The following is a 90,555-nucleotide window of genomic DNA, read 5'->3' on the forward strand; positions in this document are numbered from 1 at the left end:
CTCTAAACCTTCACGTGCAATAAGAGATGGGTTTGTTGTTACACCACAGATTACACCTAAGTCATTTGCCTTACGAATTTCTTCTGTATTGGCAGTATCTATAAATAATTTCATTTTAGTCTCTCCTAATTATCTCTTAAATAACTATTAATATAATTTATCTTGTATGAATCTTACTTGTTCTTCACTTAACTCATAAATATCACTATTTTCCATACTGGTAGATGAATCTTCTATCAAAATAAGTTTTGTATCTTGGCAAGTAATCGTATTGTGCCAAAGTGTAGCTGGAATATTATATACCTTAAAAGGCTCCATTTCTACTTTTTCAATTTTTAATCCGTTTTCTTCTTCATTTGCATAAAGTAAAGTGCATTTTCCTGAAATAAGTACAAATAATTCATCTGTTCTATTATGACGTTCTAAACAATCAATCCCTTTAATATCATTAGCAGGTTTCCAATTTTTAATTCCTACCATCCATTTTTCATTCTCATAAACACGTGTCATTCCTTCGCCAGTAAATGCATAGCTCTCAATTTTCATCCCTTAGTCCTCCTCTAATTAAAGTAATTCTTTAGATTTTTGCACTATATTTTCTGCTGTTAATCCATACTCTTTAAATAAATCTGTTGGTTTTCCTGATTTACCAAATTTATCCATAATCCCTACACGTTCAAATTTTACATTACTTTTTCCTGCAAGTACTTCAGCCACTGCTGAGCCCAGCCCACCAATAATAGAGTGTTCCTCTGCTGTTACAATTGCCTTATACTTTTTAGCCATATCTAAAATGCAAGCCTCATCAATAGGTTTAATGGTGTGGAAATTTATAACACCTGCACTTATTCCTTCTTTTTCTAATAACTCTGCAGCTTGAAGTGCCTCACTAATCATAAGACCTGTTGCCATAATACAAACATCTTTGCCCTCTTTCATTACATTAGCTTTCCCAGGAATGAAAGGTGTTTCTTCTGTTGTTATATCTTCTACAATTGGTCTTGCCACACGAATATACACAGGTCCATCTATTTCAGCAGCAGCCATAACTGCCTTTTTTGTTTCAATAGGGTCACAAGGTACTAAAATAGTCATACCTGGTAACTCTCTCATCAATGCAATATCTTCGATAGATTGGTGACTTCCACCGTCTTCACCTACACAAAGTCCAGAGTGAGATAAACCAAATTTAACATTTGCATTAACATAAGATACAGAGTTACGAATTTGTTCGAAAGCTCTTCCTGCACCAAATAGTGCGAAAGTGCTTACAAAAGGAATATAGCCTGTATGAGCGAAACCTGCTGCAGCACACACCATATTTGCTTCTGCTATCCCAAAGTTAAAGAAACGGTCTTTATGCTCTTCTGCAAAAGTAGCTGTCATGGTTGCATGAGCTAAGTCTGCATCCATTACTACAACCTTATCATTTTTTGCCCCTAATTCACGTAAAGCTTCTCCATATGCAACTCTTAATGATTTTCCCATTAGTTTATGCCTCCTAATTGTTTCATCGCTAGCTCGTACTCTTCTTTATTGGGAGCTTTTCCATGCCAACCTGCTTGATCTGACATAAAAGATACTCCATGACCTTTATGGGTTTCGCAACATATAAATTTAGGCTTTCCACTAACAGGTGCTCTTAAAGCATACTCAATAGCCGCTAAATCATGTCCATCCACCTTATAACATTCAAAGCCAAAGGCCCTAAATTTATCTACAACATCCCCAAGGCTCATAACACTTTCATTACTACCATCAATTTGTAAACCATTATGGTCAAGCATGACTACAAAATTATCTAGCTTATAATGAGCTGCTGCCATAGCTGCTTCCCATACTAAACCTTCTTGAACTTCTCCATCACCAACAATGGCATAAACTTTATAATCTGCTTTTTTATGTTTTGCTGCAAGGGCCATTCCCATAGCTATAGAAACACCTTGTCCTAAAGATCCTGTATTCACATCTACACCTGGTGTTTTTCTCATATCAGGATGCCCTTGAAGGTGGCTATCTATTTGTCTTAGGTTCCAAAGATCTTCTTTTGGAAAGTAACCTTTATCTGCAAGAACAGCATACAGTGCTGGACAAGCATGACCTTTGCTAAGTACGATACGGTCTCTATCCTCCATTTGTGGATTTTGTGGATCAACCTTTGCTACCCTATAATAAAGTGCCATAAGCATTTCTACGCAAGAAAGCGAACCGCCTGGATGCCCTGATTGACAAGTATAAAGCATTTTAATAATATCTGCTCTTATTTGTTGAGCTTTTGCTGTAAGATTCATTTCGTCCATTTTAAAATCCCCTTTAGTTTTTATTTTTAGCCTTTTACTGCACCAGCTGTAAGTCCTTCAACAAGCCTTTTTTGGGCAAAGAAGAATAAAATACATACTGGAATGATTGTAATGATACCACCTGCTGTTAGAAGATCCCATTGTACTCCTAATTGACCAATTAAACTTTTTAAAGCAACTGGAATAGTACGATTAGCTTCATTTGTAAACATAACGGCAAAAGTATATTCATTCCATGCATTCATGAAAATGTAAACGCCTGTCGCTACAATACAAGGTGTAAGCATAGGTAAAATAATCTTTATAAATGCAGTTGCCCGATTGGCACCATCCACTAAAGCAGCTTCTTCCAAAGAACTTGGTAAATCATTCATATATCCATTCATTAACCATACTGAAAAAGGGATGGTAAAAGTTGTATAAGCAAGTACTAACGCCCCTGGAGTATATAGGATATTCAACTTTCTCATAATGGCATAAAGTGGAATAAGTAATAATACTGTTGGGAACATATTATTAGTTAAAAACATAACCATAAAAAATTTTCTTCCTTTAAAACGATAACGTGAAAAAGCGTAGGCTGCTAAAACTGAAACGACTAAACTTAGTACTGTCGTAGACACTGTTACAACTAAACTATTACCCATAGCCTTTAAGAAATTAAACTCAAAAAACAGCTTCCTATAGGCTTCAAAGGTAGTATTCTTTGGCCAATAAGTAACAACACTCCCGTAAAGTTCCGCTTCTGGCTTAATAGAAGTAATAAAAGTCCAATAGAACGGAAAAAGTAGAAAAAGTAAAATAGCTATAAGTGGTAAATAAAGTCCAAAGATTTTTCCAAAAGAAATGTGTTTTTTATCCATCTTACTCCTCCTCCGTTCTAAATTTATTAATCAAATAAGGTATAGCTACTGCTGATAAAATAATTGTTAATATAAGAGACATAGCAGAAGCATAACCTAAATCCATGGCCATCCCCTTATTAAATATGTAGACACTTAATGTTTGTGTAGAATAAGAAGGTCCCCCCTCTGTCATATTAAAGATAACATCTACTGAGTTGGCTACCCATATAATACGTAAAAGTACTGTAATAAATAAGGTGTTTTTTAATGAAGGAATGGTGATTCTAAAAAGCTTTTGCATTTTACTAGCACCATCAATATCTGCTGCTTCATACATGTCCTGTGATATTCCCTGCAAACCTGCTAGAATCATAATGGCAAAGAAAGGTATTCCTTGCCATATGATTGTTAAAATAACAGAAGGAAAAGCAGTTGAAGCTTTTGATAAAAATGGAATATTATCATTAATTATATGAAGTCTCATAAGAATATCATTAAGCACTCCATAATTTCCATCATAAATCCATCGCCACATTAAACCAATTAATACTCCTGGTGTCACCCATGGTATTAAACTCACGGCACGTACAATGCCACGTCCTCTAAAGCTCTGGTTAAGGATAAGGGCTAAAACAAATCCAAATATAAACTGAAGACCTACCCCAAAACCTACCCATATAAAGGTACGGAAAAGAGATTTCCAAAAGAGTTTATCATTGAAAAGCCCTATGTAATTCTCAAATCCAATAAATGCTATATTATTTGGCCGCCTTAAATCATAACTTTGAAAGCTCATTAAAATAGCTTGTAGTACGGGTATAAATACAACCGCAATTACAATAATAAGGGCTGGCGCAATAAGTAAATAGGGCCATATACTTGCCTTTTTCTCTTGCAAACTAACGCCTCCTTGCTGTCCTATAGCTCATTATCCTGCTTTATTTATATAATTCTTCTTGAAGTACCTTCATTGTTTCTTCTGCTGTCATTTCACCTGTAAGAGCAAAACCAACTGTATTAGGCCATGTTACACTAATCCATTCAGTTGTAGTATCTAAAATAGGTAAGATTCCCGCATAAGACATTCCTTCAATAGAAGCTTTCATAAATTTATTGTTTTGGTAAAAATCTAGAGCCTGTACTGTTTTACTTACAGGTACGTTTCCTGTTGCTTCACACCAAATCTTTTGTCCTTCACCTGTTGCTAAATAAGCAACCCATTCAAAAGCTGCATCTTTATTTTTGCAAGATTCAAAAATAACATTTTCTGTATCTCCCATAGAAGTCCATTGTCCTTTACCTGCTGGGAATGGGAAAGCAGATACATCTTCGCCAAAGGTCTCAATCATACCTGCTGAAGAACCTGTGTGGTGGATAGTCATTGCTGTACGTCCTGATTTAAAGTTTGCAATAATTTCATTGAAGCCATCTGTTGGTGCAGTTGGTGGAACGTAACCTTTTTGATAAAGATCTATGAAATCTTGCATACCTGCAACTGACTCTGGTGACGTCATATCTTCAAAGTTTCCACCTCTACCATGAATAAAACTTCCCCATGGTTCTTGTCCGCCTTTCGCGCCTCTCATACCAAAGCCATAAACATCTGTTTTACCATCTCCATCTGTATCTCTTGTTAATTTTTCACAAGCTGTTAAAAATTCTTCATAGGTTTTTGGTACTTCAATTCCTACTTCTTCAAACATAGAAGGTCTATAGTATACATAAAGGATTTGAGTATTCCATGGCATTACATGGATATTTTCTGTTCCACCTGCTTGTTTCATAATGTCATATAAGTTTTGATCAATATCATCCTTTTGATCCCAATTTGCAATATAATCATCTAAATTAGCTAATAAATTGTTAGCTGTAAAAAGTGGTGTAGAGGTTAATTTCCAAGATGCTGTATCAGGACCACCTCCACCCATAGCTGCTGAGAATAAAGTATTACTATATCCTCCTCCATCCCATGGATATTCTTCTGCTACAACTGTAATACCTGATTCATTTGTCTCGTTAAACTTTTTTACAATGTCTTGCATGACAGCTGAATACTCTGTGTTATCTGCCCAGTACCAGTGTTTTATGGTAACTGGTTCCTTTTTGTTCTCTTCTGCTGCTGCAACTGGTGCTGACTGATCTGGAGTAGCTACTACTTCACTTTTACTGCTCCCTCCACATCCTACTGTACTTAATACTAATCCTCCTGCTAGTAAAGCTGCTAATACTTTTTTCATACTACTACCTCCCATAAATTATTTTTTTTACATCTTCAATTGTTTGTCGAATATGCTTTTCAGCTTCATATCTAGCTGTCATAGCATCTCGGTTTTGAATAGCATTAAAAATATTTAAGTGACTTTTTTGAGCCCTATTAAAGCTTTCTGTAACAACACTAGTCTTTACATAACCTTCTCTTATTGATTCATTAATAATAGGTACGACTCGATGCAGTACATCATTTTGTGTACATTTTGCTACCATCGTATGAAAATCAATATCTACATCTCGATTTTCTTCTTCAGCACTTTTTATTTGTTGCATTTTCTGAATAATCATCTTTAGTCTTTCTATATTGGCGGGTGTAGCTCTTTGAGCTGCTAAAAAAGCTATTTGAGGTTCAATCATTAGTCTTGCTTCTAAAAGCTGCTCAAGTATGGTTTCTTGATCAACAAAATCAAGCCCCAGAGGGTCTTTACCAACCCCTGGCCTCTCACTTATAAAAGTTCCTTTTCCTCTATGTATCTCAACAATGTTTTCCGCTTTTAAAAGTTTCATCGACTCCCTAATAGTGGACCTACTTACATTAAACATTTCAATAAGCTCCGCTTCACTTGGCAATCGATCGCCCGGCTTCATATTTTGACCAATTATCATTTGTCTCATTTTTTGTGTTATGACTGTTGTAAGCTCATCCTGCTTTACTTCTTCTATTGGCAATATTAACTTTCCTCCTTTTATTGGTATGACCTTTCCATCACAACTGGTATGATGTTCTTTAGTTGATTTTTTTAATGTTTTGTATAAAATTATGACTTGTTGATATAATCATATACTATATTGTTACAAATTTCAATACGTTTTTCTTATTTTTTTCTAAAATTTTTATAACATATTATAATTATACTAATAATACCATTTTAACTAGTCAGACCTTTATATAACTAAAAACCTATAATCATCCTACTACTTTACATCTTTATTTATTTTATTAGACTGCTTTCTTTATTATCTATTTATGACCCTATTTACATAAAATTAGTAGGCTACTCTAAAAAAGAGCATATGGTAAAGCAAGTCATCTCGCTTTACCATATGCTCTTTTTTATCCTCAAACTTTGTTTGCTTCTTAAGCTTTATCCACTTTAGTCTCTTCTATTACTACATTTTTTTCTTTTTCTTCCCACACATCAAAGCGTTTCATCACTTCATCATAGGTATCCTGACAAATCTTTGGAAGCTCAGACTTTGTCCTACTTTTTATTTCTATTCCTGCTTGTTTAAAACCCTTTTCTACTGCTTGACGTAGTAAAACTATTTTACTACTATCATCTCCTGCTAAAGCTTCAGCCATGGTCATGATCCGTTCTGCTACAGCACCTACACTATAAGTCCCGCCCGCTTCTAATGCTTTTTGTGCCTCCTCCTTATTAGTTGCAAGAGGTGGAAGAGCAGCATCTATGCTCCCAAAAACTTTTGTCCATAAATCCTCTGTTTGCTGCACTAGGGAATACGCTATGTTTTGATTTTTAATATTAGCATTCATCATTTGCTCAAGCATTTGTATTTGAGTAGCTTGTTCGTTATCCTTTATTGCCTGTATCTGTGTACTGCTAAGCTTTTTTATATCACTATACAGTCCTTGCTTAGAAGTATCTCCTGATTTTTCATAGGTATCTTGTGGTACTTCTTGCTTTCTACTTGAGGTTTTCTTGTTTACTTCTTCATTTTTGATTTCTTCATTTTTTGTTTTAAATGTTTTATTTATTTCTTGAATTGTTACTGTGGTTGTTGCATCATTAATTATCATTTCACACACCTCCCTTATTTTCTTTTATTTCGGCAACTTGCAAAGAAAGATTCACATTATTTTTTCAAAAGCTTCTGCTGCTACAGGTTTACCAAATAAATAACCTTGCATAAGGTCTGGTCTTAAACTCTCTAGTCTTTCTCTTTCCTCAGTTGTTTCTATCCCCTCTAGGCAAACGAGTAACCCAATACTGTGAGCCATTTCAATAATATAACTTACTAATTTATAATCATAATCATTTTTTAATGCCTTATAAACGAAAGAGCGGTCAATCTTTAATATATCTACATTAAAATCTTGTAAATACCTTAAGTTAGAATAACCTGTACCAAAATCATCTATCGCTAACTTCATCCTTTTTTTTCGAATGATTTCTAATGTTCGTTGAATCATTCTATCATTCTCAAGACATCCACTTTCTGTTAATTCTAAAATAACAGAGTGTGCTTCTAGTTCATGCTGTTTTAAATACTCATTAACTTCCTCTACTAAATCTTGTCTTCTCACCTGTATATAAGATAAGTTAATACTTATATGAAAATGAACTACTCTTTCCTGCCAAACCTTACATTGCCTAATAGCATTTTCAAGTACCCACCTTCCAACAGGAATAATTAACCCACTCTCTTCTAAAATAGGAATAAATTCTCCTGGAGATAAGGTGCCATATTCTTCGCATTGATAACGTAGTAAAGCTTCTGCACCGACTAACTGCCGTGTCCTTGTACTTATAATGGGTTGGTAAAAAATATTAAACCCTTTAAAATAATTATTAGCTGATTGTCTTAGTTGTTCTTCTATTCCTATTCGTCTCATATAAGCATTATAAGCCTGTTCATCAAATACAAACTCATTCTCTTTGCCTTCTCGAATAGCTGTATTAATCGCAAATTCTGCCTTTTTCTGTATCTCTTTATAGAAGGACTCTATTGCATCTAACTTTACGATTCCAGCTGAAATAGAATAGAAAATTTTATATGCATAGGTCTCTATTGAATGATTAATAGCTCTTTTTAAATTTTTATAAAGTTGTTTAGCTTGTTCAGTAGTCTCTCCTTGAAAAGCAAAAATGGCAAAAGTCTTGCTTCCTACACGGTAAAGCTTTGTTTCCTTAGGCATGATTTTTATTAGGCAGTTAGAAATATCCTTTAATACTATATCCCCTACCTCCATACCATATTTTTCATTAATTGTCTTAAAATTATTGATTCCTATCTTCATTATGTAGCCTGATAAGCTTTTTTCTTCCTCTATTAGCTTATCAAAATCCTTCTGCAATTGAGTTTCTGTCAGTAAACCTGTTAAGTTATCTGCCTTGCTTTTTACCCCTAACTCACTCACACGTCCTACCATCATTCGTGGCTTACCTTCGGCATCTAAAATAACTTTCCCTCTACAACTAATCCATACTATATTTCCTTCTTTATCTAACCATCGATACTCCAAGTCATGCCTATCCTTTTCGCCAGCTTTTACTGACTCTATCTCTGAATAAAGCATATCAAAATCGTCAGGATGTATGACCGTTTTTAAAACCTCTATTACCTTAAAAAATTGAGCACTGGGCAAATTAAATCGTTCTAGAATGGTTTCGGATACGCTATAGTAGTCTTTTTTGAAGTCAAATAAGAACAAATAATCATCCGTACATTTTCCTATGGTCGACATAGCATATTCAAATTGCTTATAGTCAATATCTTTTGGTATCATAAATTTCCCCATAAAATGCCCCCAATTCATTTTCTCTATTTACCTACTAAATTGATAAAATCTATGAATTTAAATCGCTTTACCCTACTAGTTAGTTAAATCATATCACATTTCTTGTACTTTTGGCATATTATTATACAATTTATATTTAATTTTTTAAATATTCTATATTCTTTATTTGTTTTTAAACAAATAACTAACTGGCAAAATAGGTAGATTAAAAATTGTCCATCTAAAAGTGATGTGACCCCAATAAGTTAGATTTTTAGGTCTAACTTATTGGGGTCACATCAACATTTTATAGTTCTTTTTACTTACTAACTAACTACATACTAGTCCCTATTTTTCATCTATTCTTGCTTCTAATAAAGTATAAATCTCACCAATCATATACAGTGAGCCAAAGGCAACTATTCGACTTTCCAATCTGGTTTGACTGAGCTTAAGTGCTTCTTCTATAGCCTCACTTATATCTATTTGACTGTGTACTTCCTTATGATGCTTCTTTACCTCTTCAACAAGCTCTTCTAAAACTACTGCCCTTTTACCTGGGGGTAAAGTTACAATAAGCACATCAAAATAAGGTGCCACTAAAGTAACCATTTTATCTATCTCTTTATCCTTCAAAATTCCTATAATCCCTATATTATAGCAAGGCCTTAGATGGCTTAGAGTATTTACCAAGGCTCTTATGCCATCTACATTATGTGCTCCATCTACATAAAAATCCGGCTGATTCATAACCTTTTCAAAGCGTCCTTGCCATTTAGCAGCCTGAAGTCCTTTTTTGAGTTGTTCTCTTTTTATAGTTATTATCTTTTTATCCTTTAAAATTTCAATAGCTTTTATTGCCAAACCTGCATTATGTGCTTGATGTATTCCTATCATTTGCAAGTCATAAGGCTCACCTTGCCATTTAAAATGAGTTCCTTCTTCATTTAAAGTAACCTCTTGAAGCTCTGAACTTTCTAAGCAATAAAGAGTCGCTAAGCGTTCCTTACAAGTTTCCTCAAAAACCTGCATGACATCAGATGTTTGAGCCCATACCACCACACATCCCCTCTGTTTTATAATTCCAGCCTTCTCTCTTGCAATTTGAGGAAGGGTATCTCCTAATATTTCTTTGTGGTCTATAGCAATAGGTGTAATAATAGAAAGAAGTGATTTAGAAATGACATTCGTCGCATCAAAGCGCCCACCTAATCCTACTTCTAGTACAACAAAGTCTACGTCCTCCTCTAAAAAATAAAGAAAAGCTGTAGCTGTTAGTGCTTCAAAATAACCCAAGGCATCATAGCCATAATTTTTTGCTTTTTGGTTGGCCCTTCTGACCTTATCCATACAAAGCCAAAGCTTCTCATCTGAAATCATCTCATCATTAATACATATGCGTTCATGTAAAGTCACTAAATGAGGAGAGGTAAAGGTTCCTACCTTATATCCTCCTTCCTTTAAGATACTCTTTATAAACTGAGTAACAGAGCCTTTTCCATTGGTTCCTGCTACATGAATGATTTGAAGCTTATCCTGAGGGTTACCTAAAAGCCCCATAACTGCTACCATATTTTCTAAGCCCAATTTAACACCAAAACTTCCCAAGCTCTCTAAATAACTTTGAGCTGCTATTTTACTCATTCTCTTTCCTCACGTTCCTATCTAAAAATAATGCCTGCTTTTCTAATGCACAAATACCTTCGCTATACCCCTTCCCTCTGTAAAAGGCAAGACATAATAAATGATGTGGCCTAAGCTTTAACATGTTGTCCTATAACTCCCTTAAGCATCACTTTCATTTTAGAAGCTACTAAAATAGCAACTGCTGTTAAAATAAGATCTTTTATTATAAAAGGATAAACCCCTGCTGCAAGTGCTTGGTGAAAAGTCATTTTTACTACAATTGCTAATTGAATAGCACCCATTATATAATCTATTATAAGTCCTACATAAGTTGCAATCCATAAAATAAATTTATTTCCCGATTTAGCACCCCAACCAGTAATAAATGCCATTACCACAAAACCAATAATAAAACCACCTGTAGGTCCTATTATCATTTGAAAACCTCCCTTAAAATTAGCAAAAACAGGTAGCCCAATTCCTCCTAATAACATAAAAGTAAATAAAGCTAAACTTGCTAATTTTTCTTCTAATAAAATACTAATGAGAACTATGCCAAAGGTTTGTAAGGTAATAGGGACTCCAAAAGGTAGTGGAATAGCAATTTGTGAAAATACCACCATAAGTGCTGTACATAAACTAACTAAAGTTAACTTTTGAACTGAAAACTTATATTGCATCGAAGTTTCTCCTTTTATCAATTTTAAAATTTATTTTATTATAAAAGATTAAATTAATATTGTCAACTTTATGTATTTTTATAGTTTACAATCCCTGATTGTTCAGGCGTATTTTATTTTTTATCTATTATTTATCATTTATTTAATTTATCTATTTAATCTAAGAGTTTAGTTTCTCTCAATTTTGTTCATACTTCTTTCTATAAGGAGTGTGATTATCATGCGTATCCCAAGACATATTGCATTAATTCCTGATGGCAATAGAAGGTGGGCCTATGAATCTGGACTTGAAAAACATAAAGGGTATGAACATGGACTTCATCCAGGTGTAGAAGCCCTACTCTTAGCTCAAAGCCATGGTGTAGAGGAGCTTACTTATTATGGCTTTACAACAGATAACTGCAAAAGACCTTCTATCCAAGTCAAAGCCTTTATCAAAGCTTGTGTTGAAGCTGTCGAACTAATTAAATCTCATAATGTCAGTTTATTAGTAGTAGGTAATACTCAGTCCCCTTTATTTCCTACTGAATTACTTCTCTATACTAAAGAAAGGGTTTCATTTGGAACAGGACTTACTAAGGTTAACTTTCTTGTAAATTATGGTTGGGAATGGGACTTAAGCCATATGGATACTTGTTCAAATAACCGTTTTGCTATTTCGGATTGTCTCTATTCTAAAGCCATTTCACGGATTGATCTCGTTATCCGTTGGGGTGGTCGTAGTCGTCTTTCTGGTCTTTTACCCATTCAATCTGTTTATGCCGATATTTATACACTCACTGAAATGTGGCCTGAATTTACAGCAGAACAATTCGAAAGAGCTCTTAAGTGGTATAATACCCAAGATGTTACATTAGGTGGCTAGTTCACTTAGTGTAATATCTTGGGTATCTCTTTATATATTTATTTTATTAAATTATTTGTTTCTAAAAATGCTTTTGCTACTTCTTCTACAGATTGTTTTTCAACTTGTACTTTATAATTAAGCTGTGTCATTTTTTTATCATCTATTTTACCTTCTAACTTATTGAGTACTTCTTCTAATTCAGGATGTTTTTTAAGTGTTTCATTACGAATAATAGGTGCAGCATAATAAGGAGGGAAGAAATGTAGATCATCTTCTAAGACTTTTATGCTATATTTAATAATCTGGCCATCTGTTGCGAAAACATCTGTTACATCAATCTTCTTTTCCCCTATTGCTTGATATTTTAAAGAAACATTCATCTTGGCATTTTCTTTAAAATGATCAATGTTATAAGTAGCTATAAATCCATCAAAACCATCTTGTCTATCAAAAAATTCATGTTCTGCCCCAAATATAAGTTCATTCGCTATAGGCACTAAATCACTATTTTTTTCAAGCTGATATTTTTCTGCTATATCTGGCGCTACACCCATGGCATATGTATTATTAAATCCAAAAGGTTTTAACCATTTAATATCAAATTGTTTGTCAAATTCATCCTTCACAATTTCATAGACTTCATTAGCATCAGAAAGAACATCCATTTTTAGTTGTGCTGTAAGCGCTGTTCCTGTATATTCTGGATAAATGTCAATTTGTCCATTTTTTATCGCTTCAAAGTTTACAAAGGTTCCACCCATATTTAATTTTCTTTCTACTTTTAGCTGCGTCTGATTTTCTATTAACTGGGCCATTATTTCAGCTAAAATAATATTTTCATCAAAATCCTTTGATCCCATAATAATTGTATTAGATTTTGCACTACAACCACCTAGTAACGCAAGGCATAAAACACTACTTATTATTAATATTCGTCTTTTCAATCTTTTCATTTTTGTCTCCTTTAATTAAATTGTTTTTTACTCAATAGTTGTTTTTCTATACGTCCCATACCTAAGTCAAATAAAATAGCTAAACCTACAACTGGTATAGCTCCTTGTAAAATGAGACCTAAGTTATTCGATTGAATTCCTCTATAAACTGGATAGCCTAATCCTCCTGCTCCTATAAGAACACCTATAACCGAAATACCTATAGCTGTTACGACAGCAATTTTAACTCCTGAAAAAATCATAGGAAAAGCTAAGGGCAGTTCAACTTTAACTAACCTCTGATATTTTGACATCCCCATGCCTCTAGCAGCTTCATGAATAGAAGGTGGTATATTATTTAGTCCATTATAGGTATTCCTTATAATGGGTAATAGTGAATATAAAACAAGGCCCACTATTAATGTTGTGTTTCCAAGACCAAAACATATCATTAACATAGCCAGTAGCGCTAAAGAAGGAATGGTTTGTATGCTATCAGCTGTCATGATAATAATCGTATCGAGATATTTAACCCAATAAGCCACTACTCCTAATAAAATACCTATTCCCGTAGCTACCAAAGAAGCTATTAGTACAATATAGACATGCTCTACTATATATCCTAATAAAACTTGCATTTATTTCCCCCCCTCTCTAAGTCCTTTAGGCAATACACTTCTCTCTATACAGCCTATTAATATCCCCATCAAGATAGCAAGTAATGCTGCTGGAATTGCACCAATAACAATAAATTTCTGATTAGTTGTTGCTAGTCCCGTCCAAATCAAATCGCCTAAACCACCCGCACCAATTAATGCTGCCATAGTAGCCCAACTCACAATATATACTGTCGAAATTTTAATTCCTGCAATAATAGATGAAGATGCTAATGGCAGTTCAATCCTAAAGAGAATCTCAGAAGGTGTCATACCCATTCCTTTTGCTGCCTCCTTATACTGCTCTTCTACTTTTAAAATACCTGTATAAGTATTCATTAATATCGGAAGAATAGCATAAAGTGCAAGAACGATAATAGCTGGTACTTTGCCAATTCCAAATAAAATAAGTGCTAAGCCTAACATGACTAACCCCGGTATAGTTTGAATAATTTGTACAAAGCTAAGTACGATTTTAGCTAAGCTCATTTTCCTCGTTAAGTAAATACCTAATGGAATAGCAATACACGCTCCTATTGCTACAGCTACAAAAACCATTTGTATATGTGTTAGAATAGCCTCTAAAATAATAGTAGCGTTTTCATTTATAAACCCTATATATTCACTCATGCTAAGTCACCCCACAATGCTTCTGCCATTGTCTCTACCATATTGGTTTTGTCAATAATACCTACCACTTCTTTATTGTTTCCCACTACTACAAGGTAATCATTTTCAGATTTAATAAGTAAATTAAAAGCTTCTTTAGCATCCATATCTTTTTTTACTACTCTTACTTCCTTGTTCAGTAATTCTCCAATAGTTAAAGTTCCTTTGGTACCTTTCTTTAAATCCTCGATTGTGATAACACCTTTGAAGGTATTACGTTGATCCGTTACAATTAACGAATCTACCTTTTTACGTTTCATTACCTCTGTAGCTTCTATAACTGGCCTGCTATGAGATACTTTAACAACTTGTTCATCCATAAAATCGCTTACTTTAAGAAAGTGTGTATTTTTCACATGTTTTCCCATAAATTCTCTAATGGTATCGGATGCGGGATTTGTTAACATTTCTTGTGGGGATGCCATTTGAATAATCCTTCCTTTTTCCATAAATACAATCACATCTGCCATTTTAAGTGCTTCTTCCATATCATGTGTTACGAATATAATTGTTTTATGTAACTTTTTTTGCAGTGACTTTACTTCATCTTGCAATACTTCTCTTGCAAGTGGATCAAGTGCTCCAAAGGGTTCATCCATGAGGACGATAGGTGGTTGTGCTGCCAGAGCTCTTAGCACACCTATTCTTTGTTGTTGCCCCCCACTTAATTGAGTGGGATATTTTTTTGCATACCTCTCATATTTCATATGAACTAACTCTAATAATTCTTTTACACGTTCATGACACTTTTCTTTACTCCATTTTAACATTCTAGGAACAACACAAATATTTTCCTCTACTGTCATATTAGGAAACAAACCGATCTGTTGAATAACATAACCTATATTTCTTCTTAATTGAACAGCATTTAAATGGGAAATATCTTCACCATTTATTTTTATATTTCCACCATTAGGCTCTATCAGCCTATTGATCATTTTTAATGTAGTTGTTTTTCCACATCCACTTGGGCCAATAAATACATATAATTTACCTTCTTCTAGTTTAAAAGTTAAATCCTTAATAATTTGTGTTTGCCCATAACTCTTACTCACTTGATTAAATTCTATCATTCTTATCCCTCCTTCATCTGACAACTCTTTTTCTATATACAAGTTGTTACTTTGTAAGTATATCCCATTTTTTTGAAATAGTCAAATTTTTAATGCTATTTATGTCAAATTCACTAAAAAGAGCTATTACATTCAGCAAATTGCTTTGCTCTGTAATAGCTCTTTTGAAACTACTTTTGACTTATAAATTTTTCTATTCTTTTTTCTACACCTTCTTCACCTGTTACAATAAACACATCCCCTTCTTCAAATACTGCATAAGGTCCAGGAGACATAATGAGTCGGTTATTTCTTTTAATTGCAAGTACTGTACCATGTGTATTTTGCCAAAACATCACTTCATTAATTGTCTTTCCAATAATCCAACTCTCCCTAGGTATTGTAACTTCAAATTGATGAATAACAGCCTCATAATTAGACTTTTTATTTAACCTAAACATTTGATTAATAATCTCTTCAATTTGTTCATTCAGTTTATTTCTTTTTTCAGTTAAATCCTCTAATTGTTTCTTTAAGATTTCATAATCATTAACCCTTTTAAAATTAATCATATAATCTTTAGCTTTTTCTTTAGAAATAACTACAACTCCACTGTTTTTTTGGACTTCTACAATTTTCATATCCGCTAGCAATTTAAATGAACGTCTTATAGTTTCAGGAGAAACCCCATACTCTGATGACATAACTGAACGTCCTAATATTTTAGTGTTCTCTTTTAATTCTCCTGATGCAATTCGATTTGCAATATCATGTGCAATTTGAGCATATACAGGTGGAGTAACAACATTATTCACCCTTTATTCCCCCTACTTCATCCTGCTTTTGTTTTTTAGAAGCTAAAAGAAAGGCTAGAAGTTGTTCACAGCCTTCATAAACTTCTTTATATGTCAAATCAAAATCCCCTGTATACCAGGGATCTGCAATATCTCTTGGGTGAGTGGTAAAATCTAGAAGCCTATAAATTTTTTTCTCTCCATCTTGCCCTAAAATCCGATGCATATTGGTAATATTTCTTTGATCCATAGCAATAAGATAATCATAATTCTTATAATCTTGCCTTTTAAGCTGAACAGCTGTTTTCCCTGCTACTGAAATCCCATATTCATTTAATTTATTTCTCGTTCCACTATGCACACTATTACCGATTTCTTCTGTGCTAGTAGCCGCAGAAGCTATATCAAATTCTTTTTCTAACCCCTTCTGCTTTACCATATCTTTAAATACAAACTCTGCCATTGGTGAACGACAGATATTACCATGGCAAATAAATAGTACTCTTATCATCTTTTCTATTCCTCCCAAAGCTATAGCCTCTAAAAAAAGAGTCTTGATATAATAAATAAATTTTATCATATCAAGACTCTAGAGTCCACTTAAAGCCACTGGCTTAACTCTCTTTCAGCTCTCACTTTAGCAGTCAAAGCACTTTTTATAAAAAATCTTTTACCATATGGGGATACCATTCCATTGCTTTTTTTATTTCTTTTTTTGTTGGGAGCCCTACTCCTGAAAGTACTACAAGATAATCTTCTTGCGTCGGTACCTTTAAATAAGGCTGTGCTTCAAACATATTGCCTACACAATTAATGAGATATCTTCCTTGATTTGTATTTACAAATCCTTTTACCCGATAAGTATTTTCAATAAACATTTCCAAAAACTTTTGAAGACTATATAAATCTACTTGTTCAGAAAGATAGAGTGTGTATTTTCTAAGGGTTATATCCATAGACTGAAATAAATCTTCTTGTATATCTTCTTGTTTTTTCATTGTTGTTAGCCATTCCTTTTGGATTTTACCAAAAGTTGTATAGTAAATAGGCACATCTGGTCTATGACTATTTAATACTTTTTCTATCTCTTTTGTCTGCTCTTTTGAAATTAAATCTGTTTTATTAATCAAAAATAGGTCACTGACAGCAAGCTGTTTTTTTACTACAGAAGCAGTTTCATACACTTTGTGAAACTGCTTTCCATCTATAATACAAATACTTCCCTCATACTCCACTTCTGAGAATTTATCCTTCTGCCCTAATATTTTCTTCACATTTAAAGGATTAGATAAACCTGAGGCTTCTACTACAATAATATCTGGCTGCTGTATTAAAGCACTTTGGAGTACTTCTTCAAATTTATCAAGACGGCATGAACAAAAAATAGAGCCATTATTAATCTCATCGAGTACTGTTCCTACCTCTCTTAATAGCTCACCATCTACACCTTCTTTTCCAAATTCATTAATAATTAAGTGAAGTTTAGAATCTGCTAACACCTTAATAAGTTCTTTTAGAAATGTAGTTTTACCGGCTCCTAAGAAGCCGGTAATTAAAATGAGTCTACTCATATTATTAAAGCACCGCACGAATGGCTGCTTCTAATTCTTCTTTTGCGGGAACAAGAGAACGGAATTTTAATTCGCCATTAATGTACATGGATGGAAGGTTTGGTACGCCCATTTTCTTACATCTTGCAATGTTTTCTTTTTCTGTAAATTTATACTCTACCATATCAATAGTATCTCCAAAGGTTTCTTTAGCTTCATTTGCAGCACCCATCATATAAGTACAAGCTGCACATGTAGCTGAATCTAAAGTAAATACTTCTACCAGTGGTTTTTGTAAATTCGCATAATCTGGAAGTTCTACTTCAATTGTTTCGTCTTCCGCAACATAATTTTTCACCATTTCTCTTACTGAATCTGTTTCATATACCGCTTGTACAACCCCAATTGTATTTTCTACTGGTACTGCAAATGGCATATCACATCCTGGTGCAAGGATAAAGTTCTTTTTATTTTCCATTTTATCAAGAAGGTCAATAACAAACTTCATATTATCTTGTTGTGTACCATGAAGCATAACAGTTGTAAGTGGAATATTTCCACCAATAACTACGTTGTATTTGTCTGTGATTTCTTTTGCTGCTAATAGATCCACATTCTCATCAATTGAAATAGAATCTGGTGCAGTTTTACACATTACTTCAATATTTCTTGTAGCATCTCCACATACGAAGAAAGAAGAGAAAGCACCTTTTTCACGAATATGGGCAAATAAGTTTGCAAATGGTTCATGCATAAATTGCTCAAAGTGATCAGATGAAATTTGAGAAATAAGAGGGTCTACAACAGCAATAACATCCATTCCCGCTTCAATATAATAATCTGCCATTTTCATCGCCACTGCGTTACAATAAGCTAAGAACTTTTCGAGTGCTTCTTCATCATCATACATATCCATAAATATATTATTACCACGTAAGTGTGTAGCAAGTGTAAATGGTCCACAAATCAAACCATATAATGCAGTTGTTTCTCCTACAGCTTCTTTCATTCTCTTCATAACATCAAGAATCATAGGAATTCTTCCTGACTCTTTAGTTGGAATCGTACACATACAAGGTACTTCTAACTCTTCTGCATCTTCTAGTGGATGGCTTGCTACAGATGGAGGACCATCATCAGCCCATGTTAAGTCACATCCTAGACATTCAGCTTCTACTTGAAGGTCAAAAATAACAGGCTGCCCTGCAGGCTTATAAAGCTTATTTACTTCCATTAATGCTTCGAATAGTTTATCACCATTTTGTAACACCTCTGTAGCGTTATACCCAACTAGTTTACCTGAATGAACACCCGCAAATGGAACCCATGCCACCTGTTCTGTTGCTTCATGTTTTAATGTTTTAATTAATATTTCTTTTGCTATCATATTTTTTCCTCACTTTCATCAAAAAATTAGATTCATTATTAAGTTATTATTATCATACAATGTTATCTTTCTAACCGTTGGTAGTTTTCATAGATTTTATGTAATTTTTTTATTTTTTCTGTATTCAATTTAATATTTTAGGAAGATCTATAATAAAATATTTATTTTTTTATAAATATTAAAGGGGCTAAACCTTGGATAGTTGCCCACTTTATCTACTTTTTTATTGAATTTGAAAAAATTTCCTATATACAAATTTGATTGATTGTTAGTCCCTCTTCTTCAATCTCTATAAGCGCTAGTGTAATAGGTAAACTAAAACGTCTTTTTCCACAACTTCCTGGATTAAGCCACCAAGTATTGCCTTTTTTCTCACATTTATATTGATGAGAATGTCCATAAATACAAATATCTACGTCTTCGAGAGCATGAGTTATCTCTCTTTTATTATGAATAAGGAGAAAGCGCTTATTGCCTAAATTGAAGACTTTCTCCTTTTCTAAAGCTTCGGCCCACTCACCTTTATCATTATTTCCTCTAACTGCATAAAGAGGTGCAATCTTTTCTAAGGACTCTAAAATTTGTAACTTATTTATATCTCCTCCATGAATAATGGCATCGCATCCTTTTAAATTTTCTAAAACCTCTTCCCTTAATAGTCCATGAGTATCTGAAATAACACCAATCTTCATAGCTTTCTCTCCTCTTTCTAGATTTCCTTATCTCATCCTCATAAGCTTCCCATTTATATAAATTTTTATTTCTATATCAATTGCTTATTTGCCCATTTACCACTAAAAAACCGCATCATAAATAGCATTCCCCTTACTGTCCAATCTGTAAACATTCCAATCCATACAGAAAAAGGTCCAAATCCCCATACCTTTACTAAAAAAATGCATAGGGCCACCCTAAAAATCCACATACTGCCTGTAGAGACTAGCATAGAAAATTTAACATCTCCTGCCGCCCGCATGCCATATGCTGGAACGAAGGAATATATCCAAATAATGGGTTTGACAATAGTAATAGCAAGCATCATATTAAAACATAATTTTGCACTTTCTGTTTCCATACCTGCTAAATACATAATAGGCTTTGTAAGAAGCATGGTTATCAAACAAGATAACACAATAGTTATTTGTGCATATCCCATTAACTTGATTGTATAATACTTTGCTTCTTCTTTCCGTCCTGCACCGATACACTGTCCCACTACTGTCATCAGCCCAATCCCAATTCCTATACCACCTATCCCATTAACCGACTCTAACATATTGGTCATTGCCTGGGCTGCAATAGCCATTGTTCCCATCATTGAAACAGTGGATTGAATAGCTAGCTTACCAAATTGGAACATCCCATTTTCAATTCCTGCTGGTATACCTATGGCTAATATTTTTCGTATAAGTGAAAAGTCAGGTCGTATAGAAAAGTATTTTTCAACCACAATGGGCTGACAAGGCTTTCTTAAATAATAGAAGATGACAACACAACAGAAAATGCGAGATAGTAAGGTTGCAAGAGCAGCTCCTACAACTCCCATATGTAAACCAAAGATAAGAATAGCATTTCCTACTATATTAAGTCCATTTGAAATAACAGATATACGCATGGGAAATCTAGAATTTCCACTGACACGATAAAAAGCTGAGCCTACGCTGAACAATGCTAAAAAAGGATAAGAAAGCACAGTAATAGAAAAATAGCTTAGGGAATTAGCCATTACCTGGGCGTCTACTTTCCCAAAAATAAGGCTTAGCAGCCATCTTTTACAACCAATAAAGCTAACTGTGCAACTAGCAGAAATAACTAAAACTGTTAAAAAAACCTGTTGTGCTGCTTCATTACAGTGTTCCTTTTCTCCTCTACCTAAATATTGTGAGCAAATGACTGTTCCCCCTACTGCCAATGCAGCAAAAATTTGAATCACTAATATATTAATAGAATCCACTAGAGATACTGCTGAAATGGCGGCACTCCCTACATTACTTACCATCATGGTATCTGCCATTCCCATTAGTGAATTAAGGAGCTGTTCCACAATAAGAGGAATGAGTAGTAACTTCAAATCTTTGTTGGTAAATAAAAGTTTATTTTTATCTATCTTAGAACTATCATATAATTTATTTTGTAATTTTTTTACCATCTAGCCCCTTCTCCTGCCTTTTCATTAAATAAACTTACTCACTTGTACCTTATATCAAAAGCCAATAAAAAGCAATATTTACCTTTTATATTACTAAATCTCAATAAAAATGGAGCTGTGGCACTAAGGAATTTACATACAATAGGTTGCTCTACTCACTTAAAATGAGCACAATGTATTGTAGTATTTATTCTTAATGCAACAGCTCCATCCTGCCTCTATGTTTAGATAGACTTCATTATCTTATTTAGACTCGCTCATACTTTAGAGAATGTCTATATGTTCACCTGCAAGCGCTTTATTCATACTTCTTACGGCACAAAACTTACCGCACATTGAGCAAGTATCTTCATGCTCTGGCTTTCGATTTTCACGAATAGCCTTGGCTGTTTCTGGATCAATGGCACATGTCCATTGTGCTTCCCAATCAAGGTCTCGCCTAGCCTTTGCCATACGATCATCTATTTCCCTAGCTCCTCTTACCCCTTTTGCAATATCTGCCGCATGAGCCGCAATCTTAGAGGCAATAATACCTTGTTTCACATCCTCAAGGTTAGGCAAAGCAAGATGCTCGGCAGGTGTCACATAACAAAGAAATGCTGCCCCTGCTGATGCCGCAATAGCCCCCCCAATAGCCGAAGTAATATGGTCATAGCCTGGTGCAATATCTGTTACTAATGGTCCAAGTACATAAAAGGGCGCTCCCCCACATAAGGTCTGCTGAATTTTCATGTTCGCTTCAATTTGATCAATTGGCATATGTCCCGGACCTTCTACCATGACTTGTACATCTCTTTCCCATGCTCTTTTAGTCAACTCTCCAAGTCTTACAAGCTCTTCAATTTGACAAACGTCCGATGCATCTGCAAGGCATCCCGGCCTACATGCATCTCCTAAAGAAATGGTTACATCATATGCTCTACAAATCTCTAGGATTTCATCATAATATTCATAAAAAGGATTCTCATTACCTGTCATACACATCCATGCAAAAACAAGTGAACCACCTCTAGAAACAATATTCATTTTTCGCTTATGCTTTTTAATTTGCTCAATCGTTTTACGAGTAAGTCCACAATGAAGTGTCACAAAATCTACACCATCTTCTGCATGTAACCTCACTACATCAATAAAATCCTTTGCTGTAAGGGTATGTAAATCTCTTTGATAATGAATAACTGAATCATAAACAGGTACAGTACCAATCATAGCTGGGCATTCTGAGGTTAGTTTTCTTCTAAAGGGAATCGTATCACCATGAGAAGATAGATCCATAATGGCATGTGCTCCCATATCGACAGCCTGCATAACCTTTTCCATTTCTACACTGTAATCTTTACAGTCTCTAGATATACCTAAATTCACATTAATTTTCGTTTTAAGCATAGAACCTACACCCTCTGCATCAATACATGGATGGTTTTTATTGGCACATATAACTACTTTACCTTGTGCTACAAGGGGTAGTAATTCTTCCACAGTCATTCTTTCTTTTTGTGCTACAACCTTTAGTTCCTTCGTCACTATTCCCTTTCTTGCTGCTTCCATTTGTGTACTATAGTTTCTCATTCTTCATAGCCTCCCTCTAAATTCCAAGTATGTTTAAGTGGTCCACTCCCTTTACCCAAATTGAGCATGGCACGAAGTGCACCTGATAAATAATTCTTAGCTAACCAGATAGCATTCTCTAAATCTTTACCTTGTGCAAGATAAGAGGTAATAGCACTTGATAAAGTGCAACCCGTCCCGTGTGTATTACTATTTTCAATACGCTCTCCTATAAACCACTTATACTGGTGGTTATAATAGAATAAATCATTTGCTTCATTAAGAGCATGCCCACCCTTACATAACACAGCTGTGCCATATTCTTCACTCATGATCCTAGCTGCTGCAATCATATCCTCTGATGTCTTAATCGTCCTACCTGATAAGATTTCTGCTTCTGGAATATTCGGTGTGAGTAAGGTAGCCTTTGCAAAAAGTTTGTTCTTTAAATATTCTATGGCCTTATCATTAATAAGTTTAGAGCCACTTGTTGCTACCATAACTGGGTCTACCACAATATTTTTTGCATCATAAAAGGTAAGCTTCTCTGCAATGACTTCAATAAGGGCTGAAGAAGAAACCATTCCTATTTTGATTGCATCTGGATAGATATCTGTAAAAACACTTTCTAACTGCTGAGATAAAAATTCAGGAGTAACCTCCATCACTTTTTGTACACCCATTGTATTTTGAGCAGTTAGAGCTGTAATTGCACTCATAGCATATACACCATGGACTGTCATCGTTTTGATATCTGCTTGAATGCCAGCACCTCCACTTGAATCACTCCCAGCAATTGTTAATGCTGTTTTCATTGTCGTCTCCTTTCCTAAACATTAATTTTTAGAACATCAAAAAATCACACCTCCAATCTGCTTCCCTCATTTAGATTTGCACACTAAAAAACGGCGATACCCTAATAGAGGTATCACCGATAAATAGACCTTGGTTATTTCCCTACGTTGGCATTATCCAAATCAGGTTATGGGTTAAAGCACTACAGCTTACTCTCAGCCCACTTCAGTGAGCACCCCGTTTTTATTTATTCTTTTTTCTCACTTATCTTATCACAAAAAATTAAACTTTACCATAAAAATCAATAAATAATAAACATACTCTCATAATACTTTTAATGTTTTCTCATGAAAGAATACACAGTCAAAAACTAGAAGTTATGAAAAAAATAACGCTAGTTGCATACTAATAAGTTTTTCCCTTTCTTCCTTTTGTGTTAAATCAATACCGGTATACTCTTTAAAATTAAGACGTTGATAAAAGACCAGTTGCAAAAAGGAAACCATTTCATAAGCAATAATCTTACATTCTGCTTCTGTTTTTTTTCCCTTAAAACAAGCACTTACTAATGGTAAAATCATTAAAGGTACTTCTATCTTTTTCTCTAGAAGGAGATAAGGCATACTTATTCTAGAAATCTCTTCATAGCGAAAAACAGTCTCACAAATACCTTGCATAAGTTGCGTCAATTTTTCTAGCGTAGACCCCTGTCCTGCTGACTGCTCATAAAGTTTCACAAAATCTTCTTCAATAATCTTATCAATTGCTGTAGCAATAAGCTGATCCTTTGAGTCATAGCAATAATTAATCATAGCTAAATTTACATCTGCTACTTTAGCAATATCTCTTGCTGTTATTTTGCTAGGTGTCTCACTTGTTTCAAGTAAATGAATGGTTGCTTCTAATAGTTTATCTGCTGTCTTTTTTGCTGACATCCCTTACACTCCTATCTTTTTATAAAGAAAAATACAATAGTGATACACGTTACAACTACTGTCCAAATACCTAATTGCATGTGAAAGTGGATATCTCCTTCCCCTGTAGAACGAATCCACCACCCACAAATAAGTGTACTTAATAACATTATAATAGATAATATACCCATAATCTTTGTCATCTTATCTCCTCCATTTATCTCTATAACTACTATAGATTAAACATGTTTAATTAATTTAATTGTACTATTACAACTTTCATTTGTCAACAATAATTAAACATGTTTAATTATTGTATATAAAAAAAAGCTGGTTTCCCAGCTTTTATCTATCTTCTCTTTTTTATTTTATATCTCATTTTAGTATTATTTCCAAATACACTTATTCCACAATCTTAATGATTCCCTTTTTGCTGACTTCTCCTGCTTCCCTTTGTGCATAGCCTAATGCTGCTACACCATAAACAAGGTGTTCATCTGGAATACCTATTTCTCTTAAATAGGCTCTCATTTCTGGATGATCTCCGATGTCTTGTAATTGATTGATCCATACTGAACCAATGCCAAAGGAATGTGCTGCTAAAAACATGTTTTCTAATGCACAGGCATTATCTTCCTTTGCCCAACGACTCTCTCTTTCATTGGATGCAAGCACTAGCACTGCCGGCTGATAGAAATCATAGCCTACTCTGCCAAGTACGCGTTCAACAATCTTAGCTAAATACTGGATTTTATCACGGTTTACAATAGCTGTAAACTGCCAAGTCTGCTTATTCATTCCACTTGGAGCATAAATAGCTGCTTGTAAAATTTGTTCCAGTTCTTCTTTTTTAATAGACTTTTCATTAAAAGCACGAATACTTCTTCTGGTTAAAATATTTTCCATTACTTGATTCATCTTATTAAGTTTCCTCCTACTTTGTATTTTTAATAGTGTTGAAATCCTGTAATACTCTACTATTCTCTTTACTTAAATTTTATCAGAATATAGCTTATTTTACATTACTTAATACATACCTTCTCATCATAAGCTGCAATCTTCTTATCCAAACGAGCAAGGGTTTCTTGCATTTCTTGAATGCGCTTTATTAATGCTTTACGTTCTCCAATAAGAAGCTCTTTTCTTGCTTGTTTAGTCACCTCTCCCTGTCTAAACATATTCACATATTCAATAAGTGTTTCAATAGGCATACCTGCACTACGCATACATTTAATAAACTCTACCCATTTTATATCTTCTTCCCCATAGTCTCGAACTCCACTTTTATTACGTGTTACTGGTGGGATTAAACCAATTCTTTCATAGTATCTAAGTGTATCTGCTGATAATGCAAACTGCTCACTCACTTCTGTAATGGTCATAGCGTACCTCCTTATGCCATTTTTCTAAGACTAATAAGTGTTTCTTTTAAAGTTTCTAAAGCCTCACTAGGGTCATCTATCCCCATAACTGCTCTCTCCATTGGGCAAATGCCATTTCCTTCACGATTGTTAATGACATCAATGCAACGCTCATAAGCTATTTCTATATGCTGCTCTTCAAGATAGGCCTTAGCTGCCTTACTCATGGTTTGTGCATAAACACCTTTAACTTTACCGAGAGTAAGTACCATAGCTGCCGCCTTCCCTACTATTTTATCTACTACTAAAGCATCCTCTAAACAATTTTCCTCATATAGATAAATAACTGGTTGAATGCCACGCCCATTTTCTGCTTTTAAGATACGATCTTCTTTTATGACAATGCAGGTTGCCACCTCTTCTTTAATCATCTTTTTAGCTTCTTCTAACATCTTATCCCCCTTCTCTAATTGCTGTCTATCCATTATCCCATGCCCTATAACTATAACAACAGGTGGTACCACTAATAATTGTACCAATATACCTGGTAACCCCGTTAAAATAGCTGCTCCTACAGAAAGAGCCTTCATCTCATTATTTAAGAAAAATAAGATAGAAAAAATCACTCCATATATCAATCGTCCACTTACCATAGCCCCTAAAAGTGCTGGATAAATACCTCGTTTAGAACCTTTTAATTTTGTCTTATGTAATAAGAGTCCACTCACTAAACCATAAGTACCTAATTCACCCATCATAATAGGTAGCATAGGATAAATAGGTGGCATTCCTGTCAGTAATGCACTCAGTAAGGGGGTAACTAAACCACCTATTCCTCCATAAAAGGGGCCACAACTCAGTCCTATAACTAATACAGGAATATGCATAGGTAACAATATAGTTCCTGGAATACCAAAAGCATGGCTCGTTAAATAAGGTAAGATAAGCCCTAATCCAATAAGCATTCCTGCTGTAATAGTTTTCTTTGTTTTTGTTTGAAGCATACTCTATTCTCCTTTCTTTCACTTTTTCCCCTTAGCTTATTGAATAGGTGTCTCGAAAAGATCTGCGACATCCTTTAAGCACTCTATAATTTGGATATGCTGTGGGCAATGCTTTTCACACTGTTTACACCCTATACACTCTGATGCCTTACCGTATTTCTCAGTGTAATTAGTATAATAAAGCCGTTGAAGGGAATCACCTTTAGACTTTGTAAACTTTTCCATATTGTAAAGAGAAAAATAAGTAGGAATAGCAATCTGTTTCGGACAATCCTCTGTACAATATCTGCAAGCCGTACAAGGAATAGCTGTAGCTTCATTAATAAGTTCTACAGATTTTTTCACAATTTCCTGCTCTTGTTTAGTAAGTACTTTAAAGTCCTCCATATATCCTGTATTATCCAGTAGCTGCTTCATATTAGACATACCACTTAAAACAACCATGACACCCTCAAGGCTTGCTGCATAACGAATTGCCCAAGATGCAACTGTCCTATTGGGGGCATACTCTTTAAATAATTTTTCTACTTCCTCTGGTACATTAGCTAAAGTACCACCCTTAACGGGCTCCATAACAATAATAGGCTTATTATACTTCTGAGCAATTTCATAACACCTTCTTGATTGAATACTCGCATTTTCCCAGTCCACATAATTGATTTGAAGCTGAACAAATTCTGTTTCTGGATGAGCTCTTAAAATCTCTTCTAATAATTCTGGACTATCATGAAAAGAAAAACCTATCTTTTTGACCTTTCCTTCCTTTTTCTTCTCCTTAACAAATTCAAAACTATTAAGTTTTGTAACGGTTCTATAGTTATTTATATTTAGGTTATGAAGTAAGTAATAATCAAAATACTCTACACCACATTTTTCTAGTTGTTCATTAAAGATACGTTCTTGGTCTTCCTCTGTTTTCAAAAACATAGTAGGAAGTTTTGTAGCTATCTCATATTTTTCTCTTGCATGGCGTTTTACTAAGGTTTCTCTTAATAGTGCTTCGCTTTTTCCTTCATGATACATATAGGCCGTATCAAAATAAGTAAAGCCTCTTTCTAAAAAAGTATCTACCATTTGACAGACTTTATCTGTATCAATCTCTTGTGAATTTGCTTGTAAAGGTAAACGCATAAATCCAAAACCTAATTTTTTCATTTTTTCTCTCCTCACTACTTTATTTTGTCCTCTTAACTGTATCACTTCGAGTTCACTCCAAGTCAATAGTTTTTTCTAAAAGTTCTCACATCATTAATATAAAAGTTCCTATATCTCCTAATAAATAGGATTTATAGGAACTCTTTTTTATTTTATATACTGATTCTTTAATCCCTTTAAACATATTGATTAATAACCAATTTATCATTTAGTTTTAAAGTAGTATTTCCATTGGGAATAATAATTTCTCCCTCTCTTTGAATCATAACTACTAGCTTGCTTGGCTCTAGCTTAATAGAAGATACATTTTTACCAATCCACTCATGACCATCTATTAGTGATAATTCTGTTAGGTAAAAATTATCAATAGTCTCTGGAGATTTTGCACTTAACACAAGTACATCTCCCGCACATAGCACAGTATTGCCATCTGGTGTTATTCTTTCCTCACCACGTATAAGTTGAACAATTAACGTATCAGGTGGCAACTGTATATCACGAATAACCTTTCCAGCCCATAAATGATTCTGCTTAATGGTAAGCTGTATGAATTGTACTGGAACCTCTTCGATATAGTCATTAAAAGTTTTTAAAACATTGCTTTCTTCATCTATCATATTTAACTTTTTAGCAAGATAAGGTAGCAAAGAACCTTGTAGCAATATGGAGAATAAAACGATACAAAAGACGATATGAAAAACATCATTTCGTGTATAGGCTGGACTAGTCATAGCCATAATAGCAAAGACAATAGAGGCTGCTCCACGTAAACCCGCTAAAGCTACCAGTATTTGCTGATTAAGCTTACATCTAAAGGGTGCAAGGAGTAATCCTATAGCTAATGGCCTTGCAACAAAGGTGAGGAATAAAGCAATGATAAGTGCAGGTACTACAACCTTGGGTAATTCTGAAGGGAAGGAAAGAAGTCCAAGCAAAAAGAAAACCACCATCTGCATAAGACCTGTAACTCCATCAAAAAAATGTACCAATGATTTTTTATTACGAAGGGGTTTATTCCCTAAAATAATTCCAAAAATATAAGTACTTAAAAAGCCATTTCCTCCTAGTAAAGTAGGTGCTGCATAGGAAAAAAGAACAAGTGCAAAGATAAAGATAGTATCAAAGCCTTCCGTTGCAAAGTTAAACCTTTTTAATATACGAATAGCCATATAGGCAGTAATGACTCCAATCCCTATACCATATACAATCTGTGCAAATAACATATAGGCAATTTTTTCACCACTTACTGAACCACTCATAAGAGATAGTAACGTTATCGTAAGCATGTAAGAAAAAGGGTCGTTACTTCCACTTTCTACTTCAAGTAAAGAAGCTGTATTATATTTCATATTCAAATTCTTTGAACGAAGTATGGAAAACACAGAGGCAGCATCTGTCGAGCTAATTACTGAACCAATTAATAAACTCTCTAGTAGTTCTATTTTTAATACAAAATAGCAAAACAACCCAGTAATGCCGGCGGTTAGGACAACCCCCAGTGTAGAAAGTAAAACAGCTTTAGTAGCAACCGGTCTAGCCTCACTCCATTTTGTCCCAAATCCACCATAAAACATAATAAATATAAGAGCTACCGAACATATTTGTTCGGCAAAATTAAAATTATCAAAGGGAATCTTTATAATTCCATCACTTCCGAAGAACATTCCAAGCAAAATAAATAACAATAGCATCGGTATCCCTAGCTTACTAGAGACCTTATTAAATACCACACATGCGATAATAATAACCGCTGACACAAGAAGATAAACTGACATATTAGGTACTCCTTTCCATTATTCACCTGTTTTTATACATTCTAACCCCCTTTAACCACACAGGTAATTCTATTTTTTATTCTTTTATTTATTTTATAATCTTCTATACTATTTTAATATTACTTAACCCTTAAAATTATACCATATCTGACTCATTACCGCATCTTCCTTTCCAGTTATTCCCCTTATTCTATTTTTATTTTTACTTAATTTTATAAAATTATTTGCAAAAAATTAGCAATAGCTTTAAAATAACATCAAAGAATTACTTTAAGCACCTATGTGTCTAGTATGCATAAATCTATCTTATGGAGGTTATGATGCAACCCTATATCCATCACGTACAGTATTACGAAACAGATAAGATGGGTATAACCCATCATTCCAACTATATTCGTTGGATGGAAGAAGCCCGTGTTGATTTCTTAGAACAAATTGGCTGGAGCTATGCCAAACTTGAAAGCCTTGGAATTGTTTCTCCTGTTATTGGCATTGAATGTCTTTACAAGAAAAGTACAACTTTTAACGATAAAATCCAAATTGAACTTAAAGTCACTGAGTATCGTGGTCTTAAGTTTACTCTTGATTATGTCATGAAAAATAGAAATTCTAATCAAATTGTAGCTACTGGTAAATCTCGCCATTGCTTTTTAGATGCTGAAGGAAAGCCTCTCCTTCTTAACAAGAAGTTTCCTGAACTTCACGACGTTTTTAATTATTATCTACAACAAAATGCCAAGCCCATTTAGCTTTATAAATGGACTTGGCATTTTAAATAACCAACCTTTAACACTACTCTATTTACCTTATGTATCCCCCTTTAAATTATTGTTGTTCTAATAATTTACTTTAAATATTCTAGCCATGTAGGCATGTGAGAATACAACCTCTAAGGTTCCTCTTTCAGCTTCGTAATTAAATTCTACTGTTTCTGATATAGGATAGGCGAGTGTTACCTTCACTTGATTGGGGTCAATTTGCTTTCTTTTTGGAACTGGCAGTAGACTTATCCTTTCCTCTTCCCCTCCCACCTTCCATACTGCCATATAAGCCGTTCGCTTTTCTTCTATATCACAACCATAGCACATCCACTTATCTTCACACATTGCAAGACCAAGTGGCCAATAAGGTAGGCCCTTTTTAATCTCACTCCGAATAGATTTATAAAACTCAATGCCTTCTTTTACTAATTGATAACGTTCATTAGATAATTCTACTATATGACCTGATTGGTGAATACGAAGTAAAAGTGCGTTGACCATATTAAAGATAACTTCCTCTTTATCCCCTTCCTTTAAAGGATAAGACCATATTGCAGCTTGCTCAGGTGCTACACCTGTTGCTGCATTAGCTGAAATCATAGCATAGTTTAAAAATTCTTCTTGATCACTAGTGGATTGTATGCTGCATCTTGCTAACAATGCATAATCCATTCTCAGGCCACCACTTGAGCAGTTTTCAATAACAAGGTTGGGGTATCTCTCAAATAAACTATCTAACCATTTAAGATAGGCTCTTTCATGTTCTAGGAGGCCCTGCCCAACACTTGTTACCCCAAGCTCTGTCCCAATTCCTGGTTCAATATTATAATCTAGCTTAATATAACCTACACCATACTCAGTAATAATACGCTCCATAACTTGATTAATGTAATTCACAACTTCTGGATTACGAAAATCTAATTGGTAACGGCTTCTATCATAAATACGTTTTCCATGGCGCACAAAAAACCAATCATCTGGTACTTTTTTTGCAATATCACATTCAACGCCCATTACCTCTAGTTCTAGCCAAATTCCTGGAATCATCCCCAATGCTCTAATAGTGTCTGTCACTTCCTTTATTCCATTTGGAAAGCGCTCTAGACTTTCCTTCCATTCTCCAACTTTATTCCACCAGTACCCAGAGTCATACCACCCTGCATCTATTACATAATACTCACAACCAAGTTGGGCAGCTTTCTGAATAAGTGGAAGCTCCTTTTCTGTTGTAGGGTCTGCCCATAAGCAGTTCATATAGTCATTAAAAATGATGGGTAAATGTTCATTGTCTTTGTTTTTGCGGCGTATACGTCTACGATATTTCGTCAGTTCTCCTATTGCCTGGTCAAAAGAAGCATCCGAAACACCAACTGCCACAGGAACGCTAGTAAAGGTTTCTTTTGGTTTTAATACTTGACTCCAATGAGATTGAATTTCTGTTGGCCCACTCACATTTAGTAGCATATAATCATTTTGATCAGCTATTTCGTAATGCCAAGAGCCATTATGTTCAATTTGCCAAATTAGTCCTATATTTGCCTCTTTATTCGTTATAAATCCCATGGGTAAATACGCTTTGGTTGACCAATTCCCTGTATTGGTTACTTCGATACACTTAGAGGTTCTCCCTATAGAATGATATTGGGTTTTTGAAAAACCTAACTCAGATAAAGTATAGGTTCGCCAATTAAGTTCCTTTTGCCAACCGTTATGAGGAATACTAAGATGTATTTTATCCTGTGCAAAACTCTCTCCCTCTTTTTCAAATCCTGTATAACTAAAGGAGGATAAATAGGTTAAGGTCTGACTTTTCTCCCCCCTATTCTCTACTGTATGAGAAAATCTCACTACCTGTACACCTGTAAAAAATTGAATGCTGGAAGTTACTCTTAACTTAGATACAGGTTCTTCTTGGACAATGATTAAGTGTTTTCCTTGTTCATTTATACTTTCACTCATCTCCACATATTCAAGTAAACATCCTGGTGAGGTCACTACATATTTATTACCGTGTCTTTCATAAGGTCTATCAAAACCTGCACAATCCAGTTGGACAAACTGAAAACCTTCTTTTAAATGTCCTTCATTAATTATTCTTTTTTTATCATAAGGCACTGAAGCAAAATGTAAGAGCTTTAACTGGTTCTCCTTTGAAACAACAAATACAAGATAAATGCCATTTTCATTTATATGTATATACCGCATATGGTCCCCTTTCTCTAATCCATTATAATCTCTACTTCTTTTCCTTTAAGCTGTATATTTCTAGGTTCTTTATTACCATGCTCACTGTGAATAATAAGAGTTGGTTCACCTAATAATGTGTTGAGTTTAACGGATAGCTTATTTCCTTCTCTTCGTGCTTCAACCTGTAGCACTACTTCTCCTTTTAAATTAGGAACCTTACAAACTACTTGGCACTTATCTTGTAATTGATAGAGATGTAGCTCTATCCCCTCACAAAAATCATAATCTGGTTTTTCTTTATTTTTGCCTACTGGTAGAAGTGTATTTTCACGTACAAAAAGTGGCAAATGAAAATAGTCATAGGTTTCTTCATACCACCTGCCACCTTCATAAACTTGACCTGTGAAATAATAGGTCCAGCTTCCCTCTGGCAAATAGAAGCATCCTCTTCCTTCTTCATTAAAGATGGGAGCCACTAAGAGGGAGTCACCTAACATATACTGCATGTCTAAATCTTTAGTTCCTCTATCTTTTTCAAATTCCATCACCATAGGCCTTAGTAGAGGAATACCTGTTTGGTGAGAGATAACTGCCATCTGATAAATATAGGGCATCAGCATACATTTTAAGTTTACAAAATAACGAAGTACATCACAGGCCTCTTCATCAAATAACCAAGGTACACGATAACTAGATGAGCCATGTAAACGGCTATGGGAAGATAAAAGTCCGAACTGCACCCACCTTTTATATAAATCAGGTGTGGCTGTTTGTTCAAAACCAGAGATATCATGACTCCAATATGAAAAACCTGAAAGTGCCAGGCTTAAACCACCACGTAAAGTTTCTGCCATGGAAGGATAATTTGCTGAACAGTCTCCTCCCCAATGAATAGGAAACTGCTGGCTCCCTACAGTAGCACTTCTTGCAAATACCATTACCTCATTATCTTTTTTTACTTCTTGTATTGCTTTAAAAACGGCTTGATTGTAGAGGTATGTATAATAATTATGCATAGACACAGGATCCGAACCATCTTCATACATCACATCTATGGGTATTCTTTCACCAAAATCTGTCTTTACACAATCTACTCCTACTTCTAACAAGGCCTTAATTTTAGAAGTATACCACTTCGTTGCCTCAGGATTTGTGAAGTCTACAAAAGCAAGACCTGGTTGCCAAAAGTCAGTTTGTTTTATCCCTTTTCCATCTTTACGTCTTACGAAATACTGTTTTTCTAACCCTTCATAGAAAAGAGACGTCCCTCCTGCAATATAAGGATTAACCCATGCACAAATATGTAAACCTTTTTCTTCTTTATAACGTTTGAGCATAGTAGGTACATCCCCAAATGTCTCATCATCCCATTCAAAACCACACCAACGAAGCGCCTTCATCCAATAGACATCAAAGTGGAAAACATGAAGAGGGATACGGCGTTCTGCCATGCCGTCAATAAAAGAACTGGTAGTTGCTTCATTATAATTAGTAGTAAAAGAAGTGGTTAACCATAGTCCAAAGCTCCATGCTGGTGGTAAGGCTGGCTTTCCTGTCATATTTGTATAGCGCTCTACTACCTCCTTAATGGTTGGCCCATAAATAAAATGATACCTTAATTCTTCTCCCTCTACTGAAAAACCAACATATTCTACCTTCTCAGAAGCTACCTCGAAGGAAACTGGCATCATATGATCCACATAGACCCCATATCCTTCACTCGTTACATAAAAAGGTATATTCTTATAAGCAACATCGGATGAAGTGCCTCCATCCTCGTTCCAACATTCCACTACTTGCCCATTTTTACAAAAAGCAGTAAATTGCTCTCCAAAGCCATATACACGTTCCCCTGCCTTTAAAGATAATTCTGTCACCATATAAGGTGTATAAAGATCCGATAAATAATTGGCTGCTGGCCGCATAGTACTCGGTTGTTTATCATAGCGAATATAGCCTTGATTACGAAAATCACAGGAAGTAATTATCTTTCCATTAGTTTCAAAACGATAACTACCACTTTTTCTATCAATTCGAACAGCCAACTCTCCACACGTCATCAAAGCAAATGCCTCATTTATTTCCACTTCATAAGGTACCTGTGCACCCATTAATTTAAAACGTGCTTCTTTATTTTGATATCCTTCATAATGCTTGATGCTTACTGCAATATTATTAGGGGCAAAAGCAGTAAAATCCACTATTAATGTGGTTATATTTTGAGCATCACACCGCCTAGTAATAGGACGTTCTGGTGCGAACATCCTCATACCACTAGATGTTTTTTCTACATAAAAAGCCTGCATGACATATGATGCCTGTACCTTCTCACTACGTAACCAGTACCCTTCTGTAAACTTCATAATCCTCTCTACTCCCTTCTTAATATCCCCTTATTTTTAATAAGGCATGGTGCTTAAGCGCCACGCCTATACTCTTTAGCTTATTTTATTATTGAACCCCTTCAATTTCTTTCCAACGTGTTTCAATAGCTGTGCAAGTTGCATCCTTATCTACTGCTCCACCAATATAATCTTGTATTAAAGCCCCAAACACTTCATGCCAGCTATCTGTTGAATAACATACAGCTAAAGCTGCTGCCCCCTTTTGAGAAGATAGTGCATCACCTTGATTAATAATGGCATAGTTAGATGCCGCCGCTCCTTTGATAGGAGGAACAACACCCGCTACATTGGTAAACCATTCCTTACCATAATCAGAAGTATACCACCAGTTCACAAAATCTAATGTAGGTTGTAATACTTTGGAATCTTTATAAACATGAAGAGATTGGTCAGACCCAGAAATAACTTGGCACTGCTCAGCTTTATCTGTAACAGGATAGCCATCAAAACCAATCTTAATATTAGGGTTAACTGAAAGCACATCTGCTTCAATCCAAGCGCCTTGCCCAACCACCATAGCAGCTTTACCTGTTCCAAAAGCCGATATTTCTGCATCTAATGCAGTTTCAAGAGGTTTATCATCACCATATTTTACAGCTAAGTCAATAAATTCAAAGAAGTTATTATAAAGCTCTGGATAGTCAGATACCTTAGCTTCACCTTTTTCAAACATTTGAACAAGTTTAGATACATCCATACCAGCATTTTCAGCCGCTGCGTCTAAATAATGTTGCCAGACATGTTTAAATACCCACCATTCATTAAAACCTGTTGTAAAAGGTTTATAACCTTTAGCACTAATGGTTTCACAGGCTTGCTTCATTTCAGCTATTGTACTTGGAAAGCTAGTAATACCACATTCTTCAAAGATATCTTTGTTATAAACAATTCCAAAATAATTACCTTTAATAGCAATGCCGTATAATCCTCCACCTTCTTCCGCTGATTTCATAGCGTCTGCCACTGATTCTTGGATAGTACCTTGTAAGGGCTGACCTGTTAAATCATAAGAATATTCACGGTAAACATCAATTTCTTTTCCTGAAGTAGAAGCAAAAATATCTGGAATATCACCTGAATTAATTTTTGCTTTTAATAATGTAGGATAATCATTTTGAGTTGTTTCATAATTAATTGTTACATGAGGTGCTACCTCTTTATAAGCTTCGATTAGTTCTGTCATAGCATCTGCATACTCTGGTGAATTAATAAACATATAGATTTCACATGGCTCTTCTGAAGTGTTTGGCTTTGCTGCTGGTGTTTCTTTTTGTTGTGATTGGTTAGATGCCACTGGTGCTTTTTCTGCTGCTTCTTTTGATGCCCCTCCACATCCTGCAAGTACAAGAGCTGCCATAGATGCACTAAGTAAAATACTTATCCATTTCTTTTTCATTGAAAACCCTCCTTTTTTATCCCATTGGGAAAAATCTATTTTAATAGCTCGTATCAGCTATTAAATTCACATTATCCTTTTACTGCACCTGCTACCACCCCTTCTACAATATACTTTTGTAATAATATAAAGATAATAATAGAAGGTACAATCGCCATCACCATTGCTGTTAAAGCATAATTCCATTTGGTGTTCATCTGACCAATAAAGGTATATGCAGCTAACACCAATGTTTTGGTTTCATTACTGGTATTGACCATCAAGAGGGGTAGTAAAAAGTCATTCCATATCCACATCACGTCAAGTACAATGACTGTTACCGTTACGGACTTTAAGAGTGGGAAGATAATTTTTATATAAATTGTAAAGGTAGATGCCCCATCTATCTTGGCACTTTCGTCAATTTCTATAGGAATAGTTTTCATAAAGTTATAAAAGATAAAGGTTGCCATAGGAATACCAAATCCCCAATACTGCACACCTAACCCAATCTTACTCCCTGATAAATGAAGGGTATTCATTGACTTTAATAAAGTAAGCATAATGGTTTGAAAAGGAATCAGCATCGGTGTAATAATCAAAGCATAGGCAACGCTCGAATACTTTCCTCTTCTCCTATCCAAAATATAAGCTGCCATAGATGAAAAAATAATAATGCCTACAATACCAATCACTGTAATAATGACATTATTCCTAAATAAGCGTAAATATTTCATCTTGTTAAAAACATAGATATAGTTACTCAAATCTAGTTTGCTGGGAAAAGCTAATACATTAGCTATAATTTCACCAAAAGGTTTAAAGGAATTCATAAACATTAAAAAAACAGGATAAATATACATACAGGCAAGCATTGTTAAACAAATCATCAAAATTACTTTATATATCATTTTTTGGTTTTTGAGGGTCATTATAAATCTACCTCCTTCCTTCTAAATGCACTTAATACTACTTGTGTAAGAATAAGGACAAAAAGGAAGTAAATAATGGACTCTGCTGAACCTAAACCATAATTATTATTTGTAAATGCCTCCTTATAAATTTGAAGTGTCACACTATTACTCGCTGTTCCTGGTCCTCCTTTAGTTAAAGCTAAAATGATATCAAATACCTTTAATCCGTTAGTTAAAGCCATAAAAATACAAGTTGTAAAAGATGGACCTAGTAAAGGTAACGTTACTCTAGAAAACTTTTGCCAACTTGAAGCGCCATCTACAGTAGCTGCTTCTAGTACATCCTTAGGAATAGCCTGCAAACCTGCTATGTAAAGTACAATATAAAAACCAAGTGATTGCCATACCCCAACAAATACAACAGAGTAAAAAACAAGGTGTGAACTGCCTAACCAGCTATAATTCCAAAGTTGCCACCCCGTAAACTCAAAGAGTTTTTCAAAGCCACTGGTAAAAATAAACTTCCATATAAACCCTACAATAGTCATACTCATAATATAAGGCACAAAAAATATACCCCTAAAAAAATTAGCTAATCTAAATCGTTTAGTTAAAGCAACTGCTAGCAAAAGTGCAATTAAGTTAGACAATATAACGTAACCTATCGTATATTTAGTAGTAAACCATAAGGAGGTTAAAAATTCTTTTTTCCCTTGAAGAAGGGCAGTAAAGTTTCTAAATCCAATGAATACTGCCTGTTTTGAAATACCATTCCACTCTGTTAAAGAATAGTAACTACTCATTAGGAAGGGAATATAAATCGTTAAACTCACTAGAATAATTGCTGGGATAGAAAATACCATTGTCTCAACTATTTTTTTTTGTCTTTGTATCACCTCATCACTTCCTTTAGTTTAATTTTGCTAATTTTCCTCTTATAATCATTATAGTGTTATACATTTATACTTTAAATGTACTTTTCTGAACAATAAGGTGTACATTTTATAACATCTTATTATTGCAATTGTGATTTGTTTGGATATATTGTATAGTTAATACAAGTAATTCTAAATATTTAGGAGTAGTTATGTTAAAAGTCTTAAAAAACAAATTATTAAAATTCATTCATCGTACCTCTCTTTGGTTACAGCTTGCTTTATTTATCACTTTCATTTGTACACTTATTGCTTTTACTCTTATTTACAAAGACTATACTGCTACTCGTACAAATACAATACATAATCATGTTGATACAACTAAACGCTTACTAACTCTAGAGGTGCAAAATCTTGAACACTACTTACAGACTCTTGCTAACTACTGCATCCTACCTTGCTATGATAGTCAGTTTACACAGTTAGTTAATCAAAACTCTCTTTTTCTACGAAAAGATAGAGATTATATCAAACAACAAATGTATTATTATTATTACACTAGAAATGATATTCTTGATTACCAAATCTATTTTCTTAATCAAAACCTTAGAGTGGGACGTACTTCTCGTGAACAACGTATTACCCTACATACCATGGAGGCTAGTACTTTAAAAGATATCAAACAAGCATGTATTACTAGCTCCTATAACCATATTCTGTTACCTTCACACACTAAAGACTCCTTTTTTACCTTCTACCAAGCCCTTATTCGTATTAAAAATCAAGCGCCTCAAGCCCTTGTAGAAGTAAAGGTGAATACTAAAGCCTTGCAGAGTCTTTTAAATAATCATGCACAAAATGGTAATATTTTTCTCTTTTATAATGAAATAGGAGAATTGATCTTTTCTAGTACTCAAGGCCTTTCTCTAACAACCTCCATTTCAAAACTACTAGCTGAAACTCGTTTATATAAAGACAGTTACACCCTGGTCACTTTAAATAACTCCGACTATTTACTCACTCAGGCAACAGGTACTATTTATGGGATCACTCTTATTTCTCTGACTCCTATAGCTTATATCGATTCACAAATAGGTGCTATAAGAAAATCTATTGTTATGACGGGCATCTTTATTTGGCTATGTACCACATTTTTTATTAATCTTCTGATTCGTTTCCTCATCCATCCCTTAAAGGTTTTAGCAAGTAAAATGGAACTTGCTGGACAAGGCAATTTTAATCTCTTTATCCCACACAATGGAAGTAAAGAAATTATAGAATTAACGGACAGCTTTAATTCCATGGTCCATCACATTGACGAACTCATTAAACGTACTTATATTGCCGAATTAAGTGAAAAAAATGCCAAGCTTACTGCTCTAGAAGCACAATTAAACCCCCATTTTCTCTACAACACCTTACAAGCCCTATCAACTGAAGCACTCATGAACGATCAGATTAAACTAAATACCATGATTACCTCCCTTGCCTCTACCTTGCGCTACAGTATAAAAGATAGTGACCTAGTAATTCTGCAAAAGGAAATACAGTATGTCCAAAATTATATTTATTTACAAAAAATACGAATGGATGATAATTTGGAGGTTGTAATGGATATTGAAGAATCTACACTTAACTTTCTCATTCCTAAAATCAGTATACAGACGCTTGTCGAAAACTCGCTACTTCATGGTATTCATCCTGGAAACACTTCTATAAAAATTTTAATATCTGTTAAACAAGAGAAAAACCAAATGATTATTAAAGTAAAGGATAATGGGCGTGGAATATCTGAAGAACAGCTTGAAAAATTATATAAAGAATTTGAAGAACAGTTTATTCCAGGAACAGGTGGTGGTATAGGCCTTCCCAATTTATATGTTCGTCTAAAACTACTCTATGCAGAACCTGCAAATCTTACCATTACAAGTGAGGTTAATAACTATACCGAAATTACCTTAACCATTCCAGCTATAAAGGAGGATGTCCATGTATAGAGCGTTAATTATTGATGACGAAAAACCCGTTCGTATCGCAATTAGTAAACTTGGAGCTTGGAGACAGCTTCATATTGAACCTCCCGAAATGACTTCTAATGGCAAAGAAGGACTATGCACCATGCGTGAACTCAAGCCTCACCTTGTTTTTGTAGATATGAATATGCCCATTATGGATGGATGCAGCTTTTTAAATGTAGCCTCTAAAGAATTTCCCACCTCTCAATTTATAGTTATTAGTGGTTATGATGACTTCCTTTATACTCAACATGCTATTCGCTACGGTGTATGTGACTATCTACTTAAACCCATTGTTGCAGAAGAATTAAATGCCGCTATACGTCATGCTATCTTAAAAATAAATCCTCATGAAACTTTTAACACACAGGTCGAGCATGAAGCTATTACTTCTGATGAAATCATTACTAATATCAAAAATTATATTGATAGTAATTACTGTACTAATATAAAAATAACGGATTTTGAAGAAAAATATTTTTTCTCCGTAGAGTATTTAACCAAATTATTCCGCCAAAAATATGGTTGCACTATGTATGAATATGTTGTCCAACTCCGTATGGAACGTGCTATTGAGCTTCTAGCTCATGCTGAAATTAAAATCGTAGATATTTCAGAGCGTCTTGGGTATACAGATAATCACTATTTCAGTAAAGTATTTCGTAGATATTATGGAGTTTCTCCTTCACAATATCGCGCAAAATATACTTGTACCTTTTAAGAAAACTATGCTTTTCAGAAATTTAATATCTAATCGTAAACAAAGATTAAATTGGAGTATAAAAAATAAAAGCAACACAAGACTACTCATTAGCCTTGTGCTGCTCTTATTTTTTATACTCTATAATTATCAATCTATTCCTAGTGCTAGATGCACTACACTACAAGGTGGGATTTCAAAGTGTACTTGCCCATCTACTATCTTTATCTTAGTAAACGGCTCTAGCTTTACCTTCTCTTTTTCCTCAAAGGTATTATGGTCTCTCATATTCCCTTTAAGGATACTTCCTTCTGCTGAGAGAATCTGAGTGTCTGTAAATAATCCTTCAATGGGATAAGTTTCCTCTATTGATAGATTAGCAAGTGTAAGATGAAGTTTGCCATCTTGCCCTAGTGAAACAGACTCAGTTAAGTTAGGCACCTGTTCTTCTCCTACTCCAATCTCTTTTGTTTCTATATGACTTTCTATAAGCTCTGCTTCTTGATGATATTTATAGAGATCAAAGACATGATAGGTAGGAGTCAACACCATTTCTTTTCCCTCAGTTAGTATAACCGCCTGCAAGACATTGACTACCTGTGCAATATTCGCCATACGTACTCTATTACAATTTTTGTTGAATATGTTTAGATTAATTGCTGCCACCAGTGCATCTCGCATTGTATTTTGCTGATATAAAAAGCCTGGATTTGTTCCTGGTTCAGGGTCGTACCAGGTTCCCCACTCATCAATAATAATGGCATTCTTATGTTCCGTGTCGTATTGATTCATGATTTCTTCATGACATTTAATAAGCGTTTCCATATAAAGTGTCTTTTTAAGCGTTGTATACCACTCTTTTTCATCAAAAAGTGTGGCACTTCCTTTGTGTTCCCAAGTACCTGGAACAGTGTAGTAGTGAAGAGATAGTCCATCCATAAAGCCATGCAATTGCTTTTGAGCATTCGTATAGGTAGTTTTCATAACTCCCTCTGTCCAAGCATAGTCATCCCCATTAGCCCCACAAGCTATTTTAAAGATGGTCTTATCTGGCTGATAGCTTCGTACATAAGTTTGATACCTACGGTATTCGTTCCCATAATACTCAGGCGTCATGTTGCCACCACACCCCCAGTTTTCATTACCTATACCAAAATAATCTACTCGCCAAGGCTTTTTGCGACCATTCTCAGTTCGCAAAGCTGCCATAGGAGATAAGCCATCAAAAGTCATGTATTCTACCCATTCAGACATCTCCTGAACTGTTCCGCTTCCTAGGTTGCCACTTATATAAGTTTTACATCCCAGCTGCTCACAAAGCTCCATAAACTCATGGGTTCCAAAGCTATTGTCTTCTACACCTCCCCCCCAATGTGTGTTGATCATCTTCTTTCGCGTTTCTTTAGGACCTATACCATCCTTCCAATGGTATTCATCTGCAAAGCATCCTCCTGGCCAACGTAATACAGGGATTTGTATATTTTTCAAAGCTTCTACTACATCTATACGCATACCCTTTTTATTAGGAATCGGACTCTCCTCTCCTACATAAAGACCTTCATAAATGCATCTACCCAAATGCTCTGAAAAATGACCTTGTAGTTCTTTATGAATATGTCCTTTTTTAATATGAGGGTTTATATACCATTTTGCCATTTGTTTTCTCCTTCTTCACTTGGTACTCTTTTCTTATTCCCATTTTTATTTACTACCATTTTTCATAAGGGCATCGCCTTACTTTAATAGCTGCTCGCATTTCCACATAGCAACCACAAGCACTGCATATACCTTCAATAAGCCGTTTACATGCCTTACATATCTCTAAACGCTTTTCATAAAATTCTTTTGTAGTCTTTATCTCTTCATCTAGCTGTGAAATATAGGTATACATATTGTGATACAATTCTTTCTGATCTGTTTCTCTAATTAAACACCTCTTACAGACCCTCTTTATATCTTCCATATCTTTATCCCTTTACTGCCCCTGCTACTAAGCTTTTTTGTACTTGCTCACTTAACAAAATATAAATTAAAATCGTAGGAATAGTTGCAATAACTAAACCTGCTCCTATTTCACCCCATTTAGTTGTATAAGTTCCTATCATAGACATAATACCAACTGTAATTGTTTTAAATTCTCGTTTACTTACAAAAGTTACTGCAAACATAAGTTCATTCCATGCTGAAAGGTAAGTAAAAATAGCAACTGTTGCCAAAGCTGGCTTCACAAGTGGTAACATTATTTCCCCAAATATACGATAAATTCCACATCCATCAATGGCTGCTGCTTCTTCTAATTCCCTTGGAAGTGATGCTAAAAAGCTACTGACAATATAAATGCCCATAGGAAGTCCAAAGGCTACATAAGGAATAATAAGTGCCCAATAAGTATTTAAAAGACGCATATTTTTTAATACCATAAAAAGTGGGAGGAGTGCAGCATGAATAGGTACCATCATGCCTAATAAAATTACTTTCATAGCTACTTGTCTTCCTTTCCATTCCATACGTTCAATGGCATAAGCAGATGTAGCAGAAAGTATAATAACAAGTAAAATCGTAATAGCTGTAACAAACACACTATTTCCAAAGTAATCTAATACCTTTGCTTGCTTAAAAGCACTTACATAATTTTCGAATTTCCACTTTTCAGGTAGACCAGCAATATTCCCCCCAAAAATCTCACTGTTTCCTTTAAGTGAAAAAAATATTAACCATATTAATGGATAAAGCTGTACAATTGCAAATAGTATTAGGCACATTTGTATACTTACTTTTCCAAGCTTCTCTCTCATATCTTATGCCTCCTTCCCCTTACGAAATAAACTATTGAGTAACATCGTGAAAAATAAACATTCTATAATGATAAAGATAGAAATAGCACTGCCGTAACCATATTTAAAAGAATCAAAAATGGTAGTGTACATATAAATGCTTGGCACTTCTGTAGAAAAGAAAGGACCTCCATTGGTTAAAACATATATGAGGTCAAATACCTTAAGTGCACCAATTAACGAAAAGGTCATACATACCTTTAAAATAGGCTTTAATAAAGGAATAGTAATATACCATGCTATTTGATGTTTACTTGCCCCATCAATAACTGCCGCCTCATTAATTTCAGTTGAAATACCTTTAATCCCTGCATACATGATAAGCATGTGATAGCCTACATATTGCCAAAGAATAGGTATGAAACAACACATTAAAGCAGTTTTCTCTTGACCTAGCCAATCTTGTGCAATAAACCCTAACCCTATAGATTGGAGGATATCATTTAATAAGCCATAGTCTGCATTGTATATCTTCTGCCAAAGCTGCCCAATAACTACGGTAGAAATAATAACTGGTATAAAGTATACAGTACGATAAAATTTTTCCCCTTTTACTCCCTGTGCAATAATAATAGCAATCAATAGTGAAAAAGGAAGCTGAACTACTAATGAAAGTCCTGCAAAAAGCAATGAGTGGATAATAGAGTTCATAAAGCGCATATCACTCATTAATTCTTTATAATTACTTAAACCTATAAAAGTCCCTTTTCCTATGCCATCCCAACTCAGCAAGCTGTAATAACCTGATATAAAAATAGGTATAACAACAATCAGTGCCATAACGAAAAGAGTAGGAAACATAAAAATGAAAATAGCTTTCTTATCTGATAAAATTTTAGTCATAAAAAATCACCCCTATTTACAAATTTAGGGCTGCCATTTAAGACAGCCCTCTCCTACTTACTTCATTAATAAAGCTCTGATGGATTAAGTTTACCCATTCGTTCTGCAAATTGTTCTGGAGTAATCTTAAGTGCAAGTAACTCCGCTACTAGATTCTTATAATTCTCTGAACTGTCTGCTGGAAGAATATTATCCCACCATGTAATATAAGAGGTTCCTGTTTCCATAAGTTGTGCTGATTCTTTAGCTAAGGTAGACACACTGCTTGTATCTAAACCTGAAATATCCCAACAAGCAAGACCTGCATTATCTAAATACCCTTCTCTACCAATCTTTTCACTTAAATAAGCTAAATATTCTGCCACTTCTTTAGGGTGCTCTGTACTTGCATTGATATAATAGCCATCTGTTCCACCACCTGAAAACTCAGTAGCTGTTCCCACCCCATCTTCAAATACAGGGAAAGCAATAGCTTTTACCTTTCCATTTGTTACTGCTTCTGCATCTTCAAAGGTAGGGTGTACCCAGTTTGCTTGGAAAATCATAGCCCCTTGACCTGCTGCAAAACCATCTACCATTTCACTGTAACTCATACTAAGCATACTTTCATTAAATGCACCAATTTTAACTAATTCTTGCATCTTCTCTGCAGCCTTGATAAAAGGTTCACTATTAAATTTTGAAGTGTCTTTAAATGCTTCCATAACAGCTGCATTTCCAGCCTGTCTAGCTGAAATAATATCATACCAATACATACCTGGCCAGGTATCTTTTCCCCTAAAATAATAGGTGTATAGCCTGCTGCGCGCAACTTTTTAGAAGCTTCTAATAATTCCTCCCAAGTTGTTGGGTACTCTGCTCCTGCTTTCTCAAACATCTCTGTATTACAATAAAGATTAGCTAAAAAAGTAATTGTTGGAAGTGTATAGGTTTTTCCATTATACATACAGTTCTCTAACATACCATCTAATATTTTAGATTTAGTGTCTTCTGTCAAATACTCATCTATAGGCAATAAATATCCTGCATCAATATAAGGCTTTACAAAGCTTCCTCCTCCAAACATGTAAGCAATATCTGGTGCTTCCCCTGCTGCAAAAGCTGTTTTAATTTTAGTTTTATATTGTTCACCTGTTACACCATCTTGAACAATGGTAATGTTAGGATGCAAAGCATGATATTCCTCTACTGAATCCTCAATAATGCGTTTTACTGGGTCTGTGTCTGCTACTGATTGATGCCATAAAGTAATAGTAATCTGTTCTTCTTCTGCTTTTTTACCTGTGTCTGTACTCTCTTTTTTTACCTCCGGTGTTACTGCTCCTTGTTTTTCCTCTGCCTTTCCACATGCTGTCATATTCATGACCATAGTTCCCATCAAGAGCAGGGCTGATAAATTCTTAAAATGTTTTTTCATACCGATTTCCTCCATTCTTCTTTTTCATATTTTTAGGTCTAACCTTCAAAACATTATGAATTGCTTATACTCATTATAACGAAGATAGGTATGAAAATTAATTCACTATTCTTACTGTATCATTCACTTTTTAAACTTCTTACCTTTCAAACTTTCATTTTTTGAACCTCATTTTGACGTTTAAATTCGCTCAGTGAATAACCGCTCATTTTTTTAAACCATATACTTAAATAATGAGGGTCTGAAATCCCGATCTCTTCTCCTATCTCATATCCTTTTAAGTCCGTTGCCTCTAATAATTCCTTTGCTTTTTTAAAACGCAGTTCTGACAAATACTCCCCATAGGTCTTACCTGTTTTCTTTTTTAGGAGTCTTCCTAAATAACCTGCACTAATATAAAATTGCTCTGCTACTTGATTCATACTTAAATCTGGATTACTTAAATTCTTTTCTATATATACTAAAATATCCTGTATCATACTCCCATTTTTCTTTTCATCTTTAGCTGCCATCTCTGTGGTAAGCATTCCTATACACTCTAGCATATATTTTTCAAGTGCTACAAAACCAGATGAACGCTCATTAACTTTTGTAAGTCTTTGCTGATACTCTTTTTGATTTGAAAACTCATTTTTTACTGCTTCATTAAAACACCATGAAACAATTTCTATAAATAAATTTCTTAGCTTATATCCGTTTTTGTACCCTTCCCTTGATGCGCTCTCCCAGAGCACCTGCGCGCAGCTTTCCGCTTGTTCTCGTCTACCAGCACTCACATAAATTTTTACTTCCTTCCATAACTTTTCTTCTTCTACTGATAGACTCCCTACAGTGTTTGCTAAATCTTCATAGCATATTACACAATTTTTTCCTTCTACTACCTTATAATTCAAAGCCTCTACTGCTTCTTTATAAGCAGTAGTAATCTGACTATAGCCTACTTTCTTTGAACTCATACCAATATTTATATAACATTTCAGACGTGTAATGAGCATTTTCCTAAGAAGTTCTAAGCAATCATTTAAAGGTACCTGCGGATTATTGGATAAAATAACGATTCGTCCAAAACCATCTTTACAAAATAAAACATATGCATCCCCCGCAAAAAATTCTTCTGTCAACTTTCTCGCTTTTATATGTAAAATCATTTCATTTTGATCTTCCTCATTGCTCCTATTTTCTTTATTAGCATACATCATCTCTAGGACAGCTATCTGCACTTCTTGAGAAGTAGGATGCAAATCTACTTGGTAGAACCTCATTTTCCTACAAAATACTTCCGAGGTTACAGACTCTAAGAGCACCTGATTTAAATAACTCTCTTGAAAAAGAGGTAAGTTTTCTTCAATTTGAGCAGCTAACTTTTCATATTCTACTTGATAATTTTTTTCTTTTTCTATCTTTTCCCGTGTCTTCCATAAGGTTTGAGCAATAACCTCTGCCTTAATAGGCTTTAAGATATAGTCGGATACACCAATTTTAATACTTTTCATAGCATAATTAAATTCATCATGTCCTGTTAATATAATAATTTTTACCTTTGGCATTAGATTAATACACTCTTCACTAAATGCAATCCCGTCCATTCCTGGCATACAGATATCTGTGATAATGATATCTGGATCCCATTTTTGTACTTCCTCCAAGGCTTTTCTAGCACTAGAAAATTCAGTAATTATTTCCATCCCTAACTCTTCCCAATCAATCTTCATCCGAAGCAATTTACGAATCAATGTCTCATCATCTATTAAGATGACTTTTAACTTCTCCATACCTATACCTCCAATGCAGTATTATGGATATAAAAACTAATATCCGTTAGTTCATTTGCCTTGCTTTTAATCTCATATTTAAAATTTTCCCCATAAATGATGCACATTCGCTCAATAGTCCCCCTTAAACCAAAGCTTTTCCCTTTATAACTTCCTATGTTCGCTCTTAGTTCCTCTACTACATCCTCAGGTATTCCTGAGCCATTATCAGCAACACGTATATGTACCCACTCCTCTTTGACTTTTACACTTATGTGTAAGGTTCCATTCTCTGCTCTCTCCCTTAAACCATGATGAATCGCATTTTCAACTAGAGGTTGTAAAGTAAGCTTAGGAATTAAATAAGCTTTACATTCTTCTTGTATGTCAAAGGTTTCTTCAAATAAATTTGCAAAGCGTATTTTCATAATTTTAATATAATCATCTACAATAATTAATTCTTCATTGATGCTAAGCATTTCCTTTCCCTTACTAACACTCTTCCTATAAAAATCTCCTAATGCCTCTACAATTTCACAAACTTTATCTAGTTCACCTAACATTGCCAGTGCTTGAATAGAATCTAATGTATTGTATAAAAAGTGTGGTTTCATTTGTTCCTGCATTTCATTGAGCTCCACTTTACGAATCATCTTTTGCTTTTCTACTGTCTGCCTTAGTAAAAGGCTAATTTTATCAAGCAATTGATTATACCCTTCAAAAAGATATCTGAATTCATCAAAAAAAGGTTTATACTCTACTTTAATAAACTCCCCTTTTTCTGCACTTTTCATAGAAATAAGTAGATGCTGAATAGGTACAGTTATTAAATTAGCAACCAGTATAGTTCCCCATAAAATAAGTACTGCACTTAGAAGAACTAATAGGATATTGGTTGTCAGTACACCCAGACTCTCTTGTTTTATATCTAATGGCTGAAGTCTAATAATCTTCCAACCTTCTGACGGTATAACTACGCCTGTAACTAAATACTTTTTCTTTTCAACTTTAAGCGTATCCTTAAGGGTACCCTCTTTAGAAGCACATAACCTGCTTAGAAATTCTTCCCTTTGCTTACCATTTAATAAATTCAATCCATTTTGGCATATAATCCTGTTTTGATTATCTAAAAAAATAATTTGTTCCTTATCTTCCTTTAATATCTCCCTATATGTTCCTTGGAAAGCCATGATATCAATGTTAACAGATATAATACCTATATTCTGAAAATCCTTTAAATCTTTATAAACCCTAATAAGAGATACTTGTTTACCTGTTAGTTTACGTGTAATACCTTGTCTATCTAATGATAATAAATAATTTCCATTTTTTTTAACGGTGTCTTGATACCAAGGAATATGCCCTTTATTTTCTAATCTCCCTACTAAATCCTCTCTTGCTCCAACAGAATAAATCTGATCTTTTTGATCAATAAGATACACACCACTTATATCCTTAGCAAACTGTAAAAGTCCATAAATTCTTTTAGCAACTTTAAATTGACCGGGTAAATTGCTATAAATATCTCCCGTCTTTAATACTTCTTGAATATCATCATCTGCAAGTAGAATCTTAGAGTAGTTGTCTGCATTCTCAATGATAGCCAATGTAGCTGTTTTCATCGTATGTAGTGTTTTTACACTTTCTTCTCCCATTACTTTTAATTCATGATTTACATAAATTGTTTTAAATGCTATAAAATAGCTCCCTATGATGACACCTATAATGATAAAATAAATGGCAGCTATCTTAACCTCTAATTTTTGTCTCACCTTTAGTCATCCCCTCTTTCTATTCCCTCTCTCTTTCTCATACACCTTCATCTCTTACTAAAAAAACACCTTGCGTTTGATTTAATGTTATTTTTCACTAAACATTTCAACCACACAAGGTGCATATATTTATCATATCTCTAAAATTATCATTTGAATAGTTTAAAAAACAAAAAATATACTATTTTTTACCATCTTATTACATTAATTTTACTGCACAAGTTTTCTTTTCATATAATGAATCATATAGTTCATAGCTTGTCTTCCTTTTTCATCATCTAGCATTGAAAAGCCATGATATCTATCTAAAAATCTTTTACCTGTTACTTCTACTCCCATTTGCATTAAACGTTTCGCATAGGCTTCGCCTTCTTCTCTTAATGAATCATACTCGCAGGTCATAACAAGTGTATCTGGAAGGCCTTTTAACTGCTCATCTGTTGCAAATAAAGGTGAACATAAGGCCTGTTTTGCTTGCTCTTCTTTTCTATAAGCAGTGTTAAAAACCTTTGCAATATTAGGATTAATAGCTCCTTCTGTCCAAAATTTCTTCTCTGGTGCTAGTGCTAAATCTAATGGTGGATAATCTAGTAATTGAAACAGAAAAGAAAACTCTTTTCTTTCCTTAGCCATTAGGCAAATTGCTGCTGCAATATTAGCTCCTGCACTGTGCCCTCCTATTATTAACCTTTTGGAATCTACTCCTAATTCCTGTGCATGATCTATTACATATTTAATGTATTCATAAACGGTTTCTTTATCCTTTGGAAAGGGGTTTTCTGGTGCTAAAGGATAGTCAATATTAAATACGTGAATACCTAATTCTTTATTTACCCTATCACAAAATAAATCATCATCTTCTGGCTGCCCCATTACAAAACCGCCTCCATGAAGGTTAAAATAGGCAGGAGCATTTTTTTTTGCCTTATAGACCAATACCCTTATCTTTTGCTCCTTGAGAGAAAAAACGATTTCTTGCCCTTTTATACTGCCCTGATTTTGCTCTTTAGCCTGCCGTCTCCACTTTTTAATTTGCTTGTAAATCTCTTCTTTTTTCATCAACTTACCTCATTTTATAAACATGAATATTAACCTTATATTCTCCTGCTTCAGTTTCCAGGCTTGCTACATAAACACCTTTATTGAGTTCACTGTAATCCCCTTTTACATCTGCATAAAATCGAGGACTCGTACGTATTTTAGCAGTATCCTGATTTAAAATACCTTCATTTTCCACTGCTACATATTCACCATTTTCCATTTGAAGCAAATACTTTGCAAAGGCATGTGCACCATTACTTTTTATAGTACTCCAATCTGCCCCACCAGCAATCACAACTCCCCTATATTTACCGGTTACACTCCCTCCTGTAATAGGAATAACATTTAAGTGACCTGCTCCCCCATCACCAACTGCTAATGGTTCACTGCACTTTACTCTTATCTGCATAATTTCTTCTGCTTCCAACCACATCATTCCATCTCCCTTTTAGAGTTCTGTAGCCTACCCTTAATCTTTCTTTCCATGCTATTAAAGCTGAATTGCTATTTTTATTCCTATTTCTTTGGTTAATTCTTGAGTGCGTTTGTCGGGCTGTCCAAAACCAATATAAAGCTCAAAGTCCTTACTATCCTGTATCCATGCCCCTTCTTCATTTACTACCATAAAAGCTTTAGAATCTATCTTCACTTCTATTTCCTTACTTTCTTTAGCTTTTAAAGAAACTCTTTTAAAGCCGCATAAACTGTGATTAGGCACAGCAAAGGTAGAAGCTAGATTTTTAATATAAACCTGTACTACCTCTTCCATAGCAAAGGTTTCTTTATTTTCAAGAACAACCTTTACACTTCCATTCTGATAGCTTGCTTCTTGTAGAGTGCATTTACCATAAGTTAATCCATACCCAAATGGATAAAGAGCTTCTTGCTCCATGTAACGATAGGTTCTCCCTTTCATATTGTAATCCTCAAAGGCAGGAAGTCCTGATAAATCTCTATAAAAAGTAATAGGTAATTTACCAGAAGGTGAAAATTCACCAAAAAGAGCCTTTGCAATCACTTGGCCGCCTCTTGCTCCTGGATACCAAGTTTGGAGTACTGCGTCATAATGCATGTCAGCATATTGAAGATCAATAGCACTTCCTGCACTTAGACATAAAATAACAGGCTTACCCATCTTGGCCATTACTTCAATGAGTTCTTTCTGTGACTCTGGAAGTTCTAAATCCTTTTTATCTCCAGAAGCATAAGCATTTCCAGTATCCCCTTCTTCTCCTTCTAGTGTTTCATCTAAACCTACACACACAATAACTACATCACTATGCTTTGCTACAATTTGGGCTTCTGATAATCGATCTTGTCTATAAGCTAAAGGCTCTACTCGGTCTTTAAAGAGATGGCAGCCTTCTGAGTAAAGAACACGAATAGCATCTCCTACTTCTCTTTGTAAGCCTTCTAAAAGAGTGATGTACTGAGAGGATGTACCATGATAGTTCCCTATTAAAGCCTTTCTACTATTAGCATTAGGACCTACTACCCCAATCGTTTTAATCTTTTCTTTACAAAGTGGTAGTAAGCCATTGTTTTTAAGAAGTACAATGCTTTTAGCTGTTACTTCATCTGCTACTTGAAGATGCTTCTTAGATTCTACAACTTCATAAGGAATCGTATCATATTCGGAGCCATCAAATAAGCCTAATAAATAGCGTGTGGTAAATAACCTTTCAGCTGCTGTTGTAATTTCCTCTTCTGTTACAAGTCCATTTTGATGTGCTAAAAGAATATGTAAATAAGTGTTTCCACAGTTCAAATCACAACCTGATTTTAAAGCAAGTGCAGCTGACTCTTGGGCTGTACTTGTAACCCTATGATGTTCATGAAAGTCTTTAATTGCCCAACAATCAGAAACATAGTGTCCTTTAAATCCCCATTTTTCACGTAAAATCTCTTTCATTAATGTAGGACTACCACAGCAAGGCTCTCCATTGGTACGATTATAGGCACCCATCACCGCCTCTACCTCTGCCTCTTTTACTAAAGCCTCAAAAGCAGGTAGATAAGTTTCCCATAAATCTTTCTTATTCACTCTTGCATCAAAATGATGACGATCTGCCTCTGGTCCAGAATGCACAGCAAAATGTTTGGCACAGGCAGCTGTCTTAAGTGTTTCACCTTCTCCTTGAAGTCCTTTCACAAAAGCTACACCTAAGCGGCTCGTTAAATAAGGGTCTTCTCCATAGGTTTCATGGCCTCTTCCCCATCTAGGGTCTCTAAAAATATTGACATTAGGCGACCAGAAGGTCAGTCCCTTATAAATATCTCTATCTTGTTCTTGACTATAAGCATTATATTTCGCTCTTCCTTCTTCTGCAATCACTTCTGCTACTCTCTTAATAAGTTCATCATCAAAAGTTGCTGCCATACCAATAGCTTGTGGGAAACTTGTAGCTACCCCCGCTCTTGCTACACCATGTAATGCCTCATTCCACCAGTTGTACGCTGGGACTCCCAATCTTTTGATGGCAGGAGAATCATATTTAAGCTGACTTGCTCGTTCCTCAATAGTCATTTGAGCTACTAATGCTTTTGCTTTTTGCTCTGCCTCTTTCCTCTTCATCCTTATTTTCTCCTTTTCTCTCTCCATACTTTTATGTTAGACTATAGTTAAACTATATCAAAAGAGAGTTTTATTTTCTTATCATTTATTGCTTCTTAACACAAAAAAATTGCTATTTTAGGAGATGAAAAATGTTACCTGAATTGCATGGTTTACAAGAAAAAATTACATTCGACTCTTCCATCGGTATTTTGCTTCATAACAATAGCATAAGTGAAGATTATCCGAGACATTGGCATTCTGCCTATGAAATCATTATGCCCATTCATAGTACCTATGAGGTAACTTGCCATCATACCGTTTATCAGCTTGAAGAAAATGACATTCTTGTTCTGTTTCCTGGTTGCCTTCATAGTATGAAAGCTCCTAAAAATGGTGAAAGGCTTATTTTACAGGTGAACTATAATCAAATCTATACTATGAAGGAACTTGAAGCTGCGCTTACTCCACTAGCGCCTGTTTTTCATCTAACCGCCTCTACCCATCCTAAAGTACATCCCTCCATTCATCGTTTACTCCTTCAGATGAAAGAAGAGGCACTTATTGCCTCTCCCCTTCATTCTTCTATGATGCTAGCTTATTTTATAGAAATACTTGTGCTTTTAGGACGTCACCTTAATCCCTCTACGTCTAAACAAGAAAGTTCGAATTCTAAAGAAAAAGAGTATGCAGACAAATTTATTTTTATCTGTACCTATATTAATGAGCATTGTACAGAAAATTTAACACTAGACTTTGTAGCTTCTTTATCTGGCTTTAGTAAATATCATTTTTCAAGACTCTTTAAGCTCTTTGCCAATGTTTCCTTTTATAAATATTTGAATCAGCAACGTATTCACTATGCTGAAAAACTACTGATGGACGACCAGTTAACAGTAACTGAAATCGCCTTACAATCAGGCTTTGGTAGCTTATCTTCTTTTATACGTATGTTTAATATCATAAAGGGCTGTACCCCCACTGACTTTAAAAAGCTTTACAAGTAATTTGCCCTAAAAAAAACACTCATAAATCTTCACTTAGTAAGATTATGAGTGCTTTACAATCCCTTTATCCTTCCATTTTCCTTGTGCATAGCGGATACAGCTTATAAGCCCTGTTATAAGCCATGTAAGCCCTGTTGTATACCAAATACTAAGCATCCCAATGCTAGGAATAAAGGTAAGTGGCTTTGCTAGACCTACCCTTCCTGCTACTTCAACAAAACCAGAGAGCATGGCAAACTTTACATCTCCACAACCATTTAAGACATTTCTTGTTACATAAATCATTCCCAAGCCTGCATAAAAAAGACTGGTAATACGAATACCTTTTGCCCCTTCTAAAATAACATCTTGTTCCTTAATAAAGAAGCCCATAATCGTTTCTCCACCTACCCATGCAACTGGGAGCATAAATAAACTAAACAGGGTACTAATCATAGCTCCTGTCCAAAAGCCTCTCTTCACACGCTCCAGATTACCTGCCCCCATATTTTGCCCCGTATAAGTAGCAATTGCTGCACCTAGGGATGTAAAAGGTTGATGCACAAGCTGTTCAAAACGTGAAGCAACAGTAAATGCTGCTAAAATAGTTGGCCCAAACCCATTAACTACCCTTTGTAGCACAATACAAGAAACAGCAATCAGTGCATTTTGCAAGGCTACTGGTAAACCTAAATAAATACACTGCCTAAAGAGTTGTAAATCCGGTACATATTCTTTAAGAGGTATTTTGAAAACAGGTACCTTAAGCCATGCATAGAGCATACATCCAAAGCCTGCTATAAGTTGGGCAATGATTGTCGCTAAAGCCACACCTAATACACCCATATTAAAGCCAACAACAAATAATAAGTCAAGAACTACATTAATCACACAGGCTACCGCAAGAAATAGTAAGGGTGTCCTCGTATCTCCTAAAGCCCTCAATATAGAGGCTACCCCATTATAAAGTGCTACAGCGACTAACCCTCCACAAGTTATTTGTAAGTATAAAACGGCATCCTCTAACATCACATTAGGTGTATTTAATAATTGCATCACAGGTCTTGCCAAAAGAATGCCAAGCCCACCCATAATCAACGCACTCATAAGCATGACATAAAAAGAAGTGACTATAGCCCTCTTTACTTTTTCTATCATCCCAGCCCCAAAAAGCTGTGAAACAATGATGCCTATTCCCGCTCCTAATCCAAAGCTAAGTGAAAAAAACAAAAAACCGATGGAACCTGTAGCGCCCACAGCTCCCAAAGCATTTTTTCCTACAAATTGACCCACTACCCATGTGTCTACCATGTTATACAGTTGTTGAAATAAATTCCCTGCTAACATAGGAATGGTAAACATGAGTAGTAACTTTGTTGGGCTCCCTTTAGTCATATCTTGTGTATAGTTTCTCGCCATAACTTCCTCCCCTTTTATAGGACTTTTAAGGCTTAAACCTTATTTCCATATATCATTCACCCCATTATAATCACCACCCCATTTATAGTCAATTGTTATAATTCTTATTTTTGATGTGTTTTCTTATACTCTTTTAAACCGCATCTAAAAACAGAACTACCCAAATGAATCAGTAGTTCTGCTATAGTTTTTATCACTTATTCAATTTAGTACGCAGTTATTTAAAACTCTCTACAGATTCAATACCTGTTTGAGGCCAACCCTTTTCATCTAAAGATTTATTATCATAGGTTTTCTTAAGTTCAGCTATCTTAGTATAATAGTCATTACCATCACTGAGTTTATGGATGCTCTTTAAAGCCTCCTTCACCTCTAGTTGATAATCGTTGGAATAAATTTCTTGTAAGTTGCCATAAGCCCTTTTGTAATTAGAATCTTGTTCGATGGCTTCATTATAATAACCTACTATTTTTATAGTCAAATCTTTTTGACTTAAAGTTGATGACTCTATCGCTTTAAATTTGTCAGGATACTTGGTGTAATAGTATTTATAAACATAGCCAAGTGCATTATTGGCTATTGGATTTTTGGGATTAAGCTTATAGGCTTTATAAATATATTTTAGCCCATTGTCTAATTCTTCTGCATTAGGCCTTGTATGATTGAAATAAGCAAGACCTAAGAGTAAATTAGAATAGTCACTCTCTGAAACGAGCTCCATATCTTTATTTTGATTGGCATAATTGTACTTGTTATACTGATTAACAACCTCTTCAAAGTACTCAAAACTCTTTTTGTACTCTCCTTTTTTTGCTAAATCATCTGCTAGCTTTAGCACACTGTTATCATTTTCATAAGATTGGGTCATTTGGTTGAAGTTACCCGTCCCAATTTCATCATATATCTTCTTACTTGCTTCTGTATTTCCTTCAGTTACATAGATATCCCCTAAAAGCTTTAGTACTGTTTCATATAGGTTACTTTGCATAATACCTTTGAAACCTGTTACATTATAGGTTGCAATAGTTGTTCTACACTTTTCTAGGTAAGTTTTCTTTGCTGAAGTATCCTTTGCTTTTATAGCTGCTTGATATAAATACTGGACATAGTTCTCTGCTACTACTGGATTTTTAAGGGCATCCTTTTGAGCTTCCATATAATTTTCTACTACTTGGACAGCATGTTGAGGATAGCCTACCTCATTTAAGAGCTCCGTTGCAAACCAAATATTATTTTTTAAATCTACTCTTTTTATAAATTCTTCTGGAAAATTTTTCGCTACCATTTTATAGAGATTATTGGCTTTTACCTCATTTGTATTAGCCTTATAAAAATTTGCTAAAGTATAGATTGTATCTAAATCCTTTGGGTCAAACTTGGTTATTTGTAAATAAAAGCTCTCTACTAATGCAAACAAATTCTTATTCTCTGCATTTTGTTTAAGAAAGTCATGCAACTGTTGCAACTCTTTCGTATAAGTCTTAAGTGTTTCTACCTTTGTTGTAGCCCCAAGAAGCTTCTTGTACTTTGTTACTACATATTTTTCAAGTGCACTTGCTTTTATCTGTACTTTTTTGGATATACTGCTTACTTTATCTTGCTGAGTTTTTAAAGCTGTCGGCACGGTCTTTGTATAAACCTTAACAGGAACCTTCCCACCATATCTATTAGTACCTGTTATTGTTTTTAAATAATAATGATTAGAATCAGCATAAAGGTTGACTATGGCATTCATTTTACGCATATCTGGATTAACAATTTTTAGGTTACCTTCTTGTAACTGCCAACCTACATGTCCTGAGTTCTCATTTCCAATAGCTATCCCCCATACATACAATCCTGTACTATCCTTCCTAAGCGCATCTCCTTGGATAGTATATGTAGGCTGCTGAGTATTAAGCTGATTTAACTTAGCTGTTTCCGTGGTTAACTCTCGAGCTACATTTGTCACTTCTAACTTCAACTTCTGTAGCTCTTTATCCATAACACTCGCCTTTAACACCTGTGCACTCCATACAATGTATAGAACACTCATCACCATCATAACCTTTAAAATTTGCCTTTTCTTAACTATCATCACTTGCTTCATCCTGTTATAAATCCCCCTGTCCCATATAATGTTATAAAAATAAAAATTGTTTTAATTATAATAACATATTTGGAGTATTTCTTCTATATTTACTACAGAAAAAGGGATAACCTATTACTAAAAATAAGCTATCCCTTTCCTATTTATCTTTTTATAATTTACCCTCTCCAAGCAGAAGAGCCAGGTATCCCCACTCCAAAATAACATCTTCAAAACTCTTTACTAAGTAGTCTCTTATCTCTTCTTGTTCATAGCCTGTTACTCTTGAAATAAGTGTTATGTACTCACGCACTAACATATAGTCTACTTCTTGTTTATCCTCCATTAACCACTTTATAAAAATAGCATGTTTCATGGTACTATAAGTCATTACTAACCATTCAAATACCACTACTACATCCTGAAGCTCCATTTCCTCTGTTAAGCAACTTGCAAAGACTTCTGCTATCCAATAATTCTTGATTAGCTTTTCATAAGCAAGGAAAAATCCTTCAAATTGCTGAAGTTTTTCTAAAAGCTCTTGATCAGAATAATACTGCTCTAAATTCTCAGCATACTGTGAAAGCTCCTCTAAATAATTCACATACACTTCTTGTGCACGATAGTCTTGAACGATATCTAAAAAAAGCTCATTCCTTTCCCAAAGTGTATCTATTGCATGTGTCTCCATTTTTCTCATTTCCTCTGCCAAGGCAGCAAAATAGTCTTCATCTTCATAGGCTTCAATACTTTCTAAAGATAACTCTGCTTCCTGTAATAACTCCAAGAGAACATAAAAAATCATAAGGAGACGCTCTGTTAAGAAATAGCCTTCATCCTCTAACAAAGCAAGCATCAAGTTTCTTAGTTCATATAAAGGTGACACTTCCTTCTTACCTTTTCCTTCCTCTACAAATAAATCACTATCTACTTGCTGTTTGATAAGGTCTATAGCCTCTGGACACCCAAAATCTATAGCATATTCTATCCTCCCCTCAAACTGATTAATACGTCTTGGAAAGCGTATGCAGGTTTCAGCTAAAAATGCTTCCCCTAATTCTAGCACAACCTTACAAAGCTTTTCTTTACTCAGAAAAGGACACTTTTTCTCTTCATTTAGCTCTATCATATAATCTTCATCTTCTTTTTGTATGTAATGACAAAGCACTTTAGGCGTATCTCTTAGCTTGACTTTTTGCCATTTTTTAGCTGTCTCATCATCTATTGGAATGCGCCATTCTTGACAACATGTAAAAGAACATTGATCTGCTTTGCAACGAAAGCTATCATAATAACCCATTTTAATCGTATGATTCATACTATCTCCTTGTCCAGCCTTTGGCTTCTTAATCTATCTTTTGTCATTATAATATAAAAGTAGCAGATACTCCATACGAAATATCTGCTACTTCTACCTATCGTTCCCTTTTTTCGCCCTGTACATACTCTGATCTGCCTTCTTTAGCAATTCACCCATAAATTCCTTTGAAGCCTCAAAGCACTCTGTATACGAATATCCAAAATCTACATCTACATATTTTTGCTTATTGAGCTCCAAACTTATTTTGTTCACCTCTTGATGTAAGTAATGAATTTTTGCTTCAATCTCCTCTTTGGTGCAATTAACTAGTACAATAATAAATTCATCTCCCCCTAGGCGAATAACGGAATCTTGTTTACGTACATTTTTTTTAAATACTGTTGCTACCTCTCTTAAGACATGGTCTCCCATTTCATGTCCCATCTTATCATTAATATCCTTAAACTTTTTCAAGTCTGCCATAATAAATGCTATCTTTTTAGCTGCCTTATTATTATGACGATAAAGAAAAAGATACTCCTCTAAGTACCTACGGTTATAGACTAAAGTAAGAGGATCTTCATAGATTTTACGGTAAGTCTCTGCTATTAGTTCAATAATACTACTATCTTCTACATCACTTATTCCAAACTTCTGAAAAAGAGAGGCATCAGAAACACCATTTACAATCTCTACAATTACCTTGTATTCTTTTCCGACTTCATCTAAGACTTTAACCGGTCTTGAAAGAACATGATATACTTCATTATCCCGAAACTCATATTTTTCCTTTTGACATTCATCTATTAAGGCTTGCATACTTATACAGTGCTCACAACGCTCTTCTTTGTTCCACATTTTATAGCAGGGTTCCTTTTTTTCTAAGGTATTCCCCTGTTGTCCAAAAGCTATAACAGTTGTTTCTTCTGTGTCAACTAAGCGAACTACATCAAAAAAAGGCTGCATACTTTCTACTGCATTTTTTATCCTATCTATACTTAAATTTTCCATTAGCATCCGTTCCTCTGCCAAAATTTTGCCTTTATTCCCATCTATTTACTAATTACATTCTATTATTTATAGACATCATTATACAGAATTTGATATACATATGCAACTCTATAGGAGTCCTTATGTCATACCGTTTTTTGTTATTCCCAATCCTTCCATACTTCTGGTTTATAACCTATGGTAGCCTGCTTTGCATTACGAACAATAGGCGTATTAAGGAGCACTGGATATTCTAATACTCTTTTTTCCTTGTTCATATTAGAAGCAAATTGGATACGTGCTACTGCCTCTTTATCTCTACAGTTCTTATCAATCATCACTTCTATACCACCTACAGCTTGCTTGATGCTATTAAGTTCTCCTTGGCTTAAGCCCTTTTCTTTTAAATCTACAAATTGATATTTTATACCACGTTCCTTAAAATAACGCTCTGCTTTTTTGGTATCAAAGCATTTCTTAGTTCCAAAAATTTGTATATTCATTGTTTCACTCTCCAATCCCTCTCAATAAGCTCTTTTATCCTCTAGCTTACCTTCTAACTTGTCCATTATCCCTCATTTTTTCATTAAATGATAGACCCTAATCGTAATAGTCCTCTATTTTCCTTTATCTTACCTATTGTTTTTAAAATGTTTAAATGACATGCACACATTTTACTTTTTTGTAATATATTACTATAAATTTATTTTTAGGAGAAATAAGATGCCTCCCTTTGCAGCCGTTAGTGGAATAATTACCAGTATAGAAAGTTTCCCTACCTCTACCAACGATAAAACTGCTTGTTCACTTATTATAGGTATAAAGAGTAACAACCAGAATCTTACCTATTTTACGCTTGATTTAAATACCTATTTTGTTAATCATGTTACCTTACAAAAAGGAGATTCTATTACAGCCTATTATGACACCTCTGTTCCAGTTGTCCTTATTTATCCTCCCCGTTATAGAGCTGTTGTCATTGCTAAAAATTCTAGAGATTATTTTGTTAAAGTAGATTACTTCAATAATGAATTAGTAAGTAGTGATAATCAGTTAAAACTTAATATCTCTCCCCGGACACAACGCTTACTACCTAATAATCAGAACTATCTAGGAGAACTTAGAAATAGAAATCTTGTAGTTCTTTACCGTCGTGCCACGAAAAGCATCCCTGCAGTAACTACACCTTTTACAGTTATTGTCCTCTGTCTATAGATATAGGAATTTCATAGGCTCAAACTTATAACACCTCTTAAAAAACCATCCTTTCAGGTTCTTTAAGAGGTGCTTTTTAACCTAAACTTATTCTTACTTAAGCTTTTATTGCCCATCTCATTTTTGTTGAACGTGCACGGCCGTTTCTATTACACTCCTCAGTAGATGGTCTAATAACCTCCGTTGCAATTTCGCTATAAACTCCTTCACGTAATAACCTTTTAAAGGATTTTTTGACAAGCCTATCTTCTCCTGAATGGAAAGTGAGTATGGCAACACGCCCCCCCTTTGAAAGAACACTGGGAAGCTTTTCTAAAAATTCTTCTAGTACTTCAAATTCACTGTTCACATCAATACGTAATGCTTGAAAAGTTCTTTGACATGATTTTTTAACCCCTTCTTTTCGTTTATCTTCTGGAATAAAGGCAAGTGCTTCCCCTATAACTTGCTGAAGCTGAGTGGTCGTAGAGATATACTCTTTTTTCTTTGTCTTAGAAATAATCGCCTTAGCTATCTCTTTTGCATAAGGTTCATCTGAATTCTCAATTAACATGCCTTGTAATTCTTCTTGCGTAACTTCTTTTAAACGTTCTGCTGCAGATAAGCCTTTTTCAGGATTTAGACGTAAATCCAATGGTCCTTCCTGTTTAAAGGAAAAGCCTCTATCTGGATTATCAATTTGCATAGAAGAAACTCCTAAATCCGCTAACATAAAATCAAAGGAACCTGCTTCTTTGGCTACTTGGTCAATATCCTTAAAATTTAATTGTTTGATTGTTAATAGATTCTCATCATATCCTAAGTCTTTTAAACGTTTTTTCGTTTTTACTATTTCAATAGGATCTACATCTAAAGCATACATATGCCCTTCGCCTCTTAGGCATTTTAGCATTTCTAAGGTATGACCGCCATAGCCAAGAGTTGCATCGAGTCCTATCTGTCCTGGTTTTATTTGCAAAAATTCCAGTATCTCTTTAACACATATTGAAAGATGCATACCAGCAGGAGTGCTTCCCTTTTGAATAACCCTCTCAATAGTATCTTTATATTTTTCAGGCTGAAGTTCTTTATACTTTTCTTTATAACTCTTAGGATGCGTTCCTTTATATCTTACACGTCGTTTATGTTGTTCTTGATTATTCATTGCTTTCCTCGCTAACTTTTCTTAATATCACAACTAGAGTCTTTAATTAATAGTAACACATCCACTTCATTCTTACAAAATCTTTTAACAACATACTCTCGCCTCTAACTATTTATTGGGCATCCTATTGTCATTTTAGTCTTTTTTTATAATGCGCCATGCGGTACAAATAGTTTTGCCGCTGCGTATATAATCTCTTGCCTTCGTCTCTCTTTTTGTTCTTTTCTAGTCTCCATTTTTAAATCTCCTAATACAAAAAGGTGGCTATGAGAGCAGCATTTTATGCTGATCTCGTAGCCACCTTTGGGTAGGATTATGAGAATACATCTTATTAACTAAAAGAATTTCAATTGCAAAGAGTATGCTCATATTCCATATCTCATGGGACAAACTACTCTACACTCATTACATTCAACTGTATCAAATCCACGTTGTGTTTTACTGTATGTATTTGTTCTGCATAATGCTTGATTTACACATCTATTCTCTATAGCATGTACTGGGCAACTATCTATACACTTAGTACAATTTGCTATACATATCCCCTGGCACAATTCATCTGATTTCAAATCTATATCCACCAATACTGCACCAATGGTGAGCAAATTTCCAAACTGAGCATTAATGAGTAAACTATTCTTACCAAGCTCTCCAAGTCCTGCTAAAACAGCAGCATGTTTCATTGAAATCAAACCTTTACCTGTTAATGTCTCTTTGTCCCAAAATTCATATGGGGCATCACAGGGCATAGGAACTGCCCTTGCATTAAAGAGATGTTCAATTTTGTTTGCTGCTTGTAATGCGATTCTATCTACCTCTGAGCAACTGAAATAATTATAATAGCCGTAAACCAGTCGTGAAGAGACATGCGTTAATCCTTTGGGTAATGCTTTTCCAAACACGATTACTGCTTTGCATTTTTCAAATACATCTGTTGGTAAGAATCCTTCCGGAGTAGAAATAAATCTATCTATATTCGCAATTCCGCATACATCTGCTCCCAAAGAAAAGAGTATTTGTTTAATTGTATCCTCCATATTTTCTCTCCTATTATATAAATAGTTTCTTCGCATACCATTACGCCAAATTCATCTACTGAATTTACGACTTTATCTATTGGCAATAAAACGTCTGCCTTCACTATAATTCATAATATTCATAATTATTTTTATTTACTTCTATCTCAATTGCAATCGAAGATCCTACTCATTTGACATATAGCATATAAAAACCATGCACATGGCTTTTGATTGTCTGTAGGTATTCTTCATAAGAGGCTCCCAAATCTAGTTTGCATATAATATAATAGATCGGGCTGTAGAAATGAAGCGCCATAATACCTGCATCATAACCTTTAAAGACACCCTTCTTTTGAAGACTTTCAAAAAGTTGTTTTTGAAAGAGTATGGGACCATCAAAATAGTATTGTTTTAACATTTCTGCAGCAATTGGCGATCTGTGTTGTTCACCAACCAGAAGTTTCCTAAACATAACTGGAAACTCTTCTTTTACTAAAAAACCTAATAAATTCTCCGTATATTTTAGCAACATCTCTTCATCTATATTCAAATAGATTTCAGTTGTTGTATCATCCTGCTCAACAGGAATGTGCATCGAAGTTGCAAAGCCATCATATCTGCTTTTCATCTCCTCGAATATCGCGTTAAAAATTTCTTCTTTACCTTTAAAGTGATTATATATGGATGCACCTTTTATTCCAACTGCTGAAGCAATTTCTCTCATAGATACGCCCTCATAGCCTTTTTCAGAAAATAGCTTTAAAGACTCAAATATTATTTTCTCTTTTGTTGTCATTTGTTTTTCCATGGACGCTCCTTTCCAATCCAACCCTTATCTTCCCAATATTTTCTCTCTGTAGGACTACTTCCCATATTTGCTTTTTGCATTCCTGCAAACATGTTAAATAATAGTTTTGTTTTAAAAGATACATTGGGTTTCTTATTCTTATTCTTATTCTTATCTAAAATCTTTGCTTGCCTACTTAATGTTCTTTTAATTTTAAGCTTTTTTTCTGCAGACACACCTTCCCAGTTCATTGCCTGAACAGTGAAGCCAAATTTTTTTATATCAGAAATTCCCCAGTAAGCTAAGGTTCTTGCCACAGGTTTGATCGCCTCCCTTGCACCAGCTCCCGCCGTAGTTGAAATAACGACGGCTTTTTTATTAAACATACATTCTCGTGGCTTATGAGAAAGCCAATACGTAAAAGTCAAATCAATAAAGGCTTTCATAGGTGCAGATGGCGCCATACAATAATTAGGTGTAGTAAAAACCAATAAATCTGCCTGTTCTATTTCTTGCATAATGATATTTTTCTCAGGAAAATAAGGACACTTTGTTTCATCTTCAATACAGGCATAGCAGCCTAAACAAAAATGATTAAGATCACGAGGTAGAAAAAATTCTTTGACCTGCTTATCTATAGTTATTGCATCTATTAAAAGCTTCCCTGCATGATAGGTACTTCCTTTATGATTTTGTCCATTAATCATTACAATTTTCATTATCACATCACCCATCTAGAAATTTCAATAATGAAGGTCTTTACTATAATTGCTGTAGCAAGAATATAAAAAATCACCTCTCTATACTTCTGATTCTTTATAAATATGCTGGAAAACGAAGATAATGCAATAACCCCACCACCAATACAACAAATTTTTGATTGTATACTGTTTAATGTAAATAATCCAGCTACTATATTGTCATTAAAGGATGCCTGAACAGATAGATCATATCCATCTCTTGTAGCAACAAAACAGCATACTAGTAGTCCAAGCCCTGCAAGTGTACCTATTCTTCTTCCCCAGTATATGATCTTAGTTCTGTTAGCTGTTGTAAGTACTATATACGATAACGTTATCGCAATTAAAATGGTTGAAAAAATGGATGCTACATTTCCAAAGTATAAATTCATGTATACCCCCCCTAACATTTGTTAGTTTTAGTATAGCTAACAGTTGTTAGTTTGTAAAGTGTAAATTAAGCTAATGAAATTTTTTCTTTTATATAGCCTAATCCTTACTTTAATAGCCATGTGTAAAGAGTGATTTTATAAAGGGCACATAAAATGACTCTTTACATTGCTCCTATAAAAAATAGACGCATCAAAGTTTATAACTGCCTTTGATGCGCTTACAAGATAAATCATGTGCTTACTAAGGAGCGGTACCATGCCTCTTAATAGTTAAGCAGGTAGTTATAAAGGTTAGATTTAGAGCTTGGTAAACCAAAATGCCTAAAACCTAAATCAGCTTTTACTCCATTAATGTAGCCTATTAATAGTATTATGCTTTTTATACTAAAAATGAAATTGAAATCTCATATTTATTCCTATTATACGTATAAATTTCCCTTTTCTCTTAATACTATGTCCTTTATAATTGTTGCAATGATTGTAGGAAAGACTCTGGAAGTTTCTTCTGAAATTTCCCAAACGCCCCCTCCCTCATCAACATCAGCTCCATGGTCAGCAGCATTTCTAACTTGACCAATGTAATCAATCATTCCTCTATGTTTTTTAGAAATAACACTACTAAGCGCAGAACTTTTTTGAATAATCCCATTCTTCCCAGTTAATGATATTTGATGCTTATCCGCTATTTGCTTCAAGAATGATTCAAATGCATTCCCTGCATATAAAATTATTGTTTTACCATCACTTAATTCATTTTGTATTTTACCAAAGGCATCAGAAAGAGGTGCGTATACCTTTTCCTCATCAACAAAATTATATACCTCTTCCCCTAATAATGTCCTAAGAGCATAATCATCATTAGCCTTAGATTTCAATACAACATCTAATATTTCAATATAAGATACACTATCATCATTAAAGATATACTGACTAGCCCCATCACTAAGCATTGCTTTTGCATAAGTTGCTATATTAGTTAATGTATTCTTAATATCTTTATAACTAGATGTCATTGTATACAAATGTTTAACTTGTTTGCTGGCCAAATCAATTGATTGAGAAAAGTTATATCTTGCCTTAAATGTAATAAATGGTTTATACTGCTCTAATATAAATCTCATTATAGTTGCCTTATGCTGATTATTTCTCGCTGAAACTAATAACCTTGCCAAAAGGGAATTACTACTATATCTCATTGTATTATTATCAATTGTAATAAGATTAAGTTCTATAGCCATGTCTAATGCATTCTTAGCTTGAACTTCAGAAATATCTGCAAACTCATGAATAAACAATATATCACAATTTTCATTCTTAGCCAGAACAGCATCCACAACACCAACAATATCTTCTGCTGTTGTCAGAACTATATTGTATGTCATAAAATCACCTGCTTCCTATTCATTAATTGACTTGAGAAGCATTTTAATTTTTTGACTAAGCTCTTCTATCTCGTTCACATTTACATCTATATTTATGTTAATATTAATTATATTACCTGTATTTGAACCTATTTTAGTTGCATTAACAATTGGTATTTGTGTATTTTCCGATTCACAATTATTATTATCCGAATTCAATCGTTCATTACTTATAGTTTGTTCTATTGTTTTTATTTTTCCATCATCTTCTATAACTAGATTAGCAGCTTTAAATATCTCAATAATTGTATTAGCTCCAACTTTAGGAGCACCTGATGTTGCTCCAGCAGAATAAAGTATATGGTTAATCAATCCAGTTCTATCCATACCATTTCTTATATTTATTGCAGAAAGCATACGTGATAAAAATTCATTATGTTCTATTAAACCCTTCCATTTTTTCTCAATTTCTTCTGCTATACCATGTGCATATGCCCTTCCTAAGCCAAAACATTCAGCTGTTGGGGTTTTTTTGCTTCCTTCAGATAAAAGTTCCATTTGAACTAAAAAACCATTGTTACGACTAACTACCGTTCTATCCATCCCCGTCGATTGTGCAATTGCATCCAATGTTTGAGCCTGTCCTTCTTTCCCAGTAGAATATGCTTTAATAATTTTTATCAGTTCTTCATATGAGGATCCTGGTAACTTAAAATTGTCTGCCATTTGTAACTCTCCTTTTCATAAGTAGTATTATTTTCCCCTATAAAATTTCTTTTCACACCATAAAACATCTAATAACACAATATATATATATTTTATATTATATTTTAAATATTAAAACAAAACAATACCTCATATCTTTCATTAATTATATTTTGCGCTCTCTAGAAATCCTCACATATTTAAAAAATATTTCTCTAAGACCCAAAAATAAAACTCTTACATTATTTCCATTTCCATTTCCATTTTCACTATACTTTACCTAACTATTGTATATCACAACCCACTCATATTAATAAATATATCTATGTATTGTGCTCACACTATTTCCTATAATCATTGTAAATTCTTTATAACATTCCCCTTTGCACTATTATCCTGTTCATTACTAAATCTACTTTCTTACTTAAAAAGCCGTACGTAGTGAGTAATGTTATAAAAGGTGTGTAACATTACTCACTATAAGGGTTTAGCCCTATAAAAAATAGGCACTTCAAAATCTTTCTAAGAACAAGCTGGACTTACTCCACTTTGTTACATCTGCTTTCATATACTGCTCTTATATCTTACTCAACTGACCTTTTTGCTTCGATAGCCGTGCGTAAAGAGTCATTTTACAAAGTACACGTAAAATGACTCTTTATACGGGCTCCGCCCTATAAAAATAAATGAGAAAATACCCAAGGAGGAACGAGCTCCTCCTTGGGCATTTTCTCATTTATTTTGCACGGCTTACAAGCCTGCGTGATTATTCGAACTCGGCTAGTTCATCTCTTTTCTTAAACTTTTTCGTTTAAGTTTTATATGATAAATAGTTTTATTTTATCTATATTACATATTTTATTTTGACTCGCTGATTTTCTGTTGTCAAAGTGTTGCCTTGCGATATTTGTTTAAAATCAGGGTCATTTTTCATCTGGAATTATCACTTCAAGATTAGGAGAATACATCTTATATATTAAAGAATTTTTGCTTGTGAACAGAATGCTCAAGTAGTGTGCTTATTAAATGAATTTTATCTATTAAGTGTGTTATTGAACATACAAATAAATCTCATTTACAACGCCGTTATCCAAAAACATATTGCTGTAACAAATGAAAGAGGGGTCATTATGTATTTTTCTTTTTTACTTTTTGAACAAATATTCATAATTATATTTAACGAAAGATATGTTGCCATAATTAAACAAATAATTTTTGTAGTATTTCTAGAAAACCATAAAGGAATAAACTCACCCATCTGTAAAATTATTATCACGAAAAACATCTGTAAAATTAATTGTATTGCTAACACTATTCGTAATTTAGGAGGATAAACTTTATACTGCCCTCCCATGGTTAATTCTCCTATTGGCAGACCACATATTATTAGAACTGATAAAACAATCACTATTGAAAATAAACTTGCTCCTATTATAGCTATCATTAGTATTCTCCTTTAATTCTAATTTTGAATCTTACATTATATAAATAATACTTGTTAATAATAATATCAGTTTTTCTAGATAAAAAAACAACAATGTAAAAGCAGAATTTCTCAACATACTTTCACTTATTGCTTCGAACTAATATTTATACCTTTTACTGATTCTAAAACTGTTGATTAATCAATGTATTGCTCATTCGCTTGGTTAGAGTTTTTGTATGTTGTTTACGCATTTTTGAATATCTTTTACCACCAACGATTGCATACTTTCCTTGTATCTTGTTGGATGCGCCCGATGTAATGCATTCAAAATATCCTGCCTTAAATCCGGCTTGTATTTTGCTATAATAGGTAACACCTTAATACACTGCCGTGCAGTAATCGGCTTATCATCTGTGATATGCTTTAGATACTTGTCGATAATTTCATCTATTTTATGGTCACTATCCCATTGAGCATTAACAGAAATCAGAATAATGCCTCTTGTTCTGATATAAGAATTTTCATTATCGAGCATATCTGCAAACACATTAAAGAAAGGGTATACAGCATCAGATTGATAGCTTTCATTTTCCAGTAACTTTAAACATTGATAAGCCTTTTTGTTATCACTATCCATTAAACCCTGAACCCAATTATAAATTTCCTCCACTTTGTCACCTCCAAGCGAATATAAACTTGCCTCACCGAGCTATTTTTCGTTACCGTTTTTTCGCAACACTTTTGCTGTTGTTCCAAAATGAGTGCACAAAGATGACCACTCATTTTACATCATTTGTGATTTCATAAGTGACATATGGATGGGAAAGATGATAGCCTAATTTTTCTGCTAAATGAACCGACCTTAAGTCATGGGCGTCCCAACTGGGATAAATGTTGTTTGAGAGACACTCCAAGATTAGCTTTGCGCCGCATACAGTGGCAAGCCCTTTTCCTCTATATTCAGGCTTTGTATCAATTTCAATCTCAATTCCATCTTTGTATACCGCATATGGAGAGGCACCTGAAACCAAATTGCCATTGTGAAGTATTGCTACACCAATTGCACGATTTTGATAGTCTTGATAATTCTTGAATTGAGAACACAAGTCAGCTGACCAGCTTTCACTTCGAGCTAATTCAAAAACTTCACTGTCAAATAGCCGAATTTCATACTCATTATCAAGAGAATCCACAAATGATTTCAGCTTTTCTTTATCAAAAACATCAGGTTCCTTTTTGATAGCATAGCGTAATATCTTCTTAGCTTTTTCACCAAAAACAAGCTCTATCAGTGTTTGCCAATCTTCGTTACTTGGTGCTATCAACATAAACTCTCTCATAGGTACGGATTTCAGCAAATCCTCATTCGGAATTCCCGCACAAAAACTGAAGTCACCATTAATAATAATTGCTGATGTAGGAATGATTTCATCATCTACAATCATTGTCCCCATATATCCTTGTAGGCAAGACCATATTAACGCTTCATCCCAATCTTTGAATAGTGCAATCGCTTTTTCATTATACATTTGTATATCTCTCCTGTGACAAAGCTAATATAAAAATCCTGAAGTAACCTCCATACTACCCTTACCTCAGGATTAGTTTCTTTACCTGTTATAATACTATATTAACCCATTTATCTCAATTAATATTTTACTTTAACAAACATTAACTCTTACGCCATACCTGTGATTTTCTCATTAACATGTTTACTTCCATAGCCGTGCGGCATAACAAAAAAGGTAGGAATTGAGAGCGAGCTCTCATTCCTACCTTTTTTGTTATGCCGCGCACGGCTGTTAGTTTTACTCAAATTCTATCGTTGCAGGAGGCTTCCCTGTGCAATCGTACATAACACGGTTAACCCCTTTAACTTCATTAATAATTCTTCTTGTTACTTTTCCAAGTACTTCCCATGGAAGGTCGGCGCTTTCTGCTGTCATGAAGTCGCTTGTTGTTACTGCTCTTAGTGCTATAGCGTAGTCGTAGGTTCTTTCGTCTCCCATTACACCTACAGATCTCATGTTTGTAAGGGCAGCGAAGTATTGACCCAAACCTTTATCTACGCCTGCTTTGGCTATTTCTTCTCTGTAAATCCAATCTGCATCTTGTACGATACGTACTTTCTCTGCTGTTACTTCCCCTATGATACGGATACCAAGACCTGGACCTGGGAAAGGTTGTCTAAATACAAGGTATTCTGGAATACCAAGCTCTAAACCAGCTTTACGTACTTCATCTTTAAAAAGAAGGCGAAGTGGCTCGATAATTTCTTTAAAATCAACACAATCAGGAAGTCCACCTACATTGTGGTGAGATTTGATGACTGCGGATTTGCCTAGACCACTTTCGATAACGTCTGGGTAAATAGTTCCTTGTACAAGGAAGTCTACTTTACCGATTTTCTTAGCCTCTTCTTCAAATACACGGATAAATTCTTCACCAATAATTTTTCTTTTTGCTTCTGGCTCTTCTATACCTTTTAATTTCTCATAGAAGCGCTCTTGTGCATTCACACGGATGAAATTAAGATCATAGTGACCATTAGGGCCAAATACCTGTTCTACTTCATCTCCTTCGTTTTTACGAAGTAAGCCGTGGTCTACAAATACGCAAGTAAGTTGTTTACCAATAGCTTTTGAAAGAAGTACAGCTGCAACAGAAGAGTCTACTCCTCCTGAAAGAGCACATAATACCTTTCCGTCACCTACTTTTTCACGAATAGCCTCAATAGTCGTTTCTACGAAAGAATCCATTTTCCAGTCGCCTTCACATTCACAGATTTCTTTTACGAAGTTAGAAAGCATGATCATACCTTCCTGAGTATGCATCACTTCTGGATGAAATTGTACAGCATAAATACCTTTTTGCACATTTTCCATCGCTGCTACTGGGCAAACAGGTGTATGTGCTGTAATGCAAAGTCTGCTGGTGCTGCTTCAATGTAATCTGTGTGGCTCATCCAACAAATGGTTTTAGGGGATACCCCTTTAAACAGTTTTGAAGTTGTTCCTACATTTACTTCTGTTTTTCCATATTCACTTACAGGTGCTGTTGCCACTTTACCTCCTAGAAGGTGTGCTGTAAGCTGTGAACCATAACAAATCCCAAGTATAGGAATACCTAGTTCAAAGATGGCTTGATCACAAAGTGGTGAATCTTCACCATATACACTGTTTGGTCCACCTGTAAAGATAATCCCTTTTGGATTCATTGCTTTAATTTTTTCTAAGCTTATATTGTAAGGATGTACTTCACAATATACGTTACATTCTCTAACACGTCTTGCAATAAGTTGGTTGTATTGTCCACCAAAGTCAAGAACGATAACCAGTTCATGGGCCATGCCTTTAATCCTCCTTATTTTTCATCCGTTTACTTTAATAAAAGGTATCTTCTAATATTCAATGCTGTAGTTTGGTGCCTCTTTTGTAATATGAATATCGTGTGGATGACTTTCTTTAAGTCCTGCACTTGTGATTTTCACAAATTGCGCTTTTTCTTGTAGCTCTGCAATAGAAGCTGCTCCTGCATACCCCATACCTGCACGAAGTCCACCTACCATTTGGAAAATCGTATCTGCTACATAACCTCTATACGCTACACGACCTTCTACACCTTCTGGTACTAATTTTTTCGCATCATTTTGGAAATAACGGTCCTTACTTCCTTTTTCCATGGCTGCAATAGAGCCCATTCCACGATATACTTTGTATTTTCTACCTTGATAAAGTTCGATTTCACCTGGGCTTTCTTCACAGCCCGCAAGCATAGACCCCATCATGCAGACGCTAGCCCCCATACCGATTGCTTTTACAACATCACCTGAGTATTTAATTCCCCCATCTGCTATAACAGGTACACCATATTTAGCTGCTGCCTTGGCACAGTCCTCCACAGCGGTGATTTGAGGTACACCTACACCTGCCACAACGCGTGTTGTACAGATTGAACCAGGTCCAATCCCTACTTTAACAGCATCTGCACCAGCTTCAATCAGGGCTTCTGTTGCTTCTGCTGTTGCTACGTTTCCTGCAATAATTTGAAGCTCAGGATATTTTGCTTTTACTTTTCTAACAGTATCTAATACACCTTGAGAATGACCGTGAGCTGTATCAATCGTAATCACATCTACCTTTGCTTTTACAAGGGCATCTACGCGGTCTAAAACATCTGCTGTCACACCTACAGCTGCTCCAGCCAAAAGACGACCTTGTGTATCTTTTGCAGCTTGTGGATACATAATTGCTTTTTCAATATCTTTAATAGTAATAAGTCCTTTTAAATTGCCTTCTTTATCTACAATAGGAAGTTTTTCAATACGGTGATCTGCGAGAATTTGTTTTGCCTTACGTAGGTCTGTACCTTCTGGTGCTGTAATAAGGTTTTCACTTGTCATCACTTCTTTGATTTGACGATTATGATTGGTTTCAAAACGAAGGTCACGGTTAGTGAGAATACCTACTAATTTTGTTCCCTCTGTAATAGGTACACCAGATATTCTGTATTTTGCCATTAATTCATTCGCTTCATACACGTAATGCTCGGGAGAGAGGGAAAATGGATCTGTAATAACACCATTTTCTGAACGCTTTACTTTATCTACTTCTTCTGCTTGTTGTTCAATAGACATGTTTTTATGGATAATACCGATACCACCTTGACGTGCAATAGCAACTGCCATCCGCGCTTCTGTTACGGTATCCATCCCTGCACTCATAAAAGGGACATTCAGAGTAATTTTTTTAGTAAGCTTCGTGTTTAAAGTAACTTGGTGAGGTAAAACATTCGAATAACCTGGTACTAAAAGGATATCATCAAATGTAATACCTTCTTTTAAAATTTTTGACATTTCCTGGCCTCCTGAGATTATAGTAATTATTTTTGAATAAACTAAAAAATCGAACATTATACTATTTGTAATAGTTTTTGTACACTTTAACATATCTTTTCACTCATTGTCAAGATATCTATTTAATCCTCATAATAATTGTTTATTTTATCTTTTACACTAGGAGGATACTCTCAAATATTGTAAAAAATAGAGAGTTAATACAAAACTTGTATTTTTCTTCTCAGGTTAATCTATTAGAAAAAAATATAAGTTTTACATTAACTCCATTTTATCCTTTTTATTCATTTTTATACTTTTATACGGGTGCAAGTCCTATCCCAATGTTGCTCATTAAGGTCTTAATATTTTTTCTATTGTTTGATAGAGATAAGGCTTATATTCCTCTATCGGTACTGGGCTATTAAATAAAATAGAAGTATAACAGGTTGAGCCTACCAGTTCTATAATCATAAAAAAAGTGATTTGCGGGTTTGGAAGATTGAGTTCATCCTCATCAGCTCTTTTTTTAAACATTTCAAAAAGTAGTTTAGAGGCATTGGTTTGAAAATTGTCTTTTAATTCTGTTTGAAAATGGGTATTGTAAATCCCCACTGATAGGTTTTTATAAATAAACTTTAGAAGCTTCTTATCTTCGCTAAGTGCATTAATAATATAATCAATAATAAATAAAAATTGCTCTGTAAAGTTTTTATAATTAATCTTATGACTAGATTTTATAGCCTCTTCAAATAACGTTACTGTTTTTCTTAAGGTAAGAACATTCATTATATCATACTTATCTCTAAAATACAGATAAAAGGTTCCTTTTGCTACACCTGCATCTTTTACAATATCCTGTATAGTCGTTTCATGAATACCTTTTGATATAAATAAGTCAAAAGCTGTATCTAAAAGCTTTTGTTCTTTTTCTCTTTGCTTCTCCTTTATTTTACTCATATGCCATCCATCCCTTTTTATAAATTAACCTCTCCCCTTATCAAAATAGAAGTGTCTTCATTACATTTTGTGATTTCATCTGTTGTAAATCGCTTTTTAAATACCCATAAAGTTAAAGGCATAAATACTATACTATATAATACTAAACTTATAGCATTTTGTCTAATCGCCTCAAAAGCTAAACCTTTAACCATGATTTCATCAAAAGGCCTTGAGAAGTATATTAAAGGCCAAATAAGCTTTACGATTTTTACTAAAAGGCTAGGCATTTGTTCAACTGGCCAAACATAACCACAAGCTAAAAATGTAGGTAAGGAAAGCATATAGGACACTTGAGAAAATTTAATTTTATCCTTAGTAAGCGCACATAGGAGGATGGCTACAGCGCTTATAGCTACTGCAAAGAGGCTACTCATTAGTAGGGCTAATTTAATATCTCCTGCGAATATTACACCATATTTTCTATTAATCATATAAATAGCAAGGCTTCCTGTCAGCATTAAAAGGGCAGCTGCCACAATGACTTTTGCCATTAATCTCGTAAAAGGATGATCTCCTGCTGTTTGCTTTGGATTTCGAAAAATAAGGGTAGCTAGGCCTGATAACATAAGCTGCTGAAAAAACACTGTCATAAAACCATAAATAAGATAATTCATATAGGTAAGCTTAGAATCATAAAGCATCCTATCTGTAAATGTAAAGGGAAGTGTCATTGACGTAGCTGTCTTATTTGGGAGAGAACCCTTTGCTTCAATCATTTTAATCTCTGTACCTGCTGCCACAGTTTGAATAATCTCTGCCGCTCCTGCATAGGCATTGTTACCAATAACTACATTGGCTCCATCTGTAAGAATGAGTACCTGTGACCCCTCACCTCTTAAAACCTTTTCGCTAAGATGAGGTGGTAGATAGACACCCATATTAGCTTTTTTGAGGTGAATAAGTCTTTCTAACTCTTCTCGATTACTAGCATAGTATTCTATTTTAAAACGCTCATTATCATCAAAGTACTTTGCAATTTGCCTACTTAAACTACTATTATCCTCATCTAACACAGCTATAGGAATATCATTTACATATTCATGAGCATAAGCTCCTGCAAACCATAAAGTTAAGACTGGCATTCCGATAAAAAACAAAATCATTAAACTGACTTTTTTAAAAATAAATTCTATTTCTTCTCTCATACTTTTAAGAAGCAATGTCATTTTCTACTCCTCCCTTTACTTTACTTAGATAATACTTATAATTACCCATTAAAGCGATTACAAGCATACTTATTATAAAGAAGAGTAAATAATAGATATCTCCTCCTAAGTTCTCTAACTCTCCTTTTAAAAATAAATTTCTTATGTTATCACCATAATGGTAAAAAGGAATGATATGGGAGACTTTTTGGTAGAAAGGAAGCATCGATATAACTGGCCATGTATAACCTGCCATAATAGAATTAGGGATTAATAAAAGGCCGATAACTACAATGGCTATGACTCTATTTGAAATCCATGTTGAAACAGCAATAGACATTGATGCTATAGCAAAAGCTAACATTATACTAAGAAGCATCGCTACCCCTAAAGAACCTCTAAACGGCAACTTAAATAAATAGATTTGAACAAGTACATTCATAATAAAAGAAATACTTCCTAATAAGCCATAAAAAAGTGTTTTTCCTAAAGTATAACCTAGATTACTTTTCCTCTTTTTACCTTGTCTTATAAAATCTATACAAAGTACAGCTGTTAAACCTATACCCGTTTGACAAATAATCGTCCCATAACCAGGTGTCATAAAATAATTAAAATTCTTACTAGGGTTATAAAGCGTTCTATTTTCAAAGTTTATAGGCATTGCAGTATGATAGGCTTCTTCCTCATTCATATTGAGTCTTCCTTCCAGCTGTTTGATAGAAGCGCCTACTCTTATAGACAAAAGAATTTCACTTGCCTTTGCTTTAGCTACACTTGTAATACTCATATGACTCCCATCATAAAGCATTAATATAGAAGGTGATCTTAGGCCTATTACGTCTTCGGAAAAGTTTTTAGGGATAATCATCCCCACCTTTACCTTACTTGTATCGAGTAAGCTTTGAAGCTTATTTTCATCCTCTACCCTATAGGCAAGTGTAAAAGTATTATTGTCTGAGAAGTACCCTATAACTTCTCTACTCAGTTTGGAGTTATCATAATCCACAATAGCCATGGGAATATGGTCTATTACACCTTTTGAGAGCTCCCAGCCAATCATGAGATTGACTAGAACAGGGATGATTAAGCCTATAAGGATAATCATTTTATCTGTTTTTAGTTTTTGTACTTCCTCCATTAGGCTTTCAAACATAGCGTCACTACCTCCCTAAATATTGATCCACCTCATTTTAATTGTTTACAAATTGAATGAAAGCACTCATTCCTGGTCGTAATATCCCTTCATCATTATCTAGCTTTACTTTTACCCCAAAAGAGACGATATCAAAGTCTCCATTATCATTGGTGGCTCTTTTAACAGCAAAACTAGGTGACTCATTAATAGTTACTACTTCCCCTGTAAAGGTTTTATCAGGATAGGCAGGTACTTTTACACTTACTTTTTGATGTTCCACTATTTTGCCTAAATCTGTTTCTTTAACATTAATTTCTGCCCATGCCCCTTGTAAATTGCTAACTACACCCATTTGGGTACCTGTAGAAACAAGCTCGCCTTCTTCTGAATGGACAGCGGTTACCGTACCATCCATAGGTGCTTTGATAATGACCTCATCTAAGTAAGCTTCTACTTCTGCGAGAGCTCCTTTTGCCTGGGCTACTAAACCTTCCTTGGCTTCAACTCCAGCTTTTGCTTGATAAAGCAAGGCATTTGAGGACTGCACACCTGCTATCGCTTGTGTTAGTTGTGCCTCCGCTGCACGCTCACCGGCTTCTGCTTGTTCTACTCGTGTCTTACTTGCTTCTACACCTGCCTGTGCTTGCTGGCTTGTAGCCGTTGCCGCTTTTTTATCCTCTACCCTTGCACCTTCTTTAGCCATACTTAGGGTTTGCTCTGCTACATCGAGCTGTGCTTTTACTTCTTCTAGTTTTTGCTTAGATACTGCTCCCTTTTCTTCTAATAGGACAATCCTATCATAGGAAGCTTTCATAATATTATAAGCAACCTGTGCCTGGGCAATTTCTTGTTCTCTTGCTCCTTTATCTGCTTTTTCTTTGATTGCTGTAGCTGCTTCTTCTTGCTTTTCGGCAGCTTTTACCCCAGCCTTAGCCTCATTCATTTTACCTTTAGCAGCTGTAACGCCTGCTTTTGCTTGCTCTACAAGGCCATTAGAAGCTTTAACCCCTGCTTCTGCTTGAGTATACTGCTCTTTAGCGGCTTTAAGGGCAGCCTCCGCCTGAACAACAGCGGCTTCTGCTTGCGCTTTTTTGGCTTTTAACTCTTCACTTGAAATTTCAAAAAGTGGATCTCCTGCTTTTACTTTTTGCCCTTCTTCAACATATATTTTTATAACTCTTCCAGGTACTTTGGCATTAATATTGACTTCTTTTGTTTCTATAACACCTTGACCTACAAGTCCTTTAGAAATATCAAATAATTTATCTACATGAAATGTTTGTGTTTTTTTATCTGTTTCTAAACCCAAAGTCTCAAAACTAATAAATAAAACAATAGCTATAATAAGAACAAATATACCAGCAGTATAGCCTATTCTTTCTTTATCAAATAAGTTTTTTATTTTCTCCTTCATGATGCTCTCTCCTTTATTTATAAGGTAATATACCTATATCATTTAAATATTTAACATTTGCAAGCTTATAACCATTGGTGGTTTCAATTATTTTTTCTTCCATTGATGCAAGGTTTTCTTCTGCTGCTATCACTTCTACCATGGTTCCTGAGAGGTCTTCAAGATTTAAACTTTTAAGTAAAGCATTGCTAGCTCCAAAGCCCACTTCATATTTAAGCTTTGCTATTTCAACATTTTCTTCTGCCTGAATTTTTAGATTTTTTGCTGTTTGTGCAACCTTTTCCATTGTACTAACTGTCTCATAGGACATTCGTATACCACTTTCTACTTCCAGTTTTGTGTTTTCTAACTCAATCTCAGCTTTTTTAAGGAGTAATTCTACTTCTTTATACTGATTATCACTTGTTTTATAACCCGAACTTTCTACTGCTGCTCTTAAGTCTTTATAGAGTTCTACTTGTGCCTGTGCCATCTTTATTTCAAGCCTTGTACGAAGTCCACTATTAATACCTTGTGTAAGTGTTAGATGGGTAGTAGTTTTCTCTTCATCGCTTTCTACAAGCTTTATAGGGGTATCTAATGCCATGTTTAAGTCTTTCTTTAAGGTAGTTAAAGCATTTTTATACTCTTTTTCTTGGAGATCATAAGCGATGCATGTGCCATCATAATAAGTTTTTGCAAGTATCTCATCATCTTTTGATTTAGCGCCTACTTCATAAGCATAACTTGCATAATCGTATTGCAATTTCCCTCTTTCCATAGCCTTACTTTTTACTTCTAAGAGCTTTTCTTGTTTAAGTGCTTCGTAGTAGCTATTTTGTATCTTTAAGGCTATTTGATTTTTATAAATATTAACAGAGTAGCTAGTAATCCTATCTTGTACCTTTGTCATCTCTACCATTAAGTCAGCAAGAGGTCTTGGCTCTAGAGAGGAAATGGTACTAGTAGAAAGCTTATTAGCAACACCAGTCATCGCAAATTGTACCGCTAAATCATACTTTGATTTACTAGAGATATATTTTTGTGTACTCTCATCTAGTGTTTCTAATGCGCCATTGATTTGAGATTTACTGGCATCTAGGGTTCTTTGAACCTGTTCGATAACCGCCCCAGTATTTCCTTCTAATCCATAAGCTTCTAAAAAGCTTTCTATATTTTGCCCTTTGGGTATAGTTAATAGAATCTCTCCTGTAGCAGGATTTGGAATAGGGATATCCTGGGGAGCGATCCCATTATCAAGGGCAGCCTGAGCTGATTCTAGTTGGTCTAATGAATCATAGATTGTTGCTCTACCATTACTTAAATCACTTTGAGCATTAGATAATTCATTAGCTCCATTATAAATAGCATTCTTACTACCTTCTGCATTCTGACTAATAAGTGCTGCTAACTCTGCAGCGTTTTTAACCTTATGTATAAATGGATTATTTTCCAGTCCTTTTTCTATAGCTTGCTCTAGCGTTAAACTAAGCTCATTGTCCTTATTTGTAGTAGTGCTATTTTCATTTAATCTCTCTGTATTGCCTGCATAAGTATTAAGGTTAAATGCCAATATGAATATAACTACTAACGTTACTGTCCTTCTTTTCCTATCCATTTCTATCTCTCCTCCTTTATTCATTCATATACCTTTATATGGTTGTTATTTTTAATATTGACCAATGGTCATTAATGATTATAGTCAAAAAATGACTACTGGTCAATATTTTTTTTTATAATATACCATTATTTTTTTTAAATAATAGCATTTTAATAATGATATAGAGGTACACCAAAAAAGAACCTATGGAAAAGTGTTTTCCATAGGTTCTTTGTGTACTCTGAACTTTATATTTTCTTAATGACTTTATGAGGTGCTTGTTTATAAAGTTCATTTAAAAAAGACGCATTAGGTGTAATAAGAATTTTACAAAGGGTATTATCTTGGGAACTAATAATGGCATAGGTATCCGCTCCATCATTATTATCGCTTGCATTAATAAGTTTATTAAAACGTTCTATTTTACCTTGATTATTCGTATCTTTAATGCTAACCATTGCTTCGATTTTTTTCATGTCTATAGTGGTTACTCTTTTACGTTTGGATTTATTGTAAATTACATCAATGTCCAACTCATTATTCGTAAGAATGTATTCATATTCTCTATTAAATTTAATAAACAAAGTTCCTGCTCCAAAAAGTACTATCAAAATAATAACAGGTCCTAAAAATGCACCACCTAATAAAAAGGCTATTATAATAAGTACTGCTGCTGCTCCCATAATCAGTGTTTGCATCAGTACATCTTTAGAAGATTTCTTTTGCTTAATAAGATATTCTTTAAATATTTCAGCCATAATGCCTGTCCTCTCTTTACGTATATTCCAAAGGGTTATCCCTTCTATTCTATCTGTTATTACTATATTAACTTACTATAAAACAAATGATTTTTCAATATATATCATCTTTTATTTTATTTTTAGTGATATTTTTATTTTTTAAAAATATTCTATATATTAATATGGTTTGTACTATTTTTACACTCAAGGGGGTATAATACAGTGGATTTAGTATTTATTTTTAAAGCAGCACTTTTAGGAATTGTGGAGGGTATTACAGAATTTTTACCCATTTCTTCTACCGGTCACCTTATTATTTTTTCCAACTTACTTGGTTTTTATAAAAATGCCGATAAAGCTTATGTAGATATGTTTAATATGGTTATTCAATTGGGTGCTATTTTAGCAGTTGTTGTTCTTTATCGTAAAAAGATTATGCAGACTGTTATTTATCTTTTCCCCAGTTCTAAAATTTCTTTTTCAGAATCATGTCTCTACTTTTGGCTTATGATTGTTATTTCTTGTCTACCTGGTAGTGTTGTTGTTCTCCTTTTTAATGCTACTATTAAAGAAAATTTCTTTAATCCTCTCACTGTGGCAATAGCTTTATTTGTAGGAGGGTTTTTGATGTTGTTAGCAGAAGCTAAACTTCCAGTTAAGCAAGAGCTTACTCTTGAACGTACACCTATTCATCCTTGGCAAGCACTGGTTGTAGGACTCTTTCAAGTACTTGCTATCATTCCTGGTATGTCCCGCTCCGCTTCTACTATTATAGGGGGATGGCTTGCTGGCTTTTCTACCCTAGCAACTGCAGAGTACTCTTTCTTTTTAGCAATCCCTGTTATGTGTGGTGAAACCTTGCTTAATATTTTTGAAATGCAAGGTAAACTCTCTTCTTTAGAATGGCTCTCTTTAGGAGTTGGTTTTACAGTTTCTTTTATTGTGGCACTTCTTGTTATTGATTCTTTTATTACTTTTTTAAAGAAAAAATCAATGTCTGTCTTTGCTGTTTACCGCATTGTTTTTGCCTTTGTAGTACTAAGTTGTGGGGTTATGGGACTTTTCTAAAATTTTACTCTAAAAATATGTAGGATATATAAAATTTCAAAAAACATTTGTTCTTATCTCATAAAAATTTTAGATACTAAAAAAGCTACCTACACATTTCTGAGTAGAGTAGCTCTTTTAATAATTAAAATCAATTATTCATTTTTCGAGTTAGTGAAAAAGGGATTACATCATTCCCATTCCACCCATGCCGCCCATTCCACCTGCTGGCATAGCTGGTTCATCTTTCTTAATGTCAGCTACGATACATTCTGTTGTTAAGAAAGTCGAAGCTACAGAAGTTGCATTTTGAAGTGCACTTCTTGTTACTTTAGTTGGGTCAATGATACCGCCTTCGATCATGTCTATATATTGCTCTGTAAGTGCATTAAAGCCCATACCTTTTTCAAGTTCAGCTACTTTATTAATAACAACTGCTGGCTCAAGCCCTGCATTAGCTACGATTTGACGAAGTGGTGATTGAAGGGAAGAAAGAATAATACGTACACCTGTTCTTTCATCGCCTGTTGTTGTTTCTAATAATTTTTCTACATCTTTAGCTACGTGAATATAAGTGCTACCACCACCTGCGATGATTCCTTCTTCTACTGCTGCACGTGTAGCTGCAAGAGCATCTTCAATACGAAGCTTTCTTTCTTTCATTTCTGTTTCTGTAGCTGCACCAACTTTAATAACTGCTACACCACCTGCAAGTTTAGCAAGTCTTTCTTGAAGTTTTTCTTTATCAAATTCAGAAGTTGTTTCTTCGATTTGATGACGGATAAGAGAAATCCTATTAGCGATTTCTTCTTTATCACCAGCACCATCAACAATTACTGTGTTTTCTTTGTTTACTTTGATACTAGCTGCACGACCAAGCATATCAATTGTAGCTTCTTTAAGGTCTAAACCTACTTCTTCTGAGATTACTGTACCACCTGTAAGTGTTGCAATATCTTGAAGCATTTCTTTTCTTCTATCCCCAAAGCCTGGGGCTTTAACAGCTACACAGTTAAAGGTTCCACGAAGTTTATTTACTACTAAGGTTGCAAGTGCTTCACCCTCTACATCTTCTGCAATAATAAGAAGACGAGAACCTGTTTGAACAATTTGTTCAAGTACTGGTAAAATATCTTGAATGTTCGTAATTTTTTTGTCTGTAATTAAAATATATGGATTTTCAAATACAGCTTCCATTTTTTCTGTGTCAGTTACCATGTAAGCTGATAAGTAACCACGATCAAATTGCATACCCTCTACTACATCAAGCTCTGTAGTCATTGTTTTTGATTCTTCTACAGTAATAACACCATCATTTGATACTTTTTCCATAGCATCTGCAATAAGTGTACCTACTTCATCATCTCCAGCAGAAATAGCTGCAACACGTGCAATATGGTTTTTACTGTTTACATTTTGGCTCATGGCCTTGATAGATTCTACAGCTACAGCTGTTGCTTGTTGCATACCACGACGAACAATGATTGGATTTGCACCAGCTGCAATATTTTTAAGACCTTCTGTAATCATAGCTTGTGCAAGTACTGTAGCAGTTGTTGTACCATCCCCTGCTACGTCATTTGTTTTTGTCGCAACTTCTTTTACAAGTTGTGCACCAATATTTTCAAATGGATCATCTAACTCAATTTCTTTTGCAATAGATACACCGTCGTTTGTGATAAGTGGTGTGCCATAAGATTTATCTAATACAACATTACGACCTTTTGGTCCTAATGTTACTTTTACTGCATTTGCTAATTGATCAACACCTGATTGAAGTGATTGTCTTGCCTCAAGTCCAAAACGAATTTGCTTTGCCATTATGATATCCTCCTTATGTGATTGAAGTATAATTATTCTACAATTGCTAAAATGTCACTTTGTTTAACGATAACATATTCTTCTTTATCTATAGTTACTTCTGTCCCTGCATATTTAGAATAGATAACTTTATCGCCTTCTTTAACTTGCATCTCTACTTTTTCACCATCTACGATGCCACCAGGTCCTACTGCTACAACCACCGCTTCTTGTGGTTTTTCTTTTGCGGCACCTGTTAAGATAATACCTGATTTTGTTTTTTCTTCTGCTTCAAGATGTTGAATAACAACTCGATCACCTAATGGTTTTAAGTTCATAAAGAAAGACCTCCTCTGTGTATGGTTAATAGTTTTTATTTTGTTAGCACTCACCTTTATGGAGTGCTAATGATAGTTATAATATTATTGCAAATTTTTTATTTATGCAAATGTAATTTTATCCAATTTTTATTAATTTAAAGCTTATTTTATGCGTTTTCTTTTTATTTATCATCTTTTTATCGTTTTTCTTTTATTTTTATTATTTTACGGGTTTAAATAATGCATTTTCTCTTGCATAGTAAAAAAGGTATTGCTGTGCATAACCTCTTAGATCACCAAAGTAATCCTCTGCAAATTTTTGTATTTCTTTTATAGGAATAGTCTTCCCTCCAAAGTATAGGCCTTCTATTACCCGTTTAATCCAAACATCTGTGGGAAATAATTCCATTTTGGAATACGCAAAAAGTAAAATACAATCGGCTACTTTAGGTCCCACTCCTTTAATCATCATAAGTTTTTTCCTTGCCTCCTCTATGGAAAGAAAATAGAGATCATTTAGTAGAATCTCACCATTTAACACCTTTTGGCAAGCATCCATAATATAAGGTGCCCTAAAGCCTACCTTACAAGCTCTTAGCTCCTCCTCTGTAGCCCTCCCTAACTCTTTGGGAGTTGGAAAGGTGAAGTAGTAATTTCCCTCTCCATCTGCTTCGTTTATAGGAAAACCAAATTGTTGTGTTAAATTTTTAATGCATGCCTTAATGTGAGGTATGGCTTTATTTTGAGAGATAATAAAGGAAATAAGCATTTCCCAGGGATCTTGTCTTAAGAGCCTGATACCTTGCCCAAAAGCTACAGCTTTTTTCATGTGTTCATCCTTGTGAGAGAGTACGGTAGCTATATTATGATAGTTAGTATCTAAATCAAAATACTGACTCCATAAATCATCTACTTCACTGATAGTGGTATTATGAATAAGTACACTACTACTATGAGGTTGTTGCATGATTTTAATAAGCCTTTGTTTGGCAATAAGTAAGTAGCTACTTTCTGAAACCCTTTCAAAGCGAAATACTTGTCCACTTTCTAGTATCTGCCCAATAGCAAAGTGGTCTAAGTGTTGAAGCATTACGACATTTTTCATACCTTCACACCCTCTTTTTTCATTACTTTAAGTATTATTTCCACAATAAGGATTAATAAACCTATTTTTAATAGGAAATATACTATCTTATGCTATAATAAATATAAAAACAATAAAGGTGGTTTTCAAATGAAAGATACCATTTATACGATTCCTTTAACAGATGCTTTTAACTCTGAAGATGAATGCCCTTTTTGTTATATTACTCGTAATTTAGAGCAAGATGCCATTTCTTTTATACTGGGGTCAGCTTATATGGAAGATGATATTCGTGAACAAACTGATAAAATGGGTTTTTGCAAAGAACACTATAAAAAAATGTATGACTATGGCAATCGTCTTGGGACAGCCCTCATGCTCCATACTCATTATAAAGCACTTGAAAAAGAATTAAAAGCTAAGATGGAAAGCTTTTCTCCTTCACAAACTAGCTTCTTTTCTAAATTTAAAAAAACTAAAGCATCTACTGATTCCTCATTAGATGCCTTACCTCACTGGATTAAGGCTCAGGATAAGAGTTGCTATATCTGTAACCGTATAGATACTAACTTTAAACGCTATATGGACACCTTTTTTTATCTTTATACACATAATCCTGAATTTAAACAACTTTTTTCAAATTCAAAAGGTTTTTGTATAACTCACTTTGGTGATCTTATGACTCTATCTGAAACCAAACTCAATACTTCTCAAAAAGAAAGTTTTTACCCTCTTTTGTTTGCTAAAATGGAAGAAAACCTAAAACGTATTGAGGAAGATCTTTCTTGGTTTATTGATAAATACGACTATCAAAATCAGGATGCCCCTTGGAAAAGCTCAAAAGATGCTATTCCAAGAGGCATCCAAAAACTGGTAGGTACCTACGTTCAAGACCCTCCTTTTAAGGAAAATTAAAAGGAGGATCCACCTTCTTTGGTCTTTCAACAAATGGATGTTTAAAGACTTTTTATCCCTTTAATAAGTTGAATAATACAAGTAGGTAAGAATGCTAATAGAGAAAAGGTTGCAATTTGCTCGATAGTTAATGGACTTATGTTAAACAGTTGCTGACAAGCAGGAATAAATAGTACTGCATTTAAAAGCGCTACTCCTAAAATAAAAGCAAGGATAGAAAAAACATTGGTAAATAACCCTAATTTGACCAGTGACTCTTCTCCTCTACAATTAAACCCATGAAAAAGTCTTGCTAAGCATAGTGTAGCAAAAGCCATTGTACTTGCTACTTGTGCTCCTCCTGCTTTTAAGCCACTGTAAAAAGCAAGGAGTGTACAAATAGTAAAAAGTCCTCCCTCTATAAAAATAGCCTTTAATAATTTTTTGTTAAGGATATTTTCTTTTGCATTTCTTGGTTTTGTATTTAAAACCATATGGTTTCCTTTTTCTACCCCTATTGCTATAGCTGGAAGGCTATCTGTAACTAAGTTTATAAAAAGAAGCTGTACAGCTGCAAAAGGAATGGGTAAAGCCATTAGAGAGGTATAAAGTACAGTAAGTATACCTGCTGTATTACCTGATAGTAGGAAATGAATTGCATTTTGGATATTTCTATAAACATTTCTTCCGTTACTTACTGCCTTTATAATCGTGGCGAAATTATCATCTGTTAAAATGATAGCTGCTGCATCCTTGGAGACTTGAGTACCTGTAATACCCATAGCAATGCCTATATCTGCTTTCTTAAGAGCTGGTGCATCATTAACCCCATCTCCCGTCATAGCTACTATATGTCCCTTTTGTTGCCATCTGCTTACAATACGTATTTTATGTTCAGGAGAAACACGGGCATATACAGAAATTTTATCTAGTTTACTATCTAGCTCTTCATCTGTCATCTCATTAAGTGTTCTCCCATCAATCGCTTCATCTCCTTCTTTTAAAATACCAAGTTCCTTGGCAATACTAGAAGCTGTTACTTTATGGTCACCTGTAATCATAATGGGCTTTATACCTGCTTTTAAGCAGTCTTCAACAGCCTGTTTAGATTCTTCTCTAGGTGGGTCCATCATGGCAATTAAACCTAAAAAGGTATAATCTTTTTCCTCTACTAAACTTAACTCGCCTTTTTCTCTTCTCTCTTTATAGGCAAATCCCAGTACACGTAGTCCTCTTGCTGAAAATTCTTCATTCGCCTTTTTTATCCTTTCCTTTTCTTCATTGCTAATAGGTTTTATACCTTCCTCTGTTTCGCTAAAAGCTAATCTTTCTAAGAGGACATCTGGCGCCCCTTTTGTAAATAAAATATTTTTATCCTCTACCTGATGTAAGGTTGTCATTAATTTCCTATCTGATTCAAATGGAAGTTCTGCTATTCTTTGTATTTCTTTTCTTAATTCTACTTCATCCACTCCATAATTTTCAGCCCAATTAACAAGAGCTATTTCGGTAGGATCCCCTATCTGTTTTTCCTCTAATGTAAGCGAATCATTACAAAGAACTGCTGCTTTCATTAAATAATTTTCTACTGATGTTTTAAAAGACATTTCTTTGCTTTTTTGAAATCTATTGTTACAATAAATTTCTTTAACTGTCATTTTATTTTGAGTAAGTGTTCCTGTTTTATCTGAGCAAATAATTGAAACAGAACCTAAACTTTCTACTGCTTTAAGTTCTTTTATAATGGCATTTTCTTTCACCATACGTTGTGTACCTAATGCAAGTACGATAGTTACTATAGAGCTTAATGCCTCTGGAATGGCGGCTACTGCTAAAGCTACAGCAAACATGAGTGAATCTAATAGAGGCATTTGTCTATATAAACTTAATAAAAATATAACACCACAAATCATTAAAATCACAACAGCTAGCTTCTTACTAAAATCATCTAAGCTTACCTGTAAAGGTGTTTTCTTTTCCTGAGTAGTATTCATAAGGTCTGCAATCTTTCCTAATTCTGTTTGCATACCTGTTGCTGTAACAATAACCTTACCTCTTCCATAAGTAACAAGACTCCCTGAAAAAACCATATTTTTTTGATCTCCCAAAGGTAACTTCTTTTCTTCAAGCACTTGTTCTATCTTTGTAACACTCTCTGACTCACCTGTTAAAGAACTCTCATTAACCTGTAATGAAAAGCTTTCTATAACACGTCCATCTGCTGCTACAACATCACCTGCTTCAAGTATGAGTACATCTCCTATTACTACCTCACTAGCAGGTAGCTCTGTCACTACACCATTCTTTAGAACTTTAGCATACGGTGCAGATAGCCTCTTAAGGCTTTCTAGAGATTGTCTTGCCTTTAAGTGCTGAAGCGTTCCTAATAAAGCATTTAATAAAATTACCACTAAAATAACTAAAGTGCTCTCTCCATTTCCTATAAAAAAGGAAACAATAGCTGCTAAAATAAGAATAAGTACTAATACATCTAAAAATTGTTCAAAGAAAATACGAGGTATGGATTTTTTTTTATTTTCAATAAGTGTATTTTTACCATAATCTATTAATCTTTGTGAACGTTGCGAATCACTTATCCCTTCTTTATTTGTTTGTAATTCTTTGTAAAGCTCCTCATAATCCCAGTTAAAATAATTGTTCATTACTAGTTCCTCCTTTTATTTATTCAACAAATAAACTTTATGAATAACTAAAAAACAAAAGACTTTTAATGTTCTTTAAAAAATTTCTAAAGAACATTAAAAAGTCTTGTAACCATTAAGATGATGGCATATAGTACCAGATTATTCATCGCGTTGTTGACACTATATTTTATACTACTCCCTTTTAAAGTTATTCACTTATATTTATTACTACTATAATATAGAGAAAAATGATAGTTGTAAAGTACTTTAGAAAGTATTTTAAATTTATTAGACTTGAAATAGATAATTACTTACTTATAATTTTTTCTAGTACTTTCATAATTTCAGCAATCTTTTCTTCACCTTTATCTTCAAGGCATGCTGCTTTTACACAGTGTGTAAGATGCTGTTCTAAAATAAGAATATTAGCTTTTTTTAATAAAGACTGAACAGCAATAATTTGATTAGATACATCTATGCAATAACGCTCTCCTTCTATCATTTTAACAATACCATCTATTTGGCCCCTTGCTGTTTTCAAAGCTTGCAATGCTTTTTTCTTTTCTGTATTCATTTCTTCCCTCCTCACAGTAGGGGTATTTTGTCTTTATAGTATACCCTAATAAATACGTTGTCAAACTTAAAAAGCACTTATCTAAAGGATAAGTGCTTTTTTTGAAGCCGACGATCGGACTCGAACCGATAACCTGCTGATTACAAGTCAGCTGCTCTGCCAATTGAGCCACGTCGGCATATTCTATATTCTAGCTTACCCAGCTCACTTGGCAGAGTTCCTCTGCCCTCAGACCAAACTACGGTCTTCGTATAACTCCATTGAGCCACGTCGGCATGTTCTATATCTTAATTTAAAACAACAAAAAACGTGCACAGAAGGATTCGAACCCTCGGCCTTCTGATCCGTAGTCAGACGCTCTATCCAGCTGAGCTATGCGCACATAATAAAAATATATTCTGTTATTTAAAAGAATAAGCGTGCACAGAAGGATTCGAACCCTCGGCCTTCTGATCCGTAGTCAGACGCTCTATCCAGCTGAGCTATGCGCACATTTTTAATAGTATAACCTATAAACATAAAAATATGCCCGAGACCGGAATCGAACCGGTACGAGGGGTTAGCTCGCAGGATTTTAAGTCCTGTGCGTCTGCCAGTTCCGCCACTCGGGCATATAATGGTCGCTATAGGGCTCGAACCTATGACCCCCTGCTTGTAAGGCAGGTGCTCTCCCAGCTGAGCTAAGCGACCATATTTATAAACTTTTAAGCTAATTGCTTAACTTAAGCGACCCAGAAGGGACTCGAACCCTCGACCTCCGCCGTGACAGGGCGGCGTGCTAACCAACTGTACCACTGGGCCAAAATCTATAACTTATTAAGTAATTCTTAGTGGACCCTCGGGGACTCGAACCCAGGACCGTCCGGTTATGAGCCGGATGCTCTAACCAACTGAGCTAAGGGTCCATATAAAGCCGACGATCGGACTCGAACCGATAACCTGCTGATTACAAGTCAGCTGCTCTGCCAATTGAGCCACGTCGGCATATTCTATAATAATTACTTTATTAAGTTATAATGACCCATAGGAGAATCGAACTCCTGTTACCGCCGTGAAAGGGCGGTGTCTTAACCGCTTGACCAATGGGCCTTAATAAACTCCCCGAGTAGGGTTCGAACCTACGACCCTCCGGTTAACAGCCGGATGCTCTGCCGCTGAGCTATCGAGGAATACTTGCTACTCATTTGAGCACTGTAGAAGTATAACATTCTGTTTGACCTATGTCAACATTTTATACTCACAAAACTAAACACAATCCTTTAACCTTTTATTGTTAGGTCAAACCCTCGAACCGTTAGTACTTAGTACCTACATGCATTACTGCACTTACAGCCTAAGCCTATCTACCTCATAGTCTCTAAGGGGTCTTACTCCATTTCTGGATGGGAAGTCTTATCTTGAGGGGGGCTTCACGCTTAGATGCCTTCAGCGTTTATCCCTTCCAGACTTGGCTTCTCTGCTATGCCATTGGTATGACAACAGATGCACCAGTGGTCCGTTCATCCCGGTCCTCTCGTACTAAGGACAACTCCTCTCAAACTTCCTGCGCCCACGACGGATAGGGACCGAACTG

82 protein-coding genes, 10 tRNA genes, 1 rRNA gene, 1 pseudogene and 1 riboswitch are annotated in these 90,555 nt (G+C 34.6%); of the genes and pseudogenes, 8 read left to right on the forward strand and 86 right to left on the reverse strand.

Annotation, left to right across the window (positions count from 1 at the left end; translation table 11 throughout):
* The 12 genes from CS063_RS18150 to CS063_RS13000 all read right to left on the reverse strand — a co-directional run.
* Window positions 1–114: transaldolase family protein (locus CS063_RS18150; RefSeq protein ID WP_308415511.1), on the reverse strand; the 114-nt coding region annotated here is incomplete at its 3' end.
* A gap of 33 nt (window positions 115–147) precedes the next feature.
* Window positions 148–546 (reverse strand): cupin domain-containing protein, encoded by a 399-nt coding sequence (locus tag CS063_RS12950; RefSeq protein WP_099450132.1) that lies wholly within the window; start codon window positions 544–546, stop codon window positions 148–150.
* Between the two features lie 18 nt (window positions 547–564).
* Window positions 565–1,488, reverse strand: coding sequence for a transketolase family protein (locus tag CS063_RS12955; protein ID WP_099450133.1), 924 nt, complete (start codon window positions 1,486–1,488; stop codon window positions 565–567).
* Window positions 1,488–2,324 (reverse strand): transketolase, encoded by an 837-nt coding sequence (locus CS063_RS12960; RefSeq protein WP_308415512.1) that lies wholly within the window; start codon window positions 2,322–2,324, stop codon window positions 1,488–1,490. The genes CS063_RS12955 and CS063_RS12960 overlap by 1 nt, the downstream gene beginning before the upstream one ends.
* A gap of 2 nt (window positions 2,325–2,326) precedes the next feature.
* Complete coding sequence (locus tag CS063_RS12965; protein ID WP_099450135.1) at window positions 2,327–3,163, reverse strand: carbohydrate ABC transporter permease; 837 nt, start codon at window positions 3,161–3,163, stop codon at window positions 2,327–2,329.
* 1 nt (window position 3,164) lies between these two features.
* Window positions 3,165–4,043 (reverse strand): carbohydrate ABC transporter permease, encoded by an 879-nt coding sequence (locus CS063_RS12970; protein WP_099450136.1) that lies wholly within the window; start codon window positions 4,041–4,043, stop codon window positions 3,165–3,167.
* 40 nt (window positions 4,044–4,083) lie between these two features.
* The gene (locus tag CS063_RS12975; RefSeq protein ID WP_099450137.1) at window positions 4,084–5,382 is read right to left on the reverse strand and encodes an ABC transporter substrate-binding protein; all 1,299 of its coding nucleotides are present in this window, start codon (window positions 5,380–5,382) and stop codon (window positions 4,084–4,086) included.
* Window positions 5,383–5,386: 4 nt separating this feature from the next.
* Window positions 5,387–6,085: a FadR/GntR family transcriptional regulator gene (locus CS063_RS12980; protein ID WP_308415506.1), complete on the reverse strand. Its 699-nt coding sequence runs from the start codon at window positions 6,083–6,085 to the stop codon at window positions 5,387–5,389.
* Between the two features lie 409 nt (window positions 6,086–6,494).
* Window positions 6,495–7,175, reverse strand: a complete 681-nt coding sequence (locus CS063_RS12985) for a hypothetical protein (protein ID WP_099450138.1) — start codon at window positions 7,173–7,175, stop codon at window positions 6,495–6,497.
* Window positions 7,176–7,226: 51 nt separating this feature from the next.
* Window positions 7,227–8,897 carry a bifunctional diguanylate cyclase/phosphodiesterase gene (locus tag CS063_RS12990; RefSeq protein ID WP_180270794.1) on the reverse strand — a complete coding sequence of 557 codons (1,671 nt, stop codon included), beginning with the start codon at window positions 8,895–8,897 and terminating at the stop codon, window positions 7,227–7,229.
* A 327-nt stretch (window positions 8,898–9,224) separates the two neighbouring features.
* Window positions 9,225–10,520 (reverse strand): bifunctional folylpolyglutamate synthase/dihydrofolate synthase, encoded by a 1,296-nt coding sequence (locus CS063_RS12995; protein ID WP_099450140.1) that lies wholly within the window; start codon window positions 10,518–10,520, stop codon window positions 9,225–9,227.
* 110 nt (window positions 10,521–10,630) lie between these two features.
* Window positions 10,631–11,182 carry a biotin transporter BioY gene (locus CS063_RS13000; protein ID WP_099450141.1) on the reverse strand — a complete coding sequence of 184 codons (552 nt, stop codon included), beginning with the start codon at window positions 11,180–11,182 and terminating at the stop codon, window positions 10,631–10,633.
* 220 nt (window positions 11,183–11,402) lie between these two features.
* Between CS063_RS13000 and CS063_RS13005 the strand changes: the two genes are divergently transcribed.
* Window positions 11,403–12,047, forward strand: a complete 645-nt coding sequence (locus CS063_RS13005) for an undecaprenyl diphosphate synthase family protein (protein WP_099450142.1) — start codon at window positions 11,403–11,405, stop codon at window positions 12,045–12,047.
* A gap of 38 nt (window positions 12,048–12,085) precedes the next feature.
* Here CS063_RS13005 and CS063_RS13010 read toward each other — a convergent pair whose 3' ends face one another.
* The 19 genes from CS063_RS13010 to CS063_RS13100 all read right to left on the reverse strand — a co-directional run bounded on the left by CS063_RS13010 (window position 12,086) and on the right by CS063_RS13100 (window position 29,770).
* Window positions 12,086–12,982 carry a glycine betaine ABC transporter substrate-binding protein gene (locus CS063_RS13010; protein WP_099450143.1) on the reverse strand — a complete coding sequence of 299 codons (897 nt, stop codon included), beginning with the start codon at window positions 12,980–12,982 and terminating at the stop codon, window positions 12,086–12,088.
* Window positions 12,983–12,993: 11 nt separating this feature from the next.
* Window positions 12,994–13,599 (reverse strand): ABC transporter permease, encoded by a 606-nt coding sequence (locus CS063_RS13015; RefSeq protein ID WP_099450144.1) that lies wholly within the window; start codon window positions 13,597–13,599, stop codon window positions 12,994–12,996.
* The gene (locus CS063_RS13020) at window positions 13,600–14,247 is read right to left on the reverse strand and encodes an ABC transporter permease (protein WP_099450145.1); all 648 of its coding nucleotides are present in this window, start codon (window positions 14,245–14,247) and stop codon (window positions 13,600–13,602) included.
* On the reverse strand, window positions 14,244–15,359 hold the full coding sequence (locus CS063_RS13025; protein ID WP_099450146.1) for an ABC transporter ATP-binding protein: 1,116 nt from the start codon (window positions 15,357–15,359) through the stop codon (window positions 14,244–14,246). Before CS063_RS13025 ends, CS063_RS13020 begins: the two co-directional genes overlap by 4 nt.
* 170 nt (window positions 15,360–15,529) lie before the next feature.
* A complete protein-coding gene (locus tag CS063_RS13030) occupies window positions 15,530–16,153 on the reverse strand; it encodes a TrkA C-terminal domain-containing protein (protein ID WP_099450147.1) in 624 nt (207 codons plus the stop codon).
* Window positions 16,146–16,643: a low molecular weight protein-tyrosine-phosphatase gene (locus tag CS063_RS13035; protein WP_099450207.1), complete on the reverse strand. Its 498-nt coding sequence runs from the start codon at window positions 16,641–16,643 to the stop codon at window positions 16,146–16,148. The genes CS063_RS13030 and CS063_RS13035 overlap by 8 nt, the downstream gene beginning before the upstream one ends.
* A 145-nt stretch (window positions 16,644–16,788) precedes the next feature.
* Entirely contained in the window at window positions 16,789–17,703 is a 915-nt protein-coding gene (locus CS063_RS13040; RefSeq protein WP_099450148.1) for a CobW family GTP-binding protein, read from the reverse strand.
* A gap of 4 nt (window positions 17,704–17,707) precedes the next feature.
* Complete coding sequence (locus tag CS063_RS13045; protein WP_099450149.1) at window positions 17,708–19,069, reverse strand: uroporphyrinogen decarboxylase family protein; 1,362 nt, start codon at window positions 19,067–19,069, stop codon at window positions 17,708–17,710.
* Window positions 19,070–19,314: 245 nt separating this feature from the next.
* Window positions 19,315–19,761 (reverse strand): metallophosphoesterase family protein, encoded by a 447-nt coding sequence (locus CS063_RS13050; RefSeq protein ID WP_099450150.1) that lies wholly within the window; start codon window positions 19,759–19,761, stop codon window positions 19,315–19,317.
* Window positions 19,762–19,832: 71 nt separating this feature from the next.
* Window positions 19,833–21,218: an MATE family efflux transporter gene (locus CS063_RS13055; protein WP_099450151.1), complete on the reverse strand. Its 1,386-nt coding sequence runs from the start codon at window positions 21,216–21,218 to the stop codon at window positions 19,833–19,835.
* A 264-nt stretch (window positions 21,219–21,482) separates the two neighbouring features.
* The gene (gene thiC, locus CS063_RS13060; RefSeq protein WP_099450152.1) at window positions 21,483–22,787 is read right to left on the reverse strand and encodes a phosphomethylpyrimidine synthase ThiC; all 1,305 of its coding nucleotides are present in this window, start codon (window positions 22,785–22,787) and stop codon (window positions 21,483–21,485) included.
* Window positions 22,784–23,581, reverse strand: coding sequence for a bifunctional hydroxymethylpyrimidine kinase/phosphomethylpyrimidine kinase (gene thiD, locus CS063_RS13065; protein WP_099450153.1), 798 nt, complete (start codon window positions 23,579–23,581; stop codon window positions 22,784–22,786). Before thiD ends, thiC begins: the two co-directional genes overlap by 4 nt.
* Window positions 23,582–23,703: 122 nt before the next feature.
* A riboswitch (TPP riboswitch) is annotated at window positions 23,704–23,811 on the reverse strand.
* Window positions 23,812–23,938: 127 nt separating this feature from the next.
* Window positions 23,939–24,496, reverse strand: a complete 558-nt coding sequence (locus CS063_RS13070) for a TetR/AcrR family transcriptional regulator (protein ID WP_099450154.1) — start codon at window positions 24,494–24,496, stop codon at window positions 23,939–23,941.
* An 11-nt stretch (window positions 24,497–24,507) separates the two neighbouring features.
* Complete coding sequence (locus CS063_RS17685; protein ID WP_180270792.1) at window positions 24,508–24,678, reverse strand: hypothetical protein; 171 nt, start codon at window positions 24,676–24,678, stop codon at window positions 24,508–24,510.
* 199 nt (window positions 24,679–24,877) lie between these two features.
* Window positions 24,878–25,393 (reverse strand): nitroreductase, encoded by a 516-nt coding sequence (locus tag CS063_RS13080; RefSeq protein ID WP_099450155.1) that lies wholly within the window; start codon window positions 25,391–25,393, stop codon window positions 24,878–24,880.
* A 104-nt stretch (window positions 25,394–25,497) separates the two neighbouring features.
* On the reverse strand, window positions 25,498–25,857 hold the full coding sequence (locus CS063_RS13085; protein WP_099450156.1) for a MerR family transcriptional regulator: 360 nt from the start codon (window positions 25,855–25,857) through the stop codon (window positions 25,498–25,500).
* An 11-nt stretch (window positions 25,858–25,868) separates the two neighbouring features.
* On the reverse strand, window positions 25,869–26,840 hold the full coding sequence (locus tag CS063_RS13090) for an ECF transporter S component (protein WP_099450157.1): 972 nt from the start codon (window positions 26,838–26,840) through the stop codon (window positions 25,869–25,871).
* Between the two features lie 36 nt (window positions 26,841–26,876).
* A complete protein-coding gene (locus CS063_RS13095) occupies window positions 26,877–27,995 on the reverse strand; it encodes an aldo/keto reductase (protein WP_099450158.1) in 1,119 nt (372 codons plus the stop codon).
* Between the two features lie 176 nt (window positions 27,996–28,171).
* On the reverse strand, window positions 28,172–29,770 hold the full coding sequence (locus CS063_RS13100) for a potassium/proton antiporter (protein ID WP_099450159.1): 1,599 nt from the start codon (window positions 29,768–29,770) through the stop codon (window positions 28,172–28,174).
* 317 nt (window positions 29,771–30,087) lie between these two features.
* Between CS063_RS13100 and CS063_RS13105 the strand changes: the two genes are divergently transcribed.
* Window positions 30,088–30,519 (forward strand): acyl-CoA thioesterase, encoded by a 432-nt coding sequence (locus tag CS063_RS13105; protein WP_308415507.1) that lies wholly within the window; start codon window positions 30,088–30,090, stop codon window positions 30,517–30,519.
* Between the two features lie 87 nt (window positions 30,520–30,606).
* Here CS063_RS13105 and CS063_RS13110 read toward each other — a convergent pair whose 3' ends face one another.
* From CS063_RS13110 to CS063_RS13130, 5 genes are all read right to left on the reverse strand, one after another.
* On the reverse strand, window positions 30,607–32,736 hold the full coding sequence (locus CS063_RS13110; protein WP_099450161.1) for a glycoside hydrolase family 36 protein: 2,130 nt from the start codon (window positions 32,734–32,736) through the stop codon (window positions 30,607–30,609).
* Window positions 32,737–32,750: 14 nt separating this feature from the next.
* Window positions 32,751–35,081: an alpha-xylosidase gene (yicI, locus tag CS063_RS13115; protein WP_099450162.1), complete on the reverse strand. Its 2,331-nt coding sequence runs from the start codon at window positions 35,079–35,081 to the stop codon at window positions 32,751–32,753.
* An 88-nt stretch (window positions 35,082–35,169) separates the two neighbouring features.
* The gene (locus CS063_RS13120; protein ID WP_099450163.1) at window positions 35,170–36,519 is read right to left on the reverse strand and encodes an ABC transporter substrate-binding protein; all 1,350 of its coding nucleotides are present in this window, start codon (window positions 36,517–36,519) and stop codon (window positions 35,170–35,172) included.
* Window positions 36,520–36,590: 71 nt separating this feature from the next.
* Window positions 36,591–37,430 carry a carbohydrate ABC transporter permease gene (locus tag CS063_RS13125; protein WP_099450164.1) on the reverse strand — a complete coding sequence of 280 codons (840 nt, stop codon included), beginning with the start codon at window positions 37,428–37,430 and terminating at the stop codon, window positions 36,591–36,593.
* A complete protein-coding gene (locus CS063_RS13130; RefSeq protein WP_308415508.1) occupies window positions 37,430–38,308 on the reverse strand; it encodes a carbohydrate ABC transporter permease in 879 nt (292 codons plus the stop codon). The genes CS063_RS13125 and CS063_RS13130 overlap by 1 nt, the downstream gene beginning before the upstream one ends.
* Window positions 38,309–38,499: 191 nt before the next feature.
* Between CS063_RS13130 and CS063_RS13135 the strand changes: the two genes are divergently transcribed.
* Complete coding sequence (locus CS063_RS13135; RefSeq protein WP_099450165.1) at window positions 38,500–40,284, forward strand: sensor histidine kinase; 1,785 nt, start codon at window positions 38,500–38,502, stop codon at window positions 40,282–40,284.
* On the forward strand, window positions 40,277–41,023 hold the full coding sequence (locus tag CS063_RS13140) for a response regulator transcription factor (RefSeq protein ID WP_180270795.1): 747 nt from the start codon (window positions 40,277–40,279) through the stop codon (window positions 41,021–41,023). The genes CS063_RS13135 and CS063_RS13140 overlap by 8 nt, the downstream gene beginning before the upstream one ends.
* A 129-nt stretch (window positions 41,024–41,152) precedes the next feature.
* Here the strand turns inward: CS063_RS13140 and CS063_RS13145 are convergent, their stop codons facing one another.
* From CS063_RS13145 to CS063_RS13190, 11 genes are all read right to left on the reverse strand, one after another.
* Entirely contained in the window at window positions 41,153–42,658 is a 1,506-nt protein-coding gene (locus CS063_RS13145; RefSeq protein WP_099450167.1) for an alpha-N-arabinofuranosidase, read from the reverse strand.
* A 52-nt stretch (window positions 42,659–42,710) separates the two neighbouring features.
* Window positions 42,711–42,965, reverse strand: coding sequence for a DUF6171 family protein (locus CS063_RS13150; protein ID WP_099450168.1), 255 nt, complete (start codon window positions 42,963–42,965; stop codon window positions 42,711–42,713).
* A 4-nt stretch (window positions 42,966–42,969) separates the two neighbouring features.
* Entirely contained in the window at window positions 42,970–43,797 is an 828-nt protein-coding gene (locus tag CS063_RS13155; protein WP_099450169.1) for a carbohydrate ABC transporter permease, read from the reverse strand.
* Between the two features lie 3 nt (window positions 43,798–43,800).
* Complete coding sequence (locus tag CS063_RS13160) at window positions 43,801–44,679, reverse strand: carbohydrate ABC transporter permease (protein ID WP_099450170.1); 879 nt, start codon at window positions 44,677–44,679, stop codon at window positions 43,801–43,803.
* Between the two features lie 65 nt (window positions 44,680–44,744).
* Window positions 44,745–45,419 (reverse strand): extracellular solute-binding protein, encoded by a 675-nt coding sequence (locus CS063_RS17900; RefSeq protein ID WP_308415513.1) that lies wholly within the window; start codon window positions 45,417–45,419, stop codon window positions 44,745–44,747.
* On the reverse strand, window positions 45,308–46,096 hold the full coding sequence (locus tag CS063_RS17905; protein WP_308415509.1) for an ABC transporter substrate-binding protein: 789 nt from the start codon (window positions 46,094–46,096) through the stop codon (window positions 45,308–45,310). The genes CS063_RS17900 and CS063_RS17905 overlap by 112 nt, the downstream gene beginning before the upstream one ends.
* A 146-nt stretch (window positions 46,097–46,242) precedes the next feature.
* Window positions 46,243–47,868, reverse strand: a complete 1,626-nt coding sequence (locus CS063_RS13170; RefSeq protein ID WP_099450171.1) for a response regulator transcription factor — start codon at window positions 47,866–47,868, stop codon at window positions 46,243–46,245.
* A 2-nt stretch (window positions 47,869–47,870) separates the two neighbouring features.
* Window positions 47,871–49,619 (reverse strand): sensor histidine kinase, encoded by a 1,749-nt coding sequence (locus tag CS063_RS13175; RefSeq protein ID WP_099450172.1) that lies wholly within the window; start codon window positions 49,617–49,619, stop codon window positions 47,871–47,873.
* Between the two features lie 210 nt (window positions 49,620–49,829).
* The gene (locus tag CS063_RS13180) at window positions 49,830–50,678 is read right to left on the reverse strand and encodes an alpha/beta hydrolase (RefSeq protein ID WP_099450173.1); all 849 of its coding nucleotides are present in this window, start codon (window positions 50,676–50,678) and stop codon (window positions 49,830–49,832) included.
* 4 nt (window positions 50,679–50,682) lie between these two features.
* Window positions 50,683–51,096 (reverse strand): DUF3237 domain-containing protein, encoded by a 414-nt coding sequence (locus CS063_RS13185; RefSeq protein WP_099450174.1) that lies wholly within the window; start codon window positions 51,094–51,096, stop codon window positions 50,683–50,685.
* Window positions 51,097–51,150: 54 nt separating this feature from the next.
* Entirely contained in the window at window positions 51,151–53,235 is a 2,085-nt protein-coding gene (locus CS063_RS13190; RefSeq protein WP_099450175.1) for a glycoside hydrolase family 3 C-terminal domain-containing protein, read from the reverse strand.
* Between the two features lie 131 nt (window positions 53,236–53,366).
* Between CS063_RS13190 and CS063_RS13195 the strand changes: the two genes are divergently transcribed.
* Window positions 53,367–54,221: a helix-turn-helix transcriptional regulator gene (locus CS063_RS13195; RefSeq protein WP_099450176.1), complete on the forward strand. Its 855-nt coding sequence runs from the start codon at window positions 53,367–53,369 to the stop codon at window positions 54,219–54,221.
* A gap of 42 nt (window positions 54,222–54,263) precedes the next feature.
* Here CS063_RS13195 and CS063_RS13200 read toward each other — a convergent pair whose 3' ends face one another.
* From CS063_RS13200 to CS063_RS13220, 5 genes are all read right to left on the reverse strand, one after another.
* The gene (locus tag CS063_RS13200) at window positions 54,264–55,619 is read right to left on the reverse strand and encodes an MATE family efflux transporter (RefSeq protein WP_099450177.1); all 1,356 of its coding nucleotides are present in this window, start codon (window positions 55,617–55,619) and stop codon (window positions 54,264–54,266) included.
* 217 nt (window positions 55,620–55,836) lie between these two features.
* A complete protein-coding gene (locus CS063_RS13205) occupies window positions 55,837–57,708 on the reverse strand; it encodes a tetratricopeptide repeat protein (RefSeq protein WP_099450178.1) in 1,872 nt (623 codons plus the stop codon).
* A gap of 151 nt (window positions 57,709–57,859) precedes the next feature.
* The gene (gene fliB / locus CS063_RS13210; protein ID WP_099450179.1) at window positions 57,860–59,005 is read right to left on the reverse strand and encodes a flagellin lysine-N-methylase; all 1,146 of its coding nucleotides are present in this window, start codon (window positions 59,003–59,005) and stop codon (window positions 57,860–57,862) included.
* A gap of 93 nt (window positions 59,006–59,098) precedes the next feature.
* A complete protein-coding gene (locus tag CS063_RS13215) occupies window positions 59,099–59,998 on the reverse strand; it encodes a GGDEF domain-containing protein (RefSeq protein WP_180270796.1) in 900 nt (299 codons plus the stop codon).
* Window positions 59,999–60,138: 140 nt separating this feature from the next.
* Window positions 60,139–60,480, reverse strand: a complete 342-nt coding sequence (locus tag CS063_RS13220) for an arsenate reductase family protein (RefSeq protein WP_099450181.1) — start codon at window positions 60,478–60,480, stop codon at window positions 60,139–60,141.
* A gap of 220 nt (window positions 60,481–60,700) precedes the next feature.
* Between CS063_RS13220 and CS063_RS13225 the strand changes: the two genes are divergently transcribed.
* Window positions 60,701–61,192, forward strand: coding sequence for a hypothetical protein (locus CS063_RS13225; RefSeq protein ID WP_099450182.1), 492 nt, complete (start codon window positions 60,701–60,703; stop codon window positions 61,190–61,192).
* Window positions 61,193–61,289: 97 nt separating this feature from the next.
* Here the strand turns inward: CS063_RS13225 and rsmH are convergent, their stop codons facing one another.
* The 18 genes and pseudogenes from rsmH to CS063_RS13315 all read right to left on the reverse strand — a co-directional run bounded on the left by rsmH (window position 61,290) and on the right by CS063_RS13315 (window position 80,636).
* Entirely contained in the window at window positions 61,290–62,336 is a 1,047-nt protein-coding gene (gene rsmH / locus CS063_RS13230; protein ID WP_099450183.1) for a 16S rRNA (cytosine(1402)-N(4))-methyltransferase RsmH, read from the reverse strand.
* A gap of 365 nt (window positions 62,337–62,701) precedes the next feature.
* Window positions 62,702–63,409: an epoxyqueuosine reductase gene (locus tag CS063_RS13235; RefSeq protein WP_308415510.1), complete on the reverse strand. Its 708-nt coding sequence runs from the start codon at window positions 63,407–63,409 to the stop codon at window positions 62,702–62,704.
* A gap of 133 nt (window positions 63,410–63,542) precedes the next feature.
* Window positions 63,543–64,163 carry a TetR/AcrR family transcriptional regulator gene (locus CS063_RS13240; protein ID WP_099450185.1) on the reverse strand — a complete coding sequence of 207 codons (621 nt, stop codon included), beginning with the start codon at window positions 64,161–64,163 and terminating at the stop codon, window positions 63,543–63,545.
* Window positions 64,148–64,861 (reverse strand): flavodoxin family protein, encoded by a 714-nt coding sequence (locus CS063_RS13245; protein ID WP_099450186.1) that lies wholly within the window; start codon window positions 64,859–64,861, stop codon window positions 64,148–64,150. Before CS063_RS13245 ends, CS063_RS13240 begins: the two co-directional genes overlap by 16 nt.
* A gap of 2 nt (window positions 64,862–64,863) precedes the next feature.
* Window positions 64,864–65,274 (reverse strand): hypothetical protein, encoded by a 411-nt coding sequence (locus CS063_RS13250; protein ID WP_099450187.1) that lies wholly within the window; start codon window positions 65,272–65,274, stop codon window positions 64,864–64,866.
* 419 nt (window positions 65,275–65,693) lie between these two features.
* Entirely contained in the window at window positions 65,694–66,656 is a 963-nt protein-coding gene (locus tag CS063_RS13255; protein ID WP_099450188.1) for a hypothetical protein, read from the reverse strand.
* 15 nt (window positions 66,657–66,671) lie between these two features.
* Window positions 66,672–67,361: a hypothetical protein gene (locus tag CS063_RS13260; protein ID WP_099450189.1), complete on the reverse strand. Its 690-nt coding sequence runs from the start codon at window positions 67,359–67,361 to the stop codon at window positions 66,672–66,674.
* A gap of 1,054 nt (window positions 67,362–68,415) precedes the next feature.
* Window positions 68,416–68,784 (reverse strand): hypothetical protein, encoded by a 369-nt coding sequence (locus tag CS063_RS13265; RefSeq protein ID WP_099450190.1) that lies wholly within the window; start codon window positions 68,782–68,784, stop codon window positions 68,416–68,418.
* Window positions 68,785–68,989: 205 nt separating this feature from the next.
* Entirely contained in the window at window positions 68,990–69,436 is a 447-nt protein-coding gene (locus CS063_RS13270) for a hypothetical protein (protein ID WP_330401019.1), read from the reverse strand.
* A 109-nt stretch (window positions 69,437–69,545) separates the two neighbouring features.
* Complete coding sequence (locus tag CS063_RS13275) at window positions 69,546–70,295, reverse strand: GNAT family N-acetyltransferase (protein WP_099450191.1); 750 nt, start codon at window positions 70,293–70,295, stop codon at window positions 69,546–69,548.
* 279 nt (window positions 70,296–70,574) lie between these two features.
* Window positions 70,575–72,115 (reverse strand): annotated as a pseudogene (guaA, locus tag CS063_RS13280) (glutamine-hydrolyzing GMP synthase).
* Between the two features lie 51 nt (window positions 72,116–72,166).
* Window positions 72,167–73,621, reverse strand: a complete 1,455-nt coding sequence (guaB, locus tag CS063_RS13285) for an IMP dehydrogenase (RefSeq protein ID WP_099450192.1) — start codon at window positions 73,619–73,621, stop codon at window positions 72,167–72,169.
* A gap of 333 nt (window positions 73,622–73,954) precedes the next feature.
* Window positions 73,955–74,560 carry a TetR/AcrR family transcriptional regulator gene (locus CS063_RS13290; RefSeq protein ID WP_099450193.1) on the reverse strand — a complete coding sequence of 202 codons (606 nt, stop codon included), beginning with the start codon at window positions 74,558–74,560 and terminating at the stop codon, window positions 73,955–73,957.
* Between the two features lie 17 nt (window positions 74,561–74,577).
* Complete coding sequence (locus CS063_RS13295; protein ID WP_099450194.1) at window positions 74,578–75,768, reverse strand: ABC transporter permease; 1,191 nt, start codon at window positions 75,766–75,768, stop codon at window positions 74,578–74,580.
* The gene (locus CS063_RS13300; RefSeq protein ID WP_099450195.1) at window positions 75,752–76,903 is read right to left on the reverse strand and encodes an ABC transporter permease; all 1,152 of its coding nucleotides are present in this window, start codon (window positions 76,901–76,903) and stop codon (window positions 75,752–75,754) included. Before CS063_RS13300 ends, CS063_RS13295 begins: the two co-directional genes overlap by 17 nt.
* Before the next feature lie 37 nt (window positions 76,904–76,940).
* Window positions 76,941–78,299, reverse strand: a complete 1,359-nt coding sequence (locus tag CS063_RS13305) for an HlyD family secretion protein (RefSeq protein WP_099450196.1) — start codon at window positions 78,297–78,299, stop codon at window positions 76,941–76,943.
* 13 nt (window positions 78,300–78,312) lie between these two features.
* Entirely contained in the window at window positions 78,313–79,896 is a 1,584-nt protein-coding gene (locus CS063_RS13310; protein ID WP_099450197.1) for a TolC family protein, read from the reverse strand.
* A 230-nt stretch (window positions 79,897–80,126) separates the two neighbouring features.
* The gene (locus CS063_RS13315; RefSeq protein WP_099450198.1) at window positions 80,127–80,636 is read right to left on the reverse strand and encodes a DUF6106 family protein; all 510 of its coding nucleotides are present in this window, start codon (window positions 80,634–80,636) and stop codon (window positions 80,127–80,129) included.
* A 204-nt stretch (window positions 80,637–80,840) separates the two neighbouring features.
* Here CS063_RS13315 and CS063_RS13320 point away from each other — a divergent pair, with 204 nt between their 5' ends.
* Window positions 80,841–81,686, forward strand: coding sequence for an undecaprenyl-diphosphate phosphatase (locus CS063_RS13320; protein ID WP_099450199.1), 846 nt, complete (start codon window positions 80,841–80,843; stop codon window positions 81,684–81,686).
* Window positions 81,687–81,851: 165 nt separating this feature from the next.
* Here the strand turns inward: CS063_RS13320 and groL are convergent, their stop codons facing one another.
* The 3 genes from groL to CS063_RS13335 all read right to left on the reverse strand — a co-directional run bounded on the left by groL (window position 81,852) and on the right by CS063_RS13335 (window position 84,890).
* Complete coding sequence (gene groL / locus CS063_RS13325) at window positions 81,852–83,486, reverse strand: chaperonin GroEL (protein WP_099450200.1); 1,635 nt, start codon at window positions 83,484–83,486, stop codon at window positions 81,852–81,854.
* A 32-nt stretch (window positions 83,487–83,518) separates the two neighbouring features.
* A complete protein-coding gene (gene groES / locus CS063_RS13330; protein ID WP_099450201.1) occupies window positions 83,519–83,803 on the reverse strand; it encodes a co-chaperone GroES in 285 nt (94 codons plus the stop codon).
* Between the two features lie 202 nt (window positions 83,804–84,005).
* Window positions 84,006–84,890, reverse strand: coding sequence for a DNA-3-methyladenine glycosylase family protein (locus CS063_RS13335; protein ID WP_099450202.1), 885 nt, complete (start codon window positions 84,888–84,890; stop codon window positions 84,006–84,008).
* Window positions 84,891–85,019: 129 nt separating this feature from the next.
* Here CS063_RS13335 and CS063_RS13340 point away from each other — a divergent pair, with 129 nt between their 5' ends.
* A complete protein-coding gene (locus CS063_RS13340; protein WP_099450203.1) occupies window positions 85,020–85,784 on the forward strand; it encodes a DUF6062 family protein in 765 nt (254 codons plus the stop codon).
* A 41-nt stretch (window positions 85,785–85,825) separates the two neighbouring features.
* Here the strand turns inward: CS063_RS13340 and CS063_RS13345 are convergent, their stop codons facing one another.
* The 13 genes from CS063_RS13345 to CS063_RS13405 form a co-directional block, all read right to left on the reverse strand.
* Window positions 85,826–88,426 (reverse strand): calcium-translocating P-type ATPase, PMCA-type, encoded by a 2,601-nt coding sequence (locus CS063_RS13345; protein WP_099450204.1) that lies wholly within the window; start codon window positions 88,424–88,426, stop codon window positions 85,826–85,828.
* Between the two features lie 289 nt (window positions 88,427–88,715).
* Window positions 88,716–88,982 (reverse strand): metal-sensing transcriptional repressor, encoded by a 267-nt coding sequence (locus CS063_RS13350; protein WP_099450205.1) that lies wholly within the window; start codon window positions 88,980–88,982, stop codon window positions 88,716–88,718.
* Window positions 88,983–89,087: 105 nt separating this feature from the next.
* Window positions 89,088–89,160: transfer RNA gene (locus CS063_RS13355), tRNA-Thr, on the reverse strand.
* Window positions 89,161–89,290: 130 nt separating this feature from the next.
* Window positions 89,291–89,364, reverse strand: a tRNA-Arg gene (locus CS063_RS13360).
* A 36-nt stretch (window positions 89,365–89,400) separates the two neighbouring features.
* A tRNA-Arg gene (locus CS063_RS13365) sits at window positions 89,401–89,474 on the reverse strand.
* Between the two features lie 34 nt (window positions 89,475–89,508).
* Window positions 89,509–89,593 (reverse strand) — tRNA-Leu (locus CS063_RS13370).
* A gap of 6 nt (window positions 89,594–89,599) precedes the next feature.
* A tRNA-Val gene (locus CS063_RS13375) sits at window positions 89,600–89,672 on the reverse strand.
* Between the two features lie 37 nt (window positions 89,673–89,709).
* Window positions 89,710–89,783, reverse strand: a tRNA-Asp gene (locus tag CS063_RS13380).
* A gap of 30 nt (window positions 89,784–89,813) precedes the next feature.
* Window positions 89,814–89,887: transfer RNA gene (locus tag CS063_RS13385), tRNA-Ile, on the reverse strand.
* Between the two features lie 6 nt (window positions 89,888–89,893).
* Window positions 89,894–89,966: transfer RNA gene (locus CS063_RS13390), tRNA-Thr, on the reverse strand.
* 33 nt (window positions 89,967–89,999) lie between these two features.
* Window positions 90,000–90,071, reverse strand: a tRNA-Glu gene (locus CS063_RS13395).
* Window positions 90,072–90,079: 8 nt separating this feature from the next.
* Window positions 90,080–90,151, reverse strand: a tRNA-Asn gene (locus tag CS063_RS13400).
* A 105-nt stretch (window positions 90,152–90,256) separates the two neighbouring features.
* A 23S ribosomal RNA gene (locus tag CS063_RS13405) occupies window positions 90,257–90,555 on the reverse strand; the annotation flags it as partial.

This window comes from Sporanaerobium hydrogeniformans (assembly GCF_002735925.1).
GTDB lineage: Bacteria > Bacillota > Clostridia > Lachnospirales > Cellulosilyticaceae > Sporanaerobium > Sporanaerobium hydrogeniformans.

Excerpts from the sequence above, each read along its gene's own strand:
- CS063_RS12950 (WP_099450132.1), bottom strand. The coding sequence starts at position 546 with ATGAAAATTGAGAGCTATGCATTTACTGGCGAAGGAATGACACGTGTT.
- CS063_RS12955 (WP_099450133.1), bottom strand. The coding sequence starts at position 1,488 with ATGGGAAAATCATTAAGAGTTGCATATGGAGAAGCTTTACGTGAATTA.
- CS063_RS12965 (WP_099450135.1), bottom strand. The coding sequence starts at position 3,163 with ATGGATAAAAAACACATTTCTTTTGGAAAAATCTTTGGACTTTATTTA.
- CS063_RS12975 (WP_099450137.1), bottom strand. The coding sequence starts at position 5,382 with ATGAAAAAAGTATTAGCAGCTTTACTAGCAGGAGGATTAGTATTAAGT.
- CS063_RS12985 (WP_099450138.1), bottom strand. The coding sequence starts at position 7,175 with ATGATAATTAATGATGCAACAACCACAGTAACAATTCAAGAAATAAAT.
- CS063_RS12990 (WP_180270794.1), bottom strand. The coding sequence starts at position 8,897 with ATGGGGAAATTTATGATACCAAAAGATATTGACTATAAGCAATTTGAA.
- CS063_RS12995 (WP_099450140.1), bottom strand. The coding sequence starts at position 10,520 with ATGAGTAAAATAGCAGCTCAAAGTTATTTAGAGAGCTTGGGAAGTTTT.
- CS063_RS13000 (WP_099450141.1), bottom strand. The coding sequence starts at position 11,182 with ATGCAATATAAGTTTTCAGTTCAAAAGTTAACTTTAGTTAGTTTATGT.
- CS063_RS13005 (WP_099450142.1), top strand. The coding sequence starts at position 11,403 with ATGCGTATCCCAAGACATATTGCATTAATTCCTGATGGCAATAGAAGG.
- CS063_RS13010 (WP_099450143.1), bottom strand. The coding sequence starts at position 12,982 with ATGAAAAGATTGAAAAGACGAATATTAATAATAAGTAGTGTTTTATGC.
- CS063_RS13015 (WP_099450144.1), bottom strand. The coding sequence starts at position 13,599 with ATGCAAGTTTTATTAGGATATATAGTAGAGCATGTCTATATTGTACTA.
- CS063_RS13020 (WP_099450145.1), bottom strand. The coding sequence starts at position 14,247 with ATGAGTGAATATATAGGGTTTATAAATGAAAACGCTACTATTATTTTA.
- CS063_RS13025 (WP_099450146.1), bottom strand. The coding sequence starts at position 15,359 with ATGATAGAATTTAATCAAGTGAGTAAGAGTTATGGGCAAACACAAATT.
- CS063_RS13035 (WP_099450207.1), bottom strand. The coding sequence starts at position 16,643 with ATGATAAGAGTACTATTTATTTGCCATGGTAATATCTGTCGTTCACCA.
- CS063_RS13040 (WP_099450148.1), bottom strand. The coding sequence starts at position 17,703 with ATGAGTAGACTCATTTTAATTACCGGCTTCTTAGGAGCCGGTAAAACT.
- CS063_RS13045 (WP_099450149.1), bottom strand. The coding sequence starts at position 19,069 with ATGATAGCAAAAGAAATATTAATTAAAACATTAAAACATGAAGCAACA.
- CS063_RS13050 (WP_099450150.1), bottom strand. The coding sequence starts at position 19,761 with ATGAAGATTGGTGTTATTTCAGATACTCATGGACTATTAAGGGAAGAG.
- CS063_RS13055 (WP_099450151.1), bottom strand. The coding sequence starts at position 21,218 with ATGGTAAAAAAATTACAAAATAAATTATATGATAGTTCTAAGATAGAT.
- thiC (WP_099450152.1), bottom strand. The coding sequence starts at position 22,787 with ATGAGAAACTATAGTACACAAATGGAAGCAGCAAGAAAGGGAATAGTG.
- thiD (WP_099450153.1), bottom strand. The coding sequence starts at position 23,581 with ATGAAAACAGCATTAACAATTGCTGGGAGTGATTCAAGTGGAGGTGCT.
- CS063_RS13070 (WP_099450154.1), bottom strand. The coding sequence starts at position 24,496 with ATGTCAGCAAAAAAGACAGCAGATAAACTATTAGAAGCAACCATTCAT.
- CS063_RS17685 (WP_180270792.1), bottom strand. The coding sequence starts at position 24,678 with ATGACAAAGATTATGGGTATATTATCTATTATAATGTTATTAAGTACA.
- CS063_RS13080 (WP_099450155.1), bottom strand. The coding sequence starts at position 25,393 with ATGAATCAAGTAATGGAAAATATTTTAACCAGAAGAAGTATTCGTGCT.
- CS063_RS13085 (WP_099450156.1), bottom strand. The coding sequence starts at position 25,857 with ATGACCATTACAGAAGTGAGTGAGCAGTTTGCATTATCAGCAGATACA.
- CS063_RS13090 (WP_099450157.1), bottom strand. The coding sequence starts at position 26,840 with ATGCTTCAAACAAAAACAAAGAAAACTATTACAGCAGGAATGCTTATT.
- CS063_RS13095 (WP_099450158.1), bottom strand. The coding sequence starts at position 27,995 with ATGAAAAAATTAGGTTTTGGATTTATGCGTTTACCTTTACAAGCAAAT.
- CS063_RS13100 (WP_099450159.1), bottom strand. The coding sequence starts at position 29,770 with ATGTCAGTTTATCTTCTTGTGTCAGCGGTTATTATTATCGCATGTGTG.
- CS063_RS13105 (WP_308415507.1), top strand. The coding sequence starts at position 30,088 with ATGATGCAACCCTATATCCATCACGTACAGTATTACGAAACAGATAAG.
- CS063_RS13110 (WP_099450161.1), bottom strand. The coding sequence starts at position 32,736 with ATGCGGTATATACATATAAATGAAAATGGCATTTATCTTGTATTTGTT.
- yicI (WP_099450162.1), bottom strand. The coding sequence starts at position 35,081 with ATGAAGTTTACAGAAGGGTACTGGTTACGTAGTGAGAAGGTACAGGCA.
- CS063_RS13120 (WP_099450163.1), bottom strand. The coding sequence starts at position 36,519 with ATGAAAAAGAAATGGATAAGTATTTTACTTAGTGCATCTATGGCAGCT.
- CS063_RS13125 (WP_099450164.1), bottom strand. The coding sequence starts at position 37,430 with ATGACCCTCAAAAACCAAAAAATGATATATAAAGTAATTTTGATGATT.
- CS063_RS13135 (WP_099450165.1), top strand. The coding sequence starts at position 38,500 with ATGTTAAAAGTCTTAAAAAACAAATTATTAAAATTCATTCATCGTACC.
- CS063_RS13140 (WP_180270795.1), top strand. The coding sequence starts at position 40,277 with ATGTATAGAGCGTTAATTATTGATGACGAAAAACCCGTTCGTATCGCA.
- CS063_RS13145 (WP_099450167.1), bottom strand. The coding sequence starts at position 42,658 with ATGGCAAAATGGTATATAAACCCTCATATTAAAAAAGGACATATTCAT.
- CS063_RS13150 (WP_099450168.1), bottom strand. The coding sequence starts at position 42,965 with ATGGAAGATATAAAGAGGGTCTGTAAGAGGTGTTTAATTAGAGAAACA.
- CS063_RS13155 (WP_099450169.1), bottom strand. The coding sequence starts at position 43,797 with ATGAGAGAGAAGCTTGGAAAAGTAAGTATACAAATGTGCCTAATACTA.
- CS063_RS13160 (WP_099450170.1), bottom strand. The coding sequence starts at position 44,679 with ATGACTAAAATTTTATCAGATAAGAAAGCTATTTTCATTTTTATGTTT.
- CS063_RS17905 (WP_308415509.1), bottom strand. The coding sequence starts at position 46,096 with ATGAAAAAACATTTTAAGAATTTATCAGCCCTGCTCTTGATGGGAACT.
- CS063_RS13170 (WP_099450171.1), bottom strand. The coding sequence starts at position 47,868 with ATGGAGAAGTTAAAAGTCATCTTAATAGATGATGAGACATTGATTCGT.
- CS063_RS13180 (WP_099450173.1), bottom strand. The coding sequence starts at position 50,678 with ATGAAAAAAGAAGAGATTTACAAGCAAATTAAAAAGTGGAGACGGCAG.
- CS063_RS13185 (WP_099450174.1), bottom strand. The coding sequence starts at position 51,096 with ATGATGTGGTTGGAAGCAGAAGAAATTATGCAGATAAGAGTAAAGTGC.
- CS063_RS13190 (WP_099450175.1), bottom strand. The coding sequence starts at position 53,235 with ATGAAGAGGAAAGAGGCAGAGCAAAAAGCAAAAGCATTAGTAGCTCAA.
- CS063_RS13195 (WP_099450176.1), top strand. The coding sequence starts at position 53,367 with ATGTTACCTGAATTGCATGGTTTACAAGAAAAAATTACATTCGACTCT.
- CS063_RS13200 (WP_099450177.1), bottom strand. The coding sequence starts at position 55,619 with ATGGCGAGAAACTATACACAAGATATGACTAAAGGGAGCCCAACAAAG.
- CS063_RS13205 (WP_099450178.1), bottom strand. The coding sequence starts at position 57,708 with ATGAAGCAAGTGATGATAGTTAAGAAAAGGCAAATTTTAAAGGTTATG.
- fliB (WP_099450179.1), bottom strand. The coding sequence starts at position 59,005 with ATGAATCATACGATTAAAATGGGTTATTATGATAGCTTTCGTTGCAAA.
- CS063_RS13215 (WP_180270796.1), bottom strand. The coding sequence starts at position 59,998 with ATGGAAAATTTAAGTATAGATAGGATAAAAAATGCAGTAGAAAGTATG.
- CS063_RS13220 (WP_099450181.1), bottom strand. The coding sequence starts at position 60,480 with ATGAATATACAAATTTTTGGAACTAAGAAATGCTTTGATACCAAAAAA.
- CS063_RS13225 (WP_099450182.1), top strand. The coding sequence starts at position 60,701 with ATGCCTCCCTTTGCAGCCGTTAGTGGAATAATTACCAGTATAGAAAGT.
- rsmH (WP_099450183.1), bottom strand. The coding sequence starts at position 62,336 with ATGAATAATCAAGAACAACATAAACGACGTGTAAGATATAAAGGAACG.
- CS063_RS13235 (WP_308415510.1), bottom strand. The coding sequence starts at position 63,409 with ATGCGAAGAAACTATTTATATAATAGGAGAGAAAATATGGAGGATACA.
- CS063_RS13240 (WP_099450185.1), bottom strand. The coding sequence starts at position 64,163 with ATGGAAAAACAAATGACAACAAAAGAGAAAATAATATTTGAGTCTTTA.
- CS063_RS13245 (WP_099450186.1), bottom strand. The coding sequence starts at position 64,861 with ATGAAAATTGTAATGATTAATGGACAAAATCATAAAGGAAGTACCTAT.
- CS063_RS13250 (WP_099450187.1), bottom strand. The coding sequence starts at position 65,274 with ATGAATTTATACTTTGGAAATGTAGCATCCATTTTTTCAACCATTTTA.
- CS063_RS13255 (WP_099450188.1), bottom strand. The coding sequence starts at position 66,656 with ATGACATACAATATAGTTCTGACAACAGCAGAAGATATTGTTGGTGTT.
- CS063_RS13260 (WP_099450189.1), bottom strand. The coding sequence starts at position 67,361 with ATGGCAGACAATTTTAAGTTACCAGGATCCTCATATGAAGAACTGATA.
- CS063_RS13265 (WP_099450190.1), bottom strand. The coding sequence starts at position 68,784 with ATGATAGCTATAATAGGAGCAAGTTTATTTTCAATAGTGATTGTTTTA.
- CS063_RS13275 (WP_099450191.1), bottom strand. The coding sequence starts at position 70,295 with ATGTATAATGAAAAAGCGATTGCACTATTCAAAGATTGGGATGAAGCG.
- guaB (WP_099450192.1), bottom strand. The coding sequence starts at position 73,621 with ATGTCAAAAATTTTAAAAGAAGGTATTACATTTGATGATATCCTTTTA.
- CS063_RS13290 (WP_099450193.1), bottom strand. The coding sequence starts at position 74,560 with ATGAGTAAAATAAAGGAGAAGCAAAGAGAAAAAGAACAAAAGCTTTTA.
- CS063_RS13295 (WP_099450194.1), bottom strand. The coding sequence starts at position 75,768 with ATGACATTGCTTCTTAAAAGTATGAGAGAAGAAATAGAATTTATTTTT.
- CS063_RS13300 (WP_099450195.1), bottom strand. The coding sequence starts at position 76,903 with ATGTTTGAAAGCCTAATGGAGGAAGTACAAAAACTAAAAACAGATAAA.
- CS063_RS13305 (WP_099450196.1), bottom strand. The coding sequence starts at position 78,299 with ATGAAGGAGAAAATAAAAAACTTATTTGATAAAGAAAGAATAGGCTAT.
- CS063_RS13310 (WP_099450197.1), bottom strand. The coding sequence starts at position 79,896 with ATGGATAGGAAAAGAAGGACAGTAACGTTAGTAGTTATATTCATATTG.
- CS063_RS13315 (WP_099450198.1), bottom strand. The coding sequence starts at position 80,636 with ATGGCTGAAATATTTAAAGAATATCTTATTAAGCAAAAGAAATCTTCT.
- groL (WP_099450200.1), bottom strand. The coding sequence starts at position 83,486 with ATGGCAAAGCAAATTCGTTTTGGACTTGAGGCAAGACAATCACTTCAA.
- groES (WP_099450201.1), bottom strand. The coding sequence starts at position 83,803 with ATGAACTTAAAACCATTAGGTGATCGAGTTGTTATTCAACATCTTGAA.
- CS063_RS13335 (WP_099450202.1), bottom strand. The coding sequence starts at position 84,890 with ATGAAAAATGTCGTAATGCTTCAACACTTAGACCACTTTGCTATTGGG.
- CS063_RS13340 (WP_099450203.1), top strand. The coding sequence starts at position 85,020 with ATGAAAGATACCATTTATACGATTCCTTTAACAGATGCTTTTAACTCT.
- CS063_RS13345 (WP_099450204.1), bottom strand. The coding sequence starts at position 88,426 with ATGAACAATTATTTTAACTGGGATTATGAGGAGCTTTACAAAGAATTA.
- CS063_RS13350 (WP_099450205.1), bottom strand. The coding sequence starts at position 88,982 with ATGAATACAGAAAAGAAAAAAGCATTGCAAGCTTTGAAAACAGCAAGG.